99 protein-coding genes, 1 tRNA gene and 1 pseudogene (1 of these 101 running past the window's edge) are annotated in these 112,650 nt (G+C 74.0%); 52 read left to right on the forward strand and 49 right to left on the reverse strand.

The window, feature by feature from the left end:
- Positions 1 to 139 precede the first annotated feature (139 nt).
- Positions 140 to 862 carry a VC0807 family protein gene (locus tag ACFZCD_RS01350; protein ID WP_391826627.1) on the reverse strand — a complete coding sequence of 241 codons (723 nt, stop codon included), beginning with the start codon at positions 860 to 862 and terminating at the stop codon, positions 140 to 142.
- Positions 863 to 901: 39 nt separating this feature from the next.
- Here ACFZCD_RS01350 and ACFZCD_RS01355 point away from each other — a divergent pair, with 39 nt between their 5' ends.
- Positions 902 to 1,744: a hypothetical protein gene (locus ACFZCD_RS01355; protein WP_391826629.1), complete on the forward strand. Its 843-nt coding sequence runs from the start codon at positions 902 to 904 to the stop codon at positions 1,742 to 1,744.
- 19 nt (positions 1,745 to 1,763) lie between these two features.
- Here ACFZCD_RS01355 and ACFZCD_RS01360 read toward each other — a convergent pair whose 3' ends face one another.
- Both ACFZCD_RS01360 and ACFZCD_RS01365 read right to left on the reverse strand, forming a co-directional pair.
- Complete coding sequence (locus tag ACFZCD_RS01360; protein ID WP_391826631.1) at positions 1,764 to 2,159, reverse strand: PPOX class F420-dependent oxidoreductase; 396 nt, start codon at positions 2,157 to 2,159, stop codon at positions 1,764 to 1,766.
- 153 nt (positions 2,160 to 2,312) lie between these two features.
- On the reverse strand, positions 2,313 to 3,860 hold the full coding sequence (locus ACFZCD_RS01365) for an MFS transporter (RefSeq protein WP_391826633.1): 1,548 nt from the start codon (positions 3,858 to 3,860) through the stop codon (positions 2,313 to 2,315).
- 123 nt (positions 3,861 to 3,983) lie between these two features.
- Here ACFZCD_RS01365 and ACFZCD_RS01370 point away from each other — a divergent pair, with 123 nt between their 5' ends.
- Entirely contained in the window at positions 3,984 to 4,979 is a 996-nt protein-coding gene (locus tag ACFZCD_RS01370; RefSeq protein ID WP_391826635.1) for an Lrp/AsnC family transcriptional regulator, read from the forward strand.
- Between the two features lie 347 nt (positions 4,980 to 5,326).
- On the opposite strand, the gene ACFZCD_RS01375 is transcribed toward ACFZCD_RS01370, so the two are convergent.
- Together ACFZCD_RS01375 and ACFZCD_RS01380 are read right to left on the reverse strand one after the other, a co-directional pair.
- Entirely contained in the window at positions 5,327 to 6,292 is a 966-nt protein-coding gene (locus ACFZCD_RS01375) for a MurR/RpiR family transcriptional regulator (protein WP_391826637.1), read from the reverse strand.
- A gap of 66 nt (positions 6,293 to 6,358) precedes the next feature.
- Positions 6,359 to 6,691, reverse strand: a complete 333-nt coding sequence (locus tag ACFZCD_RS01380; RefSeq protein ID WP_391826639.1) for a hypothetical protein — start codon at positions 6,689 to 6,691, stop codon at positions 6,359 to 6,361.
- Between the two features lie 474 nt (positions 6,692 to 7,165).
- Here ACFZCD_RS01380 and ACFZCD_RS01385 point away from each other — a divergent pair, with 474 nt between their 5' ends.
- A complete protein-coding gene (locus ACFZCD_RS01385) occupies positions 7,166 to 7,978 on the forward strand; it encodes an SDR family NAD(P)-dependent oxidoreductase (RefSeq protein WP_391826641.1) in 813 nt (270 codons plus the stop codon).
- Between the two features lie 36 nt (positions 7,979 to 8,014).
- On the opposite strand, the gene ACFZCD_RS01390 is transcribed toward ACFZCD_RS01385, so the two are convergent.
- Positions 8,015 to 8,434 (reverse strand): hypothetical protein, encoded by a 420-nt coding sequence (locus ACFZCD_RS01390; RefSeq protein ID WP_391826643.1) that lies wholly within the window; start codon positions 8,432 to 8,434, stop codon positions 8,015 to 8,017.
- Between the two features lie 156 nt (positions 8,435 to 8,590).
- Between ACFZCD_RS01390 and ACFZCD_RS01395 the strand changes: the two genes are divergently transcribed.
- Together ACFZCD_RS01395 and ACFZCD_RS01400 are read left to right on the forward strand one after the other, a co-directional pair.
- A tRNA-Lys gene (locus ACFZCD_RS01395) sits at positions 8,591 to 8,664 on the forward strand.
- 179 nt (positions 8,665 to 8,843) lie between these two features.
- Positions 8,844 to 12,233 carry an ATP-binding protein gene (locus tag ACFZCD_RS01400; RefSeq protein ID WP_391826645.1) on the forward strand — a complete coding sequence of 1,130 codons (3,390 nt, stop codon included), beginning with the start codon at positions 8,844 to 8,846 and terminating at the stop codon, positions 12,231 to 12,233.
- Here the strand turns inward: ACFZCD_RS01400 and ACFZCD_RS01405 are convergent.
- From ACFZCD_RS01405 to ACFZCD_RS01440, 8 genes are all read right to left on the reverse strand, one after another.
- Complete coding sequence (locus ACFZCD_RS01405) at positions 12,213 to 13,565, reverse strand: PP2C family protein-serine/threonine phosphatase (protein WP_391826647.1); 1,353 nt, start codon at positions 13,563 to 13,565, stop codon at positions 12,213 to 12,215. The genes ACFZCD_RS01400 and ACFZCD_RS01405 overlap by 21 nt on opposite strands.
- 94 nt (positions 13,566 to 13,659) lie before the next feature.
- Positions 13,660 to 14,088: a hypothetical protein gene (locus tag ACFZCD_RS01410; protein ID WP_391826649.1), complete on the reverse strand. Its 429-nt coding sequence runs from the start codon at positions 14,086 to 14,088 to the stop codon at positions 13,660 to 13,662.
- Between the two features lie 396 nt (positions 14,089 to 14,484).
- Positions 14,485 to 17,124: a condensation domain-containing protein gene (locus tag ACFZCD_RS01415; RefSeq protein ID WP_391826651.1), complete on the reverse strand. Its 2,640-nt coding sequence runs from the start codon at positions 17,122 to 17,124 to the stop codon at positions 14,485 to 14,487.
- 20 nt (positions 17,125 to 17,144) lie between these two features.
- Entirely contained in the window at positions 17,145 to 21,071 is a 3,927-nt protein-coding gene (locus ACFZCD_RS01420) for an amino acid adenylation domain-containing protein (protein WP_391826653.1), read from the reverse strand.
- A 139-nt stretch (positions 21,072 to 21,210) separates the two neighbouring features.
- Positions 21,211 to 22,389 carry an acyl-CoA dehydrogenase family protein gene (locus ACFZCD_RS01425; protein WP_391826655.1) on the reverse strand — a complete coding sequence of 393 codons (1,179 nt, stop codon included), beginning with the start codon at positions 22,387 to 22,389 and terminating at the stop codon, positions 21,211 to 21,213.
- Positions 22,386 to 25,661, reverse strand: coding sequence for an amino acid adenylation domain-containing protein (locus ACFZCD_RS01430; RefSeq protein ID WP_391826657.1), 3,276 nt, complete (start codon positions 25,659 to 25,661; stop codon positions 22,386 to 22,388). Before ACFZCD_RS01430 ends, ACFZCD_RS01425 begins: the two co-directional genes overlap by 4 nt.
- 202 nt (positions 25,662 to 25,863) lie before the next feature.
- Complete coding sequence (locus tag ACFZCD_RS01435; RefSeq protein ID WP_391826659.1) at positions 25,864 to 27,240, reverse strand: non-ribosomal peptide synthetase; 1,377 nt, start codon at positions 27,238 to 27,240, stop codon at positions 25,864 to 25,866.
- Between the two features lie 460 nt (positions 27,241 to 27,700).
- Positions 27,701 to 28,951, reverse strand: coding sequence for an MFS transporter (locus ACFZCD_RS01440; RefSeq protein WP_391826661.1), 1,251 nt, complete (start codon positions 28,949 to 28,951; stop codon positions 27,701 to 27,703).
- Between the two features lie 304 nt (positions 28,952 to 29,255).
- Between ACFZCD_RS01440 and ACFZCD_RS01445 the strand changes: the two genes are divergently transcribed.
- The 8 genes from ACFZCD_RS01445 (at position 29,256) to ACFZCD_RS01480 (ending at position 34,909) form a co-directional block, all read left to right on the forward strand.
- Positions 29,256 to 29,933: a ribonuclease H gene (locus ACFZCD_RS01445; RefSeq protein WP_391826663.1), complete on the forward strand. Its 678-nt coding sequence runs from the start codon at positions 29,256 to 29,258 to the stop codon at positions 29,931 to 29,933.
- Positions 29,934 to 30,024: 91 nt separating this feature from the next.
- Complete coding sequence (locus tag ACFZCD_RS01450) at positions 30,025 to 30,801, forward strand: GNAT family N-acetyltransferase (protein WP_391826665.1); 777 nt, start codon at positions 30,025 to 30,027, stop codon at positions 30,799 to 30,801.
- A 231-nt stretch (positions 30,802 to 31,032) separates the two neighbouring features.
- A complete protein-coding gene (locus tag ACFZCD_RS01455) occupies positions 31,033 to 31,680 on the forward strand; it encodes a DUF4360 domain-containing protein (protein WP_391826667.1) in 648 nt (215 codons plus the stop codon).
- Positions 31,681 to 31,747: 67 nt separating this feature from the next.
- Complete coding sequence (locus ACFZCD_RS01460) at positions 31,748 to 32,398, forward strand: DUF4360 domain-containing protein (protein ID WP_391826669.1); 651 nt, start codon at positions 31,748 to 31,750, stop codon at positions 32,396 to 32,398.
- A 153-nt stretch (positions 32,399 to 32,551) separates the two neighbouring features.
- Complete coding sequence (locus ACFZCD_RS01465; protein WP_391826671.1) at positions 32,552 to 33,466, forward strand: glycoside hydrolase family 25 protein; 915 nt, start codon at positions 32,552 to 32,554, stop codon at positions 33,464 to 33,466.
- A gap of 31 nt (positions 33,467 to 33,497) precedes the next feature.
- The gene (locus tag ACFZCD_RS01470; protein WP_391826673.1) at positions 33,498 to 33,638 is read left to right on the forward strand and encodes a hypothetical protein; all 141 of its coding nucleotides are present in this window, start codon (positions 33,498 to 33,500) and stop codon (positions 33,636 to 33,638) included.
- Positions 33,639 to 33,649: 11 nt separating this feature from the next.
- Positions 33,650 to 33,850 carry a hypothetical protein gene (locus ACFZCD_RS01475; RefSeq protein ID WP_391826675.1) on the forward strand — a complete coding sequence of 67 codons (201 nt, stop codon included), beginning with the start codon at positions 33,650 to 33,652 and terminating at the stop codon, positions 33,848 to 33,850.
- A gap of 39 nt (positions 33,851 to 33,889) precedes the next feature.
- Positions 33,890 to 34,909 carry an MFS transporter gene (locus ACFZCD_RS01480; protein ID WP_391826677.1) on the forward strand — a complete coding sequence of 340 codons (1,020 nt, stop codon included), beginning with the start codon at positions 33,890 to 33,892 and terminating at the stop codon, positions 34,907 to 34,909.
- Between the two features lie 63 nt (positions 34,910 to 34,972).
- On the opposite strand, the gene ACFZCD_RS01485 is transcribed toward ACFZCD_RS01480, so the two are convergent.
- Positions 34,973 to 36,226 (reverse strand): SUKH-4 family immunity protein, encoded by a 1,254-nt coding sequence (locus tag ACFZCD_RS01485; protein ID WP_391826679.1) that lies wholly within the window; start codon positions 36,224 to 36,226, stop codon positions 34,973 to 34,975.
- Between the two features lie 151 nt (positions 36,227 to 36,377).
- On the opposite strand from ACFZCD_RS01485, the gene ACFZCD_RS01490 reads away from it, so the two are divergent.
- Positions 36,378 to 36,770, forward strand: coding sequence for a thiol-disulfide oxidoreductase DCC family protein (locus ACFZCD_RS01490; protein WP_391826680.1), 393 nt, complete (start codon positions 36,378 to 36,380; stop codon positions 36,768 to 36,770).
- A gap of 214 nt (positions 36,771 to 36,984) precedes the next feature.
- On the forward strand, positions 36,985 to 39,396 hold the full coding sequence (locus tag ACFZCD_RS01495; protein WP_391827910.1) for a SpoIIE family protein phosphatase: 2,412 nt from the start codon (positions 36,985 to 36,987) through the stop codon (positions 39,394 to 39,396).
- A gap of 37 nt (positions 39,397 to 39,433) precedes the next feature.
- On the opposite strand, the gene ACFZCD_RS01500 is transcribed toward ACFZCD_RS01495, so the two are convergent.
- Positions 39,434 to 40,651, reverse strand: a complete 1,218-nt coding sequence (locus tag ACFZCD_RS01500) for an erythromycin esterase family protein (protein ID WP_391826682.1) — start codon at positions 40,649 to 40,651, stop codon at positions 39,434 to 39,436.
- Positions 40,652 to 40,821: 170 nt separating this feature from the next.
- Between ACFZCD_RS01500 and ACFZCD_RS01505 the strand changes: the two genes are divergently transcribed.
- The 4 genes from ACFZCD_RS01505 (at position 40,822) to ACFZCD_RS01520 (ending at position 43,162) form a co-directional block, all read left to right on the forward strand.
- Complete coding sequence (locus ACFZCD_RS01505; protein WP_391826684.1) at positions 40,822 to 41,442, forward strand: carbonic anhydrase; 621 nt, start codon at positions 40,822 to 40,824, stop codon at positions 41,440 to 41,442.
- Between the two features lie 117 nt (positions 41,443 to 41,559).
- Positions 41,560 to 42,033: a cyanase gene (gene cynS, locus ACFZCD_RS01510; protein ID WP_391826686.1), complete on the forward strand. Its 474-nt coding sequence runs from the start codon at positions 41,560 to 41,562 to the stop codon at positions 42,031 to 42,033.
- A 90-nt stretch (positions 42,034 to 42,123) separates the two neighbouring features.
- The gene (locus ACFZCD_RS01515; protein WP_391826689.1) at positions 42,124 to 42,621 is read left to right on the forward strand and encodes a nucleoside deaminase; all 498 of its coding nucleotides are present in this window, start codon (positions 42,124 to 42,126) and stop codon (positions 42,619 to 42,621) included.
- Positions 42,622 to 42,928: 307 nt separating this feature from the next.
- Positions 42,929 to 43,162, forward strand: a complete 234-nt coding sequence (locus ACFZCD_RS01520; RefSeq protein ID WP_391826691.1) for a hypothetical protein — start codon at positions 42,929 to 42,931, stop codon at positions 43,160 to 43,162.
- Between the two features lie 51 nt (positions 43,163 to 43,213).
- Here the strand turns inward: ACFZCD_RS01520 and ACFZCD_RS01525 are convergent, their stop codons facing one another.
- The 5 genes from ACFZCD_RS01525 to ACFZCD_RS01545 form a co-directional block, all read right to left on the reverse strand.
- A complete protein-coding gene (locus ACFZCD_RS01525) occupies positions 43,214 to 43,876 on the reverse strand; it encodes a lysophospholipid acyltransferase family protein (RefSeq protein ID WP_391826693.1) in 663 nt (220 codons plus the stop codon).
- A gap of 5 nt (positions 43,877 to 43,881) precedes the next feature.
- A complete protein-coding gene (locus tag ACFZCD_RS01530) occupies positions 43,882 to 44,559 on the reverse strand; it encodes an AIM24 family protein (RefSeq protein ID WP_391826695.1) in 678 nt (225 codons plus the stop codon).
- A gap of 11 nt (positions 44,560 to 44,570) precedes the next feature.
- A complete protein-coding gene (locus ACFZCD_RS01535; RefSeq protein ID WP_391826697.1) occupies positions 44,571 to 44,807 on the reverse strand; it encodes a hypothetical protein in 237 nt (78 codons plus the stop codon).
- A 253-nt stretch (positions 44,808 to 45,060) separates the two neighbouring features.
- Positions 45,061 to 48,981 (reverse strand): helix-turn-helix domain-containing protein, encoded by a 3,921-nt coding sequence (locus ACFZCD_RS01540; protein WP_391826699.1) that lies wholly within the window; start codon positions 48,979 to 48,981, stop codon positions 45,061 to 45,063.
- A gap of 114 nt (positions 48,982 to 49,095) precedes the next feature.
- The gene (locus tag ACFZCD_RS01545) at positions 49,096 to 49,527 is read right to left on the reverse strand and encodes a MarR family winged helix-turn-helix transcriptional regulator (RefSeq protein WP_391826701.1); all 432 of its coding nucleotides are present in this window, start codon (positions 49,525 to 49,527) and stop codon (positions 49,096 to 49,098) included.
- An 88-nt stretch (positions 49,528 to 49,615) separates the two neighbouring features.
- On the opposite strand from ACFZCD_RS01545, the gene ACFZCD_RS01550 reads away from it, so the two are divergent.
- Positions 49,616 to 50,653 (forward strand): hypothetical protein, encoded by a 1,038-nt coding sequence (locus tag ACFZCD_RS01550; protein ID WP_391826703.1) that lies wholly within the window; start codon positions 49,616 to 49,618, stop codon positions 50,651 to 50,653.
- 78 nt (positions 50,654 to 50,731) lie between these two features.
- Here the strand turns inward: ACFZCD_RS01550 and ACFZCD_RS01555 are convergent, their stop codons facing one another.
- Positions 50,732 to 51,019 carry a DUF1876 domain-containing protein gene (locus ACFZCD_RS01555; RefSeq protein ID WP_391826704.1) on the reverse strand — a complete coding sequence of 96 codons (288 nt, stop codon included), beginning with the start codon at positions 51,017 to 51,019 and terminating at the stop codon, positions 50,732 to 50,734.
- 238 nt (positions 51,020 to 51,257) lie between these two features.
- Between ACFZCD_RS01555 and ACFZCD_RS01560 the strand changes: the two genes are divergently transcribed.
- The 4 genes from ACFZCD_RS01560 to ACFZCD_RS01575 all read left to right on the forward strand — a co-directional run bounded on the left by ACFZCD_RS01560 (position 51,258) and on the right by ACFZCD_RS01575 (position 54,355).
- Positions 51,258 to 52,220, forward strand: coding sequence for an ABC transporter ATP-binding protein (locus tag ACFZCD_RS01560; RefSeq protein ID WP_391826705.1), 963 nt, complete (start codon positions 51,258 to 51,260; stop codon positions 52,218 to 52,220).
- Positions 52,217 to 53,110, forward strand: a complete 894-nt coding sequence (locus ACFZCD_RS01565; protein WP_391826707.1) for an ABC transporter permease subunit — start codon at positions 52,217 to 52,219, stop codon at positions 53,108 to 53,110. The genes ACFZCD_RS01560 and ACFZCD_RS01565 overlap by 4 nt, the downstream gene beginning before the upstream one ends.
- A 187-nt stretch (positions 53,111 to 53,297) precedes the next feature.
- Positions 53,298 to 54,002, forward strand: coding sequence for an alpha/beta fold hydrolase (locus tag ACFZCD_RS01570; protein WP_391826709.1), 705 nt, complete (start codon positions 53,298 to 53,300; stop codon positions 54,000 to 54,002).
- 227 nt (positions 54,003 to 54,229) lie between these two features.
- Positions 54,230 to 54,355 carry a DUF6126 family protein gene (locus tag ACFZCD_RS01575; protein ID WP_391826711.1) on the forward strand — a complete coding sequence of 42 codons (126 nt, stop codon included), beginning with the start codon at positions 54,230 to 54,232 and terminating at the stop codon, positions 54,353 to 54,355.
- A gap of 55 nt (positions 54,356 to 54,410) precedes the next feature.
- On the opposite strand, the gene ACFZCD_RS01580 is transcribed toward ACFZCD_RS01575, so the two are convergent.
- Positions 54,411 to 55,271, reverse strand: coding sequence for a PhzF family phenazine biosynthesis isomerase (locus ACFZCD_RS01580; protein ID WP_391826713.1), 861 nt, complete (start codon positions 55,269 to 55,271; stop codon positions 54,411 to 54,413).
- A gap of 94 nt (positions 55,272 to 55,365) precedes the next feature.
- On the opposite strand from ACFZCD_RS01580, the gene ACFZCD_RS01585 reads away from it, so the two are divergent.
- Positions 55,366 to 56,262 (forward strand): LysR family transcriptional regulator, encoded by an 897-nt coding sequence (locus tag ACFZCD_RS01585; protein ID WP_391826715.1) that lies wholly within the window; start codon positions 55,366 to 55,368, stop codon positions 56,260 to 56,262.
- A gap of 49 nt (positions 56,263 to 56,311) precedes the next feature.
- Here ACFZCD_RS01585 and ACFZCD_RS01590 read toward each other — a convergent pair whose 3' ends face one another.
- The 6 genes from ACFZCD_RS01590 to ACFZCD_RS01615 form a co-directional block, all read right to left on the reverse strand.
- Positions 56,312 to 58,447 carry a xanthine dehydrogenase family protein molybdopterin-binding subunit gene (locus ACFZCD_RS01590; protein ID WP_391826717.1) on the reverse strand — a complete coding sequence of 712 codons (2,136 nt, stop codon included), beginning with the start codon at positions 58,445 to 58,447 and terminating at the stop codon, positions 56,312 to 56,314.
- A complete protein-coding gene (locus ACFZCD_RS01595) occupies positions 58,444 to 59,445 on the reverse strand; it encodes an FAD binding domain-containing protein (RefSeq protein WP_391826719.1) in 1,002 nt (333 codons plus the stop codon). The genes ACFZCD_RS01590 and ACFZCD_RS01595 overlap by 4 nt, the downstream gene beginning before the upstream one ends.
- The gene (locus tag ACFZCD_RS01600) at positions 59,442 to 59,930 is read right to left on the reverse strand and encodes a 2Fe-2S iron-sulfur cluster-binding protein (RefSeq protein ID WP_391827912.1); all 489 of its coding nucleotides are present in this window, start codon (positions 59,928 to 59,930) and stop codon (positions 59,442 to 59,444) included. The genes ACFZCD_RS01595 and ACFZCD_RS01600 overlap by 4 nt, the downstream gene beginning before the upstream one ends.
- Positions 59,931 to 60,235: 305 nt before the next feature.
- Entirely contained in the window at positions 60,236 to 61,432 is a 1,197-nt protein-coding gene (gene tgmC, locus ACFZCD_RS01605; protein WP_391826721.1) for an ATP-grasp peptide maturase system methyltransferase, read from the reverse strand.
- Positions 61,429 to 62,409 carry an ATP-grasp ribosomal peptide maturase gene (tgmB, locus tag ACFZCD_RS01610; RefSeq protein ID WP_391826723.1) on the reverse strand — a complete coding sequence of 327 codons (981 nt, stop codon included), beginning with the start codon at positions 62,407 to 62,409 and terminating at the stop codon, positions 61,429 to 61,431. The genes tgmC and tgmB overlap by 4 nt, the downstream gene beginning before the upstream one ends.
- A gap of 9 nt (positions 62,410 to 62,418) precedes the next feature.
- A complete protein-coding gene (locus ACFZCD_RS01615; protein WP_391826725.1) occupies positions 62,419 to 62,685 on the reverse strand; it encodes a putative ATP-grasp-modified RiPP in 267 nt (88 codons plus the stop codon).
- 336 nt (positions 62,686 to 63,021) lie between these two features.
- Between ACFZCD_RS01615 and ACFZCD_RS01620 the strand changes: the two genes are divergently transcribed.
- Together ACFZCD_RS01620 and ACFZCD_RS01625 are read left to right on the forward strand one after the other, a co-directional pair.
- The gene (locus ACFZCD_RS01620; RefSeq protein WP_391826727.1) at positions 63,022 to 64,212 is read left to right on the forward strand and encodes a Tat pathway signal protein; all 1,191 of its coding nucleotides are present in this window, start codon (positions 63,022 to 63,024) and stop codon (positions 64,210 to 64,212) included.
- Positions 64,213 to 64,225: 13 nt separating this feature from the next.
- Complete coding sequence (locus ACFZCD_RS01625) at positions 64,226 to 64,513, forward strand: DUF6087 family protein (RefSeq protein ID WP_391826729.1); 288 nt, start codon at positions 64,226 to 64,228, stop codon at positions 64,511 to 64,513.
- Positions 64,514 to 64,563: 50 nt separating this feature from the next.
- Here the strand turns inward: ACFZCD_RS01625 and ACFZCD_RS01630 are convergent, their stop codons facing one another.
- On the reverse strand, positions 64,564 to 65,082 hold the full coding sequence (locus tag ACFZCD_RS01630; RefSeq protein ID WP_391826731.1) for a hypothetical protein: 519 nt from the start codon (positions 65,080 to 65,082) through the stop codon (positions 64,564 to 64,566).
- 149 nt (positions 65,083 to 65,231) lie between these two features.
- On the opposite strand from ACFZCD_RS01630, the gene ACFZCD_RS01635 reads away from it, so the two are divergent.
- The 3 genes from ACFZCD_RS01635 to ACFZCD_RS01645 are packed head-to-tail and all read left to right on the forward strand — an operon-like array spanning position 65,232 to position 69,602.
- Positions 65,232 to 65,984 (forward strand): HAD family hydrolase, encoded by a 753-nt coding sequence (locus ACFZCD_RS01635; protein ID WP_391826733.1) that lies wholly within the window; start codon positions 65,232 to 65,234, stop codon positions 65,982 to 65,984.
- Positions 65,981 to 68,365 (forward strand): glycoside hydrolase family 65 protein, encoded by a 2,385-nt coding sequence (locus ACFZCD_RS01640; RefSeq protein ID WP_391826735.1) that lies wholly within the window; start codon positions 65,981 to 65,983, stop codon positions 68,363 to 68,365. The genes ACFZCD_RS01635 and ACFZCD_RS01640 overlap by 4 nt, the downstream gene beginning before the upstream one ends.
- 49 nt (positions 68,366 to 68,414) lie before the next feature.
- Positions 68,415 to 69,602, forward strand: a complete 1,188-nt coding sequence (locus tag ACFZCD_RS01645) for a MalY/PatB family protein (protein ID WP_391826737.1) — start codon at positions 68,415 to 68,417, stop codon at positions 69,600 to 69,602.
- A 26-nt stretch (positions 69,603 to 69,628) separates the two neighbouring features.
- Here ACFZCD_RS01645 and ACFZCD_RS01650 read toward each other — a convergent pair whose 3' ends face one another.
- Positions 69,629 to 69,832: a cold-shock protein gene (locus tag ACFZCD_RS01650; protein ID WP_058041661.1), complete on the reverse strand. Its 204-nt coding sequence runs from the start codon at positions 69,830 to 69,832 to the stop codon at positions 69,629 to 69,631.
- A 217-nt stretch (positions 69,833 to 70,049) separates the two neighbouring features.
- Here ACFZCD_RS01650 and ACFZCD_RS01655 point away from each other — a divergent pair, with 217 nt between their 5' ends.
- The gene (locus ACFZCD_RS01655) at positions 70,050 to 71,201 is read left to right on the forward strand and encodes a GNAT family N-acetyltransferase (RefSeq protein WP_391826739.1); all 1,152 of its coding nucleotides are present in this window, start codon (positions 70,050 to 70,052) and stop codon (positions 71,199 to 71,201) included.
- Positions 71,202 to 71,310: 109 nt separating this feature from the next.
- Here the strand turns inward: ACFZCD_RS01655 and ACFZCD_RS01660 are convergent, their stop codons facing one another.
- The gene (locus ACFZCD_RS01660; protein ID WP_391826741.1) at positions 71,311 to 71,862 is read right to left on the reverse strand and encodes a hypothetical protein; all 552 of its coding nucleotides are present in this window, start codon (positions 71,860 to 71,862) and stop codon (positions 71,311 to 71,313) included.
- 314 nt (positions 71,863 to 72,176) lie between these two features.
- Between ACFZCD_RS01660 and ACFZCD_RS01665 the strand changes: the two genes are divergently transcribed.
- From ACFZCD_RS01665 to ACFZCD_RS01680, 4 genes are all read left to right on the forward strand, one after another.
- Positions 72,177 to 73,058 (forward strand): LysR family transcriptional regulator, encoded by an 882-nt coding sequence (locus tag ACFZCD_RS01665; protein ID WP_391826743.1) that lies wholly within the window; start codon positions 72,177 to 72,179, stop codon positions 73,056 to 73,058.
- Between the two features lie 107 nt (positions 73,059 to 73,165).
- On the forward strand, positions 73,166 to 74,251 hold the full coding sequence (locus ACFZCD_RS01670; RefSeq protein ID WP_391826745.1) for an S-(hydroxymethyl)mycothiol dehydrogenase: 1,086 nt from the start codon (positions 73,166 to 73,168) through the stop codon (positions 74,249 to 74,251).
- Positions 74,248 to 74,877 carry an MBL fold metallo-hydrolase gene (locus ACFZCD_RS01675; protein ID WP_391826747.1) on the forward strand — a complete coding sequence of 210 codons (630 nt, stop codon included), beginning with the start codon at positions 74,248 to 74,250 and terminating at the stop codon, positions 74,875 to 74,877. Before ACFZCD_RS01670 ends, ACFZCD_RS01675 begins: the two co-directional genes overlap by 4 nt.
- A 152-nt stretch (positions 74,878 to 75,029) precedes the next feature.
- Positions 75,030 to 75,419, forward strand: coding sequence for a VOC family protein (locus tag ACFZCD_RS01680; protein ID WP_391826749.1), 390 nt, complete (start codon positions 75,030 to 75,032; stop codon positions 75,417 to 75,419).
- Between the two features lie 80 nt (positions 75,420 to 75,499).
- Here the strand turns inward: ACFZCD_RS01680 and ACFZCD_RS01685 are convergent, their stop codons facing one another.
- The gene (locus tag ACFZCD_RS01685) at positions 75,500 to 75,736 is read right to left on the reverse strand and encodes a hypothetical protein (protein ID WP_391826751.1); all 237 of its coding nucleotides are present in this window, start codon (positions 75,734 to 75,736) and stop codon (positions 75,500 to 75,502) included.
- Positions 75,733 to 75,921 carry a hypothetical protein gene (locus ACFZCD_RS01690; RefSeq protein WP_391826753.1) on the reverse strand — a complete coding sequence of 63 codons (189 nt, stop codon included), beginning with the start codon at positions 75,919 to 75,921 and terminating at the stop codon, positions 75,733 to 75,735. Before ACFZCD_RS01690 ends, ACFZCD_RS01685 begins: the two co-directional genes overlap by 4 nt.
- Positions 75,922 to 76,117: 196 nt before the next feature.
- Between ACFZCD_RS01690 and ACFZCD_RS01695 the strand changes: the two genes are divergently transcribed.
- Positions 76,118 to 77,032 (forward strand): helix-turn-helix domain-containing protein, encoded by a 915-nt coding sequence (locus ACFZCD_RS01695; RefSeq protein WP_391826755.1) that lies wholly within the window; start codon positions 76,118 to 76,120, stop codon positions 77,030 to 77,032.
- 88 nt (positions 77,033 to 77,120) lie between these two features.
- Here the strand turns inward: ACFZCD_RS01695 and ACFZCD_RS01700 are convergent, their stop codons facing one another.
- The 6 genes and pseudogenes from ACFZCD_RS01700 to ACFZCD_RS01725 all read right to left on the reverse strand — a co-directional run.
- A complete protein-coding gene (locus tag ACFZCD_RS01700) occupies positions 77,121 to 79,355 on the reverse strand; it encodes a HelD family protein (protein ID WP_391826756.1) in 2,235 nt (744 codons plus the stop codon).
- Positions 79,356 to 79,655: 300 nt separating this feature from the next.
- Positions 79,656 to 81,023, reverse strand: coding sequence for an OFA family MFS transporter (locus tag ACFZCD_RS01705; RefSeq protein ID WP_391826758.1), 1,368 nt, complete (start codon positions 81,021 to 81,023; stop codon positions 79,656 to 79,658).
- Between the two features lie 71 nt (positions 81,024 to 81,094).
- Entirely contained in the window at positions 81,095 to 82,270 is a 1,176-nt protein-coding gene (locus ACFZCD_RS01710) for a thioredoxin family protein (protein WP_391826760.1), read from the reverse strand.
- Between the two features lie 128 nt (positions 82,271 to 82,398).
- Positions 82,399 to 83,262: a hypothetical protein gene (locus tag ACFZCD_RS01715; RefSeq protein WP_391827914.1), complete on the reverse strand. Its 864-nt coding sequence runs from the start codon at positions 83,260 to 83,262 to the stop codon at positions 82,399 to 82,401.
- 5 nt (positions 83,263 to 83,267) lie between these two features.
- Complete coding sequence (locus ACFZCD_RS01720; protein WP_391826762.1) at positions 83,268 to 83,876, reverse strand: RNA polymerase sigma factor; 609 nt, start codon at positions 83,874 to 83,876, stop codon at positions 83,268 to 83,270.
- 220 nt (positions 83,877 to 84,096) lie between these two features.
- Positions 84,097 to 85,116, reverse strand: a pseudogene (locus ACFZCD_RS01725) (chitinase); the annotation flags it as partial.
- Between the two features lie 397 nt (positions 85,117 to 85,513).
- Here ACFZCD_RS01725 and ACFZCD_RS01730 point away from each other — a divergent pair.
- Together ACFZCD_RS01730 and ACFZCD_RS01735 are read left to right on the forward strand one after the other, a co-directional pair.
- Positions 85,514 to 85,930 carry a DUF6542 domain-containing protein gene (locus tag ACFZCD_RS01730; protein WP_391826764.1) on the forward strand — a complete coding sequence of 139 codons (417 nt, stop codon included), beginning with the start codon at positions 85,514 to 85,516 and terminating at the stop codon, positions 85,928 to 85,930.
- Positions 85,923 to 87,287, forward strand: coding sequence for an LCP family protein (locus ACFZCD_RS01735; RefSeq protein WP_391826766.1), 1,365 nt, complete (start codon positions 85,923 to 85,925; stop codon positions 87,285 to 87,287). The genes ACFZCD_RS01730 and ACFZCD_RS01735 overlap by 8 nt, the downstream gene beginning before the upstream one ends.
- A 15-nt stretch (positions 87,288 to 87,302) precedes the next feature.
- Here ACFZCD_RS01735 and ACFZCD_RS01740 read toward each other — a convergent pair whose 3' ends face one another.
- On the reverse strand, positions 87,303 to 87,617 hold the full coding sequence (locus ACFZCD_RS01740) for a putative quinol monooxygenase (protein ID WP_391826768.1): 315 nt from the start codon (positions 87,615 to 87,617) through the stop codon (positions 87,303 to 87,305).
- 27 nt (positions 87,618 to 87,644) lie between these two features.
- Complete coding sequence (locus ACFZCD_RS01745) at positions 87,645 to 88,661, reverse strand: hypothetical protein (RefSeq protein ID WP_391826770.1); 1,017 nt, start codon at positions 88,659 to 88,661, stop codon at positions 87,645 to 87,647.
- 377 nt (positions 88,662 to 89,038) lie between these two features.
- On the opposite strand from ACFZCD_RS01745, the gene ACFZCD_RS01750 reads away from it, so the two are divergent.
- From ACFZCD_RS01750 to ACFZCD_RS01805, 12 genes are all read left to right on the forward strand, one after another.
- Positions 89,039 to 90,010 (forward strand): glycosyltransferase family 2 protein, encoded by a 972-nt coding sequence (locus ACFZCD_RS01750; RefSeq protein ID WP_391826771.1) that lies wholly within the window; start codon positions 89,039 to 89,041, stop codon positions 90,008 to 90,010.
- Positions 90,010 to 91,392 (forward strand): NAD(P)/FAD-dependent oxidoreductase, encoded by a 1,383-nt coding sequence (locus ACFZCD_RS01755; RefSeq protein ID WP_391827916.1) that lies wholly within the window; start codon positions 90,010 to 90,012, stop codon positions 91,390 to 91,392. Before ACFZCD_RS01750 ends, ACFZCD_RS01755 begins: the two co-directional genes overlap by 1 nt.
- Positions 91,385 to 92,800, forward strand: a complete 1,416-nt coding sequence (locus ACFZCD_RS01760; RefSeq protein WP_391826773.1) for an aspartate aminotransferase family protein — start codon at positions 91,385 to 91,387, stop codon at positions 92,798 to 92,800. Before ACFZCD_RS01755 ends, ACFZCD_RS01760 begins: the two co-directional genes overlap by 8 nt.
- Complete coding sequence (locus ACFZCD_RS01765) at positions 92,800 to 93,174, forward strand: hypothetical protein (protein WP_391826774.1); 375 nt, start codon at positions 92,800 to 92,802, stop codon at positions 93,172 to 93,174. Before ACFZCD_RS01760 ends, ACFZCD_RS01765 begins: the two co-directional genes overlap by 1 nt.
- Positions 93,171 to 94,646 carry an FAD-dependent oxidoreductase gene (locus ACFZCD_RS01770; RefSeq protein WP_391826776.1) on the forward strand — a complete coding sequence of 492 codons (1,476 nt, stop codon included), beginning with the start codon at positions 93,171 to 93,173 and terminating at the stop codon, positions 94,644 to 94,646. The genes ACFZCD_RS01765 and ACFZCD_RS01770 overlap by 4 nt, the downstream gene beginning before the upstream one ends.
- The gene (locus tag ACFZCD_RS01775; protein ID WP_391826778.1) at positions 94,643 to 95,854 is read left to right on the forward strand and encodes an MFS transporter; all 1,212 of its coding nucleotides are present in this window, start codon (positions 94,643 to 94,645) and stop codon (positions 95,852 to 95,854) included. Before ACFZCD_RS01770 ends, ACFZCD_RS01775 begins: the two co-directional genes overlap by 4 nt.
- Before the next feature lie 126 nt (positions 95,855 to 95,980).
- Complete coding sequence (locus tag ACFZCD_RS01780; protein ID WP_391826780.1) at positions 95,981 to 96,397, forward strand: hypothetical protein; 417 nt, start codon at positions 95,981 to 95,983, stop codon at positions 96,395 to 96,397.
- Positions 96,398 to 96,565: 168 nt separating this feature from the next.
- Positions 96,566 to 98,173 (forward strand): M48 family metalloprotease, encoded by a 1,608-nt coding sequence (locus tag ACFZCD_RS01785; protein WP_391826782.1) that lies wholly within the window; start codon positions 96,566 to 96,568, stop codon positions 98,171 to 98,173.
- Between the two features lie 105 nt (positions 98,174 to 98,278).
- Positions 98,279 to 99,358 (forward strand): hypothetical protein, encoded by a 1,080-nt coding sequence (locus tag ACFZCD_RS01790; protein WP_391826784.1) that lies wholly within the window; start codon positions 98,279 to 98,281, stop codon positions 99,356 to 99,358.
- A 224-nt stretch (positions 99,359 to 99,582) separates the two neighbouring features.
- Entirely contained in the window at positions 99,583 to 100,101 is a 519-nt protein-coding gene (locus ACFZCD_RS01795) for a cupin domain-containing protein (protein WP_391826786.1), read from the forward strand.
- 40 nt (positions 100,102 to 100,141) lie between these two features.
- Complete coding sequence (locus tag ACFZCD_RS01800) at positions 100,142 to 101,824, forward strand: FAD-binding oxidoreductase (protein WP_391826788.1); 1,683 nt, start codon at positions 100,142 to 100,144, stop codon at positions 101,822 to 101,824.
- Between the two features lie 22 nt (positions 101,825 to 101,846).
- A complete protein-coding gene (locus tag ACFZCD_RS01805) occupies positions 101,847 to 102,608 on the forward strand; it encodes an SDR family NAD(P)-dependent oxidoreductase (protein ID WP_391826790.1) in 762 nt (253 codons plus the stop codon).
- 43 nt (positions 102,609 to 102,651) lie between these two features.
- Here the strand turns inward: ACFZCD_RS01805 and ACFZCD_RS01810 are convergent, their stop codons facing one another.
- The 5 genes from ACFZCD_RS01810 to ACFZCD_RS01830 all read right to left on the reverse strand — a co-directional run bounded on the left by ACFZCD_RS01810 (position 102,652) and on the right by ACFZCD_RS01830 (position 107,992).
- Entirely contained in the window at positions 102,652 to 103,800 is a 1,149-nt protein-coding gene (locus tag ACFZCD_RS01810) for a ferritin-like protein (RefSeq protein ID WP_391826792.1), read from the reverse strand.
- Positions 103,797 to 105,734, reverse strand: coding sequence for a GMC family oxidoreductase (locus tag ACFZCD_RS01815; RefSeq protein WP_391826794.1), 1,938 nt, complete (start codon positions 105,732 to 105,734; stop codon positions 103,797 to 103,799). Before ACFZCD_RS01815 ends, ACFZCD_RS01810 begins: the two co-directional genes overlap by 4 nt.
- Positions 105,731 to 106,252, reverse strand: a complete 522-nt coding sequence (locus ACFZCD_RS01820; protein ID WP_391826796.1) for a hypothetical protein — start codon at positions 106,250 to 106,252, stop codon at positions 105,731 to 105,733. The genes ACFZCD_RS01815 and ACFZCD_RS01820 overlap by 4 nt, the downstream gene beginning before the upstream one ends.
- Positions 106,253 to 106,432: 180 nt before the next feature.
- Positions 106,433 to 107,149 carry a L,D-transpeptidase family protein gene (locus tag ACFZCD_RS01825; RefSeq protein WP_391826798.1) on the reverse strand — a complete coding sequence of 239 codons (717 nt, stop codon included), beginning with the start codon at positions 107,147 to 107,149 and terminating at the stop codon, positions 106,433 to 106,435.
- A gap of 330 nt (positions 107,150 to 107,479) precedes the next feature.
- On the reverse strand, positions 107,480 to 107,992 hold the full coding sequence (locus ACFZCD_RS01830) for a hypothetical protein (protein ID WP_391826800.1): 513 nt from the start codon (positions 107,990 to 107,992) through the stop codon (positions 107,480 to 107,482).
- 261 nt (positions 107,993 to 108,253) lie between these two features.
- Here ACFZCD_RS01830 and ACFZCD_RS01835 point away from each other — a divergent pair, with 261 nt between their 5' ends.
- Entirely contained in the window at positions 108,254 to 109,147 is an 894-nt protein-coding gene (locus tag ACFZCD_RS01835; RefSeq protein WP_391826801.1) for a DMT family transporter, read from the forward strand.
- 86 nt (positions 109,148 to 109,233) lie between these two features.
- Here ACFZCD_RS01835 and ACFZCD_RS01840 read toward each other — a convergent pair whose 3' ends face one another.
- Complete coding sequence (locus ACFZCD_RS01840) at positions 109,234 to 109,563, reverse strand: putative quinol monooxygenase (protein WP_391826803.1); 330 nt, start codon at positions 109,561 to 109,563, stop codon at positions 109,234 to 109,236.
- Positions 109,564 to 109,816: 253 nt separating this feature from the next.
- Positions 109,817 to 110,644 carry an ATP nucleotide 3'-pyrophosphokinase gene (locus tag ACFZCD_RS01845; protein ID WP_391826805.1) on the reverse strand — a complete coding sequence of 276 codons (828 nt, stop codon included), beginning with the start codon at positions 110,642 to 110,644 and terminating at the stop codon, positions 109,817 to 109,819.
- 545 nt (positions 110,645 to 111,189) lie between these two features.
- Here ACFZCD_RS01845 and ACFZCD_RS01850 point away from each other — a divergent pair.
- Positions 111,190 to 112,650, forward strand: partial view of a glycosyltransferase family 2 protein gene (locus tag ACFZCD_RS01850; RefSeq protein ID WP_391827918.1) — the 5' portion only. The gene runs 279 nt beyond the window's last position; only the first 1,461 of its 1,740 coding nucleotides appear in the window; its start codon is at positions 111,190 to 111,192; its stop codon lies beyond the right edge, outside the window.

Below are 112,650 nucleotides of genomic sequence, written 5' to 3' on the forward strand. Positions count from 1 at the left end.
GGGGGTAAAACCGTGGGGGGGGGCGGGGTTGGGGCCCCGCCTTGCGGGGCGGGGGGGGGGGGCCGGGGGGGGGGCGGGGGGGGGGGGGGCCCCCGGCCCCCCCCCCCCCCCCCCCCCCCCCCGCACCGGGACGACGCCCCTACGCCGAAGCCGGCACCGCGGGCTCGGCGGCCACCGGCCGGGCCTCCGCCTCGGTCGCGGCGGCCGCCGCCCGGACCGCCGCCGAACGGGCCCGGCCGCGCTTGCCCATCGCCGCCGTCCAGGTGACCAGCGCCGCCACCACCACGAGCGGCAGCACATTGTTCACGAGCACCATGGCCCCGGTCGGCAGCGTGTACGTGAGCACCACGCGGACGACGGCCTCCAGCAGGAAGCCCGCGCCCCACACCGAGGTCAGCAGGTACTGCATCCGGCGGAAGCCCGGGTACTGCCACAGGCCGTTCCAGTGGGCCAGGCCCTCGGGGCTGCCGTCCGTGCCGAACTTGCGGCCCAGGTAGAACATCGCCGGCCGGCGCATCACCAGGCTGCCCAGGTACGCCAGCCCCAGCAGGCCGGTGATCGCCGAGTCCTTGAGGAACACCAGCTCGGTGGTGTTGTACGCCATCGCGCTGAGCGCACCGAGCAGCATCAGCACCAGCATCATGATGCCGAACTCGTCCGGCCGGCGCTTGATCGCGAAGTGCAGGAGGTTCTCGAGGGCCGGCAGCAGCGAAATCAGCAGCAGCGCCTTCACGTTGCTCACACCGTGGTCGGTGAGCATCCCGTAGGTGACGAACGGCAGGATCACGCCGAAGAGGATCGCCGGCCCCCAGTTCATCAGCGCCTTGATTCCGCCGCCGCGTCCGCTGGTCTTGCCCGTCATGACTGCCCCGTTTCTCATGTATCGCATATGCTCACGATCGTGAGCGAGAGAGTAACAGGTCGTCAGCTCGGTGCGAGCGTCTCACGCGGCGCCAACGTCGGTCTGGTGCCGTTCCTTTACGGAGTGGCCGGACGCGAGGAGCTTCCCGGCGTCGCACTGGTGAAGCTGCTCACCGACGTGGGACTCACGCCGGCCGGGGCCCGCTCCCTCATCGCCCGCATGCGCCGGGACGGCCTCATCGCCGCGTCCCCGCGCGGCCGCGGGGCCGACTACCGCCTCGTCGGCACCTTCCTGGAGTCGTTCCGGCGGATCCGCCGGGGGGCGCCCGAACCGCCGCCCTGGGACGGCGGCTTCCACGCCGTCTTCTACACCGTGCCGGAAGCGCGGCGGGCCTATCGCGACCGGCTGCGCCGGGCCGCCGCGCTCGCCCGCTACGGCCTCATGCAGCCCGGCGTCCTCATCTCCCCGGCCGACCGCCGCGACCACCTGCTGGCCGAACTCGGCGGGCCTCCCGAGGAGGGGACCGTGTACTTCGGGCGCATCGAACTCTCCCCCGCCGACGCCGCCCGAGCCGCCTACCGCGCCTGGGAACTGGCGGAGCTCGCCCGGCGCTACCGCGAGCACGACGCGCGCTTGCGCGCGGCAGTCGAGGAGCAGCCCGTACCGCCGGGTCCGAGCGCCGCGGCCCTCGCGGCCTACGTGCAGCTCTTCGGCGGCAGCCTCGTCGACACGCTCCGCACCCCGCCCGGCCTCCCGCCCGAACTCCTCCCCGGAGATTGGCCGTTGCCCGCCCTCCTGGCCACGGTAGGACGGGCCTTCGCCCACTTCGGCCCGCCTGTGACGGCGTACGTGGAGGGCGTGATAGCCGGCGATGCGCCGTAACGCCCGAAGGCCGCCGGCGTCAGACGGAGAAGCCGGAGACCCTCTGCGGAGTCACCCGGACGATCAGCCGGAGGACGTCGTCCGGCTCGGCGGGCGGCTCCTCGCCGAGGTACTTCTGCGAGAGCTCGCGCGGAAGCGACTTCTCCGGGTCCTCGATCAGTTCGGCGGTGCCGCGGATGTCCACGGAGTGGTACGGGTTCCCGGTGTCGTAGACGGTGAGGCTGACCCGTGGGTCCCGGGTGAGATTCCGGGCCTTCTGCCGTCCTGCCGTGGTGGAGAACAGCACCGCGTCTCCGTCCCTGGCTATCCAGACCACCGAGGTCTGCGGCCCGCCGTCCCGGTTCAGCGTCGCGACGGTGGCGAAGTTCCTCCCGTCCAGAAGCCGGCGGGTCTCCTCGTTGAACGCTACTGACACGGCCTCACCCTTCTGTCCGGCACTCCGTATGAGCACGCTTGCGTGGAACGGAAGCCGGGGCCGCGTTCTTCCCGGTGCGGGGCACATGCGGCTGACCGGTGGTGCCGGGCCGTGCGGCCCTGCCGGCGAAGACTCGCCGGCAGGGCACCTTCCCTACGAGCCCGTTGCCGCGCCCACACGCTCCCCGGCCCGCGGGGCGGGCTGCGGGGCGGCGGCCGGTTTTGCCGGGCGGCGGACCAGGGCCAGGGTGATCAGGCCGCCCAGGATCCCCAGCGCGCCGGAGACGAGGAACGTCTCCCGCAGGCCGGCCGCGAAGGCCTCGTGCACCAGCCCGCCGAGCACCTCCCGCTGCGCGGGCGCCGCGTGGGCGACCACGGCCCCCGCCTGGCCGCCCGCCAGCGCGTCGGCGGTCGCGCCGGGGTCGGCGACGGCCGCGCCCCCGTGGTCGCGGAGCGAGCCCGTCAGCCCGGCGTGGAAGACCACGCCCAGGACGGCGATGCCGAGGGCGTTCCCCAGCTGGCGGGCGGTGTTGACGGCGCCGCTGGCCATCCCGCCGCGCTCCGGCGCGACGGAGGCCATCGCCGCCGAGGCCAGCATGGGCGTGGCGATGCCGACGCCGATGCCGGTCACCGCGAGGCCCGGCACGAGGGCGGTCCACGTCGACCCCGCGTCCACGGTCGCCTGCAGGAACGCGCCCGTACCGATCAGCAGCAGCCCGGCGCCGATGGTCCAGCGCGGCGAGACGTCGTGCAGGAAGCGCCCGGCCAGCGAGGCGACCACGAACGCGGCCGCACTCATGGGCAGGCAGGTCAGCCCCGCCGCCACCGGTCCCATGCCGCGGACGGACTGCAGCCACAGCGAGGTGTAGGCGAGGTACGAGAACGCGGCGACGGACAGCAGCACCGCGGCCGCCATCAGACCGGAGAACGACGCCCGGCGGAACAGCGACAGGTCGAGCAGCGGCTGCTCGCGGCGCGTCTCGATCAGCAGGAACGCGATGAGCGCGACGGCGGCGAGCCCGAAGAGGCCGAGGGTGGCGGCCGACGTCCAGCCGTAGTCGTTGCCCTTGATCAGCGCGTACGTCGCACTGCCCGCCGCCACGGTGAACGCGGCCAGACCGGGCACGTCCACGCCCCTGCCGCGCCGCGGCGCCGCCGCGGCGACGAAGCGCAGCGTCATCACGACGGCCAGCACGCTGATGGGCAGGTTCACGAAGAAGATCCAGCGCCAGTCCAGGTGCTCGGTCAGCAGACCGCCCATGACGGGCCCGGCCGCCGAGGCGGCCCCGCTGACCGCGCCCCAGGCGCCGAAGGCCACGCCGCGGTCCCGGCCGTGGTAGATGCTGCTGATCAGGGCCGTCGTCGTCGCGAGCATCGCGGCTCCGCCGATGCCCTGGACGCCGCGGAAGACGATCAGGGCCTGCGGTCCGGTCGCCAGTCCGCAGGCCAGCGACGCGAGGGCGAAGAGCCCGAGCCCCGCCACGTAGACCTGCTTGTGACCGATCCGGTCGGCGAGGGAACCGACACCCAGCAGCAGCGCGGCGAGCGCGAGCGCGTAGATGTCCATCACCCACTGCAGGTCCGCGAACGAGGTGTGCAGGCTCGCGGCCATGTCGGGAAGGGCCACGACGACGATCGTCACGTCCACGAGCAGCATGAACGTCCCCAGGCACACCGCTACGAGCGGCAGCCACTTACGCATTCCGAACCTCCGGAGGGTCTTGTCGAACGGCCTCGAAGGTCGCACCCGGTGGCTGTTTCTCCGAAATCACGGCCCTACGGATGACGGAATCCCTCATGCGCGGGCCATGGAATGATGGAAAGCATGACCGACGACGAGCAGACGTTCGACCCCCTCGACCGGCAGCTGGTCCAGGCGCTGATGATCGACGGCCGGGCCGCCTTCAGCCGCATCGCCGCCGTCCTCGGCACCACGGACCAGACGGTGATCCGCCGCTACCGCCGGCTGCGCGGTGCGGGCCTGCTCCGCGTGCTCGGCCTCCCCGTGGGCGACCGCGTCGGCCTCTACGAATCCCGGCTGCGCATCCAGTGCGTCCCGGGCGCGGCCGTCGCCATCGCCGAGGCGCTGGCGCGCCGTCCCGACACGGGATGGGTCAAGATCTTCTCGGGCGGTACGGAGGTGGGCTGCCTCGTGAGCTCCCGCACGCGCGAGGACCACGAAGCGCTCCTGCTCCGCAAGCTGCCGCGCACCCAGCAGGTCACGGGCGTCGCGGCGCAGACCATGCTGCACCGGTACGCCACCGGCCCGGGCCGGTGGTTCGGTACGGACGGCCTCACCGATGAGCAGATCGCGGCGCTGGAGCCGGCGCCGGTGAGCGACGACGGCGCCGTCCGGCTCGACGACTCCGACTACGCGCTGCTGGCCGTGCTCGGCCGGGACGGCAGGGCGGGCTACCCCGAGCTCGCCAGGGCGGCCGGCCGGTCGGAGTCCACGGTCCGGCGCCGCGTCGAACACCTGCGGGGGAGCGGCGCGCTCGCCTTCGACGTCGAGATCCACCCCGTCCACCTCGGCTACGGGATGGAGGCCGGACTCTCCGCCACGGTCGTGCCGAGCGAGCTGGCGGCGGTCGGCCGGGCGCTCGCCGGCCACCCCCAGGTGCCGTTCGTCGCGGCGGTGACCGGCGCGGCCAACCTGGCCGCGACGGTGCTCTGCCGCGATCAGCGCGACCTCTACCGGTACATGACCGAGGGGATCGGCGCGCTGACCGCCGTGCACCGGCTGGAGGTCCTTCCGGTGCTCCGGCAGGTGAAGCGGGCCGGGCTGCTGAGCGACGGCAGCCGGCTCTTCGACGCGCCGTGACGCGCACGGATCCCGCGAAGTGACGGAAGTGACGAAGAGCCGGGAAGTTGATTGCCGGCGGCCCCGGTCCAGGGGTAGACCGGGACCGCCGGTGGGTGTCCGAGGGGAGCGGAGCACCCGAACGGAACGCGCAGGGGCGATGAGGAGGGTCTCGTCCCTGGTGTTCGCTCACTGGCGCCCCGGGTACTCGCCGTCGCGAGCGCTGCAGGCCCGGGTGCCACCCGAAGTAAATATATTTACTGCCCAGTAAGCAAGGGTATGAAAATTTTCATTCGGTGCGGGGCGGCGATCCGGAGGGAAAAGTCCAGGTCTGCCGGGGCAGGAGGCCCGGGACTGTGCTCCTGCTCTCAGTCGCCGAGGAAGAAGTCGTGCTGCTCGGCCGCCTGCTCGTACTTCTCCAGCCGGAGCTGCGTGCGCTCGGGATCGGCGTCGGCCATGGCCTGCAGGAGCGCAGCGGAGAGGATCCCGGGCGCCGCGTACGAGTCGAAGACGAGCCGCGACCCCGTGCCGGCCGTGAGTGCCACGTCGGCCTCCTCGGCCAGCGGGCCGAGGGCCGCGTCCGTGATCAGCGCGACGCGCAGCCCCGTGCTGCGCGCGGCCCGCATCGCCGCCAGCATCTCCTTGGAGTGCCGGGGCATCGCGAACGCGAGCACCCACGTGCCGCCCGCCTCCCGCGACTGGAGCAGGGCGTCGTAGGCGACGCTGCCCCCGCGGGACACCAGCCGCACGTCCGGGTGGATCCGCTTCGCCGCGTAGGCGAAGTACTCCGCCAGCGAGACGGAGATCCTCAGGCCGAGGACGGTCAGCGGGACGGACCGGGCCAGTTCGCGGCCGATCTCCAGCACCCGGTCGGTGTCCGTGAACGCGCGGCGCAGGCTCTCCAGGTTCGCGATCTCGGCGTCCACGGCCGCCTGCAGCTCGTTGCGGAGGTCCTTCTCGCGCGCACCGGGGGAGCCGGCGACGGCGCTCAGGGCGATGGGCTGCAGGGCCTCGCGCAGGGCGGGGTAGCCGCTGAAGCCGACGGAGGACGCGAAGCGGGTCACCGAGGGCTGGCTCACGCCCACCCGCTCGGCGAGGTCCGTGATCGACAGGAACGCGGCCTCGGTGAGGTGGTCGGTGATGTACTGCGCGATGCGCCGCTGCCCGGGCGACAGCCGGTGACCGCCGAACAGGGCCCGGACCTTGTCCGCGGGCGCCGGCTCCGCCGCCGGGGGCCGGCCGCCCGTCTTCCCGTGGCTGCCGGGCGTGATGGCAGACGCCTGCGCACGTGCCTGCTGCGACGCCTGCGCGCGTGGCTGCTGCCCTGCTGGCACCGGTGCGCCTCCTTCTCGTCCCGCTTCCGCTCAACATAGCGGATGGGCACCACCGGGCCCCGGGCGTCAGTGCGAACCGAACTTCACACTCGCGAAGGACGCGCTGCGGGGCGCCTCGTGGCCCGGCGGCAGGCGCAGCGGGGTCCCCTTGCACTCCTTCGCCGAGTACACGGTCGCCGGGACCGCCGTTCCGTTGTGCGCGCCGCGAGCCTCGTCGCTCATGGTGAGGCACCGGCCCTCCGGCGGGTTCTCGACGTAGAACGGCGTGCCCTTGGGCCCCACCCAGGCGAACCAGCCCCTGGCGGCACGGGCGGCGGCCGTCGCGCCCGCGGGTGCGGCCGGCGCGAGGGCGCACCCGGCGAGGACGACGGCGACGAGTGCGGGGCGGAAGAAACGCATCGCTGATCCTTCGACTCGATTGCGGCGGAATTCCAAGGAATGCCCGGAAAGTCTTCACACGGTGAACGACCGGAGGCGGGCATGGTCACCCGGGGAACGCGCGGCGGTGGCCGAGCGGGGGCGGCGGTGCCCGGCGGTCTGCCGACGGTCCGTCAGGGCGCCGTAAGGAAAGCGCACCGGCGCTTGTGCGCCCGCACGCCGCGCCCTTGGATGGATGACGTGAACAGCCACCTGCGCCACGACGACCGGCCGCCCCATACGGCGACGCCCGGCACCGTGCGCCGGGTGCGTCCGGTGCGCTAGCCGCACCGCCTCACCGGAGACGGCCGCGCCCCATGCGCGGCCGCACACCTCTCCCACCGCCGCTCACCGGGCGCCCATCGGCGCGCCCGGTGCCACGGCGCCATCGCTCGCACGGCAGGCCCGTCATCCCGCGGAGCACTGCCGCAACACCCGTTCCCGGAATGGATCACCATGTCTTCTGCTGTCCCGACCTCCCCCCGGACCGTGCTGGTCACCGGCGCCACCTCCGGCATCGGCTGGGAGACCGCGCGGCTGCTCGCCGGCCGGGGCGACACGGTCATCGTCCATGCCCCGGACCAGGCCTCCGGCGACGACGCCGTCGCCCGCCTGGTCGCGGCCGGCGCCGGCATCCTGCAGCTGCGCCTCGCCGTCGCCGACTTCTCCCGCCTCGACGAGGTCCGCGCCATGGCCGCGCGCATCGCCGACGAGCACCCCGTGCTGGACGTCCTCGTCAACAACGCCGCCGTGGCCGCGCCCGAGCGGCGCGTCCTGACCGGCGACGGCAACGAACTCGCCCTCCAGGTCAACTTCCTCGCCGCCTACCTGCTCACCCACGAGCTCACCGGCCCGCTCAGCGCCCGCCCCGGCAGCCGCGTCGTCAACGTGTCGTCCTCGATGCACCGCACCGCGTCCATCGCGTGGAACGACCCGCACCGCGGCAAGCGCTACTCCCGCCTCGCCGCCTACGCCCAGTCCCAGCTCGCCCTCACGATCTTCGCCCGCGAGGACGCGCCCTGGACCTCGGTCAGCGTGCACCCCGGCATCTGCGACACCGCCCTTCTGCCGCTGTACGCGCACGAGGGCGACTCCGCGATCGAGGGCGCCGAGCGCGTGGTGCGGCTGTGCGACCCGGCGACCGAGGTCGTTCCCGGCGCGTACTACGACCGCACCGCGCTCTCGCCCGCCGCCCCCGTGGCCCTGGAGGACCGCACCGTGCGCCGCCTGTGCAAGCTCGCCGACCAGCTGGTGGGCAAGCGCGCCTGAGCGCGCCCCCTCACCGCCTCCGGTCCGGAGCGGCGCTCAGGCTCTCGTCGAGTCGTCGGTCCGGACCACGCACAGCCCCCAGATCACGAAGGCGCACAGGGCGATGGCCACGATCGACCACAGCGGGTAGTAGGGGATCGACAGGAAGTTCACCAGCAGCAGCAGGGCCGCGACGACCACGCCGAGGATCCTGGCCCACAGGCTCACCTTGAACAGCCCGACGCCCACCATGAGCGCGGCGATGCCGAGGAGCAGATGGATCCAGCCCCAGCCCGCCAGACTGAACTTGAACACGTAGTCCGGCGTGTGCACGAAAACGGGGTCATGGACGATTCCCATGATGCCTCGGAAGACATCCACGAAGCCCACGACCATCATCATCACGGCCGCGAACAGCGTGAGACCACCGGCGGCGGCCTGAGTTCTCTCCGAGTGCGAATGGAGGGTGGATGACATGGGACGACCTCCCTTGTCTGATGACAGCAGCCTGTAGATCAGGCGACCCTCCCCTCCATCGTTTCCCCTGCAGGCACCGATGTCCATGCGAAGCCCCCGGGGCCCCCGGTTCTCGCCGGTCAGCGGCCCGTGGAAGTCGTGTAATATTCATGTCGCGCGCCGCTAGCTCAGTTGGTTAGAGCAGCTGACTCTTAATCAGCGGGTCCGGGGTTCGAGTCCCTGGCGGCGCACAGCGAAAGCCCCCTCCGGTGAGCCGGAGGGGGCTTTTCCCATTCCTTCCGCGGACTTCCGCCGCTACGGATTGCAATTCCCGTACTGCTTTCCGTGACGCCTCCGCAATTCGACACCCGCCGGTGGCCCGCTCACGATGGAAGGGTGCCGTCATCTGCCACGGAAGGCGCTGACCGCCATGGGCTATGCCATCAAGCACCCGAAAGGCAAGGTCGCCCCGGAGAGGGCCCCGCTCCTGGTGCGGCCGCGGCGGTTCCTCTCCCGCGCCGTGGATTCCGCCGGCCGCGCCGAGCGCGCCCTGCGGGTCCGGCTGGCCGCCCGCGGCAGGGTCGCGCCGGCCCAGCGGTGGCGGATGAGACGGTCGCCCCTCCAACTGCTCTCCTACGTGGCCGTGCCGGTCCTCCTGGCCTGGGTCGGCTTCGCCGTCTTCGCGCTCGTCGCAGGGGAGACGTCCCCCGTGACGAAGTGGTGCTCGGCGAGAGGCGACGCCTGCTCGGTGGTCTTCGGCTTCCTCAACCCGTTCCTGAGCCTCGGGCTCGCCACCCTCGCCTTCCTCGTCCTGACCTACGGCTCGGTCCGCCGGTCCATGAACCGGGCGGCCAGGAAGGATCCGCGCAGCGTCGTGCCGACGGCCGGGCCGGTCGTCGCGGGCGTGGTCGGGCGCATGGAGATGTGCCTGGTCATCGCCCGCGGCCTGCGCGACCGGCGGACCCGGCGGCCGTACCTGCTCGTGGGCGGTGTGGGCGCCGGGAAGACGTCGGTCCTCGTACAGCTCACCCAGATGCTCGCCCGCAGGGGCGCCGTCCCCGTCCCGGTCAGACTGCGGGACGTCGATCTGGACGGAGCGCGCCTCGACTTCCGCGACGCGGCGATGAAGCGCTTCAGCGAGATGGCGGACCGTGACGTGATCTCCGCCCGCCACAGCGAGAGGGTGTGGCGCCAGCTGTGCATGGACGACAAGGCCGTCGTCCTCGCCGACGGCCTGGAGGAGACGTACGCCGACGGCGGTGACCAGAAGGAGCGGGACGTCCTCATCCGCCGGGCGATCGAACGGGCGGAAGAGCAGAAGCTTCCCCTGGTGATCGCTTCCCGCCCCCACGCGCCGCTGGAGCACACCCGGGCCGCGGTCATCGACCTGGAGCCGCTGAGCGAGGAGGCGGCGCTGGAATACCTGGAGGACGGTCACCCGGACCTGGACGACCACCGCATGGACTGGATCGTCGAGACGGCGGCCGTCGCCGAGTCACCGCTGTACCTGCAGATCGCGCGCCAACTGCGGGACCACCACCTCCTGGAGCACCTGTCCGGCGCCAAGCGCTGGACCGAGCTGGACACCCGGAGCGCCGACAGGACGGGTCTGCAGCGGCGCTTGCTCGACGCATGGCGGGACGCCCTGATCGCCGGGCGCATCCACGACGAGATAGCGCTGGACCCGTGTCAGCGCGAGAAGGTCGTCGAGGTCATCTCCGCACTTGCCGGAATCGGATTGCTGCAGGACCAACTGGAGGTCCGGCTCAGCGATCTGCTGGGAGGGACCGGCATGGCGGAAGAAGTCCTGGAGCGTCTCTTCGAGCGGCTCGGCGAGGACTGCCGGGAGGAGACCGATGCGCTCAGGCGGCACGCGCTCCTGTCGCTGTGCGCCACGCAGGGAGAGCAACTCGGCCTGGTCGAGACCCGGGGGGAGAGGGTCCGCTTCCAGCACAGCATCCTCCAGGCGTACCTCGGCTCCGGCTACCTCGCCATCAACGAGCACGGTGCCCTGGCCCGTGCCCTGGAGGAGCCCGGTCCCGGCCGGGAACTCCTCATCGGGCTGACCCTGAACTCCCGGTCGGAGGACGCGGGACCGCAGCAGCCCGTCGCTCACCTCCTGACCGAAGCGGCGAAACAGCGCAAGGACGCCAAAGCCCTCGACATGTACGCCGCCGCCCTCGAAATCGACAGGGTCGCAGGAGCCGCCGAACACCTGCGCATCGCCGAAACGCTCTTCAGACGGTGGAGTGCCGTCACGGCCGGCGACCGCAGGACGATCGAGAGCGCGAAGCAAAGGCTCGTGCACCGGTTCGGAGAGGTGCTGCGGGCCATCGGCGCGGCGGAGAGCGAGCACGACCCCGCCCACGGCGGATGCCCGGCCTACGAATGGTTCTTCAAAATCGCCACCGTCGAGCCCTCGTACCCGATCCAGCTCGCCATCGCCCAGGAGATCGGCGCCGGCGGCGACAGGGCGTTCGACGTCCTGCGCACCATGTTCCCCCTGCCCAAGAAGGGCGAACCCGGGAGGGACGACCCCTGGGTGCAGTACGAATCGGCCATGCGCGAGCAGGCGCACGCCGAGCACCGGAAGCGCGAGATCTTCGTCAGGCTGCGGCCCGACGACGAGGAGACGCACGTGCAGTTCCGGAAGCAGCTCGACGAAGCGTGCGAGCAGCGGCTCAGGATCTGGCGGCGATTCGTCATGCGGGCCTGGCTCGTCCCCATGATGGTCGGTTCGGTGTCCGAAATGCACCGGGAACAGGCCAAGGAGAGGCTCGCCCTCTGGCTCGCCCACCTGGAGCCCCAGCACGCCCGTTCCCACGGGGCGGACCTGCCGCTCTCACTGGAGATCGCCCTGGCCCAGGGGTTCAAGAGCGCGGCCAACCGGAGGCAACGGCATCCGCACACCGACGAGAAGGCCCGCGAATTCCTCGTCACCCAGGCGGAGACCATGCTGGCCCACGCCCGCTACTGGTACACCCAGATGACGCTCATCCACGCCCTGTGCCTGTGGGAACTCCCGGACCGCATGGAGCGGGCTCCGCAGGACGGTTCCGGCACCGCCCACCCGGCGAAGAAGACCGACCCCACGCAGGCGGTGGAGCGCTGGCTGTCCCTGGCGGGCAGCAAACAGGACTCCCGCGCCCAGTACCCGGGCGACCGCACCGCGAAGGGGGACCGGCTGCACCCCTTCGTCGCCGAGGCCGCCAACCTCGCGGTGCTCGCCCTGGAGAGCGGGCGCCCGGAGCGGTTCATCTGGATCGACGAGATCGGCGCGGTGAACAAGATCGGCTCCAGCCCCGCGCATTCCGGCGCCTACCGCAAGCACAGCCTCTGGATTCCGCCGTCGGTGGGCTGGAGCACCCTGCACCCACGCGCCCAGCAACTCCTCGGCGACGTCTTCCTGCTGCGCAACCTCACCGAACGGGACGGCGAGCAGCCGGCCGAGCTGGAAGCGCGGCTCGAACGCGCGGACCGCACCGTACTGCCCCCCTGCTTCACCGGCGACCGGCGCCCCTTCCGCCCCCGGCGGACCGTCGGCACGGCCGGGAACGCGCCGCCGGGAAGCACCTGCCTGCGCGACTGCCCCTTCGAACTGTGCCCCTACCCCGCGATGGGCTCGCAGCCACGGGCCGAGCTGCGCGAGACGTTCTGCCGGCAGCAGCAGGCGCTGCTGCGCCGCTACCGCAGGAGCAGCTTCCTCAACCCCTTCTCCTGGAGGGGACGCAAGGGAGCGTCCTGGCACGGCATGACACCGGGTGAACTGCGGAAGTTCTGGGAGGAAATGGCCGACCGGTCACGGACCCCCTCCGACTGAACCCGGCGCCCGCAGCACCAGCAGCGCCAGATCGTCGTGGCCGTCACTCGGCCGGGCCTCGGCCACGGCCCGGCCGAGGACGTCGAGCGGGGCTCCCGCGTGGGCCGCGGCGACCTCGGCGATCGTGCGGAGACCGTCGTCCAGGCCGTAGCCGGGACGCTCCACCAGGCCGTCGGTGAACATCAGGACGGTGGCCCCCGCGGGCAGCACGTAGCGGTGGTCGTGGCGGGCGAACCCGGCGTCGACGCCGATCGGCACGTCGGGCTCCGCGTCGAGGAAGTGCGTGGTGCCGTCGGCGGTCACCACCAGGGGCGGCGGGTGCCCCGCGCTGCTCCAGACCAGGGACCACGCATCCCCCTGGGGCACCAGATGCACCAGGCACGCGGTCGCCATCGTGGGCTCGGCGACCGCCTCCAGGGTGCGGTCCAGGCGGCTGAGGAGCTCGCTGGGCACGGTGTCCGAGTCGTAGGCGAGGGCGCGCAGCATGTTGCGGATCTGGGCCATGGTGGCAGCGGCCCGGACGTCGTGGCCGAGCACGTCTCCGACGATCATCACGCGGCTGTCGTCGGGCAGCACCAGCGCGTCGTACCAGTCGCCGCCCAGCAGCGCCGGATCCGCGGCGGGCTGGTACATCGCCCAGGCGTCGAACGGGGAGAGGTCGGGCAGGCTCGGCAGCAGCAGCCGCTGGAACTGCTCCGCCCCGGACCGGACGCGGCCGTAGAGCCGGGCGTTCTCGATGGCGACGCCGGCCGCCCCGGCCAGCGCGACGACCACCGACTCGTCGTCGGCGTCGAAGGAGCCGCCGCCCTGCCGGTCGGTGAGGTAGAGGTTGCCGTAGACCTTGCCCCGTACGGTGATGGCGACGCCGAGCAGCGAGCGCATGGGCGGGTGCCCCGGCGGGAACTGCGCGGCCTGCGGGTGGCCGGCGATGGTGTCCACGCGCAGCGGGCGCGGGTCGGTGATCAGCAGTCCGAGGAGGCCCTCGCCGTGGGGGAGGGCCACCCCGGTCAACCGTTCCTCCTCCTCGCGGCCCAGGCCCACGGGGATGAACTCGGCGAGCTTGGTGCCCTCTTCGTTCAGCACGCCGAGGGCCCCGTACCGCGCCCCCACCAGCTCCATCGCCGTCGTCACGATGCGGCGGAGCACGACGGGGAGCTCCAGCTCGCCGCTGATGGTGAGTATGGCTTCCAGTAACCCCCGCATCCGCTCCTGGGCGCGGGCGAATTCGGCCAGCTGTTCCCCGAGCCTGTCGAGGTCCGCGGTGAGGCTCAGCCGCCGCCTGGGGAGGCGGTGCGGGGGACGGTCGTCGTGATCTGTCTCGCTTGCTGCCACCGGCCACAGGCTAGTGACTCGGCGTGCGCGACGTGGCGAATACCCGTATGTCGGCCGGTGGCGCCGGAGCGTCCGCGCTCCGGCACCCGGTGCCTCACAGAGCCGCGACGGTCTCCTGGTGGGCGTAGCTGAAGCCGTCGTTGTCGAAGTAGAAGACCGTGACCTTCACCCGGTCGCCCTTGGCGAAGTGCGCGCCGGTGGCGGGGCGCAGCGTCACCCGGGCGGCGTGGCTGTCGTAGTCGCAGGTGAGCTTGTCGGTCTTGATCGTGCCGGCGGCGATGGACTCGTCGTGGCCGGTCGAACCGAGCTTGACCGCGTTGGCGACGAGCTGGTGGTTCATGCCCGGGTCGCAGGAGTACGTGACGTCCGCCCGCAGGCCGGGCTCCTGGAGCGCCACCCTGCCGATCGACAGGAGGTTGGCCTTGGCGGCAGCGGACGGCGCGGTGGCGAGCGCGCCCGCGCCGATCACGAGCGCAGCGGCCGCGGTGCCGGCGAGGCGGCGTGCGAAACGGGACGACGTCATCGAGGTTTCCTCCCCCTGAACCGCCGCGGAGCCCGGGCGCACCGGAGGGCCGCCCGCCCGGCGGTTGCGACAGTTGTTCGTATTTCGTGTGAGATCACGGATGTTACGTGACATTCACCGTGTGCAGCGGCGATTTCAGGCCACGTCGGGGGACGGCGCGAAAAGACGGGGCGGGAGGGGAAGGCGGGGAGGCCAGGGCGGGGTCGGGGATGAGGATGCGGCGCAGCACGGCTTCGGTCTCGGTGCGCGCGGGCCCGTGACCTCCGCCGGGTCGCGTCGTTCTTCACGGCGGGTGCACGTAATACCGTCGGGCCACCAGGGCGATGTCCTGGTGGCCCGACGGTTTTCCCGTGCCGGGCGGCTTCCGCGGCGGGGCGGGCCGGGTCGGCCAGCCGGTCAGAGGGCCAGCATCGCCGCGATCGCCGAGCGCCAGTCCTCGCCCGGCCGTGGCACCAGCTCCTCGGCCAGGGCCTCGGCGCGGTAGCGGTGGCGGTGCAGGAGGCCGGGGGCCCGGTCGCCTGCGGCGGTGACGGTGCTGGGGCTGCCCAGCAGGCGGATCAGCTCGCCGGCGAACTCCTCCCAGCCGACGTGCCCCCCGATGGCGTTGACCGTTCCCTGCGGGGGGCGTTCGGCGCACGTCACCAGGGTCCGGGCCAGGGCCGCGGCGTGGATCCAGGGAACGCCGGACCACGGGTCGCCCGAGGCGGGGACGGCGCCCGCGGCCGGCAGGACGACCGGCTCCCCGGCGCGGGCGGCCTGGAAGAGGGCGCCGGTCGCCCCCCAGCGCAGCTGGTCCCGCAGCCGCGGGTGCGGGCCCCAGACGATCGGGGCGCGGACCGCGGCGGCTCCGCCCCGGCCCGAACGGCCCGCCGCCTCCCACAGCATCCGCTCGCAGTCGAGCTTGGCCCGCCCGTACGCGGTGAGCGGCTCCTCGGGCACGGCGTCCTCGGCGACATCGGTCACCGACGGCCGCCCGTACGCGTCCACGCTGCTGACGAAGACGAACGAGCCGCGCCGCCAGCCGTCCAGCAGGGCCCGCATCGCCGCGACGTCCACCTCGGGAGAGGTGAAGGTGCAGGCGGCGTGGATGACCGCGTCCACGCCCGAGACCGCCGCGCGCAGGCTCTCCGCGTCGGCGAGGTCGCCCTCGGCCACTTCGACCCCGTCGGCCGCCACCAGATGCGCCGACTCGGGCCGTACGAGCGCCCGGACCGGGCGGCCGCGGGCGGCCAGCTCCTGCAGCACGAACGCCCCCACACCGCCGCTGCCGCCGGTGACGAGGACCGTGCCCCGCGCGGAGGGCCGCGCAGCTGTGGAGGTCCCGCGGGAGGCCGGGCGCCTGCGCGCCTGCGCCCGCTCGTCCAGCAGCGCCCCCAGCGCCCGCGGAGTGCGCTGCTCCAGCACGTCGAGCCCCGTCAGCGGCACCCGCAGCCGCTCGCGGAGGCGCTCGGCGACCCGCACCGCGAGCAGCGAGTGCCCGCCGAGGAGGAAGAAGTCCCCGTCGGGGCCGGGACGTTCACCCAGCAGCTCGCCGAAGACCGCCATGACGGCCGGGGCCGAGGCGCCGGGGCCCGCGTCCGCCGGGCCCTCCGCCAGGGCGCCGGGCTCCGCGAGCCGCTGCCCGGCGGCGGACAGCGGCCGGTTCCCGCCCGCCGCGACGGACGCCAGGACGCCGGCGAAGCCGTCCAGCAGCCGCCGCGCCGTCTCCTCGCCGAGGCGCCCGCGGTCGTACCGCACCAGGCAGCGCGGCTCCGTGCCGTCCGCCGTCCCCTCGTCCAGGTAGAAGCCGAGGCCGAACTTGACCCCGTCCAGCTCGACGTCGGCAGGCGCGCACTCCGCCCCCGCCAGCCGCAGCACGGGAGGCGGAGCCAGGACGTCCGCGGTGACGCCCACCAGCGGGTTGCCGCCGCTGTCGCGGGCGGCCGCGCCGAGCCTCTCGACCATGAGGTCGAAGGGGACGTGGCGGTGGCGCTGCGCCTCCAGGAGCGCGTCCCTCACGCGCGACAGCACCGTTCCGGTGTCCCCGGCTCCGGACAGGCCGGCCCGGATCGGCAGCGTGTTGACGCACAGGCCCACCAGATCGCGCGCGCCCGCCGTGTCGCGGTGGCTGCTGGCGCAGCCGATGACGAGGTCCTCCTCGCCGGTCGCCTCCAGGAGCGCCGCGAACGCCGCGGACAGCACGACGGTGAACAGCGTCGCGCGGTGCGCGCGGCCCGCCGCCCGCAGCCCCTCGACCGTCCCGGGCTCCAGGGGGACGGACAGCACCCGCGCCTGCCCCCGGGCGCCGGCCTCGGCCCCGCCGCGAGGCAGGGGCACGGGGCGGGCACCCGCGAGCCGCCCCGTCCAGTACGCGAGGCCCTCGCCGAGCGCGTCCGCGGCGGCCCGTTCCCGCCGGGCGAAGTCCGCGTACTGCGGCGCGGCCCGCTCCGGCTCCGCCTCGCGCCCCTCGGTCTCCGCCCGGTAGCGGTCACCCAGCTCGCGGGCGATCACGTCCAGGGAGCCGCCGTCGACGGCGATATGAGGGAACGTCAGCAGCAGGGTGCGGTCGTCCTCGCTGTGCCGCACCTGCAGCGCTCGCAGCGCAGGACCGGCCGCGAGGTCGAAGCCGCGGGCCGCCTCCTCGCCCAGCAGCTTCCGGGCGGCCTCCCCGGAGGCGTCCACGGTGCGCACGGGCACCTGCCGCGCCGCCGTCACCTCCTGGTACGGCTCGCCGTCCCGGTGTCCGTAGCGCGTCCGCAGCACCTCGTGGCGGCGCACCAGCCCGGTGAGGGCCCGGCCGAACGCGGCCGCGTCGAAGGGGCCGCGGACCCGGGTCGCGAACGGCACGTTGTAGACCGCACCGCCCTGCCCCAGGCGCTCCATGAGCCACATCCTGTGCTGCGCGTGGGACAGCGGCGCCCGGCTGTCGCCCTCGCCGCCGCCGGCGGGACGCTCCTGCCGCCGGGCCCGGGCGTCCGCGCTGCGACGCCTGGCGAGCCGCAGCAGCGCCTCCTGCCGGGAGGCTTCCGCAGCCGTACCGCCGGCTGTGCTGCTCACCGCACTACTCGCCGCACTGCTCACTGTGCTGCTCCGTTCGTCCGGTTCGCCGTGTCCGCATCGTCGGCCGCATCCGTCCCGTCGGCCGCGTCCGTCCTCTCCGCCGCGCGCTCCGGCATGCCGCCCGCCTCCACGCCGTACGCCTCCACCAGCGCCGCCTCGACGGCCGTCGCCTGCCCGGCCACCGTGGGAGCCGCGAAGAACGCGGCCAGCGTCAGCTCCACGCCCAGGTCCTCGCGCAGGTCGTCCACGACGCCCAGGGCGAGCAGCGAATGCCCGCCCAGGGCCAGGAAGTCGGCGTCCGGGTCGTCGACCTCGCACTCCAGTGCCCGGGCCCAGGCATCGGCCACCGCCCGCTGAAGGGGCGTCAGCTCCGGCCGTACGGGCCCGGGTGCGTCGCCCGGCTGCTGCGCGGCGGGCACCGGCCGCCCGGCGAGCGCCCGGCGGTCCACCTTGCCGTTCCCGGTCAGCGGCAGCGCGTCCACCACGGACCAGGCATTGGGCAGCAGGTGCGCCGGCAGCCTGCCCGCGAGGTGGTCGCGCAGGGCCGCAACGGCGGGCTGCCCGTCGCCGTCGGGCACGACGAAGGCCACCAGGCGGGCGTCGTCCTCGCCGGCCCGCAGCACGGTCACGGCGGCGTCCGCCACCCGCGGGTGGTCGCGCAGTGCGTGCTCGATCTCGCCGGGCTCGATCCGGAAGCCCCGGACCTTGATCTGGTCGTCCGCGCGGCCGTGGAAGTCCAGCGTCCCGTCCGGCCGCGCCGACACGATGTCGCCCGTGCGGTAGAGCCGCCCCGCCGAGGGGTGCTCCACGAAGCGCTCCGCGGTCAGCTCCGGCCGGCCGAGATAGCCGGCCGCCAGACGGGGGCCGCCGATCCACAGCTCGCCCCGCGTGCCCGGCGGCACCTCGGCGCCGTTCCCGTCCAGGACGTGCGCCGTCGCCCCGGCCACCGGGCGGCCGATCGGCGGCGGGGCGTCGCAGTCCGCGTCCCGTACGCGGTGGGCGGTCGCGAACGACGTGGTCTCCGTCGGCCCGTAGCCGTTGACCAGCTCCAGCCACGGGTGCGCCCGCAGGACGGCACGCGCGTGGCGCGCCGACAGCGCCTCGCCGCCCACGATCACCGAGCGCAGGACGGAGAAGACCGGCGAGCGGCGGGCGGCCAGGTGGTGGAAGAGCGCGGTGGTCAGGAAGGCCACCGTGGCGCCCAGCCGCTCCACGTCGCGCGCCAGGCTCTCCAGCGACTGCCGGCCCGCGGTGGAGACGGCCACGGCCGCGCCGTTGGCCAGGGCCGCCCACAGCTCGAACGGCGAGCCGTCGAAGGTCAGCGCCGAGTGGAACAGCACCCGGTCCCGCCCGGTCACCGTCAGGAAGTCCGGGCCGGTGGTCAGCCCCGCCACGCCCCGGTGGGTGATCGCCACGCCCTTGGGGCGGCCCGTCGAGCCCGAGGTGTACATCACGTACGCGGTCGCGCCGGGGTCGTAGGCGGGGGGCTTCGGCAGGCCCTCCTCGGCGGCGTCGGGGCCGCAGCACCCGGCCAGCCCGCCCGCCGTCAGGGCGAGCGTCCGGACGGCCGGTATGCCCGCCGTTTCGAGCAGGTCCTTCTCTCCGACGACCAGGGAGACGCCGGCGTCAGCGAGCATCGCCTCGGTGCGGACGCGCGGGTAGGCCGCGTCCAGCGGTACGTAGTGGCCGCCCGCCCACCAGACGGCGAGCTTCGCCACGACGATGCCCACCGAATGCGGCAGCAGCAGCCCCACCGGGGTGCCGCGTCCGACCCCGCGGGCCTGCAGGGCCCCTGCCAGCCGGCGGGCGGCGGCGGTCAGTTCCCCGTAGGTCAGGGTGAGTTCGCCGTCCGTGACGGCAAGCGCGGCTGGCTCCGCCGCGGCGTGCGCGAGCACACGGCCCAGGACGCCGCCCGGCTCCGGCCGCCGGGTCGCGGTAGGTGCGCCGGCCGGGGTGGCGGGGGCTTCCGCCGGACCGTTCCCCGGGCCCGCCGCGGCGCCGTCCGTGCCCTCCCGGCGGGAGTCCACCAGGGCCGCCAGCCCGCGCAGGTCCGGCTGACGCAGCAGCTGTGGCGCCCGCAGCCGGACCCCGAACCGCTCCTCCAAGGCGGTCAGCAGCCGCGCCGCCGTCAGCGAGTCGCCGCCGGAGGCGAGGAAGTTGTCGTCCGGCCCGGTCTCCGGACGGCCGAGGAGCCCGCGGCACAGCTCGACGACGATGCGCTCCGTGGCCGTACCTGCCTCCGCGTCCTGCGTGGCTGGGGCAACCGGGGCAGCCGGAACGACCGGCGGATCCGGAACAACCGACGTACCGGGAGCGGTCGGAGCCACTCCGGCCAGCAGTGCCGCCCGGTCCACCTTCCCGTTGGCGTCCAGCGGGAGCGCGTCCACGTACCGGACCGCCGACGGGACCGCCTGCTCGGGCAGCCGGCCGCGCACCGCCTCCAGCAGTTCCGCCACCGGCGGCGCACCGGCGCCGGGCGCGGGCCGGACGAACGCGACGAGCCGTACGTCCCCGCCGGCGGGCCTGTCGGCCGCGACGACGGCCCGTAGGACACGCGGGTCGTCCTCGAACGCGGCCTCGGTCTCGGCGAGTTCGATGCGCGCACCGCGCACCTTCACCTGGTCGTCCAGGCGGCCGAGGAACTCCAGGACGCCGTCCGGGCGCATCCGCACCCGGTCTCCGGTGCGGTAGACGCGGTCGGTGCCGGTCACGCCCGGCGGCGGGGCGACGAAGCGGCGGGCGGTCAGGGCCTCGTCCAGGTAGCCGGCCGCGAGCCCCGCGCCGCCGATCCGCAGCTCGCCCGCCTCGCCCCGCGGCACGACGTGCCCGTCCGGGCCGGTGACGCACACGACGGTGCCGTCGACGGGCGTGCCGATCGGCGGGGGAGTGCCGGGGGCGACCGCGTCCGCGTTCGTGTCGGTGTCGGTGCCGAGGTCGTGGGCGGTGGCCACGACGCCGGCCTCGGCGGGCCCGTACGCGTTGTCCACGCGCGCCGTGACGTCCGGCCCGGGCCGGCGGCGCAGCCGGTCGCCGCCGATGCTGAGGTGACGCAGCGCCGGAAGGTCCGGCCAGGGGCGTTCGAGGACGATCTCGGCGAGGGGCGTGGGCAGGATGGCCACGGTCACGCCCGCCCGCCGCCACCAGTCGGTGAGGACGCCGGGGTCCCAGCGGACGTCGTCCGGGGGCACGGTGAGGGCCCCGCCGGAGGTCAGGGCGGCCCACAGCTCCAGGACGTGCGGGTCGAAGGAGACGCCGATCAGCAGGCTGTGCCGGTCGCCCGGCCGGGAGGCGGTGCGCGCGGCGTACCAGCGCAGCCGCGCGGCCAGCGCCGTCCCCGGCATCGCCACGGCCTTGGGCACGCCGGTCGAACCCGAGGTGAGCACCGCGTAGAAGGTGCCCTCCGGGGCGGCGGGCCGTCCGGCGCCCGGGGCGGTGGCGGGGAACGCCGCGACGGTCTCGCGGGGCGCGTTGGCTCCCTCGGCGGGCAGCGGCAGGGGCAGCTGCTCGGCGCCGTCGTACGCACCGGGCAGCACATCGGACAGCGCATCGGGCGCGCCGATCAGGCAGCTGACGCGCAGTCCGTCCGCCACCGCGGCCAGCCGCCGCTCGCCGGGGCGCGGGCCGAGCGGAAGGTAGACGGCGCCGAGCCGGGCGACGGCGACGGCCGCGGCGACCAGGGCGGCGGAGCGGTCCAGGCAGACGGCGACGAGCTCGCCGGGGCGCACCCGGCCGCGCAGCGCGTCGGCGGTCCGGGTGGCAAGGGCGTCGAGTTCGGCGTAGGTCCAGGCCAGTTCGCCGTCCTCGACGGCGGGGGCGTCCGGGGCCGCGGAGACCCAGTGCGCGTAGCGGGCCAGGACGTCGTCCCAGCCCCCGGCGGTGGCGGTGCCGCCGTGGGCGACGGACAACAGGGAGGCATCCGGTGTCGTGACAAGTGAAGAAGTCATGAGTTCTCCAAGGGTGACGTCGGAAAAGTCGCGGAATTCAGGAAGGGCGGAAGGGCGGAAGGGGCGGCAAGGCGGAAAGGGCGGCAGGAACGCGGGCGCGGCGCCGGCGGCGCCGGCCCTGGTCCCTGTCCCGGTCCTGTCAGCCGAGCCCCATCGCCCGGGCGACGATCACCTTCTGGATCTCCGAGGTCCCCTCGATGATCGTCATCATCCGGACGTACCGGTAGAGGAATTCCAGGGGATGGCCCCGCACCCAACCCGTCGCCCCGTGCACCTGCAGCGAACGGTCCACGACGCGCACCGCGGTCTCGGAGGACGTCAGCTTGGCCAGCGCCGCGTTCTCCGGCGCCTCCACGCCGCCGTCCACCAGCCGGGCGCACGCCAGTGTCAGCAACTTGGCCGCCTCCACCTCCGCGCGGCTGCTCACCAGGTGCTCCTGCACGTGCTGGTACGCGCCGATGCGCTCCCCGAACGCCCGCCGCTCACGCGCGTAGGCGGTCCCCAGCTCCAGCGCGTGCTCGGCGATGCCGTTGCACATCGCCGCCACCACGAGCCGGCCGCGGGAGAGGCTGTCGATGCCGTTGCCGAGCGCCGCGCCCACGCCCGCCTCGCCGCCGATGACGGCGTCGGCGGGCAATCGCACCTCGTCCAGCACGAGTTCGTACAGCTCCTCGCCCGACATGCCCTCGTAGCGCTGGCCGATGCGCAGCCGGGGCGTGTCCATGGCCGTGACGAACGCCGTCGGCCCGGCGTCCTTGCCGTCGCCGTCCACCGCCCGCGCCACGACGATCACGAAGTCGGCGTGCCCCGCGTTGCTCACGAACGTCTTGCGCCCCGACAGCACCCAGCCGCCGTCCGCGTCCCGCGCGGCGGTCGTGGTGAGGGAGAAGGCGTCGGACCCGGCGTTCGGCTCGGTCAGGGCCAGGCAGCGCGTCGCCTCGCCCCGGACGAGCGGCTTGAGGTACTGCTCGATCTGCTGCTCCGTGCCCTGGCGCAGCAGCGGGCTCGGGCCGTCCGACCCGGCCAGCGCGTAGGGGGCCAGCGGGCAGCCGCTGCGCCCGGCGGCGTGGTGCAGCATGACCACGGCGCTGAACGGCATGCCGGAGCCGCCGAGTTCCTCGGGGTGGTCCCCGGCGTAGAAGCCCAGCTTCGCCGAGCGGCGGCGGACGTACGCGCGGAGGTCGCCCGGCGGCAGGCCCCCGTCCTCGGGGAGCTCCGCCGCCAGCGGCACCAGCTCCCTGCGGACGAACGCCGTGAACGCGTCGGCGATCTCACGGTGCTCCGTCTCCAGGACGGACGACGGGGTGGTGGCGCTCATCGGGCGGCCTCCGTCAGGGCGCGGGCCTGGTCGGCGAGGACGGGGTTCTGGAAGAGGACCCGCAGCGGCGGGCGCGAGCCGAGCCGCGGCTCCAGCCACGCGGCGAGGTGGGCGGCCAGCAGGGAGTGCCCGCCCACCTGGAAGAAGTGGGACGACGGCGAGAACCGGTCGTGCCCCAGGACCTCCCGCCAGCCCTCGGCCAGCAGGGCGACGGCCGGGTCGGTGCTCTCCTGCTGCTCCGGGGCCGCGGGGCCGCCGGCCGGCACCGGCCCCGCCCCGGCGGCGAGGCGGGCCAGGGCGGCGCGGTCCGGCTTGCCGCCGGGCAGGACCGGCATCTCCGCCGGCCGGATCCAGCGGGCGGGCACGAGGGCGGCGGGCAGCCGCTCGGACAGCGCCTTGTGCAGGAGCGCCTGGTCCGGCTCCTCCCCGCCGTCGACGAAGCCGGTCAGGCAGGGGCCGCCGGCCGCGTCGTGGCCGAGGACGACCGCGCACGAGCGCCCGCCGAGCACCTGGGAGGCGACCGCTTCGATCTCTTCCGGCTCGATGCGGTAGCCGCGCAGCTTGACCTGGTTGTCCCGGCGGCCGAGGAACCACAGCAGGCCGTCGCGGTCCCGGTAGCCGAGGTCGCCGGTCAGGTAGACGCGCGCCCCGCCGAGTGCGGGCACGGGGACGAACCGGGCCGCGGTGGCCGCGGCCGCCTCGTCCCCGCCGAGGTAGCCCTCGGCGAGCCCCGCGCCCGAGACGGCGAGTTCGCCGACCGCCCCCACGGGCAGCGGCTGCAGGCCGGCGTCCAGGACGTGGACCGCGACGCCCGGCAGGGCGGTTCCCAGCGGCACCTCGCCGGCCTCTCCGCCCTCTCCGTTTTCTTCGCCCTCTCCCGAACCGTCGGCCCCGGCACGGGCCACCTCGTGGACGGTGGAGGTGATGGTCGCCTCGGTCACCCCGTAGGCGTTGAGGACCGTCGCGTCCGTCGCCGCGAGGACGTCCCGCAGCGCGGCGGCCGGCAGCCGCTCGCCGCCCACGACCAGCAGCCGCGGCTCCCACAGCCCCTCGCGGAGCGCCTCGCACAGCTCTTCCCGTACGGCCAGGAGGTAACTCGTCGGCAGGTTCGCGACCGTGACCCGGCGGGCCGCCAGGACGGCGATCAGTTCGGCCCCCGTCGGAACCTCCCGCTGCGGCACGACGAGGCACGCCCCGGCCAGCAGGGACGGCAGCACCTCCTCCAGCGCCACGTCGAACGAGGGCTGGGCGAAGAGCAGCACCTTGTCGCCGGCGCGCAGCCCGAAGCGCCCGGCCACGGCCGTGGCGTGGTGGGCGAGCGCCGCCCGGCCCACGGCGACGGCCTTCGGCAGGCCCGTGGAGCCGGACGTGTGGATGACGTACGCGGCACCACCGAGGGAGGCGGCAGGCGCGGCGGCGGGGAACGGCGCGTCCCCGTCGAGCAGGGCCACCGGCGCCGGCAGGTCCTCGGCGGGCAGGGCGAGAGCGCTCTCGCGGACGCTCAGGACCAGGGCCGGGGCCAGGCGCCGGAGCAGCGTCTCCAGGCGGCTCGCCGGGTCGTTGGGGGACAGCGGGCAGTAGACCGCTCCCGTGCGCAGACACGCCAGCAGCGTCACGACGGAGTCCGCCCCGCGCGGCAGGACGGCCGCCACCGGCTGCCCCGGAGCGACACCCGCCGCCCGCAGGCGCGCGGCCAGCTCCTCGACGAGCCGGTCGAGTTCCCCGTACGTGATCTTGCGCGCGCCGCTGAGGAGGGCGAGGCTGCCGGGATCGTGGCGGGTGACGGGGTCGAGGACGGCGTCGGAGTCGAGAGTGGTGCCGGGGTCGGGGGTGGCGCCGGAGTCGTGGTTGGTGCCGGGGGTGAGGGCTGCGTCGGGGGCATCCGCGGCCGCGTGCTCCCGGGCCTGCTCCGGTACGGGCTCCGGTACGGGCCCCGGCTGCGCCGCGAGTGCCGCGAGCGGTGCCCCGGGAGCCTCAAGGTAGGCGCTCACGAGATCGAGGAAACGGTTCGCCAGGAGCCGGGCCGCGTCCTCGTCGAACAGATCCCGGTCGTAGTCCCAGACCAGCGTCATGCCGGCCGGACCGCGCCGCGGCCCGACCGCGCGCCGGTCGTCCGGGAGGAGCACCAGGTCGAGGTCGAAGCGCGTGGTGCCGGTGTTGAAGCCCTCGAACAGCGACACCTCCAGGCCCGGCACCTCGATCTCCGGCAGCGCCGCGTCGTGGGCGCTGAACATGACGCTGAACAGCGGGTTGTCGGCGCCCGACGTGTGCAGGCCGAGCTCGCGGGTGAGCACTTGAACCGGCACGTCCTGGTGCGGCAGGGCACGGATGAGGCTGTCGGTGACCTCGTCCACCGCCTCGTCGGCGCCGGCCGCCGGGTCGAGGCGCAGCCGCAGCGGGATCGTGTTGACGAACATGCCGGTGGCCGACTCGAAGCCCTCCGGCCGGTTGCCGACCGCCGTGCCGACGACGAGGTCGGCGCGGCCGCTGTGGCGGCGCAGCAGTTCGGCGAAGAGCGCGAGGAGCGTGGAGAACGGGGTGTGGCCCTGGGCACGGCTGTGGGTGCGCAGGCGCTCGGCGAGCTCCGCACCGACCGGCTGGCGCAGCTGCGCGCCCGCGTGCCGGCGCCGGACCCCCGGCCGGGCGAGGCCGGGCAGCGGCAGGTCGAACGACGCGTCGCCCAGCTCGCGCTGCCAGTACGCCAGGCCCGCCGCGCGCCGGGCCGCCCGCTCGGGGCTGTCGGCCGCCTCGATGTGATCGGTGTACGAGCGGGCGGGCGGCAGGACCACCGGCTCGCCCAGCACGTGCGCCCGGTAGACGGTGAACACGTCGTTCAGCAGGATCGCGAACGAGTGCCCGTCGTGGACGAGGTGGTGCTCGACGTGGACGAGCCGGTGGTGGTCCGCGCCGAGCCGGACGAGGGTCCAGCGCAGCAACGGCGCCTCGTACACGTCGAGCGGCGTCTCCGCCTCCGTGCGCAGCAGCGTGGCGAACGCCGCCCCGGGGTCGGCCTCGACGCTGAGGTCGGCCGTCCGCAGCCGGGGCGCGCAGCGCTCCCGTACGCGCTGGCCGGGCAGGCCACCGGGGGTGTCGACGAGTTCGAGGCGCAGGCCGGGGTGGCGGTCGAGCGCGGCCGCCAGCCCCTCCCGGAGCGCGGACTCGTCGAGAGTGCCCCGCAGGTCCACGGTGGCGGTGAAGTTGTAGGCGCGACTGCCGGGCAGCATCTGCTCGTGCAGCCAGACGATCTCCTGGGATGTGGAGAGTCCGAACATGGTCAACCTTTCCGGATCGGGAGGTTTTCACGGGTCGGCGGGGCCGGGTGGGGCCGGTGAGCCGGTACGGCCGGGTGGGCCGGTGGGGCTGTGGCTGCCCGGTGGCTCACGGTGCCGCGGTGGCGGCTGCCGTGTTCCGCGGGGCTGCGCTGCGGTCCGGCGAAGGTGCTCCGGACGGGCTGTGGACGGGCTGCAGTTGGGGTCAGGGCGTGGGTGCAGGCGTGGATACGGGTGCGGGCGCGGGGCGTGCGGTTCGCGTGCCCAATGCCTCGGTAAGGGAGGCGAAGGCCGCCTCCGCGTGGTGGTCCGTCACGGCCGAGCGGTCCCAGGCCATGCGGACGAGCAGGTCGGAGCCGTAGGAGACGGAGACGGCGAACGGTGCCTGGACCGGGCGTCCGTCGATGTGGATCTCGCGCCCGGTGGCGTCGCCGAGCCGCAGCGCCGGCCGCCGGCCCAGGTCCTCGAAGGTGAGGAGGCCGTCGAGCCGCCCGGACCAGGGCACCCCGGCGCGGCGGGCCGCGTGAACGACCTCGTCGAAGGGGGTGTCCGCGTGGTCGAGGTCGTCCCACCATGCGGCGGCTCGGCCGGCCAGATCACCCTCGTCCGCCGGGTGGGCCACCGTGTTGAGGAAGCAGCCGAGGACGGGGGCCGCGGCGGGAGGCCGGCCGCCCCACGGGTATCCCAGGACGGGTACGGAGTCCGGGCCGTGGAGCGTGCGGGCGGCCCGGGCGCAGGCGTCGAGGAGGACGGGGAAGGCCGTGGCCCGCCCGCCGTCCGCGCCGAGGGGGAGCCGGCGCAGGGCGGTGCCCGTACCGGAACCTGACGGGGCGCCGGGGGCCGGGGTAGTGGTGGGAGTGCTGGTGCTGCGTATGCCGGACAGGCGCTGTGCCCAGTACGCGAGGGTGTCCGGCCGGGACGCCTTCTCCTCGGCGGTGAGCTGCAGGTGTACGGCGTCGCGATAGGCGGCCAGGCCGTCCGCCGCCGTGTCCGCCGGTATGTCGTGCGGTCCGAGTCCGTCGCGGTAGGCGTCGGTGAGGCCGGCGGTGATCAGGCCCAGCGACTGCTCGTCACAGGCCGCGTGATCCAGGACCAGGGCGAGGACTTCGCCGTCGCTGCTGCCGTCGTCGTCGGCGCCGTCATCCGGTCGGGAGGCCGCGTCGCCGGCCGCGAGGAAGAAGCGCAGCGGCGGCCCGTCGGCGGGCCAGTCGCCCAGGGTCCGCAGCAGCGCGTCACGGGCGCGCTCCCCGGGGCGGGGCCGCACCCGCTCCACGTGTCCGGCGGGCGTGCCGGGCACCTGCAGCGGTACCCCGCGCCGCACCAGCTGCCGCATCCGTAACGCCGGGTGCACGGCGGCCAGATGCCCGGCGGCCGCGCGCAGCCGCACCGGATCGATCGTCCCCGCGGGGAACCTGAAGAACAGCGGCACCAGGGTGGGCCGCCCCGCCGGATCCAGCTGCCGGGAGAGGAGGAACCGCCGCTGTGCGCCGGTGACGGGCAGGGCGCCGCCGGGGGCGTCGGCGCCGTCGGTGAGGCGCCGGTAGCGGGCGAGGTAGGACGCGGTGATGTTGCCGGGTTGCACGATGACCTCCGGTGCGCCGAGGGGCGCGACGGCTCGTGGGACGGGACGAGTGGCTGGACGGTTGGGATGGTCGAGTGGCCGGGGGACGGGATGGCGCGGGACCGTCGGAGCCGGGCAGGACGACCGGGTCGGCCGCGGACGGCCGGGTGGACTACGGGCGGCCGGGGCGGCGGCGAGGCGGAGGGACGGCCCGGGTGGTGCGTAGTGCTCGGGGGCCGCTCGATGACCGGGCCGGGCGGATACTCCCCGGTCAGTTCAGTTGATTCGGCCTGCTCGGCCTGCTCGGCCGATCCGGGCGGTCGCGGGGCGCCCGCTGCCGGGGGCGAGGGCTCACCACCTCGCCCCAGCGGCACCTCCCGCCGCCGCAGTGTGAGTAGCCCCCGGGGCGGAGTTCCGCAGCGCGCGGCCGGAGCCGGGCGCCGGGCCGGAGCGGGGGGCGTCGCTGGCGAGCGCCTCCCGGTCAGCCCGTGACCGCCTGCGGGGCCGGCAGGTCGCGCAGGCCCCGCAGCGGGGAGGCCAGCAGCGGCACCGGCACCAGCATGACCCCGGCGGCACACACCCACACGGCGGCGCGGGCCCCGGCCGCCTCGGCGACGGCCCCGCCGACCAGCGCGCCGAGGGGCATGGTGCCCCACACCACGAAGCGCAGCGTGGCGTTCATGCGGCCCAGCAACTCGTCGGGGCAGAGCATCTGCCGGAAGCTGACCTGCGCGACGTTGTAGACGACGGCGCCGAAGAAGACGGCCGCGGACGCGAGCGCGAACCACACGGCGGAGGCGCCCCGGCCGGCCAGCGGCCACAGCAGGGCGAACGGGCCCGTCACGACGGTCGACAGCCAGATGACTCTCGCCTGGCCGACCGCGCGGGCGAGCACTCCGGCGCACAGGGCGCCCGCCAGGCCGCCGACGGCCGAGGCGGACATCATCAGGCCCATGACGCCCGGCGGCAGGTCCAGCACGCGCACCAGGAAGACCGTCTGGACCGCCATGAGCATCGCGGTGAAGAAGTTCGCGAGCGCCGTGGCGCAGGCGATCATGCGCAGGACGGGGTGCCGGAAGACAAAAGCGAGACCTTCCCCGACCTGCGCGCGCAGCGGCACGCCCGGTGCGGGGGCGGGCTCCGGCTCGCGGGTCCGTATGCCGCGCAGGAAGAGCGCGGACAGCAGGTAGCCGATCGCGTCGGCGAGCAGCGCGAAAGGCGCCCCGAGGAGCTGGACCAGGGCGCCGCCCAGCCCGGGGCCCGCCACCTGGGCGGACGAACGGGCCGTCTCCAGGGCGCCGTTGCCCGCGACCAGTTGCTCACGGGGGAGCAGGGACGGCAGGTAGCTCTGGTGCGCGATGTCGAAGAAGACGGTGGCGACGCCGGTGATCAGGGCGACGGCGTAAAGCTGTGCCATGGTCAGCGCACCGGCCCAGGCGGCGAGCGGCAGGGTCGCCATCGCCGCCGCCCGGACGACGTCGGCGCGGATGAGGACCGGCAGCCGGCGCATCCGGTCCAGCCACGCCCCGGCCGGCAGGCCGACCAGCAGGAACGCCGCGGTCTCGGCGGCGGTCAGCAGTCCGGCCTCCATGGGGGAGGCGTCGAGGGCGACCACGGCGACCAGGGGCAGCGCCACCACGGTCACCTGAGCGCCGACCTGGCTCGCCGCGGCACCGGCCAGAAGAAGACGGAAGTCCCCATTCCATAAAATGCCGCCGCCGTGAGGCTTCATTGACAACATTTGGCAGACATTTGGGCATGACGCGGTGCTCAGTCAAAAATGACGGATATTTTCGGTCATTATCGTTCCTAATATGGACAACTCCCGTCGGCCGCAGGGTGAACGACCGGTGCCCTTCATCTGAACGGCCTTCTCTTTGACCTGCGGCGGGCCCCTGCGGGTCCCCGGCGGCCGGCCGGCCGGGGTGCGCTGAACGATTGTCCGGTATTCGGTGTCCGTGCACCGCAAGACGGCCACCGCAGGCGGTCGTCGTGGGGAGGCGCGGCGGGCCCCGGAACCCTGGCATGATCGAGGGATGTCTGAACAGATCATCGCCGCCTGTGACGGGGCATCGAAGGGCAACCCCGGGCCCGCGGCCTGGGCCTGGGTCGTCGCCGACGCGACGGGCGCCCCCGAGCGCTGGGAGGCCGGCCCGCTGGGCCGGGCCACCAACAACATCGCGGAGCTGACCGCCCTGGAACAGCTCCTGGAGGCCACGGACCCGGCCGTCCCGATGCAGGTGCGGATGGACTCGCAGTACGCGATGAACGCCGTGACCAAGTGGCTGCCCGGCTGGAAGCGCAACGGGTGGAAGACCTCGTCCGGCTCGCCCGTGGCCAACCGCGAGCTCGTCATCCGCATCGACGCGCTCCTGGCGGGCCGTACCGTCGAGTTCCGGTACGTGCCGGCCCACCAGGAGAACGGCGACCCGCTGAACGCGATCGCCGACCAGGCGGCCAGCGACGCCGCGGCCCTCCAGCAGGCGGCCGGCACCTCGCACGGAGCCGAGGGCCTGCCCGTGCCGGCCCAGCGCGAGCCCTCGGCGGCACGGCGCACGGGACCGCCGAAGAGCCGCAAGCCGCGCTCCTCCGGCACGGCGACGATCAAGGCGAAGTTCGCGGGCCGCTGCCCGTGCGGTCAGCCGTACGCGGTCGGCGAGAAGATCTCCAAGGGCGAGCGCGGGTGGGGCCACCCGGCGTGCGCCACCGCGTAACGCCCGCCACCGCGTAACGCGCGCCACCGTATAGCCTGCGCCCCGCGTAATTCGCTCGCGCCCCGTGCGGGCCGCTGCCTAGGGTCGGTGGATGCCGACGACCGAACTGCAGCGGATCAAGGCCTTCATGCTGGACTTCGCCCGCCGCCAGGCGGGGCGCGCCGTGGCCCTCCCGGGCGTCCCGGAGGGATTCGCCGTACGTGACGACGTCTTCGCGCTGTCCCGTGCGAACAATCAGCTCGTCGTCGGCGGCGGGCCGGTGGACCCCGGTGTGCTGCGGGCCCTGGCGGACGAGGCGCTCGGGGACCTGCCGCACCGCCTGATCTCGGTGTTCGACGACGAGGCCGGGGCGGCCTGCGCGGCGCCGCTGACCGAAGCCGGGTACCGGCACTCCGTCTGCCTGGTGATGCTGCACGCCGGCCCCGTGCGGCCCGCCGCTCGCGCGGCGGAGATCGTGGACCTGGACGCGATCCGCGGCCCGCTCACCCGGCGCTGGCACGGTTTCCAGCCGGATGCCGGCGAGGAGGTCGTACGGCAGTTGACCGAGTGCCGCGAGGCGCGGCGCCACGGTGCCGACGTCGTCCGCTTCATCGGCTCCCGCGCGGACGACGGCGAGGTCGCGTCCTGGGCCGACCTCTACCTGGACCCGGAGTCCGGCACGGCACAGATCGAGGACCTCGTCACGGCGGAGGACCGCCTCGGACGCGGCCACGCCGATGCGGTGCTGTCCACGGCCCTGCGCCTGGCCCTCGACGCCGGCTGCGGCACGCGCTTCCTGATCGCCGACGCGGCGGACTGGCCGCGCCACTGGTACGCGCGCCGCGGATTCGGGGAGATCGGCCGCGTCCACGTCTTCGAGCGACTGTAGGGCGCGCGCCGCCGCCCGGCCGGTCCGGCCGGTCACGGTGAATGCTCCGGTGGCGGTGGGGTTTTCCGCGGAATCGGGGTGCTTACGGGTCAGGTGGGATTCCTGAGGTGACCCGCCGGTCCGCCGGGTCGGCTCAACCTGACCTATACATGACCCTCACCCGGTGGTGCCATGGGCCGCGCACAGCGTCCCCGCACAGCGTCCCCACGCAGGGAAGGAAAGGGGAATCCCATGTTCAGACCGGTGATGACAGCCGGCGCGGCCGTGGCCCTGATGGCCGCCGCGTCGTTCGCACCGTCCTCGGCCGCATCGGAGGGGGTGCCTCCGCCGGACAGGGTCGTCATCGACGTCGTGGCGGTCAACGGCTCCGGGTGCCCCGCAGGGACGGCCGCCGTGGCCGTCGCGCCGGACAACACCGCCTTCACGGTGACCTACAGCAGGTACCTCGCCCAGGTGGGCGTGGGCGCCAAGCCGACCGACTTCCGGAAGAACTGCCAGCTGGGCCTGAACATCCACGTCCCGCAGGGCTTCACCTACGCCGTCGCCAAGGCGGACTACCGCGGCTTCGCGCACCTGGAGTACGGGGCGTCGGGCATGGAGCGGGCCAGCTACTACTTCCAGGGCATGTCCCACACGACCTCCGTGAGCCACCGCTTCACCGGCCCCGTCAGCGACGACTGGCAGGCCACGGACGTGACGGACGTCGCCGAACTCGTCTACGCCCCCTGCGGCGTGCAGCGGCTCCTCAACGTCAACACCGAACTCCGGGTGGCCGCCGGCTCCTCGGACCCGGCGACGACCACCAGCTTCATGGCGATGGACTCGACCGACGGCAGCGTCAGCACCGTGTACCACTTCTCGTGGAAGGAGTGTCCCTGACCCCTGAGCCGCCGCCTTCGGGCGCACGAGTCCGTCCATGGAATCTGGAGCAGGGGGAGGTATCTCCATGTTGGGACCGGTGGTGATCGGCTGTGCCGCCGTGGCGTTGCTCGCCGCTCCGGTGGCACCCTCACCGGCCGCTGCGGATGGGGAGCCTCCGCCTGACCGCATCGTGATCGACGTCGTCGGCGTCAACGGCTCCGGCTGCCCGGCCGGAACGGCCAACGTGACGGTCGCGCCGGACAACACCGTCTTCACGGTGACGTACAGCAATTACGTCGCCCAGGCGGGCGTCGGCGCGAAACCGACCGACTTCCGGAAGAACTGCCAGCTCAGCCTGAACGTCCACGTCCCGCAGGGCTTCACCTACGCCGTCGCCAAGGCGGACTACCGGGGCTTCGCCCATCTGGAGAAGGGCGCGGCCGGCCTGGAGCGGGCCAACTACTACTTCCAGGGCATGTCGCAGACCACGTACGTGAACCACCACTTCACCGGCCCGCTCCACGACAACTGGCAGACGTCCGACACCACGGACATCGACGCACTGGTCTACGCCCCCTGCGGCGCGGTCCGTTACTTCAACATCAACACGGAACTGCGCGTGGACGCCGGGACGTCGGACCCCACGCGGACCACCAGCTTCGTGGCGATGGACTCGACGGACGGCAGCATCAACACGCTCTACCACTTCGCCTGGAAGCAGTGCCCTCGCGGCTGACGCGGCGCGGGGCGACAGCTGAGCACCCGTACCCCCCACCCCACCCCCAACTCACCCCACCCTCACCCCCATCCCCGACATCGGCGGCCGACGTCGACCATGCCCTCGCCACCGCCATGCGCGCGTGGCTCACCGCAAAGGGGCTCTGAACCCATGGGCATCTACGGCCAGGACTGGGCCTCCTACCAGCCCTCCACCCCCGACACCACAGGCCTTTCCTTCGTCTTCGTCAAGATCACCGAAGGCATCTCGTACGTCAACCCGAAATGGCCCCGCCAACGCGATCACGCCAAGGCGGCCGGCCTCGTGTGGGGCGCCTACCACTACCCGCACATGGCCAACCACCCCCATGGAGAAGCCGACTACTTCCTCGACCAGGTGGCGTGGCGGCCCGGTGACCTCGTCGTCCTGGACTGGGAAGGCTACGACGACGCCAACCGGGGCGTCCCGCGCCCCCAGCAGGCGGCCTACAAGGAATCCTGGCTCCGGTACGTCAAGGGCCGCCTCCCCGGCCACCGCGTCGGCATGTACTGCAACGTGGACTACTGGCTCCACGTGGACCGGACCGGCTTCTACGGCGACTTCCTCTGGATCGCCACCGCCGGACGCCCCGCCGGCGCCCCGGGGATCCAGGCCGACTGGCTGTTCCACCAGTACTCCGACGCCGGCGTCGACCGCGACTACTGCCACCTCCGCAGCGTCGACGAACTACGCGCCTGGGCCCGCCTCTCGCAAGCCCCCGACCCCTCGGAGGACGCCATGCCGCAATGGATCACCGGTCGCGTCGAGCCCGGCCCGCAGCCCACCGTGGTGCTCGTCCCGGCCGGAACCGCCTGGAACGCCCACCCGAACCGCCGACTGCACCTCGGCATGGACCAGATCGCGCCCACGTCGCCGACCGGCAGCGTCCGCGTCGCCATCCACGACGGAACGACCTGGCGCGCCATCCGGACCGTGGACCTCGCCTCGGCCCAGGGCACCGTCGACGTGCCGCTCACCTCGGGCGACGTGAAGGTCAGCCTGCAGACCCCGGACGCCGGGATCGTCTACGCCGTCGAGACCTGGTGACTGCGGAGAAGGAATGGATGCCCCCACCCCCATGAGAATCTTCGGACGCGAACCGGCGTTGTGGCTGACTCTGGTGGCCGTCGTCGTCAAGACCGTCTCCGCGTTCTGGGTCGAGGTCACGCCGGGCCAGCAGGCCGTCATCAACGCCGCGCCGCCGCCCTCGTCGGCCTGATCCTCGCCGTCTTGGCCCACGACGCCATCGGCGCCGCCGCGCTCGGCCTGGCACAGGCCGTCCTCGCCCTCGCCGTCGGCTTCGGACTGGACTGGAACAGCGACCGCCAGGCCGTCGTGATGTCCCTCCTCACGGTCATCGTCGGCATGTTCGACCGCACCCAGGTCACCGCCCCCACCCCGGCCCCGGCCGTGCCCCGAGCTCACCGGTAGGCGCCTTTCGATCCCCGGACTCACACCAGAACGGCCGGCGTGACGCCGGCCGAGCACTCAGCCCCACGCGCCCGGCGCCGGCGGCTCGACCTGATCACTTTCGACTTCAGCAGCACGATCGCCCTGCTGGTCCTGCTGGGGGTGGGGCTCGCGCTCGTCACGCCCGCCCTGCAACTCGTCGTGCCCTCGATCGTCGGGGAGGAGCAAACTCCGCGCGGGTACGCCCGCCTGGAGACGTTCCGCTCGGCGGGTAACGTCGCCGGCCCGGCGCTCGCCGGACTGCTCGTGGCCGCGTGCGGAGACCGCATCGCCCTGCTGTGCGATGCGGCGACGTTCGCCGTGATGGCAGCAGTCCTCCTGGTGCTGAGGGTGCGGCGGGAGCCTGCCGGCGGTGGCGCCGGGTCAAGCTGGCTGGAGCAGGTGCGCGAAGGCGTCGGCGTGCTGGGCGCGGACAGGCTGCTGCGCACCGCGATCCTCGCCCTGGCCTCGGCCATCGTCTTCACCGCGATCCTGAGCGTGGCGCGCGTGTTCTTCATCCGGGAAGACCTGGCCGCCTCCGACACCGGTTACGGAGTGCTGGTCACCGCGCACACCGTCGGAATGCTCCTGGCCTCCGCATTTCTGGCCCCCCGGATTCCGCTGGAGTGGCAGCCACGCGTCCTGGCAGGTGCGGGACTCCTGATGGGAGCGGCCTTGTCCGTCAGCGCCGGTGTTCCGGTGTTCGCCGTCGCCTTCGCGGCGTTCGTGCTCACCGGCGTAGCCAACTCCCTGCAGGGGCTGGCGATCCGCAATCTCATCCACGCCAGGGTCCCGGCCACCGTGCGAGGGCGCGCGTTCGCTTCCTCCGGCGCCGCCCTCAACGGAGCCAACCTCGCCGGAACGGCCCTGGGCGGGCCGGCCGCGAGCCTGCTGGGCGGAGCGGGTGCCCTGCAACTGGCAGGCGCCGGGACCCTGCTGGCGAGCCTGGCCGCCGCCCCCGCCCTGCTGCGCCGACCGGCAGGGCCTCCGCGGAATGCTGCAGGAGAACGTCCGCTGCCGGTCGATCACGCTCGTGAGTGACGGTGAGGTGATGTGAGTGACGTGAGTGAGCTGACGGTTCCGCACAACCAATCCAGCCGGAGCTCAGGCGAGGAGGCCTCCCGTGTGGTCGTCCTCGGCCAGTTGTCTCCAGGAGTGTCCCGGGGTGCGGAAGGCCTCCGGGTCGATGGCCTCGATCATCGCGTCGACCCGGCTGACCAGGAGGGAGTGCGGGTGGAACACCGCCCAGGTGCGGTTGCCGACGCCGTACTCCCACCGGCGCCATTCGGCCCGCAGCCGTTCGTACGTCCAGACCGCGTAGAGGAGCGCCGAGAGGTCCGCGTTGAGGTAGGCCTCGGGCTCGCCGTCGTCGTACCAGTCGGGCAGCTCCAGGCGGCCGGTGGCGCCGTCGAGGGCGATGACGAGGTCGTGCGGCCACCAGGCGAGGGCGACGAAGTCGCGCTGGTAGGGGCGGTCCGCAATCGCGCCGCGCTCCTCCGGGGCCGCTTCCGCGCCCTCCGGCTCGCCCGTCTCGTCCGCATCGTCGAACGCGTCCGGGTGGGCTTCCGCCATCGTGCGGAGGGGCTCGCCCGAGACGCCGAAGAACATGCCGCCGAGGGGAAGCCCCACCTCGGTGAGCAGCCGGCGGGTCGGTTCGTGGGTGAGGACGGCGGGGAGCTCCTCCGGCCGGTAGCGGTGCACGCCTTCCTCGCCGTCGAGGGAGGCCAGCTCCTCGACGAGCTCCGGGCCGAACTCGTACATGAGGCCGTCCGGTCCGCCCCGGCGGGCCCCGTGGTGCAGCGAACGGATCAGCAGCGCGGTGTCCCAGTGCGCCGGAGGGGCCTCGCCGGCGAACAGGCGCGGGTCGGCGGCCCGCATCCGCCGCTCGGCTTCCTCCCGCACCTCGGCGACGGCCTCCGGTCCGCCGCGCCCGCCGGCCCGCGGGGCGACCGCCGTCACCGCCTCGCAGGCGTCGATCAGCTCCGCGAGGGCGGGCAGGCCCGATGCGAGCAGGTCCCCGCGGAACCGGCCGGCGGACCATTCGGCTATGCGGACCTCGCCGGTCGTACCGTTCAGGACGACGGGGCTGCCGCAGTAGCCGGTCTCTCCCAGGACGAACAGCCGCTCCCCGGCGGGGGATTCGCCGCCCCCGGGCGGGGCGAAGGCCTCCAGCACGCCCGCGCGGAGGCCGGTGAAGTCGAGGTCGGCCGCTGCCGCGGGCAGACCCGTCCCGGTCAGGAACCGCCGCGTGGGACCGTGCGTCAGCCCGTCCGGCAGCGCCGTCACCGTCAGCCGCTCCGGCCGCTCCTCCTCGCCTGCCCCGGTGCGTCGTCCGCCGTCTGCCGTTGCGGTGTCCATGCTGTGCTTCCCCCGTTGCCGGTGATCAAGTGGTGGCCCCGACGATAGAGGGAGCCACTGACAGCACTGACACCGGCGATGGAGCCGCCCCCACCCGGTCCGCCCCCACCCCGGACGGCCGCCCCCGCCCCGGCCGGAGCATCATGGCCCCATGGGAACCAGACCTGTCCTCGTCTACGACGGTGACTGCGGCTTCTGCACCACCGCGGTGCGGTTCGCCGAGAAGTACGTCCGGCCGCGCTGCTCCATCGTCGCCTGGCAGTTCGCCGACCTCGGCGAACTCGGCGTCACCCGGGAACGCGCCGAGCACGAGCTGCTGTGGATCGCCCCCGGCGGCACCGTCCACGGCGGCGCCCAGGCCGTCGCCAAGCTCCTGCTCAGCGCACCCGGCGCGTGGGCCGTCCCGGGCGCGGTGCTCACCCTGCCGCCGGCGCGCTGGGCGGGCCACGGCCTGTACCGGCTGATCGCGGACAACCGCCACAGGCTCCCGGGCGGAACGGCCGCCTGCGCCCTCCCCGCGGACCGCCGTCCCGGACCCGGCTAGGACAGCAGGCCGGCTGCCCCGTTCCCGGCCGGCTGCTCCGTTCGGGGGAGCGCGAACCACCCCCTGCGCGCCCCGGGCCGGGCAGCCGGCAAGCGCCGACGCCTTTCACGCATCACTGTGGAAGGAGAAGTAAGGAGAAGACGGCAGCCGCGGCGCGTCCGGCGGAAGTCCGGCGGAAATCCGGGGAAGGAGGTCCCGTGTGACGGACGAACCCATGACGCTCTTCCACGAGAGCCCCGAGGACCCCTTCTCGGTCGGCAACTCGGCCTCCGCCGTGCTGGACGACCGGGGGACCATCGTGGGCTGGGGCCCCCGCGCCGAGGCGCTCCTCGGCCACCGGGACGCGGACGTGATCGGGCGGCCCGCGCTCGACGTGCTGGTGGACCCCGCCGACCGGGACCGGATCGTGGCCGCGGCCGCCGAGTGCCGGGAGGCGTCCGGCTGGTTCGGCATCGTGCCCGTCCGGCACCGCGACGGCCGGAGCGTCCGCGTCGGCGTCCGGGCCCGCTGCGTCACCCGCGGCCCAGGCTGCGAGTGGTTCCTCGTCGGCGCCCCTGCGGAGGAGGTGGCCCAGTGGGAGACGGACCGGTCGATCCTCGACGGGCTGTTCCGGCGCGCGCCCATCGGCCTTGCCGTCCACGACACCGACCTGGGCATCCTGCGGATCAACCGCGCCGTCGCCCGGATCGGCGGCATCACCCCCGAGCAGGCCCGGGGCCGGCGGACGGGCGACTTCCTCGTGACGGCGGACACCGAGACGGTGGAGCGCGGCCTGCGGCACGTGCTGGCCACCGGACACCCGATGATCTTCACCGAGCAGCCGTGCCGGCTGCGCAGCGACCCCTCCCGCATCCGCTACGTCTCCGTCTCCGCGTTCCGGATGGAGGATTCGGCGGGGGAGATCCTCGGCGTCACCCAGTTGGTCGAAGACATCACCGAAAGCCACCGGGCCAGGCTCCGGCTGGCCCTGCTCAACGAAGCGGGCGCCCGCATCGGGACCACCCTGGACGTCACCACCACCGCCCACGAGCTGGCCGACGTCCTCGTCCCGGAGCTCGCCGACTGCGTCACCGTCGACCTCCTCGAACCCGTCAGCCGCGGAGAGGAACCCTCGCAGGACGGCTTCGGGCCCGTCCGCCGGACGGCCATCAGGTCCGACACCCCGGGCGCCGAGGAAGCCCTCAACCCGCTGGGCAGCCTCATCCGCTTCGGCCCGGAGACCCCGCAGGGCAGGTGCCTGGCCGAGCAGAGCCCGATCCTCGTGCCGGAGCTCCGCACCGCCGAGGACCACGCCGTCGTCGCCCAGGAACGCGCCGCGCACGCCCGGGAGCTGGGCGCCCACTCCGTGATGATGCTGCCGCTGGCCGCCCGCGGACTCGTCCTCGGGCTCGTCAGCCTGTGGCGCTCCGGCTGCCCCGAGCCGTTCGAGGAGGACGACCTCACCCTCGCGGGAGAGTTCGCCGCCCGCGCCGCCGTCTGCATCGACAACGCCCGCCGCTACACCCGCCAGCACCAGGCCGCCCTGACCCTGCAGGTCCGCCTGCTGCCCGGCGAACTGCCCGAGCTGCCCGCCGCCGAGATCGCCCACCAGTACATTCCCGCCGGCGCGGTGGAGGGCGTCGGCGGGGACTGGTTCGACGTCATCCCGCTGTCCGGGGCGCGCGTCGCGCTCGTCGTCGGCGACGTGATCGGGCACGGCATCGACGCCGCCGCCACCATGGGCCGCCTCCGCACCGCCGTCCACACCCTGGCCGAACTCGACCTCGACCCCGACGAGGTCCTCTCGCACCTCGACGACCTCGTGCACGGCCTCGCCGCCGAACAGGAGCACAACAGCCGCGACTTCCCCCTCGACCAGGTCACCGGCGCCAGCTGCCTCTACGCGGTCTACGACCCGGTCTCCCGCTGCTGCTCCCTGGCGCGCGCCGGTCACCCGCCGCCCGCGCTGGTGACCCCCGACGGGAAGGTGACCTTCCCCGACCTTCCCGCCGGGCCGCCGCTCGGCCTGGGCGGGCTGCCCTTCGAGGCGGCCGAGTTCGAGGTGGCCGAAGGCAGCCTCCTGGCCCTCTTCACCAACGGCCTCATCCAGACCCCGACCCTCGACGTCGACGCCGCGCTTGACCGCCTCTCGCAGGAGCTCGCCCGCCCCGGCTGCTCCGTGCACGAGACGGCCAAGGCCGTCGTGGACGCTCTCCTGCCCGCCGAGCCCGGCGACGACGTCGCCCTCCTCCTTGCCCGCACCCGCGTCCTGCCGGACTACTGCGTGGCCACCTGGACGCTGCCCGCGGACCCGCGCGCCGCCGGGCAGGCCCGCACGCTGATGACCGACCAGCTCAGCGACTGGGGGCTGGACGAACTGGTCTTCACCACCGAACTCATCGTCAGCGAACTCGTCACCAACGCCTACCGCTACGCCGGCGGCCCGGTCACCCTCCGGCTCATCCGCGGCCCCCGCCTCATCTGCGAGGTCTCCGACACCAGCAGCACCGCCCCCCACCTGCGCCGGGCCCGGACGACCGACGAAGGCGGCCGCGGCCTCTTCCTCGTCGCCCAGCTGACCGAGCGCTGGGGCACCCGCTACGGACGCGACGGCAAGACGGTCTGGACGGAGCAACTGCTGCCGTGACGCACCCGGGCGGGCGAGCCGGCCCCGGCCGAGGGGCTTACGGCAGCGGGCGGACGGGCGTCACCCGGCGGATGTGGACGAGCACATCGAACGCGTCGGCCAGGGAAGCGACCGCGATGTGCCCGGCGGCATCGCGGGCAGGGTCGTAAACCCCGCTGATGACGCGGAGCTTGGCCGGACCGTCCCACCGGCGGCGTACTGCGTCGCGGCGCAGGTCGAGCCAGTGGGCGGGCAGCTCCGCCTCACCCAGCATGGCGTCGATCGTGTCCCCGGCCGGCGCCGGGACGACGGCGACACCGAGATCCCCGTGGTGGAAGCCGATCGCCACCGAAACGTACTGCGTGCCGTAACGCTTGCGCAGCAGGCTGCCGACGCTGGGCTGCGGGCCGTCCTCGGGGGCCGGGCCCAGGACCGTCTCGGCTGCCGAGGTGTGGGCGATGCCGTCCCAGTAGACCACCCGAAGGCCCGTACGACGCTGGTGCTCGGCAATGACGTCCGCCCACACCGCGGCGTCGCCCGCGTACGTGCCGCGTCCGGCGACACTGCCCTCGTGGAACTCCACGATCAGGAGCATCCGGGCCAGGATGCCGTCACCGTCACGGCCGTTACCGGGCAAGGACCGGAGCAGCGCGAGGGCGTCGCGGGCGTGGCCGGCGAACGGGCGTCCCGGGTGCACTCCCCGGGCCCGCTGCACGTGCTCATCGGTCTCGTGCGCCGTGCGGATCGGGTCCAGGTGGGAGGCCAGCTCCGCCAGTCGGTCCGGGGCCCACTCACGGACGTGTGCCAGGACGGCGTCGTAGTCCTCCGGCCGGGCCTGTACGGGCTTCACGCCGAAGATCCGGACCGGGTCGCCGGGGTGGTCCCGGTTGAACGCCCGGATCCACTCCAGCGCCGCGGCCGTCTCGGCGGTCCGCCAGGGCCGCCAGGCGCCGTCGAGCGCGGACTCGGCCGAGCCCTCGCCGCCGCGCACGTATCTGTCGAGCGCGGCGGCGACGCCGGCACCCTCGTGCACGGCCAGCGCCCGGAACCCGTGGTGCCGGACCAGGCGGCGGAAGAGCTGGTCCCGCACGCCGAAGGTCTCCCGGGAGGAGCGCGTCGCCTCGCCGATGCCGACGATCGTCGCCGGGCCCGCGAGCGTCCCGGCGAGCTCGTCGAGGGCGGTGTCGGACAGGCTCGCAGTGCCAGCACCGGTGTCAGTGTCAGCGCCAGTTCCAGCGGCAGTCGTGCGGGCGATATCGGTGCTGTCGTTCGTCATGTCCTCAGCCTCGTACCTCAAGCTTGATCGAGGTCAAGAAGATCATCTCGAAGTGGCTATAGATGAGACCAATGGCTGACATGGATTGCAGCTCTTGGACGCTATAGGTGCAGGTCATGCACAGTGGAACACGTCGGCCCCCACCGGCATCCACCCCAAGGGAGTGACTCATGCACCACCTCGCCCAAGGAGTCCAGCGCTTCCGGCAGGACGTCTTCCCCCGGCGCGCGGAGCTCTTCGAGCGGCTCGCCACCACGCACGAGCCCGGCGCCCTCTTCATCGGCTGCTCCGACGCCCGCGTCGTCCCCGAGCTGATCACCCAGCGCGAGCCGGGCGAGCTGTTCGTCATCCGCACCGCGGGCAACCTCGTCCCCGCCTACACGCCCGGCCCCGACGCCGTGGCGGCGGGCGTCGAATACGCCGTCGGCGTCCTCGGCGTCGCCGACATCATCGTCTGCGGGCACTCCGCCTGCGGCGCCATGACCGCCCTCGCCGAGGGGCAGGACCTCGCCGCCCTCCCGGCCGTGGCCGACTGGCTGCGGCACGCGGACGCCGCCCGGGCCCGTACCGCCCGCAACGAGGAGGCGGCCGAGCCGTACGACAAGGTCGCCGCACTCGTACGGGGCAACGTCGCCGCCCAGCTGGCGAACCTCGCCACGCACCCGTCCGTCGCCCGGGCCCTCGCCCGGGACGCCGTACGCCTCCACGGCTGGGTCTTCGACATCGGCAGCGGCACCGTCGAGGAGCTCGACGCCGGCCGCGGCCGCTTCGCCGCCCTCCCGGCCGCCTGACCCGCCGGCTCGTCCGGGCGTCAGCACGACAGCGCACCCGCACATCAGCGCGCCAGTACCCCAAGACACCCGTACACAGGCACACCCGTGCCTCAACCCACCAGTGAAGGACACCCCATGACCATCCACGCCCAGTTCGACCCGCAGGCCCGTCAGCAGCTCGCCGTCGCCGCCGTCGAGGCCAAGACCCGCAAGGACCTCACCTGGCAGGAGCTGGCCGATGCGGCCGGCCTCTCGGTCGCCTTCGTCACCGCAGCCGTCCTCGGCCAGCACGCCCTCCCGGCGGACTCCGCGAAGGCCGTCGCCGGGCTGCTCGGCCTGGACGACGACGCGGCGATGCTGCTGCAGGCCATACCGACCCGCGGCTCCATCGACGGCGGCGTCCCGACCGACCCGACCATCTACCGCTTCTACGAGATGCTGCAGGTCTACGGCACGACCCTCAAGGCCCTCGTGCACGAGCAGTTCGGCGACGGCATCATCAGCGCGATCAACTTCAAGCTGGACGTGAAGAAGGTCGCCGACCCGGAGGGCGGCGAGCGCGCCGTGATCACGCTCGACGGCAAGTACCTGCCCACCAAGCCCTTCTGACGCCCTCGTCGCCCGCACCGGTAAACCCCGGTCCGCCCGCGCCCGGCCCCCCGCCGGGCGCGGGCGCCCGCCCACCCCAAGGAGCACCCCGTGGACTTCGCCCAGCGCACCATCGACATCGCCCGCAGGAACGTCCGGGAGGGCGGCCGCCCCTTCGCGACCGTCATCGTCATGGACGGCGAGATCGTCGCCGAGAGCCCCAACCTCGTCGCGCAGACCTCCGACCCGACCGCGCACGCCGAGATCCTCGCCATCCGCGCGGCCTGCACCCGGCTCGGCACCGAGCACCTCACCGGGGCCACCGTCTACGTCCTCGCGCACCCCTGCCCGATGTGCCTGGGCTCGCTCTACTACTGCAGCCCCGACGAGGTGGTCTTCCTCACCGGGCGCGACGACTACGCGCCCCATTACGTGGACGACCGCAAGTACTTCGAACTGGGCACCTTCTACGCGGAATTCGCCAAGGACTGGAGCGACCGCCGCCTGCCGCTGCGCCACGAGCCCCGCGATGCCGCCACCGCCGTCTACCGGGAGTGGCAGGAGCGCAACGGCGGAAGCCGCCGCGTGCCCGGAGCGCCCACCGCCTGACCCCGCCGGCCCGCCCCCTCCGTCGCCGGCCGGCATCGCGCTTATCACACTTCGAGCGCGGTGTCTGGTGCCTTCGGCCCGGTTGTCCGATGGTGAAGGCAACTAAGGCTCATCTACGGCTCGACTTGGGCTCAACTCCTGCCGGATCACCGGTATTTGATTGCTGCCCGGCGTGCGCCGCAGGCAGAGGAGACGGGAAGGAGAGAGGGGGAGGGGGTCATGAACTGTCCCGAATGTGGCGCGTCGACCATCAACGGTCCCGACGGGAAGTCCTCGTGCTCACAGTGTTCATGGCAGTCTGGGTGACATGGAAGAGCAGGCATGGCGCTCGCACGCCGCACCGGGCGAGCCCTACTACACCACCAACACCTGCAGTGGCTGCGGGTCCGTCGTCCTCGGGGTACACGGCAGGTGGACGTGTGCCTCGTGCGGGACCTGCAGCCCGTACCAGGAGCCCCCCGAGGGCTGGGCCTCGGAGATCGCTCCGGAAGGGAAGGACGGCACGGGCCAGGGGAGCGATGACCCCCAGGCCAGACGCTAGGGCGCGGCGCCGGGCGACCGGTGCGGCCCGTGCCGGACCGCCCGGCGGCCCTCAGGCCGCCAGGCCGACCGGCTCTCCTATGCGCTGCGCGGCGGTGCGCCATGCGCTGGTCACCGCCTCGTGGGCGTGCACGGTGGCCGACGCCCGGTCGCCGGTCAGCCGGACGGGTGCACCGATGTGCACGTGCAGGGCCGGCCGGCGTACGGGCGCGGTGACGAGTCCGGCGAGCTGCTTGGGGCGGCTGCCGGAGGTGACGCGCCGGGCCCCCGCCTGTCCCAGGGGGACGACGGGGGCCCCGGTGGTGAGGGCGAGGTGGGCCAGCCCGCGGCGGAAGGGGCGGGGCGCCGCCTCGCCCGCGTCCTTGCGGCGGGGGACGGCGCCCTCCCCGTAGATGAGCACGAGCCGGCCGTCCGCGAGCGCGGCCGTTGCTCCGTCGAGCGCCTGTACCGCGCGCGGGTCGTTGCGGTAGACGGGCACGTACCCCTCGTGGGTGAGCATCCGCCCGAGCAGCGGGATCCGCCACAGGCCTGCGGCGGCCAGCGCGACAGGGGCCACGCCCAGCCGGTGCAGGGCCGCGAGCACGATCGCCGGGTCGGCCAGCGAGGTGTGGTTGGCCGCGATGATGCTGCCGGGCAGCAGGGCCGCGCCGGGATCGGAGGTGACGGTGAGCCGTCCGACGGCGGGCACCAGGGCGGAGGCGAGCCGGCCGAGCACCCGGGTCAGCCGTTCTGCGGCTTCTGGGGCTTCGCCTCGCTCGGCCGTACGATCACGAAGCCCTCGCCCTCCAGCTTGAGCTGGACGGCCTCGCCGGAGCCGCCGCGCAGCATGGAGCCGAGGCTCTGCGAGCGGTGCAGCGAGGTGCGGAGGACGGCGGACCAGCCGACGACGGCGTCGGTGTCCACGTACACGGGGCTCTGCGGGGAGACGGGGATCACGATGGGGTTCCCCTCGCATATCACCCCGAGCTTCCCGTGGCCGCTGAACACGGAGTTGAACAGCCCGCCGCCCGTCATGCCCGCACCCTTCACGGTGTGGATCTCGTAGGAGAGGGTCGGGTCGAAGCACAGCACGTTGCGGCCGTTGACGGTGAGGCTCTCGCCGGGGGCCAGGTCCACGATGAAGCAGTTGGCGGCCTCGTGCGCGAACCAGACCTCCCCGCGGCCGCGCACGGTCATGAGGGCGAGGCCCTCGCCGGTCACGGCCCGCTTGAGGAAGTTGCCGACGCCCTGGCCGTGCTTCTCGAACTGCAGGTCGCCCCGGAAAGCGACCATCGAGCCCTGGCGTGCGTAGCACTCGCCGTCGACCGCGTAGACGATGGACTTGGCGTTGTGCACGGCCATGCCGGGGGCGGTGGCCGGCTTGGCCATGTTCTGTTGGGCGAAGAGGTCGCTGTGCATGAACCGCATGATCACCTATGGACGGGCCGGGCGGCAACGGCGTGAAGCGGGGCGGATGCGGGCGCGCACTGCGCCTGGTCCTCCGCGCCGCCCCCGGCGGTCGTCGTCGCCGTGACGGTCACGGTGGTCGTGCACGTGGCGGCGAGGGCGCTGCCGGCGACGGTGAGAGCGGTCAGGAACGCCGCGGCCGTGCGGCGGAGACCGGTGAGGGGAGAGGAGCGGGTGCCGGCTGCGGCGTGCTGGTTCATGGCGCTTCCCTGGCTGGTGGGCGGTTCTCCGGCTCGTGGGGGGGGGGGGACCGGCCGCAGCCGGTCGCCGTTGTCCCGGTGTTCCGAGTGTCGGAGCGGGCAGCGTTCCGGAACAGGGGTTTCCTGTTGCCTCGGGGGGACGAGGCGCCGGACAACCGCTGGTCACCAGCCGTGATGCGCATGTGAGGGAAGTGCCCTCGGAGGGAGGGCAGGTGAATCCCGGGCTCCCGTGCGGCCGGGGGCGGCCGCGCGGTCAGGGGCAGCCGGGCGCGTACGGCACGTCCGGCAGGAGGCGGTGCCAGAGCGGCCGGCCGGTGGCGCTGCCGAGGGCCTTGCAGGTCCGCGCGAGGACGCCGGGGACGTCCAGGTCCCACCAGCGCACCGTGCCGTCCTCCGCCACGGACACCACCGGTCCGCCCTCGCCGAGGAAGGCCGCGTACCGGACGCGGTCGGTGTGGCCGGTGAGGGTCAGCAGCAACCGGCCGGTGGCCGGGTCCCAGATCCGTACGGTGTTGTCGCGGCCCGTGGTCACCAGCCGGGTGCCGGAGGGGTCGAAGGCCGCCGAGGTGACGGGGCCGGTGTGCCCTGCCAGGGTGCGCAGGCTCCTGGTGCCCGTGCGGTCCCAGAGCCGGACGGTGTGGTCGCGGCTGGCCGTGGCCAGCAGCCCGTGGCGGGCGTCGGCGGCCAGGCCGAAGACGGTGTCCTCGTGCTCGGTGAGGCGGCGCAGTTCGCGGCCGTCGGACAGGCGCCAGATCCGGGCGGTGTTGTCGAGGCTGCCGGTGGCCAGCGTGGACCGGTCGAGGAACAGCACGCGGTAGACGCCGTCGCCGTGGCCGAGCAGCGACCGCTCGGGCAGCGCCCCGCTCCCGGCGAGCCGCCACACCTTCGCGCTGCGGTCCTCCCCGGCGGTCGCGAGCACCGCGGGGTCCCCGGGGCGGAAGGCGACCGAGGTGACCGCCCGGTCGTGCGCCCGCCAGCGGTGGACCGGCCGTCCGGGGTCGGCGGTGCGCCACACGGTGGCGGTGCCGTCCTCGCCGCCCGCCGCGACCAGGGAACCGTCCGGGCTGAACGCCACCGCCCGCACGGGGTCCTGTCCCGCCGTCACCGTGCGCAGACCGCGACCGGCCGTGCGGAGGAGGCGCACGGTGCCGTCCCGGCCCGCGAGGGCGAGGAGGGAGCGGTCCGGGCTGAGGGCGCCGTCCAGCCAGGCCGAGCCGGGGAGCGGGGTGGTGACGGTGGCCTGCGGGGTCCACAGGCGCACCGAGCCGTCCTCGCCGGACGTCGCCAGCGTGCGGCCGTCGGGGGAGTAGGCGATGGAGTGGACGGGGCCGATGTGGCTGACGAGTTGCGCGATGCGGCGGTGTTCGGCGATGTCCCAGATGCCGGCGGTGTCGTCCTGGCCGGCGGCGGCCAGCTGCCTGCCGTCCGGTGAGAACGCGACGCCGAACACGGAGTCCGAGAGCCCTTCGAGCGAGCCTTCCCGCTCGCCGGTCCGGGTGTCCCACAGACCGATGCGGTCGAGCCACTCGCCGGTGGCCAGGCGGTGCCCGTCCGGCGAGAAGGCCAGCGCCCGGACGCGGCCGAACTCCCGGCTGCCGATGACCCTCGTGCCTCCGCCGGCCGTGTCCAGCAGCCACACGCGTCCGTCCCGGCCCGCCGCCGCGACCTGCTGGCCGTCGCCGCTGACGGCCACGGCGTACAGCCAGCCCAGGCCGGCGTCCCTGACCTCCGTACGGGGCGGGCCCCCGCCCAGGTGCGTCAGCCGGACCGTGCCGTCCTCGCCCGCCGAGGCCAGCAGCTCCCCGCCGTCCGACAGGGCCACCCCGCGGACGGTCCCGCGGTGCCTGCTCTCCCGGGGCAGGGGGAGCGGCACGGGGCGGCCCCCGGCGCGGTCCTGCACGGTCACGGCGCCCGCTTCGTCGCCCCACGCGACGAGGCCGCGGCCCCGGGCCGCGGCCAGCGCGCGCACCGCGCTCCCGTTCCTCACCACCGCCACCTGCCGGTGCGTGCGGGCGTCCCACTCCCGTACGGTCGCGTCCGCGCCCGCCGACAGCAGCCGCTTCCCGCCGGGCAGCCAGGCCACGGCGAAGGCGCGCTCGCGGTGCCCGGTCAGCCGGCCGGCGTACGGCAGGGCCTGCGTGCTCAGGACGGCGCCGGCCGCGGCCGGGGTGTGGGCGTCGCGCCAGGCGCCGGTCGCGAGCAGTATCGCCACCTCGGGCCGGGGCGCGCTGCCCGCGACGGCCCGGAAGGCCAGCTCCTCGGAGTGGGCCACGTGCCGCTCGGCGTCCGCCCGCAGGCTCTGGTGCACCGCCGTCGCCCCGCCGGCCAGCGTGAGCGCGAGGAGGACGGCCAGGGACACCAGCAGCCGGTACAGCCGCCGCGCCCGGCGCCGCTCCGTCTCCTGCTCGGCCGCCGCCAGCGCGCTCGCCGCCTCCAGGAAGGCCCGCTCGGTCCGGCCGGCCGCGGCCAGGGGATGCCCGGCCACCTCGCGGGCCGCCGCCAGTCTGCTGCCCCGCGGCAGCAGCGCGGGATCGCGCCCCTCCGCCTCCCACTGCGCGGCCGCGGCGCTCAGCTGCTGCAGGCCGTGCAGCGCCGCGGCGTCGGCCTCGATCCACGCGTGCAGCCGCGGCCACGCCCGCAGCACGGCCTCGTGCGCCAGCGTGACCCGGTCGGCGTCGACGGTCAGCAACCGCGCCGCCGTGAAGGCCTCCACGACCTCCAGTGCCGCCCCGGCCTGTGCCCCGAGGTCCTGCGACAGCCGCTCCCGCGTCACCCTCCGGCGCGCCGACCGCCCGTCCTGGTCCACGCGGACCAGCTGCAGCAGGACGGCTCGCGCGGCCTCCCGGCAGGCGGGGGACAGCCGCCCGTACGCCCGCTCGGCCGTCGCCGCGACCGCCCCCGCGATCCCGCCGGCCTGCTGGTAGCCCTCGACGGTCAGCAGGGTGCCGCGGCGCCGCTGCCACGTCGCCAGCAGGGCGTGCGAGAGCAGCGGCAGCGCCCCCGGCTCGTAGCAGCCGCCGTCCTCCCCGCCGCTCTCCCCGAGGCCGTCCGCAATCGCGGGACCGCCCGCGCCGCCGAGGCCGTCCGCGACCCCCAGGTCCCGCAGGATCAGCTCGGCCAGGCCCGGCTCCAGCTCCAGGCCCACGGCCCGGGCCGGCCGCACCACGGCCTCCCGCAGCTCCTGCTCCCGCATGGGCTCCAGGGGCAGCTGGCCCGCCCCCAGCGCCGCCGCGAGCACGGGGAACGCCAGGCACCTGCCGTAGAAGTCGGCCCGCACGCCCAGCACCACCAGCGCCGCGGAGCCGCCCCTGTCATCGGCGGGTGCGGGGCCCGTCGCCAGCGCGTGCACCGCGCGGACGAACTCCGCCCGCTCCCGGGCGTCCTGGCACAGCGTGAAGACCTCCTCGAACTGGTCGACGACCAGGACGGCCCGCCGCGGCGCCCCGCCGCCCGCGCCCGCTCCGCCGGTCCGTGCACCGGCCTGCCGGGGGCGGCGGTTGAGCGCGGCGTGCACGGCGCGGGCCAGCGCCCCGGCCCCGCCGCCGGTCAGCGCCCTGCGGAGGTGGTCGCGATCCGCCGGGGCGGCCTCCGCCAGCCGGGACAGCAGTTCCTCCACGGGCCGTTCGCCCGGGCGCATCGTCACCACCGGCCAGCGGCTCGACCCGGCGACCGGCAGGACGCCGCGGCGCAGCTCGGGCACCAGCCCCGCGTGCAGCAGCGACGACTTGCCCGTGCCCGACGCGGCGACCACGGCCACCGGCCCGGAGCCGTCCAGACGTTCCGTCAGCTGCCGGACGAGCGCCGCCGTCGCCCGCTCCCGGCCGAAGAACCAGCCCGCGTCCTCGGCGTCGAACGCCGCCAGACCGCGGTACGGGCACACCTCCAGCAGCCCGCCGCGCCCGTTCCGGCGCCCGCCCTCCGGCTCGGGCACCAGCCGGGTCAGCACCCCGCCGGCGCCGAGGGCCTCCTCGCACCGCCGGGCGACCTCGGCGGTCATCGGCTTCTCGCCGGTCTCGACCCGGCTCAGATAGCCCTTGGTGTAGTGGACGGCCCGGGACAGCCCGGCGAGCGACATGCCCCGCTGCTGCCGCAGCCGGCGCAGCTCCTCGCCCGCGGCCGTGGCCACGGCGGGGGAGGGGCCGTCCTGGTCACGGTCGTCTCCGCGTGGGTGCACGGTCCGCCCGCCCTTCCGTCCGAATCCGCCGGCAGGTCTTCTGCTCCACGCCTGCTTAGCTCGTCCGGAGAGGGCGGCTCACCCACGATGGTGACAAAACAGCCCAACGAGTGACTAATTGCGCTTGGCCGAGGCGTTGTAGCGCAGCAAGTACGCGGCGAAGCGGTCGAGGTCCGCCCCGTCCCAGTCGCCCAGGCGTTCCCGGAAGGCCGCGCGGCGGTTGGCGGCGACCTGGGCGAGGGTCCCGGCCCCGCGGGCGGTCAGGTGCAGCACCTGGGCGCGCTGGTCCTCGGGTGCGGGCCGGCGCTCGACGAGACCGAGCCGCTCCAGGGCCGCGACCTGCCGGCTGACCGTGGACTTGTCCAGCAGGTAGTGGGCCGCCAGGTCCGTGGCCCGGCATCCGCCCTGCTCCTCCAGGTGGGCGAGGAGGGTGTACGAGACGAGCGAGAGCTCGGGGTGGAGGCGGGCCGCGGCGGCCCGCGCGCGGCGGGCGAAGGCGGTCAGCTCGCGCTGGATGGTCTCGAGAGATGCGTCACGGTCGGGCACGGATGTTTCCTTTCCGGTTCTGGTTGTATAGTACAACTTAAAGAGAAAGTTGTAGAAGCCAACTAGTTTTCGGAGTCCACGAAGCGCCATGAGACCCGCCACCCGAGGCGCACTGCGCCACGTACTGAGCCACCTGCTGACCCCCCTCCTGATGTGCGTCGGGATGGGCCTCGCCTACCTGGGCGCCTTCTCGCAGCCCGAACCGCACGAACTCCCCGTGGCCGTCGTGGGCTCAGGACCGAGCGCGAGCGCCCTGGCGCAGGGCATCGCGGGCAAGGCGGGCGACCGGCTCGCCGTCCGCACCGTCGCGGACCGCGACGCCGCCGTGCGCGCCCTCCGCCACCAGGACGTCTTCGGCGCCTACGTGCCGGACCGGCGCGCGCCCGAGCTGCTGGTCGCCTCGGCCGGTTCCGACACCACCGCCGTGGCCGTGCAGAAGGTCTTCACGCCCGTCGCCGCGCGCACCGGCGCCCCGCTCAAGGTGACCGACGTCGCGCCGCCCGCCGACGGCGACCCGACCGGCCAGGGCATCTTCTTCCTGCTGGTCGCGCTGAGCATCGGCTCGTACGCCTCCGTCGCCGTGCTCGGCGGCGCGGGCGCCGCCCTGCCGATGCGGCTGCGGGCCGCGCTCGCGGTGGCGACCTCGCTCGTGGTCAGCGTCTTCGGCACGGTGCTGGCCGGCCCCGTCTTCCACCTCGTCGACCACGGCCTCGCGGGCCTGTGGGGCATGGCCTGGGCCTACTCGGCCGGCATCCTCCTCATCGGCGTCGGGCTGCACACCTTCCTCAAGCGCTGGACGACGCTGGGCATGATGGTGCTCTTCGTGATGCTCAACTTCACCAGCGCGGGCGGCGTGTACCGGCCGGAGCTGCAGAACGGCTTCTTCGCCGGGCTGCACTCCTTCTGGAACGGCGCCGGCTTCGTCGAGGGCACGCGCAGCCTCGTCTACTTCGACCACAACGGCCTCGGCGGGCACGTGCTGACGCTGGCGCTGTGGCTGGTCGTGGGCCTGGCCGTGACGGCGGCCGCGTGGTGGGCGGAGACGCGCACGGCGCGACCGGCCGCGCACCGGAAGGGCGCCGGACCCGAGGCGGAAGAGGAGATGGAAGAGGCGGTCGGGGTCTGAGGGACCCCGGGCCCCGGAGCAGGACATCGCCGCCGGGCCGGGCACGGCGCCCCGGCCCGGCCGCCTGCGAACGGTGCCCTACAGCGGCCACCCGTACATCGGCGACCTCCTGGGCTCCGGCGCCGCCCCCACCGCGGCGACGTCGTGCTCCGCGGTGTGCAGCAGCTGTTCGCCGAGGTCGCGCAGGGCCCGGGCGGCCGCGAACTCGTCGCCGATCTCCGGGACGTCCCGGTCTCCGGGCGCGCACGTCGCCGTCCCGCGGCCCGTGACCTTCGCCGCCCCGGTGTCGAGCGTGGCGCGGGCCCGCGTCGTGCCCTCCTCCTCGACCAGGTCGAGGTGAACATTCCATTCCACTGTGTGCGGCATCGTCGGCTCCTCTGCCTTCAGCTGCCCGTCAGCTGCCTTCTGCTGCCTTCGCGCTCGCCCCTCCCCTCACTTCCGGTCCTTCCAGCTTCGCCCATTCACCGCCCTCCGGCACGGGGTGCACGGGATGCCCCGGGAGTGCCCTCCGCGAGCCCTGGCAGCCCGGCCCCGGCTGACCGAAGCTGGTAGGGACGGCACGTCACTGGCCGGGACGCACGTCCCGCACGGGACGGAGGCAGCCGTGGGAGAGCAGACGCGGAACGTCATCGACATCGTCTCGCTGACCAAGCGCTACGGCCGCACGGTCGGCGTCGAAGACCTCGGCATCAGCGTCGGCGAAGGAGAGGTCTTCGGCTTCCTCGGCCCCAACGGGGCGGGCAAGACCACCACGATGCGCTGCCTCGTCGGGCTGCTGCGGCCCACGGCCGGCCGCGTCCGCGTCCTCGGCCGCGATCCCGTCGCCGAGCACCTGAGCCTCGCCCCCTGCCTCGGCTACCTCCCCGGGGAGCTGCGGCTCTACCCCGAGCTGACCGGCCGCGAGACCCTGCGCCTGCTGGCCACGCTGCAGGGCGCCCCCGCCCCGCGCCAGGACGAGCTCTGCGCGCGCCTGGACCTCTCGGAGGCGGACCTCGACCGGACCGTGCGCGCGTACTCGCGCGGCATGAAGCAGAAGCTGGGCCTGGTCCAGGCCCTCCAGCACGAACCCGAGCTGGTGATCCTCGACGAGCCCACCGAAGGCCTCGACCCCCTCGTCCAGGAGACCTTCTACGCCCTCCTGGCCGAGGTCGTCCGGGCCGGCCGCACCGTCCTGCTCTCCAGCCACGTCCTGCCCGAGGTGCAGCGGACGTGCCAGCGCGTGGCGATCGTCCGGGCCGGCCGGCTGGTGACCACCGGCACGGTCGCCGCCCTGCGCGAGGCCCGGGCCCGCAAGGTGCGGCTGACCTTCGCCGACGGCCTCGGCCGGCGGCCGCTCGGCGCCGCCGACCACTGGTCGCCCGACTGGCACGGCGACCAGGTCGTCCTCATGATCCCCCCGGACCGGACGGTCGCCGCCCTCCGCGAGCTGCTCGCGCTGCCGGTGCAGGACGTCACGGTCGAGGAGGCCGGGCTCGACGAGGCGTTCCTCGACCTCTACCGCAACAGCGCCGCCCTCCCCGGCCCGGGCGGCGGGGACGGCACGACGGCGGAGGAGGCGCCTCCATGACCGCCGACCGCCCCAGGACGCGCCCCCGCCCCGGGGCACGCAGCCGCCCCAGGAGACGCAGCCGTCCCATGACCGGCCGCTTCCCCCTGATGCGGCTCGCCCTGCACCGCCGCCGCCGGATGATCGCCGCCCTGACCGCGGGGATCGCCGTCTTCGAGGCCCTCATCGTCGTGATCACGACCACCGTCTCGGCGGAAGAGATCTTCGGTGCGGGCGGGCATCAGCCGCCCAACGCGTTCAAGGCGTTCAGCGGCTCGAACGGGGACGTGTCGATCGCCACCTACCCCGGCCTGCTGGGCGCCGGGCTCACCCACCCGTTCTGGATCGCCCTGCAGCTGACCGCCATCGGCTCCCTGGCCGCCGGCGCGGTCGCCTCCGACGTCGAGGCCGGAACGGTCGAGCTGCTCATGGTCCGCCCCGTCTCCCGGGCGCGGCTGCTGGCCGAGCGCACCGGCGCCCTCGTCCTGGTCTCCCTGCTGCTCAACGCGGCCTCGACGCTCGCCGTGGCCGCCGGGGTGGCACTGGCCCCGGACCTGCACGACGCCGTCCCGCTCCGCGGGGTGTACGCGGCCGGGCTGCTGGGCTTCGGCTTCTCGCTGTGCCTGGCCGGGCCGGCCCTGGCCGTATCGGCCGCGGCCCGCAGCAGGGCGCGCGTCGTGGGCGCGGCCATCGCCTTCGGCGCCGTCGGCTTCGCGGTCAACTTCGTCGCCATGGCCTGGTCGAAGGCCGCGCCCCTGCGCTTCGTCAGCCCCTTCCACTACTACACGCCGGGTGACGCGCTGGCCCACGGTGCTGTTCCCTGGGGGCAGTTCGGGGTACTCGTCGGCACCGGTGCCGTGGGCATCGCCCTGGCCTTCGTCCTGCTCGCCCGCCGCGACCTCGCGCCGTGAAACTCCTGGTGGAACCGGCGGCGGAGCCAGCAGACTGGGCGCCATGGAGCACATGGTGCCGGTCAAAGACGGTGTGGTCTGGGCGGACGATTCGGAAGGCCCGGAAGGGAGTGACGGGAATGGCAGGAAGAGGGGGATCGGAGCGAGCGGAGGGAACGGGGAGAGCGGGGGAGGCGGCCTGCCGCTGGTGCTGCTGCACCCCGGCGTCGGGGACTCGAGGATCTGGGACCCGGTCCTTCCGCGCCTCGTGGAGCGGCACCGGGTCATCCGCTTCGACGTGCGCGGGTACGGGCGCTCCCCGGCACCCACGGCGAAGTACTCGCTGGTGGACGACGTGGTGGCGGTCCTCGACCACTTCGGGCTGAGCCGGGTGGCCGTGGCCGGCTCCAGCATGGGCGGGGCCGCGGCGCTGAACCTCGCGCTGGCCGACCCCGGGCGGGTGGCGGCGCTCGCCCTGCTGGTCCCGGGCGTGACGGGTTACGAGGGGATCTCCTCGCCCGCGTTCCGGGCCGAGATCGCGAGGCTGGCCGAAGCGGATGACATCGACGGCCTGGTGGCCTTCCTGCTGCGGTCCTGTGCGGCGGCCGGCACGGGGGACGACGCGGAGGCCGCGGCGCACCTGCGGGCGGTGATCCCGGCGTGGTTCGCCAACCACCCCTACCAGGTGCCCGACGCGCCGGCCTTCGACCGGCTGGGCGAGATCGGCGTGCCGTGCGTGCTGGCCCTCGGCGAGCACGACCAGCCCGAGGTGGTCCGGTGCAACGAGGAGATGGCGGCCCGGATCCCCGGCTGCCGGCTGGTGCGGCTGCAGGAGAGCGACCACATGCCGACCCTGCGTGAGCCGGACGCCGTCGCACGGCTGGTGCTGGAGGTGTGCGAGAGCGCGAGCTGACCGCGCGGGGCCTGCGGGGCCGGTTGAGGCGTCGGCTGCCGGGCCAACAGCCGGGCCGGCTGCCGGGCCGACCGCGCGGGGCGCCGCCGGTCCCCGCCGCGGTGGTGACGCACCGCGGCGGTGGTTGCGCACCCGCCATTGATCACCCTCCGTAATCCGATGGCCGCGCCCGGAGGTAGGATTTCGCCGGTACAGCGGCGATCGGCGACACCAGAGGGAGGCCCGCCATGAGCGGTGAGAAGCGGGCGGAACGGCAGGTCGCCCTCCGGGTGCTGGTCTACGTGTTCGTCACGCATCTCTTCGCCGGTTTCATCTGGCTGCTGTTCTACCTCGGCGGGCACGCCGACAAGTGACGCGAGGGCTGCGGCCCGCAGCGGAGCACCGCCCGGATTCCGGCCCCCGGCCGCCTCACGCCGCCAGCGGCACCGCCTGCCCCGTCACCCGGACCCGCGCGTCCGCCGGATCGATCCCCACCAGCAGCTCGCTGGGGCGGCCCATGTCCTCGCCCTGGCGGATCCGGATCGTCGTGGCCTCGCCGGCCTCGCCGGCCTCGCCGATCGCCCGCAGGTAGCCGCCGAACGCGGCCGCGGCCGCCCCCGTGGCCGGGTCCTCCACGACGCCGCCCACCGGGAACGGATCGCGCGCGTGGAACCGTCCCGCGTCCTCCCGCCACACCAGCTGCACGGTGGTCCAGCCGTGCGCGAGCATCAGGTCGCCGAGCCCGTCGAAGTCGTAGTCCAGGGCGGCCAGCCGGGCGCGGGAGGCGGCGGCCAGGACGAGATGGTCGTTCCCGCCGTGGGCGACGTGCGGCGGAAGCGCCGGGTCCAGATCCGCCCTCGCCCAGCCCAGGGCGGCCAGGGCCGCGTCCACCACGGCGTCCTCGGCCGGGCGGGAGCGCGTGGGGGCGCTGGTCAGCGTCGCCCGTCCCACGCCCTGCCCGTCGGTCTCCGTCGCCACCCGGATCTCACCCACGGGCGTGTCGAAGACCAGCTCGCCCGGCCCGGTGCGCTCGGCCAGCGCCACCGCGGTCGCGACCGTGGCGTGGCCGCAGAACGCCACCTCCGCGAGCGGGCTGAAGAAGCGCAGCCGGAAGCGCCGCGCCGCCGCGTCCCCCTCGGTCACGAACGCCGTCTCGGAGTAGCCGACCTCGGCGGCGATCGCGAGCATGTCGTCCTCGCCGAGGCGGGCGGCGTCGAGGACGACTCCCGCCGGGTTGCCGCCGGACGGGTCGGAGGTGAAGGCCGTGTAACGAAGGATCTCTGTTATCATGGCCCTTACTCTTCCGCGACTTTCGCATCACCACAAACGATGGTTTTCGATAATTACCATCGAGAAACCCGATGGGTTGGCCTATCCTCGCCCGGTGGACACCCGCCTCCTCCGTACCTTCCTCGCCCTCGCCCGGACCGGGAGCTTCACCGCCGCGGCCGCGGAACTGCACCTCGCCCAGTCCACGGTCACCGTCCAGATCCGCGCCCTGGAGAAGGAGCTGGGCACGCAACTCTTCGACCGGCTGCCGCGCGGCGCGACGGTCACCGAGGCGGGCCGGCGTCTCCTCGAAGAGGCCGAGGCCGTCCTGGACGCCGAGGCGCGCCTCCGCGCGGCCGCCGCCGGGGGCCCGCCGGCCGGGCGCGTCGCCGTGGGCGCGGGCGAGACCCTGTGCTCGGCCCGCCTGCCCGGCGTCATCGCCGCCCTGCGCCGCTCCCACCCCGGCGTGGAGGTCGACCTGGAACCCGCCGGCACCGCCGCGGCCGTGGAAGGGCTCCGGACCGGCCGGCTCGACATCGCCCTCCTGCTGGAGGAGGAGGTCTCCTTCCCCGGCATCGTCGCCGAGCCCCTCGCCCGCGAACCGCTCGTCCTGCTCTGCGCCCCCGGACACCCCTTCGCCCACCGGAACGAGCCGGTCACGTGGGAGGAACTGGCCCGCGAGACCTTCTTCCTCCACGAGCAGGGCTGCTCGTACAGCGACCGCCTCGCCCATCGCCTCCTCTCCGTCCCCGGCGCGCGGATACGGCTGACCCGCTTCGGCAGCATCGAGGCCGCCCGCTCCTGCGTGGCGGCGGGCCTCGGCCTCACGCTGCTGCCCCGCGCCACCGTCGAGGACGCCCTGCGCGAAGGCCGCCTGGCCGTCGTCGGCGGGCCCCCGTTCCCCGACGTGCCCGTCAGCGTGGCGCGGCACGGGCGGCGCTGGGTGTCCCCGGCCGCCCGGGCGGTCGTCGCCGAACTCACGCGCCACTTCCCGGCGGCCACCGGACCGTGAAGGGCGTGCCGGTGCCGCGGCCCGGCTCAGCCCCGCGCGGGCGCTCCCGTCAGATCCGCCCGAGCAGCTTGTCCGGAAGGATCGGCAGATCGCGCACCCGCACCCCTGTCGCGTGGTGGACCGCGTTCGCGACCGCGGCGGCCGTGCCGACGATGCCGATCTCCCCGATGCCCTTGCTCCCCATCGGGTTGAGCAGGGGATCGGTCTCGTCGATCCAGTGCGCCTCGATCCCGTGCACGTCCCCGTACGTCGGCACGTGGTACGACGCCAGGTCCCGCTCGGCGAAGTCGCCGAACCTCGGGTCCATCGTGCTGCCCTCCAGGAGCGCCATGCCCACCCCCATCGTCATGCCGCCGGCGAACTGACTGCGCGCGGTGCGGGCGTTGAGGATCCGGCCCGCGGCGAAGACGCCCAGCAGACGGCGCACGCGCACCTCACCGGTGTCCACGTCGACCGCCACCTCCGCGAACTGCGCCCCGAAGGCCGCCTTCGCGTGCGGCGGGTCGGACGGGACGTCGTCCGCGGTGTCGGCCGTGGCGGTCAGGCCGCCGGGCGGCACCGTACCGCCGTGCCCGTCGACCATGCCGTTCAGCGCGCGGCAGGCCTTGTGCACGGCCCACCCCCACGACCCGGTGCCCGAGGAGCCGCCGGCGAGCGGCGCCGCGGGCAGGGCGCTGCTGCCGATCTCGACGGCGACCCGGTCGAGCGCCACCCCGAGCGCGTCCGCCGCGATCTGCGCGACGACGGTGCGGGCGCCCGTGCCGATGTCGGTGGCGTTGATCCGGACGCGGTAGCGGCCGGTCTCGGTGACGTGCGCCTCCGCGGAGGACGGCATGAGGAAGACGGGATAGTAGGACGACGCCACCCCGGTGCCGATCAGCAGGCGTCCCTCCGCGCGCGAGCGGGGCCGGGGGTCGCGCCCCTGCCAGCCGAAACGGCGCGCCCCCTCGCGCAGGCACTCCACCAGGTGCCGGCTGCTGTACGGCTTCCCGCTGTCCGGTTCGGTCGCGGAGTCGTTGCGCACCCTCAGCTCGACCGGGTCCACACCGGCGGCGCACGCGAGTTCGTCCATCGCGCACTCCAGCGCGTACATCCCCGGGGCCTCGCCCGGCGCCCGCATCCACGACGGGCTCGGCACGTCGAGCGCGACGACCCGGTGCGTGGTGCGGCTGTTGGGGGAGACGTACATGGCGCGCGACGGGGCCGCCGCCTGCTCCACGAACTCGCGCACGGTGGAGGTGTGCGTGACGACCTCGTGCGCCAGCGCGGTGATCACACCGTCCTCGCCCGCCCCGATCCGCAGCCGCTGGACGAGCGGCGCCCGGTGGCCGACGACCGCCGCGAGCTGGGCCCGCGGCAGCACGAGCCGGACGGGCCTGCCCGTGTGCCGGGCGGCCATCGCGGCCAGGACGACCTGCGGCCGGGGCGTGCCCTTGCAGCCGAAGCCGCCGCCCACGTGCTCGGCGACGACCGTGACCTGCGCCTTGTCCACGCCGAACAGCCCGGCCAGCGTCTCCTGCACGGCGTTCGCACCCTGGCAGGAGTCGTACGCGACGAGCCGCCCGTCCTCCCAGCGCGCCGTCGTGGCGTGCGGCTCCATGGGGTGGTTGTGCAGGGCGCACATCGTGTACGTGGCGTCCACGCGCACGGGCGCGCCCGCGTACGCGCCGTCGAAGTCGCCCCGCTCGCGGCTGCCCGGGACACCGGCGTTGGCCTCCTCGGGGACGCGGAGGCGCGGGTGGCCGGGCGTGAGCACGACGTCGTGGTCCTCGGGGGCGTACGTCACCCGTACCGCGGTCGCCATGGCCCGCGCGGCCTCCGGTGTGTCGGCCACCGCCAGGGCCACGAACCAGCCGCGGTGCGGCACCCGGTCGTTCTGCAGCACCAGCAGGGTGGCGTCCTCCACCTCCTTCAGGCGCGGCGCGTTCTCGTGCGTCAGGACGGCCACGGCACCGGGCTCGGCCAGCGCCGCACCGGCGTCGACCGACACGACCCGGCCGCGCGGGACCGTGGCGGGGACGGCCCACGCGTACGCCGTGCCGGGCGGAGTGTGCTCGGCGGCGTAGCGCGCGGCGCCGGTGACCTTGGCGCGGCCTTCGAGGCGGACGGGGCCGGGGGCGCCGAGGGGGCCGGGAGCGCCGGGGCCGGTGGAGCCGGCGGTGCCGGGACGGTCGGGGATGTTCACGAGACGTCCGCCTCCTCGGCCTGCGCGGCCAGGCCGGCGAGGACCCGGACGGCCAGATTGCGGGCGAGCGGCACCTTGAAGGCGTTGTCGCGCAGCGGCTCGGCCGCCGCCAGCTCCGCCTCCGCGGCACGGGCGAACGACTCCTCGGTGGCCGGGGCGCCGCGCAGCGCCTCTTCCGCCGCCCGCGCCCGCCACGGCTTGTGAGCCAGCCCGCCGAAGGCCAGCCTGACCTCCTCCACGACCCCGTCGCGCACGTCGAGCGCGGCGGCGACGGAGGCGAGCGCGAAGGCGTACGAGGCGCGGTCGCGCGCCTTCCGGTACGCCGACCGTCCCGCCGGCGGCGCCGGCAGCCCGACCGCCACGATCAGCTCGGCGGGCTCGATGACCGTGTCGCGGTGCGGCTCGTCCCCGGGCAGCCGGTGGAAGTCGCAGAGCGGCACGGTGCGTTCGCCCCCGGGCCCGCGCAGGTGCACGACCGCGTCGAGCGCCGCCAGGGCCACGGCCATGTCGGAGGGGTGCGTGGCGACGCACGCCGCCGAGTGGCCGAGCACGGCGAGGTCCCGGTGCACGCCCTCACGGGCCGGGCAGCCGCTCCCCGGCTCGCGCTTGTTGCACGGCTTGGCCACGTCCTGGAAGTACAGGCAGCGCGTGCGCTGCAGGAGGTTCCCGCCCGTGGTGGCCGTGTTGCGGATCTGCCCGGAGGCGCCCGCCAGCACCGCCTGGGACAGCGCCGGGTAACGGCTGCGCACGGCCGGGTGCGCGGCGAGGTCGCTGTTGCGGACGTTGGCCCCGACGAGCAGGCCGCCGTCCGGCGTCTCCCGGACCTCCGTGAGCGGCAGCCGGCCGATGTCCACCAGCAGACCGGGCGAGGCGACCCCCAGCTTCATCAGGTCCACCAGGTTCGTGCCGCCGCCGAGCGCCATGGCGCCGGGAGAGGCCGCGAGGGCCGCGACCGCCTCGTCGACGTCGCCGGCACGCGTGTACGCGAACGCCTTCACCCCGTCACGTCCTCGATCGCGGCGACGATGTTCCCGTACGCGCCGCACCGGCACAGGTTGCCGCTCATCCGCTCGCGGATCTCGCCGGGGGAGAGGGCGACGGGCGCGGGTTCCGGTGGGGGGCCACCGGGAGTCGCCGCTGCGAGGGGCGTCACCAGGGACGGCGCGCCCTCGCCCGCCTCGGCGATCATTCCCACCGCGGAACAGAGCTGCCCCGGCGTGCAGTAGCCGCACTGGAAGCCGTCGCGTTCGAGGAACGCCTCCTGGAGCGGGTGCAGCGCGTCCCCTTCGGCCAGGCCCTCCACCGTGGTGACCTCGGCCCCGTCGTACGCGACCGCCAGCAGCAGACAGCTGTTCGTGCGCCGCCCGTCCACCAGCACCGTGCACGCTCCGCACTGCGCGTGGTCGCAGCCCTTCTTGGGCCCGGTCAGCCCCAGGTGCTCGCGCAGCGCGTCGAGCACGGTCGTGCGGTGGTCGAGCTCCATGCGGTGCCGGACGCCGTTGACGTGCAGGGTCACGGTGGAGGTGGTCTGCGGTGCGGCCACGGTGCCTCGCCTCCCTGTCTGCCGTCGGCCCCGTCACGAGGTCCCCGATCCGCCCGCCCGCAAACGCCCCGGCGGCGCACTGCACCCGTTCGGTTCAGCCGGAGGCCGCGGTGCGCCTGTGCACGACGGCCGTCACGTCTCGCTCCACGGGTCTGAGTTCAGGACCCCGACGCGGGCTGCGAGTCCGCGGAGTTCGGTGGTGATGCACCCGGAGACGAGCAGGAGACTACAGCCCTGACTGGCTGTCAGGGCCGGGGCAGCGGCAGGCAGGGCAGGTGCGGGTGCCGCAGGTGCTGCCCGCCGCCGTGGACGTGCAGGGCGAACGTCTCCGGTCCCGGCCGCCCCGCCTCGTCGTACGCGGTCAGGACGCGCTCGATCCGCTCCCACAGCCGGACGGGGCCGCCCTCGCGCACCGCCCACCGGCTGCCGGCCGGGGTGAGGGTGGCGGCGGAGCCGGTGACGGCGTCGACCAGGTGCACCACCTCACCGGCCGTGACCATCTGCGCGTCCGGCACGGCGCACTGGGCGAGGAACCGCAGGTGGAACGCCTCCTCGGTAGCGGCCGTGATCCGCTCCGGGCAGTGCCGGGCCGTCCGGCTCGTCTCCGGGAGCCGTGCAGCCCAGTGGGCGGGGTTGCCGAACGCCGGCGCGGCGTGAGTGCGGGCGGGCATGAAGGACACCGTGCCCGGCAGCAGCGGCCCCTCGGCGCTGCCGTCCTCTGCCACGGTGAGCAGGACGCGGGCGTAGCCGTAGAGCCAGCCGGAGAGGGTGAGCAGGATCTTCCCGCCGGGCCGGGTCTGGGCGATGAGGGCGGGCGGGACGGCGCGGAAGGAGCAGGCCGCCACGATCCGGTCGAAGGATGCCTTGGGCCAGTACCCGTACAGCCCGTCCGCGACCGCCAGGGTCGGGGTGTAGCCGCTGCCGTACAGCGCGCCCGCGGCCTGCTCCAGGCAGCGGCCGTCGACCTCGATGGAGGCGACGGCGGCGGAGCCGAGGCGTTCGCAGGCCAGCGCGGTCGAGTAGCCCGTCCCCGTGCCGACCTCCAGCACGGTGTGCCCCTGGTGGACGTCGGCGTCGGCCCACATCCGCACCACCAGCGACGGCAGGGTGGAGGAGGAGGTCGGTGCCCCGCCGTGCCGGGCGGCCGGCGCCTTCCAGTCGGGTTCGGCGCCGTCGAACTGCGTGATGAGCGTGGTGTCGGAGTACGCGGCGGCCAGCCACCTCCCCGGGTCGGTCTCGGCGGTGACTGGCTCCCACTCCGTCATGCCCTGCGCGTCGCGCTCGCCGGGGAGGTAGAAGCCCGGCACGAAGCGGTGCCGCGGGACCCTCTCGACCGCCCGCCGCCAGAGCGGATCGACCAGAACCCCGTCCTCGGCGAGGGCCTGGGCCATCGCGGCGCGCAGGCGCGCGGCGTCGGTGTCCACATTGGTGGGCCTCGTCATGGCCTGCCGTCTCCTTCCGTGCTCAGGACCCCGGCGAACGCCGCGGCGATGTCGCCGGCGTCGGGCAGCCAGGCCCACTGGCCGTTGGGGTTGCACTCGATGAACACCCAGTCCTCCGCCGCATCGCCCCTGCCAGTGAGGGCGAAGTCGAAGCAGCCGAAGAGCAGCCCGAACGCCTCCAGGTACGCGTGCAGCCCCACCTGTACAACGGTGGGCACGGCGATCGGGGTGTGCACGAGGGCCTTCCAGTCGCCGCGCCGCCAGTCCAGCGCCCCGTCAGGGGCGGTGATCCGCTGGGCGAACACCTGCCTGCCGACGACGGTGACCCGCACGTCGCCGGTCTTGGGGACCTCGGCCTGGAAGAGCTGGGCCGTCACCGCGAGGGAGTCGTCGAAGGCGGCCGGGTCGACGCGCTGTGTCCAGATCGCGCCGGCGTTGCCGTCCTCATCGCGGGGCAGGCCCCGGAAGGTCTTGTAGACCACCGGGCCGTGCTCGGCGGCGAACTTCGCCGCGGCCTCGGCGTCGTTGGTGACCAGCGTCTCGGGCACCGTCAGGCCGAGCCGGGCCGCCCGCTGGAGCTGGGCGGGCTTGAAGTCTGCGGCGGTGACAGCCAGGGGGTGGTTGACGTAGCGGGCCTGGCGCAGGTGGTTCAGGACGCCGCCGAGCCCGTGCCGTGCTTCGGCAGCGGCGAAGTCACGGGTCCGGGCCGGCAGGTGCGCGAAGCGGGCGGTGTACGGGGTGGGGCGGCGGTAGTACACCGCCGCCACCTCCCCCAGCTCCACCTCGCGACTGGCCGTCCGCAGCCGCCCGCTCCAGGCCGGCGCCCCGGCTCCGATGCGGGTGGCGAAGAGCAGCTCCGGCCCGATGTCGGCCGGGTCGATGCGGGCGACGGGCACCTCACGCTCGTTCAGCGCGTCGATGACCCAGTCCGCGGTGACGTCCTCCAGGGACGTGATGACCAGGACGAGGGGAGCCACCGGGCGCCCTCAGTCCGACTCGTAGTCGGTGGTGACGTCGTCCTGGGTCTGCGGCTGCGGGTCCTTGCCGTCGCCGCCGCCGGACATCGACGCGGTGCCCTTCGTCTCCGAGCTGCCGTGCTTGCCCATCTCCACCACCTGGCCGGCGGTGTCAGTGCAGCGAGCGGTCTGCGTGGCGCCGTCGAGCACCACCGCGGCGTACGGCAGCGGGCCCGTCGGCAGCCGGTCGGTCACCAGGCACATCGCCCACGGTGCCCCAGCGGTCGGAGTCGCCATGTGCTCACCCTTCCCCTCTCGATGAGGCGGATGCCCATGCGGCTTCCGCACGACGGAAGAATCCAGCCCGCACGGCCGCCTCGGCCAGTACCGTAGGTGCGGCGAACCGTGGCGAAATAGTCACGCTCCGTGACGGCCAGTCAGGGAGGGTGAGACGGCGATGACCGGTAGGACCAGTAACCCGCACCTGGCGCTGTGGGTCGCCGCCAGCGGCCTGTCCTACGGGGAGATCGCCCGCCGGATCGCTGCCGAAGCCGTCCGCCGAGGTCACCGGCATATCGCCCCGGACGCCACCCGCGTCCGCCGGTGGATCGACGGCGAACGCCCCGCCCACCGGTGCCCGTACTGCTCGCCGCCGTGCTGTCCGACGCCGTCGACCAGGTGCTCACCCCCGGTGACCTCGGCCTGACCACGGACAAGCCGACCCTGGATAGCATCCAGCTCCCGCTGCTGACCGAGGCAGCTGCCCAGACCCTGGCCGGATGGACGAAGATGGACTTGTTCCTTCATCGCCGCGACACCCTCAAGCTCGCTCTCGGCGCCTCGTTGGTCCTCGCCGCCGAACGGATGCTCGGCGGCACCGCCCATGCCGTGGGCCGCGGCGTCAAGGGTTTCGATGCCGACACCGCCGCCGCGCTGGAGGAGGTCACCACCTTCTTCACTCAGGCGGACGCCGCCAGAGGCGGCGGCCTGTACCGCTCGGCGATCGTCGCGCAGCTCGCCGAAGTCGCCCGCCGCATCGAGGACGGCGTTCCGCCCTTCCTGAAGACCCGGGTGTTCACTGCGACCGCCGATCTTGCGGCGCTGGCCGGTTGGGTCAGCCACGACAGCGGCCGGTACGCGACCGCCCAGCGGTACTGGTCCTACGGCATCTATGCCGCCGGCGAGGCCGGGCAGCGGGACCGTGGGGTGGAGATCGTCACCCGCATGTCCCATCAGATGATCTTTCTCGGGCACACCCGTGACGCCCTTGACCTGCTCGGCGTCGCTGCGAAGAAGGCGACCCTGCCTGCGACCAGGGCGCTGGTCGCTTCCCAGACCGGCCGCGTCCACGCGGCCCTCGGCTGCGAGCGCAATGCCGAGCGGTACCTCGGCGCCGCCGACGAACTCATCTCGGGCGGCCTGGGTAATCCGCCGGGGTGGGTGGCGTACTTCGGCGCCGCCGAGCACGCCGGCGCCCGCGCCGTTTCCGCCCGCGATCTCGCGGCGGCTGGACGACGCCCCAGTCCTGCGAGCCGCCACTTCACCGATGCCCTCAGTCTGCGCACGCCCGGGTTCGAGCGGGTGAAGGTCATGGACCGGATCGGACTGGCCGCCGCCCTGTTCGACGAGGGCGAGGCCGAGCAGGGCGCCGCCGAGGCCCAGCAGGCTCTCGACGAGGCGGCCCGTCTCGACTCCACCCTCGTCGCCTCCCGGCTGAACATCCTTCTGGCCGCCGCCCGCCCGTACCGCACCGCCGCGGTCGAGGGAGTCCGCAGCCGCGCGGCGGCTCTCGCGGCATCGCGCCCGACGGCGGTCGCCGCCTGAGAGCCTCAAGACCATGGGTAAGCACTCCCGACCCGGGCCACCGAACCAGCCCTCCCGCGCCGTCCCCCGTCTCGACGCCGACGACCGGCTCGCCGCGTACGACAAGCGGCGCCTCCCACCGCTGGACGTCTATCGTCGCCACCGGCCGCTGCACGGAGGCGCCGGCCACCTCCGCCCCGGCGAGCCGCGGGTCCTGGAGGAGTGGAACGGCTTTTCGTACGAGCCGGTGGGCACCGCCGCGAACCTCGCGGCGGCCCGGCAGTGGGTGGCCGGACAAACGTCCGGCGAGCCGGTCGCGTAACTCTTGCGCCGTGGCCGTGCGTGGCGGTCGACCCGCAGAGCCGTTCCCTGTCAGGCCTCCTGGGCAGGTTCCGCGTGCCAGGCGCCCGTGACCGCCGCGACGACCACCGAGCCGATGACGATCAGACGGTGGGTCAGCGCGTCCAGCTGCTGGCGCTGGGCGGGCGGCACGTGCCACTCCTCCCACCACGTGACCTGCTCCTGCGTCCGGGGCGTGGGCGACTCGGCCGCCCACGCCTCGTGCAGGTGGGCCGCGAGCGGGGTCACGGCGCGGGCGTGCTCGGCATAGGCGGAGATCAGGGCCGTCATGTGGCTGGTCGGCAAGTGGCTGTACCACTGGTTGCGGAGGTTCTCGGCGAGGGCCGCCACGTCCTCCAGCCACAGCACGTGCTGGGTGATCCACCCCTGCGGGTCGGTGCTGCGGGGCATCTCCGGCAGCAGGCGCGGTTCCACCGCGTCGCGGTGCTCGAGGAACGTCCGGCCGAGGGCCAGTTCGTCGTCGTGGGGGATCCAGACGCGCTCGCCCAGGGCGACCGCGGCGGCATCGACAGCATCAACAGGATGGGTCATTTGATCACTTTACGGTTCCGGACGGAGCCCTCCGCACGCCCGTGCCCGGGCGTACGCGGCCGTCGGGTGGACGGGGCGGCTGGTGGGCGACGGGCGCAAGTGAGTGTATGCGCCGGGCGCACGCCCATCCGACGGGGCATCATGGGCCCATGACGAGCCTCGGTCTCCCCGGGTCCATCCGGGCATGCCTGTTCGATCTCGACGGGGTGCTCACCCGTACGGCCACCGTGCACGCGGCCGCCTGGAAGGAGATGTTCGACGCGTTCCTCAGAGCGCGCGACGGCGCCGGCTTCCGCCCCTTCGACGCGGTCGAGGACTACGACCGGTACGTGGACGGCATGCCCCGGGCCGACGGCGTGCGTTCGTTCCTCGCCTCGCGGGGTATCCGCCTGCCCGAAGGAGATCCGGGCGACCCGCCGGAGCGGGACACCGTCCAGGGCCTCGGCACGCGGAAGAACACGATCGTCCTGGCGAAGATCAAGGAGATGGGCGTGGAGGCGTACGAGGGGTCGGTGCGCTACGTGCACGCGGCGCGCGCCGCCGGGCTGCGCCGGGCCGTCGTGTCCTCCAGCGCCAACTGCCACGACGTGCTCGTCGCGGCGGGCATCGACGACCTGTTCGAGGTGCGGATCGACGGCCTGGTCGCCGCCGAGCGCAAGCTGCCCGGCAAGCCGCACCCGGACACCTTCCTGGAGGCGGCCCGCGAGCTCGGGGTGGAACCGGCGCAGGCCGCGGTGTTCGAGGACGCGCTGGCGGGCATGGAGGCGGGCCGGGCGGGCCGCTTCGGCTACGTCGTCGGCGTCGACCGCACGGGCCAGGCCGACGCCCTGCGCAGCCACGGCGCGGACGTGGTCGTCCAGGATCTCGGGCAACTGCTGGGAGAGGCGGGCGAGCACAGTTGATCACCCATCCGGCCTATGCCGTGGAGCCCTGGTGCCTGCGCGAGACCGAGCTCAATCTGGCGGTGCTGCCGCAGAGCGAGTCCGTCTTCGCGCTGGCCAACGGCCACATCGGCTGGCGCGGCAACCTGGACGAGGGTGAGCCGCACGGCCTGCCCGGCTCGTATCTGAACGGGGTCTACGAACTGCGGCCGCTGCCCTACGCCGAGGCCGGCTACGGCTATCCGGAGTCCGGGCAGACTGTCATCGACGTCACCAACGGCAAGGTGATCCGGCTGCTCGTCGACGACGAGCCCTTCGACCTGCGCTACGGCCGGCTCGTCCGCCACGAGCGCGTGCTCGACTTCCGCACCGGCCTGCTGTCCCGCACCGTCGAGTGGACCTCGCCCTCCGGCCGTACGGTGCGGGTGCGCTCGACCCGGCTGGTGTCCTTCACCCAGCGGGCCGTCGCGGCCATCGCCTACGAGGTCGAGCCGGTCGACGGCGACGCGCGGATCGTGCTCCAGTCGGAGCTGGTGGCCAACGAGCAGCTGCCCACCGCCGGCGGGGACCCCCGGGTGGCGGCCGTGCTGGAGTCGCCGCTGGTGCCCGAGGAGCACTCGGCGGAGGAGGGCGTGCTGCGCCTGGTGCACCGGACGCAGCGCAGCGGGCTGCGGGTCGCGACCGCCGCCGTGCACTCCGTGGACGGCCCCGAGGGCACGCGCACGTACGCGAAGAGCACCGCGGACCTCAGCCGGTACACCGTCACCACGCTGCTGCAGCCGGGGCAGCGGCTGCGGCTGGAGAAGACGGTCGCCTACGGCTGGTCGGGCGTCCGCTCGCTGCCCGCGATGCACGACCAGGTGGACGCGGCGCTGGCGGGCGCGACCAGCACCGGCTGGCAGGGGCTGGTCGCCGAGCAGAAGGAGTACCTGCGGGAGTTCTGGGAGCGCGCGGACGTGGAGGTCGACGGCGACGCCGAGATCCAGCAGGCCGTGCGGTTCGCGCTGTTCCACGTGCTGCAGGCGGGGGCGCGCGCGGAGAGCCGGGCCATCGCCGCCAAGGGGCTGACCGGCCCGGGCTACGACGGGCACAGCTTCTGGGACACCGAGACGTTCGTGCTGCCGGTGCTCACGTGCACCGCTCCGCTGGCGGCCGCCCAGCCGCTGCGCTGGCGCCACGCCACCCTGCCCGCCGCGCTCAACCGGGCCCAGCAGCTGGGCCTGAAGGGCGCCGCGTTCCCCTGGCGGACCCTCAACGGCGACGAGTGCTCGGCGTACTGGCCGGCCGGCACGGCGGCCTTCCACGTCAACGCGGACATCGCGGACGCCGTGGTCCGCTACATGCTGGCCACGGGCGACACCACCTTCGAGCGGGAGGTCGGCCTGGAGCTGCTCGTCCACACGGCGCGGCTGTGGCGCTCCCTGGGCCACCACGACCACCAGGGGCAGTTCCACATCGACGGGGTGACGGGCCCGGACGAGTACAGCGCCGTCTCCGACGACAACGTCTACACGAACCTGATGGCACAGCAGAACCTGCGCGCCGCAGCCGACGCGGCCGAGCGCCATCCCGACCTGGCGGCGGGCTTCGGGGTGGACGACGAGGAGACGGCCGCGTGGCGGGACGCGGCGGCGCGGATGACGATGCCGTACAACGAGGCGCTCGGCGTCCACGAGCAGTCCAACGGCTTCACCGGCCACCAGGTGTGGGACTTCGCGGGGACCCGCCCCGACCAGTACCCGCTGATGCTGCACTTCCCGTACTTCGACATCTACCGCAAGCAGGTGATCAAGCAGGCGGACCTGGTGCTCGCCATGTACCTGCGCGGGGACGCCTTCACCGCCGAGGAGAAGGCCCGCAACTTCGCCTACTACGAGCCGCTGACCGTGCGCGACTCGTCGCTGTCGGCCTGCGTGCAGGCCGTCATGGCCGCGGAGGTGGGACAGCTCCGGCTGGCGTACGACTATCTGGGCGAGGCCGCGATGATGGACCTGTCCGACCTGGAGAGCAACACGCGCGACGGCGTGCACATCGCCTCCCTCGCGGGCACGTGGATCGCCCTGGTGGCGGGCTTCGGCGGACTGCGCCACTGCGACGGCTCGGTCGGTTTCGCCCCGAAGCTGCCGGAGCAGCTGGGCCGGCTCGCGTTCACGGTGCAGGTCCTGCAGAGCCGGCTGCGCGTCGAGATCACCGGGCAGACGGTGACGTACGAGCTGGTGGAGGGCGAGGTCCTGGACATCGCGCACTACGGGGAGCCGATGACGCTGAAGCAGGGCGCGGTGGTGAGCCGGAAGGTGCCCCACGTCCCCGAGCCCCCGGCGCCGACGCAGCCCGCGGGCCGGCAGCCGGCGCACCGCGGCTGGGCGCCGGGCCGGTCGGAGAGCGGCCCGGCGGAGAGGTGAGCGCCCGGCCCGTGCGCACCCCTACCGGCCGCGCACCGGTGTTCGCAGAATGACCTGCATGTCATACGACGACACGCCCGATGACGGGGCGAATCCGTTGCGCCGGCTCTCCCTCGGCGAGCTGCAGCGCCGTACGAGTGCGAAGTGGCGCGCCTACCCGCCGGACGTCCTGCCGCTGTGGGTGGCCGAGATGGACGTGATGCCCGCCGCGGCGGTGACGCGGGTGCTCACCGAGGCGGTGGCGCTCGGCGACACGGGCTACGCCTCCGGGACGGCGTACCCCGAGGCGCTGGACGCGTTCGCCCGGAAGCGGTGGGGCTGGGACGGCGTGGCGGCCGGGCGCACGGCGACGGTCGCGGACGTGATGCGCGGCGCGGTCGAGGTCCTGAAGCTGGTGACCGGGCCGGGCGACACGGTCGTCGTCAGCCCTCCCGTCTACCCCCCGTTCTTCGGCTTCCTGGAGCAGGAGGAGCGGCGCGTGGCCGAGGCCCCGCTGGGGCCGGACGGGCGGCTGGACACGGCCGCTCTGGAGGCCGCGTTCCGGCGGGCCGGAGCGGGCGGGCGGCGGGCCGCGTACCTGCTGTGCAACCCGCACAACCCCACCGGCGCCGTGCCCACGCGGGCGGAGCTGGAGGCGGTGGCGGAGCTGGCGGGCGCGTACGGCATACGGGTCGTGGCCGACGAGATCCACGCCCCGCTCGTGCTGCCGGGCGCGGAGTTCGTGCCGTACCTGTCGGTGCCCGGGGCGGAGGACGCGTTCGGCCTGCTCTCCGCGTCCAAGGCCTGGAACCTGGCCGGGCTCAAGGCGGCCGTCGCCGTCGCCGGCCCGGCCGCCGCGGACGACCTGGCGCGGCTGCCGGAGGTGAGCAGCCACGGCCCCAGCCACCTCGGGGTGCTCGCGCACACGGCGGCGCTGCGGGAGGGCGGCGCGTGGCTCGACGCCGTCCTGGCGGGGCTGGACGAGAACCGGCGGCTGCTCGGCGAGCTGCTGGAGCGTCACCTGCCGGAGGTGCGGTACCTGCGCCCCGAGGGCACCTACCTGGCGTGGCTGGACTGCCGGGCGCTGGGGCTGGGCGACGACCCGGCCGCCGTGTTCCTGGAGCGCGGCCGGGTCGCGCTGACCGGCGGGCTCCCCTTCGGCACGGGCGGCGCGGGGCACGTGCGGCTCAACTTCGCGACGTCACCGGAGCTGCTCGCGGAGGCGGTGCGCAGGATGGCGGCGGCAGCGGGGCGCTGACGCCCCGCTGCCGCCCGGCCGGCTCCCTACTCGCGGACGACGTTCTCCGCCTGGGGCCCCTTGGGGCCCTGGGTGACGTCATAGGAGACGCGGTCGTCCTCGTGCAGCTCCTTGAACCCCTGCGTCTGGATGGCCGAGAAGTGGACGAACACGTCCGGACCGCCGTCGTCCTGCTGAATGAAACCGAAGCCCTTGTCCGCGTTGAACCACTTCACCTTGCCTGTTGCCATGTGCTTCCAGTCCTTCGTCCTTCTCCTGCGGCGCGACGGGCTCGGCGCACCGGCCGGCGCCGGTCGACGGCCGGCCCGGTGCCTCACCTTTCCCCGCCCTGCGGGCGGAGATGCCCTCCGTCTCCCCCTCTTCACCCCTTCGGAGGGAAAGCCACCACTTCCCGGCCCCCGTCCTCGTATGACCCCATTTGGCGGCACGGCACCGCTATATTCGACGATGTCCGTGACCGCGAGCGGCGGAAAGGACCACGTGATCGGCTCGTACGCGTACGCATCACTGCCGGAAGCGGCTGCGCGCCATCCGCTGGCCCCGGCGCGCGGTCTGTACAGCAGCGACTCCTGGCTGGAGCTGCTGCGGGGACACGGCCACCGGTACCGCTGGCTGCTGATGTGCGCGCAGGAGCGCGCGGCGGCCCTCGCCCCGGTCACGGACGGCCCGGCCGTGCGGTCCGGGCGCTACCGCCCGGACTTCCTCCTCCACGAGCGCCTCCCGGCCGAGCGCTGCGTCGTCGCCGGGCCGCGCACGGGCTATCTCAACGAGCTCCGCTACGGGCCGGAGCGGCTGCCGGCCGCCGAGGTCGCCGAGGGCCTGCTCGCCGCGGCCCCCCAGGAGCCCCCGCCCGACGCCGCCCTCCTGCCGTATCTGCCGAGCGGGCCCGCCGCCGCCTTCGAGACCGCCGGCCACCCGGCGGGCCTGATCGCGTGGGACGCCTGGCTCGACGTGCCCGGCACCGGCTTCGACGGCTATCTCGCCGGCCTGGACAAGACCCACCGCAAGCAGGTCAAGGACGACCTGCGCCGCTTCACCATGGCGGGCGTCGCCTTCTCCACCCGGCCGCTCACCGGCCCCGACGACGAAACCGACGACCTGCTGGTGCTGCACGAGCGCATGTACGGCACCGTGTACGACCGGCCCGGCTCGCGTTTCTCCCGCTATCTGGCCCGCTGCGCCGAACTGCCCGGCGCCTACGTCGTACGGGCGCGGCTGGCGGGCCGCACGGTCGGCTGCCACCTGGTCTTCCACTACGGCGACGTGCTGTGGGTGCGGCTGATCGGGGTGGACGAGACCCGGCCCGGCACGCGCGGCTGCTACTTCGGCCTGATGTTCTACGAGCCGCTGCGGCTGGCCCACGAGCTGGGCGCCCGCGCCGTGCACCTGGGCATCGGCACGTCCCGGGCCAAGTCACGGCGCGGGGCGCGGCTGGAGCCGCTGTGGACGGTGGCCGTCACCGCGGGAGGCCGGGCGCGCGACCTGGCGCGCGAGGGCCTGGCGGCCCGGGCCCTGGACCTGCCGGACCCGGCGCCCGAGGGGGGCGGGCCCGCGCCGGAGTCGCCCTCGGAGTGGGAGCGGCCGTCGTGGGCGGGGTGAGGGAAGCGCCCGGCCGGGCGCTCGCGGGGCGGGCGCGCCCGGGCCCGGCCAGGGCGCGCTCCTGGCCGGGCCGGACCTACGGCGTGGTGCTGCGGTGGTCCAGCGTGGCTCAGTGCCCGGCGCGGGCCGCGTTGCCGGCGATCGCGGGCGTCTTGCAGGCGATGTCCGTGCCCACCGAGTTGACGCCGTCCTTCTTGGCCTGACCGCCCTGGTACTCGTAGTACAGGTAGGTGTAGAACTCGATGCGCCGGCTCGGGCCGCAGGCCGAGTCCGCGGCGACGTTGTAGGTCAGGGTCACCGTGCGGCTGGCGCCGGGGAGGATCGGCACGCTGTAGTTCATCGAGCCGCTCTGCTTGCCCGTGACGTCGCACCGGGTCACGTCGCCCGTGCAGGAGGCGAACGCGTACTTGAGCGCGGGGTCCTGCGACGTGTTCCACGTCGGCTGTATGGACTGGTACACGAACTGGGTGTTCGTGGTCTGGTCGTTGGTGAATTTCAGAGTAATGCTCACCGTGGAGCCCGGCGTCGCGGACGCCTTGTCGACGGTGACCGTCATCGGAGGGGTGTCGGCGGCGGAGGCCGACGGGGCCATGCCCATGAGGGCGACGACAGAGGCGAGGGCGGCGGACAGCCCGAGGCGTCCGAACGTGTGTCTGCGCATGGCGACGGAGATTAGACAGCCACCTCGCGTCCTGACTGCACCGCAGGTAGAGGATTGGCCACGGCCGAAAGGCCCGCCGCACCCTCCTGGCCAGGTGTGAGCCTGGAGGCAGCCGTTCCGTGGGTGACGTAGTTGGCCGGGAAGTGCCCTAGGGGCGGGTGTGACAGGGGTCGTGGATGGCCGGCTCACGGTGCCGGAGGGCCCTCGTACCGGCCAAGGGGCGGGGCTGTTCACCGGGAGGGACGCCACCGAGGGTCCGGGTGGTTCCCCGTGGGCGGCAAGGCCTTCTCATCCAGCACCTACGATGCTGAATCATGGAACTCAGACACCTCGAGCACTTCGTCGCGGTCGCCGAGGAGCAGCACTTCACGCACGCGGCGGAGCGGCTGCGGGTGGCCCAGTCCGGGGTGTCGGCCTCGGTACGGGCCCTGGAACGGGAGCTGGGCGCCGAGTTGTTCCTCCGTACGACGCGGCGGGTGGGGCTCACGGACGCGGGGCGGGCGCTGCTGGTGGAGGCGCGGCGGACGCTGGCGTGCGCGGCGGCGGCCCGCGAGGCCGTGGCGGCGGTGCAGGGGCTGATGGGCGGGACGCTGTCGGTGGGCACCGAGCAGTGCATGGGCACGGTCGACGCGGCCGCACTGCTGGCCTCCTTCCACGCGCTCCACCCGCAGGTGGAAGTGCACATGGAGCAGGCGGGTTCGGGCCGGCTGCTGGAGCAGGTGCGGCGCGGCGAGCTCGACGTGGCGTTCGTCGTGCACGACGGGCTGCACGAGGGGGTGCGGCTGCGGCGGATTGCGGAGGAGCCGCTGATGCTGCTGTGCCGGGCGGATCACCCGCTGGCGGGGACCGGCGGGCCGGTGCCGCCGGCGCGGCTGGCCGGCGAGGTGTTCGTGGACCTCCACCCCGACTGGGGTGCCCGCCGGGCCGCGGACCTGGCGTTCGCCGACGCGGGTGCGGCGCGGAAGGTCGCCCTGCAGGTCAACGACGTCTACACGCTGCTCGATCTCGTCTCGCGCGGCCTGGGAGCGGCGGTCGTGCCGCGCCCGGTGACCCTCAAGGAGCAGGCGCGCGGGCTGAGCGCCGTCCCGCTGGAGGGGCCCACGCGGTGGAAGGTGGCCGTGGCGGTGCCGGCGGCGGGTCAGCCGACGGCGGCCGCCAGGGCCTTGCTCGCCATGATTGATCATCAGGACTGCTGAATGTGATCGGTAAGGGATGTTGGACACCGCCCGCATTCCCGCGCAGAGTGGGGGACGGTCCGGCCACGGAGCTCCGACCACCGAGAGACCAGAGAGGCAGCACCCCCATGGCGCAAGAAGTACGCGGTGTCATCGCCCGCGGCAAGGGCGAACCGGTACGGGTCGAGACGATCCTCGTCCCGGACCCCGGCCCGGGCGAGGCCGTCGTGAAGATCCAGGCGTGCGGGGTGTGCCACACGGATCTGCACTACCGGGAAGGCGGAATCAACGACGAGTTCCCGTTCCTCCTCGGCCACGAGGCCGCGGGCGTGGTCGAGTCGGTCGGTGCCGGAGTGACCGAAGTGGCCCCCGGCGACTTCGTCATCCTCAACTGGCGCGCCGTCTGCGGGCAGTGCCGCGCGTGCCTGCGCGGCCGCCCCTGGTACTGCTTCAACACGCACAACGCGAAGCAGAAGATGACGCTGACGGACGGCACGGAGCTCTCCCCCGCGCTGGGCATCGGCGCCTTCGCGGAGAAGACCCTGGTCGCCGCCGGGCAGTGCACCAAGGTCGACCCCGCTGCCGCGCCCGCCGCCGCCGGCCTGCTGGGCTGCGGGGTGATGGCCGGACTGGGCGCCGCGATCAACACCGGCGGCGTGGGCCGGGGCGACTCCGTCGCCGTCATCGGCTGCGGCGGCGTGGGCAACGCGGCGGTCGCCGGCGCCCGGCTGGCCGGCGCCGCGAAGATCATCGCGGTGGACCTCTCCGACGCGAAGCTGGAGCAGGCGAAGGCCCTGGGGGCCACCCACACCGTCAACTCGTCCTCGGTGGACGCGGTCGCGGCGATCCAGTCGCTGACCGATGGTTTCGGCGCCGACGTCGTCATCGACGCGGTCGGCCGCCCGGAGACGTACCGCCAGGCCTTCTACGCGCGCGACCTGGCCGGGACCGTGGTCCTGGTGGGCGTGCCCACGCCGGAGATGAAGCTGGAGCTGCCGCTGCTGGACGTCTTCGGGCGCGGCGGTGCGCTCAAGTCCTCGTGGTACGGCGACTGCCTGCCGTCCCGGGACTTCCCCATGCTGATCGACCTCTATCTGCAGGGCCGTCTCGACCTCGACGCGTTCGTCAGCGAGACGATCGCTCTGGACGAGGTGGAGGAGGCCTTCCACCGGATGGAGAAGGGCGAGGTGCTGCGCTCGGTGGTGCTGCTGTGACGGCCCGCATCGAACACCTCGTCACGTCCGGCGTGTTCGCGCTCGACGGCGGCGTCTGGGACGTCGAGAACAACGTGTGGCTCGTGGGCGACGACGAGGAGGTCCTCGTCATCGACGCCGCCCACGACGCGGCCGCCATCGAGAAGGCCGTGGGCGGCCGCCGGCTGACCGCCGTCGTCTGCACCCACGCGCACAACGACCACATCGGCGCGGCGCCCGCGCTCGCGGCCCGGACCGGCGCGCCCGTGCTGCTCCACCCGGCCGACCGCGAGCTGTGGGAGCAGACGCACCCGGGCACCGCCCCGGACGGGGAGCTGGCGGACGGGCAGGAGCTGACCGTCGCGGGCACAGTGCTGACGGTGCTCCACACCCCCGGCCACAGCCCCGGCGGTGTGTGCCTCTACGCGCCGGAGCTGGGCACCGTGTTCACCGGCGACACGCTCTTCCACGGCGGCCCGGGGGCGACGGGCCGGTCCTTCTCCGACTTCCCGACGATCATCGGCTCGATCCGGGAGCGGCTGCTGTCGCTGCCGCCGGAGACCGTGGTGCGCACGGGGCACGGGGAGAGCACGACGGTCGGCGGCGAGGCGCCCGCCCTGCCGGAGTGGATCGCGCGCGGGCACTGAGGCGGACCTCCCGGCGGGTCTCCCGGCGTAGGTCCGAAGGCCGATGTGCCTGCGGGGGACGGCGGATTACCGTCGTGCCGGGCGCCGGTCGCTTTCACCATCCGGGTGGGAGCGGGGCCGGTGTCCGGTACGTGCCTGTGGAGGCATCGATCGTGTCAGTCGAGTTGAACCACACCATCATCCATTCCCGGGACAAGCGCGAGTCCGCCGAGTTCCTGGCGCACGTCCTGGGCCTGGAGGTCGCCCCGGACATGGGGCCCTTCGCCCCCGTCGTCACCGGTAACGGCGTCACGCTGGACTTCGCCACCAGCGACCGGCCCGAGGACATCGTCCCGCAGCACTACGCGTTCCTGGTGCCGGAGGATTCCTTCGACGGCATCTTCGCGCGGATCAAGGAAGCCGGGCTGCCCTACTGGGCCGACCCGCACCGTGGGCGTCCGGGCGAGATCAACCACGGCAACGGCGGGCGGGGCGTCTACTTCCCCGACCCGTCCGGCCACTACCTCGAGGTGCTCACCCGCCCGTACGGCAGCGCATCGTAGGACCGAGCAGGTGAGGGGCCCCGGACCGCGACGGTCCGGGGCCCCCTCGCTCCGGGCGGGGCAGCCGCCGCCCGGGGACGTCACTTCACTGCCGGCACCGCCACGGGCGGGCATCCTTCGGCGGGACCCGCCGGGCGGCCGGGGAGGCACGTCTCCGCGCTCGCGACCCCGAAGCGGAGCCGGTGGCCGCACTCCGGGCAGTCGGCCGACTCCGCGATCAGCAGCCGGCCCGAGCAGTGGACGACGGGGGCCGTGCTGACGCGGGGCGGGACCGGCCCGCAGTGCGGGCAGTCGGCCGTGCCGGCGCCGGCCGTCACCGCCCGCCCCTCTCCCTGCGGTCCTCGCTCACCACGAGACACGCCGCCGGCGGCAGCAGCCATCCCCCTCCCTGGAGGACCGTCACGCGGAAGGAGGGGTGCATCACGCAGATCAGGCCCAGTACGAGCGTGGCGACGAACGCCGCGCCGAAGGCCGGAAGCTCTGCCCTGAGGTCAGTGAACATGAGGTCTCCTCGTGCTTGACCGGTTTTCCTGAGCCGAGTCTGAATCCGCCCCCCGACCTGCGACAACGGTCTGAGGACGCGCGTAGAACTTGACGGACGCGGGCAGCGCACGGACGGACTCCGGCGAACTGACGTAGCACGTACGGACCATGACGGACACTTGGTGGCAGCGCGTGTCCGACAAGGGGGAAGAGTCATGGCCGAGCAGCGTCCAGCATCACCTCCGCCCGAGGCCCAGCTCGCCTTCGCGCGGCAGCTCCGCGAGCTCCGGCGCCGCACCCTGACCATGCCCACCGAGGCGGCCCTCGCCCGCAGGATGCGCTGTGCCCGCAGCACGGTCTCCGCGATCCTCAACGGCCGCCGGTTCCCCACCTGGCCGCGCACGGCGGCCTTCGTCGAGGCGTGCGGCGGCGTCGAGAAGGACTGGCTGGAGCTGTGGCTCCGGGCGAAGCGGCATATCGAGGAGGCGCGCCGCGGGGCCGGCGTCCCCGCAACCGTGCCCGCTCCCGCCGCCGCGCCCGTTCCGGCGCCCCTGCTCGCTCCCCTGCCCGTCCCGGAGGGGGCCGGTGCCGGTTCGGCGATGCTGGCGGCGCAGTGGTACCGGAACAACCGCGAGTTCTACGGGGCCGCCGCCGAGCGCGTCCGCGAGGCGCGGTCGGAGATCCGGGTCACCTACATGCGCCGCTACCCGCCGACCCAGTACACCACCCCGGCGTCCGCCGCCTACTTCGAGGCCGTGCTCGGCTGGGCGGGCGAGGACAGCGAGGACGAGCGGTGCGTGCGCCGCATCATCGGCATACCGGAACACGGCGGCACGCCCGACGGCGACATGCTCGACTGGGCCCGCAGGCACCACGAGGACAGCAAGGGCATCCTCAACTACGAGGCGAGCGTGCTGCGCTGGCCGGTGGCTGCGGACGGGCTGAACATGGCGCTCATCGACGACAGCGTCGTCTTCCTGGCCTTCTCCGGCGGCCCGCGCCAGAAGCTGAACGGCTTCATCGTCGAGGACCCCACCTTCATGAGCTACTTCGCCTCGTACTTCGAACAGCTCTGGGCGGCCTTGCAGCCCCTGGGCGCCTATCTGCAGGAGCTGGACGGCACGAGTTGAACTGAACCGGGTGCGGTGCGGGCCAGGGGTGACAGCGCCAGTCCGGCCCCCGGCGCAGTCTCGCAGGGGGCCGGCGGCTCGTGTCGCTCTACGGGGCCGCCGGGACGGCCGGGGGCAGGGACGAAAGGCCCTCCGGGAGCGGACCCGTGTGGATGACGGCGAGTCGCTGCGTCGCCCGGGTGAGGGCCACGTACAGGTCGCTCACGCCGAACTCCGCCGGCTCCGCCACGATCACCGCGTCGAATTCCAGGCCCTTGGCCTGCCGGGGATCCAGCAGGACCACCGGGCGGGTCAGGTCCGGCGCCGGGCCGTGGGAGGCGCCGGGGAGCGCCGCGGCCAGGGCCGCGTGGTGCGGCCGCGGCGCGATCACCGCGAGCCGGCCGTCCTCGGGCAGCTCCCGGGCCACGGCCGCGGCGACCGCACCCGGCAGGTCCCCGGTGCGCTGCGCCCAGGGGCGCGCGTCCGTGGAGCGGATCGAGCGCGGCGGCTCGAACGACGGGTCCGCGGACCGCAGCACGTCCGCGGCCACCGCCATGATCTCGGCCGGCGTCCGGTAGTTGACGTCCAGCCGGACGTGCTCCCAGCGGTCCCCGACGTACGGTTCGAGGACCGGCGCCCACGCGCCGCAGCCGCCGGGTTCGGAGGTCTGCGCGGGGTCGCCCACCAGCGTCATCGAGCGCGTCGGGCACCGGCGCATCAGCAGCCGCCACATCATCGGGGACAGCTCCTGAGCCTCGTCCACGATGATGTGGCCGAAGGCCCAGGTGCGGTCGGCGGCGGCGCGCTCGGCGGCGCTGCGGTGGTCCTGCTCCTCGTGCCGCTCCGCGAGGCGCTCGGCGTCGACGAGGTCGTGCGCGGCGAGCACTTCCGAGTCGTCGTCCGCGCGGTCCTCGAACTCCTGGGTGCGCGAGCCGTAGGACATGTCGAGCACGCCCTGGGCGTAGGCGATCCGCCGCTGCCGCTCGGCCTCGGCGGCGGCGCGGGCGGCCGAGTCGTCCTCGCCGAGCAGTTCGGCGGCCTCGTCCAGCAGCGGCACGTCCGCCGGCGTCCAGGGGCCGCCGGTGCGCCGGACGGCCGCGGCGTCCGCCTCCGGGAGGTGGGCGGGATCGGCGAGGAACTCCCCGACCAGCTGATGGGGCGTGAGGACCGGCCACAGCCGGTCGATGGCCGCGTGGACCTCGGGGGCGGCGGCGACGCCCTTGCCCAGCTGGGCGATGTCGTCCGGGCCGAGGAGGTTCGGCCCGCCGTAGGGGTCCGCGCCTATGCGGTCGGCGAGCTGCCGGGTGAGCGCGTCGATGACGTGGAAGGCGAAGTACGGGCGGGCGAGGTTGTGCGGCAGCCGCATGCCGCGGGCGTGGTGGCGCGCGTCGGACGCGATGTCCGCGTCCAGCAGCAGCTCGCCGTCCTCGTGGTCGATCACGATCGCGGGGTCGGGCAGGGTCTGCCGGTCGCGGACGTACGCGGCCAGGGCGTCCGCCATCGCCGCGGCGCCCTTGACCGCGGCGGCCTCCGGCGTGTCGGTCCCGGTCGCCGTCACGCCGGGGAAGAGCTCGCCGGGCGTGGCGAGCAGGACGCCCGTCTCGCCGAGCGAGGGCAGCACTTCCCCGATGTAGCCCAGGAACGCGGGGTTGGGCCCGACGATCAGCACGGCGCGCCGGGACAGCTGCTCGCGGTGGGCGTAGAGCAGATAGGCGGCGCGGTGCAGGGCGACGACGGTCTTGCCGGTGCCCGGCCCGCCTTCGACGACGAGGACGCCGCGGTGCGGGGCGCGGATGATGCCGTCCTGCTCGGCCTGGATGGTCTGCACGATGTCGTGCATCCGGCCGGTGCGCGCCGAGTCGAGCGCGGCGAGCAGCACGGCGTCCGCGTCGGAGCCCTCGTGTCCGGTGCGCTCGGTGTCGGTGAGATCCAGAATCTCGTCGTGCAGGGCGGTGACCCGGCGGCCCTCGGTGCTGATGTGACGCCTGCGGCGCAGCCCCATCGGGGTGTGCCCGGTGGCGAGGTAGAAGGGCCGCGCGACGTCGGCCCGCCAGTCGATGACGAGCGGGGTGCGCTCCGGGTCGTCGCGCCGGATGCCGATGCGGCCGATGTGGTGGTCGCGGCCGTCACGGAAGGCGAGCCGGCCGAAACACAGGCCGCGCTCTCCGGCGTTGAAGGCCGCCAGGAGCCCGGACTGCTCGGCCACCATGACATCGCGCTCCAGCCGCGCCTGGAAGGTGCTGCCTCCCTGCGACAGGGCCTGCGTCACCGCCGTCTCGGCTCCGGCGCGCAGCTCGGCGAGACGCTCGTAGAGCAGATCGATGAATTCTTGCTCGTTGCGCATGTCCGCGATTGACAATTCAGCTCCCGCCGGGATACGATCGTTCCATAAAGCTTCCCCCTGCTCTGATTCTGCGCGGGCAGGGAAACATCCAATATACGCAGGGAAATCCCCCGGCCGTCAATACGGCCGGGGGATTTCCCTTTTTACGGGGCTGCTCCGCCGGGGCTGCATCGCCGCTTTCCGGCGCGCCTCACCCGGTGAACAATTGCCGCAGCCTCAGGGAGAGTTCGTACACTCCGTAGGCGAAGGGCGCCCCCACCCACAGCCAGCTCACCACGAGCACCGCCTTGCGGACAGCAGTCACAGGCCCGTTCCCTTCTCCGGCACGGCTTCGGCCACGCGGCCCCCGCCGCCGGCCGGTTCGTGGTGGCGCGGGTGCACCGGCCGTACGAGCTCGTTGGCGGCGAAGCCCACGGCCAGCAGCCCGATCATGATGGAGAACGACGTGGTGTACAGGGCGGGGCCCGTCCGGCCCGCGGACTTCCCCGCATCGGCCACGGCGTTGACGATGAGCGGCCCGAGCACCCCGGCCGTGGACCACGCCGTCAGCAGCCGACCGTGGATCGCACCGACCTGGTACGTCCCGAACAGGTCCTTCAAATAGGCGGGAACGGTCGCGAACCCGCCCCCGTAGAACGACAGCACCACGGCGGCGCACGCGATGAACAGCGGCTTCGCCGAGCCGCCCGCGAGCGCGAGGAGGAGGTACATCAGCGCGCCCGCGCCGAGATACAGGCGGTAGATGTTCTTCCGGCCCACGGCGTCGGAAACCGAGGACCACACGATCCGGCCGAGCATGTTGGCGAGCGAGAGCAGGCCGACGAAACCCGCCGCGGCGGCCGGGCCGACGGGGGAGGAGGAGTCCGCGAAGAAGTCCGCGATCATCGGGGCGGCCTTTTCCAGAATGCCGATGCCCGCCGTGACATTCGTGCACAGGACGACCCACAGGCACCAGAACTGCGGCGTGCGCAGGGCGTTGCGCGCCGACACCTGCCCGGTCGTGACCGGCGCGCGCGAGGACGCTCCCGCCGCGCGCACGGACGGCGGCCCCGGGGACTCCGGCGGCACCCGGACCAGCAGCACGCCGAGCGTCATGAAGACGGCGTACGCACCGCCCATCACCAGGAACGTCCGCGCGATCCCGGGAGCGTCCGCACCGAAGGCCGACAGCAGCTCCGCCGACCACGGCGAGGCGATGAGCGCGCCCCCGCCGAAGCCCATGATGGCGAGGCCCGTGGCCATCCCCGGACGATCGGGGAACCACTTGATGAGCGTGGACACGGGCGAGATGTAGCCGATGCCCAGCCCCGTCCCGCCGATGAGGCCGTAACCCGCCACCACGAGCCAGTACTGGCGGGTGGCGGCGCCCAGCGCGGCCACCAGGAAGCCGGACGCGAAGCAGACGGCCGACACGGACATCGCCCAGCGCGGCCCGTTGCGCTCCACGAGCGTGCCGCCGAACGCCGCCGACAGGCCGAGCATCACGATCGCCACCTGGAACGGCAGCGCCGAGGCCGTGCCGGACAGGCCCAGCGAGGACTCCAGCGGCGGTTTGAACACGCTCCAGGCATAGGCCTGGCCGATGGCCAGGTGGATGGACAGGGCGGCGGGCGGGACCAGCCAGCGGCTCCACCCCGGCGGCGCGACGACACCGGATCGGGCAGGCATGGACGGACGTTACAGCGCCCCGGCGGCTCCGGGACAGACCTCCTGCAGCCCGTCAGCGGCGGGGCGGCCGGTCAGCGGGCGGAGACGCCCGCCGTGGCCAGCCACCCCTCGATCTGGCGGCGCGGGGCGACACCGCTGAAGCGGAAGACCTCGCGGCCGTCCCGCAGCAGGATCACCGTGGGGACGCTCAGGGCACCGAACCGCTCCGGTGCCCACGCGGCCCGGTCGATGTCGATCTTCACACCGGTCAGCGCCGCCCCGCAGGCCTCGACCACGTCTTCGAGGACGGGCGTGAGGAAGGAGCACGGGCCGCACCAGGGGGCGGTCAGGTCCACCAGCACGGGCGCGGGCCCGGCCAGCAGGCGCTCCAGCTCGCCCTCCTCGGTGACCTCGCGCAGCACACCGCGCTCCGGCGCCGCCTCGGCGTCCTCAGCGACTTCTTCCTCATCCTCTTCCTCCGCCAGGCCGGCGGAGTCCGCGGCCTCGGCGGCGGCGCCGGCGAACAGGGCGGCGTTCTCCGGTGGCGCGGAGATCCCGTTGACACCGAGCCCCGCGGCCAGCAGCCGCTCCAGCACGCCCCGGTCGAGGGCGTGCCCGGGGCGCTCGGCCACCGACACCTCGGCCAGCTGCGGGAGGTGCGCGAGCACGGCATCGGCCAGGGCGTGGTCGACGGGCATGCCGTCGAAAGTGAGGGAAGCGAGCTGCGGAACGTCCGCGAGGGCACGGAGGTGCTCCGGCCGGAAGGCCGTCGCGTTGCTGAGGACGAGGGAGTCGAGGGAGGCCGCGGTCTCGGACCCGGCGAGCGCGGCCAGCCCCGCGCCGGTGAACCGCGGGGACTCCAGGACCAGATCGGTCAGCTCGGGCATGCAGCCCAGCGCCCCGATGCCCTCGTCCGTGAAGTCGCCCGCCAGCACGAGCGTCCTCACCGCCCGCTGCCCCGCGACGGCCCGGACCATGGCGTCCGTCGCGCCGGCCAGGTCGGCGACCACGAACGCGTCGGACGGCAGCTGCGCGAGGGCGGCCGCGAGAGCCTCCTTGTCATGGACGTCGAAGGCGTCTTCCGGGCCTTGCGAGTCGTCCGAGTCGCCCGAGCCGGTCACGTCGACGACGTAGACGAGGCGGGAACCGGAGGACAGCGCCACCGGGCCGCACGGGTCCAGCTCCACGGGCTCGCCCCCGCCCTCCGTGTAGCGGACGAGGGTGCCGGGGATGCCTTGCTCGGGGAACTCGATCACACGTGCGCTCATCCCCTCATGCTAGGCGCGCCGCGGCCGGTGACAGGACGGCCGGGGACGGTACGGCCGGGGACACCGCGGCCGGTGACACGGCGGCCCGTGACGCCACGGCCGGGTGGCGTCACAGGCCGGGGGGCGGCTCAGGCCCGTGTGCCCGCGCAGTCCTCCAGCTCCGCGGCGAGATACGGCGCGGGCCGCGGGACCGTGCCGTAGTCGGCGTCGCTGTGCGCCTCCAGCCTCCTTACGGCGGCGGTGAGATGGAGGGTCACCGCCCTCCACCACCGCTCGTCGGGCGAGGGCGCGGCGGGCGCGCCCGGCCCGGCGGGCCGCTCCGGGCCCTGCTCCCAGAAGAAGCGGGCGGAGGACTCGGCGAGGCCGTAGCGGCTCGGGCGCCGGTCGCCGCGGATGGGGGTGGGCGGCGTGCCCAGGATCCGGTCGCCGTCCAGCGCGTACAGCGCGGCGGCCTGCTGCAGCCACCACTGCGCGGCCTGCCGCTCGCTGTGCTGCAGGTGGTGCAGGTACAGGCAGCGGGCGGCCGTGGCGGAGCCGGCGCCGGCGGCGAACCGCCACCAGAACGCGGCGCCTTCGTGGCGTCCGGCGAGGTGCAGCAGACAGGCGAAGGCCAGCGCGCCGCGCGGCTCGATCGCGGGGTCGTCGACCAGCAGGGCCATGGCGGCGACCGCGGACCGGTCGTGGACGACGCGGGCCGAGAGGGAGTCCAGCTCCGTGGCCGCCCGTTCGTGCAAGGCGGTGCGCCTGGCCGCGCCCAGCGGCGAGTCGGCCGGGGCGGCGCGGCCGGTGCGGTCGTGGCGGATGCTCTGGGCGCGGCGGTCCATGGCGTCGGCCCGGTTCCACACGACGCGGCCGGCGATCCGCGTGAGGGCGGCCTGTTCGTCGTAGCCGTCGAACGCGCCGGCCGGCATGGCGGCTTCCGCGAGCACCCGGTCGATGGCGGCCGGCGGCTCGCCTCCCCGTTCCCGCCCCTCTTCCTGTCCGTGGCGCATGTCGGTCACGCCTCCTCTTCTCCTTCCGGGGCTTCCGGAGCTTCCGGGGCCCACGCGATCTCCAGATCGCGGGCCAGGCGCCGTCTCGCACCCCGGACGTGCGAGCGGACCGTGGCGGGCGAGATGCCCATGATCCCGGCGACGCGGTGCACGGGATAGCCGAGCACGTAGCGCAGCACGACCACGTCGTACTGGCGGTCGGGGAGCCGGGTGATGGCCGCGTACAGGCCGAGGCGGGACTCCAGCACCTCCATGCGGGCGCGGCTCGCCTCCCGGACCGCGGCGAACGCGGCCGTCTCCACGAGCGCCGTGGCGTCGCGCCGCCTGGCCGCCAGCAGTTTGGTGATCTTCTCCTTCAGGGCGGCCAGGGCGTACGCGGCGGGGTTCGGCTGCCGCCGCACCTCGCCCCAGGCCAGCGCCAGCTGGCAGAAGACCTCCTCCACGACCCATTCGGCGTCGGGTTCGCTGTCCAGCTGGAGGTGGGCGTAGCGGAGGTAGGGCCGGTGGTGGAGCGAGAAGAAGGTGACGAAGTCGGCCGGCAGCCCCTCCGACAGGTCCTCGCGCAGCGCCGGCCAGGGCCGGGGCCCGGTCCGCCGGCCGGTCACGCCGGTCATGCGGCTCCCTCCCCGGGCCCGGGCGGCCGACGGTCACATCCCTGTAGCTGCACCTGCACGTCCTCTCACCGGTGGGCGGTGCCGTCCCCCCGGCACCCGAGGGCGCAGCGCCCTCATCCCTCAGCCAAGCGAACCGGAGGCCCGGGCGTGCAGGCCGATGTTCCGAAGGTCATGGGGATGGGCGCACTCGGTGCACCGCGCGCCCCCGGACGGCGTGTCAGCCGCCGGTGAAGGGTGCGAACGTCCGGCTGAAGTACCAGGCGTCCTGTTCGATGCCCGAGCAGAAGTCGGACCCCTTCGTCCCCGGGCAGCCGCCGTTGTCGCGCTGCAGCGCCCAGAAGGAGAGCGTGCCGATGCCCCGGGCGGTGGCCCAGTCGCGGACGCGGACCGCGTCCTGCGTGGTGAACGTCTCGGCCGGTCCGTAGTCGTCGATGCCCGGCATCTCGGTCACCCCGGTCATCGCCCACAGCTCCGCCGGCGACTTCGCCGGGTAGAGCCCCGCGAGCTGGGCGTGGAGGCCGGTCGCGGCGCTGACGGTGTCGGCGGCCATGTCGTGCGCGGCCCCGTCGTAGTAGTCGAACGTCATGATGTTCACGACGTCGACGCGCGCGCCGTTCTCGACGGCGTTGCGCAGCACCGCCAGGCCGCTGTCGGCGAGACCGTGGGTCGTCGTCGGCAGGGTGTACGAGAACTGGAGGGTGCGGCCGGTGCTCGCGGCCCAGTCCTGCACCTGCTTGACGGCCTTGTTGCGGCGGTCGATGCCGGCGGCGTTCGTCAGGGAGTTGTCCTCGATGTCGAGGTCGATGCGGGTGACGCCGTACGTGGTGACGACCTTTTCGAAGGCGGCGGCTATCCGGGCGGTGTCCGTACAGCTGTCCGCGAGCTCCGTGCCGCCGTTGTCGGCGGCGTACCCGCCGAAGGAGGGGATGACGTCGCCGCCGCGGGCACGGATGGTGCCGATGTCGGTGCCGAAGACGGACGGTGACACGGGCTTGGCGGTGGCGCCGTTCCAGTAGGGAGTGCAGGAGCCCGGGGCTTCGGTCTGCAGGAACGCCATGGTCAGGTGGTTCGCCCCGGACCGCGCGGAGAGGTCCGCCGGGCTCTCGGGGCCGTAGGTCTCGAAGTAGGGCGCGAAGACGTGCGGTGGCAGGGGCGCAGCGGCGGGCGCGGCGGCTTGGGCGCCGCCGCCTCCGCCCAGGACGAGCCCGGCGGACGCGGCCGCGGTGGCGAGGGCGGTGATGAGGGCACGGAGGGTGCCGTGCCGTCCGGTTCGGCTGAGTCGTCTCACGGAAGCTCCCGATGGTCCGGCCGGAGCCGGACGCGCGCGAGGGGCGGGGGGACCGGTTGCGCTGAACATCGTTGGTCTGGACCAGGATTGCGTCAAGGCTTCCGGCAGGACTCGCGGGAGAATTCATATTTTCCATGCCAACTCCCCCTTGAACCACTGTTATTGGTACGGTCCCGGCGAATGAGACGATACGCACCCGGGCGGCGCCGGCCGTGGGTGTCCCGCCCTCCGGCGGCCGTGCACCGGTGCCCACGCGGCGGCCCCGGAATAACACTTGCTATATTGCGCAACTGTGAAAGTTGCCAGGTTGTCGCGGGTGCGCGGCGGCCGGATCCGATGGGGAGCACGTATGGGCCGAAGGCGGACCGAGACGCCGCAGCAGCGGACGCGGCGCGCGCGGGCGGCGGTGTCCGCCCCGGGAGCGCTGCTCGTGGCGGGCGCCGGCGCGGACGAGGCGGCCGGAGCCGGCCTCGGCTGGGTCTTCGTGCTCACCGCCGCGGCCGCCGCCGCGCTCGCCGCGCTGCTGTGCCCCCGCGGCCGCACGTGGTGGGCGCTCGCCGCCCCGCCCCTCGTCATCGCCCTGGTGGCCGCCGGCGCGCAGCTCCTCGCCGGCGCCGGCGGGAGCGGCGGCAGCACCGTGACGGCGGTCGTGCACTGGGCCCTCGACACCTTCCCCGCCATGGCGGCGGCCGAGGCGACCGCGGCCGCCGTCCTGGCCGGGCGCGCGCTCCGCGCCGGCCGGGGGAGGAGGGCCTGCCATGCCTGAGCCGTACCGCCGCGACCCCCACCGCCCCGGCGGCCGCCCCCGTCCGCAGGGCGCCGGCCGCGGCCGCCCCGCCGCCGGGCCGCGCCCCCGCCGTCGCCGGTCCGGGCGCTCCCTCGCCCCCGGGCGCGCGGCCCGCCTCGCGGTCTGCCTCACTTCCGCGCTCGTCATGCTGACCAGCGGCGTCGGCTGGTGCGCCTACCACTGGCTGGACGGCGGAGTGAACACCTCCAGCGCCCTGGACGCCCTGCGCGGCGACGCGCCGCGAGGGCGCGACGGCGCGGTGAACCTGCTCCTGATCGGCCTCGACAGCCGCAAGGACATGAACGGCAACGACCTGCCGAAGGAGTTCGTCCAGGACGAGCTGCACGCCGGTTCCAGCGACATCGGCGGCTACAACACCAACACGCTCATCCTCATGCACATCCCCGCCGGCGGCGCCAAGGTGACGGCCTTCTCGATACCGCGCGACGACTACGTCGAGATCGCCGGCGGGCGCGGGGAGCACAAGATCAAGGAGGCGTACGGGATCGCCAAGGCCGAGGCCGAGGAGAAGCTGGCGGCCGAGGGCGTCAAGGGCGCCGAGCTGGAGCACCGCGGCCGCGAGGCCGGCCGCGAGGCCACGCTGGCCACGGTCCAGCACTTCCTCGGCGTGCCCATCGACCACTTCGCCGAGGTCAACCTCCTCGGCTTCTACGACATCGCCAAGGTGGTCCAGCCCGTCCCCGTGTGCCTGAAGCATCCCGTGCGCGACCGCTACTCCGGCGCGGACTTCCCCGCGGGGCCGCAGCAGCTCGACGCCCGCCAGGCGCTGGCCTTCGTCCGGCAGCGGCACGGCCTGCCCGCCGGGGACCTCGACCGCACCCACCGCCAGCAGGCGTTCCTGTCCTCGGTCACGCACAAGCTCCAGGAACAGGGCGTGTGGAGCGACCTCGGCAAGCTGCAGGGGCTGTTCGACGTCATCAAGAAGGACGTCGTCATCGACAACCGGTGGAACATCCTCGACTTCGCCCGGCAGGCGCCCAACCTGACCGGCGGCAACGCCGAGTTCCGCACCCTGCCCATCGAGGGCTTCGCCACCCGCAAGGGAGAGGCCGTCAACCTCGTCGACCCGGCGAAGGTCAAGTCCCTCGTCCAGGCGATGACGGGGCAGCCGGCGAAGAAGGACGGCACGCCGCTCGCGGGACCCCAGGCACCCGGTGGAGGGAAGGGCGACGCCAAGGGGCCGGGCGGGGCCGGGAACCCGGGCGGTACGAAGGCCCCGGGCGGTGACGACGCCAAGGGCGGGGATTCGCCCGCGTCCTCCGGCTCCTTCCAGGGCCCGGCGGTGAAGATGGGCGGCGTCCCCTGCGTCGACTGACCTCCGGGAGCGTCCTCAGGCCCTGCCCTTGGCCACGACGAGAAGCCGCTCGTAGTGCTTCATCTCCTCGATGTCGCCCGTGAACGGGCGGACCTCGGCGAGGAACGGCCCGAAGTGCGGCCCCCCGCGGAACCCGTGCTCGTGGTCGTGCACCGACGTCCACTCGATCCGCAGGACGAACCGCTCCGGCTCCTCCACCCCGCGCGCGAGCTCGTAGCCCAGGCACTGCGGCGCCGCGTACAGGTGCTCGGCGGCCGCCGCACAGGCCTTCTCGAAGGCGGCGCGCCGGTCCGGATCGGTGATGCGGTAGCGGACGTACTCGACGGTCACGGGCCCTCCTCTTGCCGCGGCCTGCGGTCAGCCGGCGAAGCCGGCGTGCACGTGGTCGTGATGGGTGTCGTCGGAGAAGAACTGCCGCCCCGCGCCCGCCCCCGCGGGCACGAGCGGACCGCCGACGTTGTACGAGCCGGCCGCAGCGGCGTCGCGCATGAACGCCTCGACCAGCGGGCGCGGCGTCGCCCGATCGACCACCGCCCGGCCGTCGATCCGCCACACGTCGAAGGCCCGGCCCGGCGGGTGGTCGCTGGGCCGGCCGGTGCCGAACACGTTCAGGGGATGGCCGGAGCGCACGACGCTGACGTCGATGCGGTAGCGCTCCGCCAGCCGGAGCATCGCCCGCAGCACGCTCGCGTGGACGCCACCGCTCCGGATGTCGGCCTCGGCGGCCGCGGGCAGCCGGATCCGGTCGTCGGCCAGCACCCGGCGCGCCTCCTCCGGCAGCGAGGCCGCCGCCGGGCCGGGCTCGGCCGGGTGCAGCTCGCCGACCGACCAGCGGGGCTCGCCGGAGGTGAGCCGCACGTCCACGGTCGTCCCGCCCTCCACCACCGGCCCGCCGCCGGTGCGCGTCCACTGCCGGCACACCACCAGGACGCTCGCCGAACCGGCCAGGATCCCGCCGTACTGGGCGTCCACCACCTGCACGACGGCGGCGTCCGCGCCGGACAGCAGCGGCCCGGCCCGCCCGGCGAGCGCGGGCGGCAGGCCGAGCGCCGCCACCCGCTCCCGCGCCTTCGCGACACCGCCGGCACCCTCCCGCCAGGTGCCCAGGGCCTCGACCAGCTGCACGGCGCGCAGCTTCACGTCCGGCCGGACGTCGGAGGGGTCGGGGCGCCACGCCGCCGGGCGGGGCAGCCCGGCGGCGGGCGACGGGGGCCCGCTGCCCATGGCGTTGCGCGGGGGCGCGGTCCCGCACCCCGGCACGCCGAGGGCGAGGCCCGCGGCCCCGGCCAGGACGGCCCGGCGCCCCATCCCCGCGGACCTCGTGGGAGCGGTCGCGGGGGCCTCCGGGCTGCGGGGCACGCCGGGTCCGGGCATGCGCCGTCCCCTTCCTCCGGGTCGTCCGGGCCAGGTGCGGTCCGCGGCCGGCTCCGCCCGGACAGGGGGCGGCCGGCCGGGGCCCGGCTCCAGTCTCGGCCCCGGCCGCGGCCCCCGCACGCGGCACTGCGCCACCCGGGAAATTGGGACGGGAAGCCGGTATTCGCAGGCCGCCGTTCCCCGGACGCAGGGATCTTGCCCGCCCGCTCGGGCGTCGGCTACCGTCGATCGGTGCAAGGGGAAAGTATTGAAATGCGCGGCAAAGGCTGCGGCAAAGCCCGCAGCCCGGAGAAGCGCGCGGAAGACACCACGGCGAAAAGCGCGGCACGGCGGCAATCACTCACGGCGATAACCGGCTCCCGGCACAGGAGAGGCCCATGCCTGCCAGCCAGACCAGCCCACCGTCCCCGACCACGCACCTGATCAGCGTCGTTCTCCCCTGTTACAACGAGGAAGCGGTGCTCGGCCGCACCCACGACCGCATCGCCCGGGCCCTGCGGCCCGGCGAAGGCGTCCGCTACGAAGTCGTCTACGTGGACGACGGCAGCGCCGACGCCACCTGGAATCTGATACGGACCTTCACCCGCGAGTCCCCGATGGTGCGGGCCGTCCGGTTCAGCCGCAACTTCGGCCACCAGGCGGCCTGTCTCGGCGGCCTCAAGGAGGCGCGGGGGGACGCGGTCGTCCTCATCGACGCCGATCTGCAGGACCCTCCCGAAATCATCCCGGATATGGTGGCCCGCTGGCGCCAGGGATGGCACGTGGTCTCCGCGCGGCGCACCGCCCGGCACGGCGAGACCCTCTTCAAGAACTTATCGGCTTTCGTCTTCTACCGGCTCCTCGGCCGGATTTCCGACCACCCCGTCGCATTGGACACCGGGGACTTCCGGCTCCTCGACCGGGAAGTCGTCGACGTGCTCACCGGGCTGACGGACCGGGAGCTCTTCCTGCGGGGCGCCGTCGGCTGGGCGGGATTCCCCGAGACGACCATCGAATACCAGCGGGACCCGCGGGCCGCGGGCGCATCCAAATACACCCTCCGCAAAATGCTCGCCCTCTCCCGCAGCGCCCTCCTCACCAGCGGCTCCGTCCTCCCGCTGCGGCTCCCCCTGTGGACCGGCTCCGCCTCCCTCGCCGCTTCCCTCCTGATGGCGCTGACCCGCCGGGGCAGGCCGAAGTCCCTGCCCCTCGCCCTGTTCGGCGCGCAGTCGCTGGCCGTCGGCGCCGTGGGGGAGTACGTCCACGCCGTCCTGCGCCAGGTGCAGGGCAGGCCCGCCTACGTGGTCAGCGAACGGATACGGAGCACGATCCCCGGGGCGGTCCTCGCCTCGGTCGAGGAGGTCGCGTGATGCAGCACCCGGACGTCATCGTCGTCGGCGCCGGCTTCACCGGCCTGTCCGCCGCGCTGGAACTCGCGGAGCTCGGCCACTCCGTACGGCTCCTCGAACGCGACTCCGGCATCGGCGGCCTCGCCGGCAGCTTCACCGTCGGGGACCGCCGCCTCGAACGCTTCTACCACCACTGGTTCGCCTCCGACGAGGAGATGCTGCGGCTCTGCGCCCGGCTCGGCGTCTCCGACCTGATGGAACCCCACCTGACGCGCACCGGCATGTACTACGCCAACTCCGTCTACCGCCTGTCGAAACCCCTGGACCTGCTCCGCTTCGCCCCGCTGCCCCTCACCGACCGGCTCCGGCTCGGCCTGCTGACCGTGCGCGCCCAGCGCGTCCGCGACTGGCGCCTCCTGGAACACCGCACCGCCGAGGAGTGGCTGGTCTCCCTCGGCGGCCGCCGGGTCTACGACGTGGTGTGGCGGCCCCTGCTGGAGGGGAAGTTCGGCGACCACGCGGCGGAGGTGGGCGCCACCTGGATGTGGACCAAGCTCCACCTGCGCGGCGGCAGCCGCACCCGCTCCGGCAGCGAGACCCTCTACTACCTGCGCGGCGGCAGCGACGCCCTCCTGACGGCCCTCCGCGAGCGCCTCACCGCCCTCGGCGCCGACATCCGCACCGGCACCCCCGTGCGGGGCGTCGTCACCGACGGCCGCCGCGTCACCGGAGTCCGCACCGAGGACGGGGAGCTCCACCCAGCCCGCCAGGTCCTCCTGACCGTCGCCCCCGCCCTGGCCGCCACGCTGCTGGAGGACCAGAGCGACACCCACCCCTCCGTGCCGCCCCTCCTGCGGCAGCTCCGCAGGATCCGCTACCTGGCGAACCTCTGCCTGGTGCTGGAGAACAACCGCCCGCTCTCCGACACGTACTGGCTCAACGTCAACGACCCGTCGTTCCCCTACGTCGGTGTGATCGAACACACCAACATGGACGACCCGGCCCGCTACGGCGGGCGGCACATCGCCTACCTCTCCAAGTACCTGCCCGCCGACGCGGAGCTGTACCGGATGACCGACGAGCAGGTGTTCGCCCACAGCCTGCCGCACCTGCAGCGGATGTTCCCCCGGTTCGACCGCTCCTGGGTCGACGCCTACCACGTGTGGCGCGCCGAGCACGCCCAGCCCGTCATCACCCCCGGATACACGCGCATCATGCCCCCCGTGCAGAGCCGCGTGACCGGCCTCTACCTCGCCGGGATGGCCCAGGTCTTCCCCGAGGACCGCGGCACCAACTACGCCGTGCGGGACGGCCGCCGCGCCGGACGCCTCATCGCCGACCGGCTGCGCACCGAACCCGGCGGCAGCCGGAACCTGCCCGACTCCGAGGACTCCCATGCCTGAACTCATCTCCCTGGATCAGGCCGAACACCTCGGCATCGACCAGGTCCACACCCTCTACGAGCGCCACGTCAGCCGCAGCCAGGTCTCCCTCATCGGCTCCTTCGGATTCGGCCGCGACCTCGTCGACAGCGCCGAAGGCGCGTGGATCACCCTCCGCGACGGCCGGCGCATCCTCGACTTCACCGGCGGCATCGGCGTCCTCAACCACGGCCACAACCACCCGCGCGTCCTCGCCGCCCGCGACCGCTTCCGGCAGCGCCGCCGCATGGAGGTCCACAAGAACTTCTTCTCGCCCTACGTCGCCGCCCTCAGCCACAACCTGGCCGCACTGCTCCCGGGCGACCTCGACATCTGCTACTTCCCCAATTCCGGGGCGGAGGCCGTCGAAGGCGCGGTCAAGCTCGCGTACAAATACCACGGCGGGCGGCGCGGCACCGTCCTCCACACGGACATCGCCTTCCACGGCAAACTGCTCGGCGCCGGCAGCCTCACCGCCTCCCCCGAGATCCCCTTCGAATTCCCCCGGATCCCCGGGACCGACTCCTTCGCCTACGGCGATCTCGCCTCCTTCGAACTGGCCCTGGAACGGCACCGCGACGCCACGGGCCGCAGCGACGTCTACGCCGTCGTCCTGGAACCCTTCAGCGCCTCCGCCCTGCGCGAATGCCCGCCCGCCTTCCTGCGCGCCGTGCGGCGGCTGTGCACCGAGCACGACATCGTCCTGGTCTTCGACGAGGTGTACACCGGCTGGGGCAAGACCGGCGAACTCTTCCACTTCATGCGCTGCCCCGGACTCGTCCCCGACGTCCTCACCATGTCGAAGTCCTTCGGCGGCGGGAAATCCTCCATCTCGGGCTACGTGGCCCGTGAACCCGTCTTCCGCAAGGCCTACGACAACCTCAGCGACGCCACCCTGCACAGCACCACCTATTACGGATTCGGCGAGGAGACGGCCACCGCCCTGGAAGCGGTCCTGGTGGCCGTGGAGGAGGACTTCCCCGGCCGGGCCCGCGCCCTCGGGCAACTGCTGTCCGACGGGCTCACCCGCATCGCCGCGCGCCACCCCCGCCTCGTGGCCTCCACCACCGGCCGCGGCGCCCTCCACGGCGTCTTCCTGCGGCCCGGCCCCGGCATCCCCGACCGCATCCGCACCCTCCTCCCCGCGGCCGCCCGCGATCCGCAGGCCGTGCCGAAGCTGCTCACCGCCGCCGTGATCGCCGCCCTCTACCGCGACCACGGGATCCTGACGTTCTTCGGCTCCAACCGGGACATCGCCCTCATCGTCTCCCCGCCCCTGGTCGCCGGCGAGGAGGAGACGGCCGTCTTCCTGAACGCCCTCGACGCCGTGCTCGCCAAGGGCGCCACCCGCCTGCTCGCCGAGTTCCTCAAGGAAAAGGTGACCGCCTGATGCACGGCGCCCTGCGCGCGAGCGGCCTGCGCTCGTACTGGCTGCGGCAGTACGCCTGCCTGCGCACCCCCCAGGCCCGTACCGCCGCCGAAGCCCACGTGACCGGGACCCTGAACACCCTCCCGCAGCCCTACCGGAGCGGCTACGCCCTCACCCTGCGCCTGCTGCCGGCGGCCTTCTTCCTCGTCTCCGGGCGCGGCATCCGGAAGGCCTCCGCAGCCGAGGGCCGCCGCGGCATGCAACGGCTGGCCGCCCTGCCGGTGCCGGGCTTCGCCGACGTCGTCCGGGCGAGCACGGCGCTCGCCCTGCTCGGCGCCCTCGACGGGCCTCCCGCGCACCGGTCGCCGGAACACCGGCCGGGAGCGCGGCCGTGACCGGCCACGACACGTACGACACCGACGTCCTCGTCGTCGGATCCGGCGCCGGCGGAAGCGTCGTCGCCAGGGAACTCGCCGCCGCCGGCCGGCAGGTGACCGTCCTCGAAGAGGGCCCGCGCACCGGCACCGACGCGATGGCCGCGGCCACCCCCGCCGAGAACATGCGCCGCCTCTACCGGCACGGCGGCCTGACCCCCGTGTTCGGGACCCCCGCCTTCGCCTACGGGGAAGGACGCTGTGTCGGCGGCACCACCGTCGTCAACGGCGGACTGCTCTGGGAGCCCCCGCCCGCCCTGCTCAACCGCTGGGCCGCCGAGGCCGGCCTGGCCGGATACCGCACCGCCGACCTGTCCGCGCACCTCGTGCTCATCGCCCGCCGCCTCGGCGTCGCCCCCCAGCCGCACGGCGACGGCAACCTCGACTCCCGGCTGCTCGCGGCCGGGGCCGAGCGGCTCGGCCTGCGCTGGCAGCCCGCCCACCGGGCCCTGCGGGGCTGCCGGCACAGCAACCGCTGCACCACCGGCTGCCCCACCGGCGCCAAACAGAGCATGGCCGTCAGCTACCTCCCCGAAGCCGAGTCACTGGGCGCCCGGATCCTCCCCGGCACCCGCGTCCTGCGGATCCTGCACGAGGACGGCGCGGCCGCCGGCGTCCTCGCGGCGGGGCCCGGCGGCCGGACCGCCGTCCACCGCGCCCGCGATGTCTTCCTCGCCGCCGGGCCGCTGCAGACGCCCGCCCTCCTGCAGCGCAGCCGCATCCACCGCCGGACGGCCGGCCGCGAGCTGTCCCTGCACGTCAACTTCCGCACCGTCGCCCGCTTCGACGAGCCCGTCCACGCCGACCGGGGCACCATCTTCACCGCACAGGTCCACGACTTCGCCGGCGACGGGGTGCTGATGATGGCGTCGAACGTCACCCGCGGCACGCTCGCCGCCGCGCTCGCGAGCCGCCCGCCGCAGCTCCTCGACCGGCTGCTCGCCTCCTTCGGGACGCTCGGCTCGTACACCACCCAGCTCCGCCTGCAGGGCAAGGCCCGGCTGCGGGCCACGCCCCGCGGCGGGATCCTCCTGCGGCACGGCATGACGTCCGCCGACCACAGCCGGCTGCGCGAGGCGTTCCTGCGCACGAGCGAGGTGCTGTTCGCCGCGGGTGCCCGGGAGCTGATCCCGCCCGTGGCCACGGCGCGCCCGCTGCGCACCGCCGCCGAGGCCGGGGAGTTCTGCCGCCGCGTGCGCCCCGCCGACTGGGAACTGGTGTCCGTGCACGGCATGGCGTCCGCCCGCATGGGCCTCCCGGAGCGCGGCGGCATCTGCGACGAGCACGGCCGCCCCCACGGCTTCCGGCGGCTCCGGGTGTGCGACGCGAGCGTCCTGCCCGGCGTCACCGGCATCAGCCCGCAGGGCACCGTGATGGCGTTCGCCCACGAGATCGCCGAACGCTTCCTCGACACCGCACCGGGGCGCCCATGACCGACCCGATCGCCGGAGTGCGCGTCCCCGCCCGGCCGGACACCGCCCTCTTCACCCGCACCGCCGTCGCCGCCTCCTGCGCGGGGTTCGTGCTCATCGGCGCCCTCCAGTCCCTCTTCGGACCGGCGCTCCCCGCCCTGCGCGAGGAGTTCGGGCTGTCCCCGTCCGCGGCGGGACTCGGGCTGAGCGCCCACTTCGCCGGCGGCGTGACGGGCGTCCTGGCCTTCAACCGCGTCCACGGCCGGGTGGGAAACCGCGTCCTCCTCGGCTCCTCCTACGCCCTCATGGCCCTCGGCAGCATCGCCTTCGCCCTCGCCCCCGTCTGGCCCGCCGCCCTGGCCGCCGCGCTCGTCGCGGGACTCGGCTTCGGCGGCCTCGACTACGGGCTCAACCAGCTGTTCGCCACCGGCTTCGGACGGCGCAGCACCGCCATGCTCAACGTCCTCAACGCCCACTTCGGCATCGGCGCCGTCGCCGGGCCCGCCCTGATCGGCCTCCTCGGGCCGGGCCGCTACCCGGTCGCCTTCCTCGCCTGCGGAGTCCTCGCGGCCGCCCTCGTCCCCTTCGTGAAGGGCGTCCGCGACCGCGACCCGGCCGCCCCGGCCGGCGGGGCGGCCGGACCGCCGGGAGCCCCGCCGGGGACCGGCCGGACGCTGCTGCTCCTGGGCGCCTTCGTCCTGCTGTACGTCGTGCACGTCGGCGTGGAGGCGGGCGTCGGCGGCTGGGAGCCCACCCATCTCGAAACCGTCGGCTACGGAGCCGCCACGGCCGCCTCCGCCACCTCCGTCTACTGGCTGATGCTGACGGCCGGCCGGTTCCTGGTGGTGCCGCTGGCCGTACGCATGCCCGAGCCCGTCATCGTCGCCGTCAGCTGCACCGGCATGCTGCTCTGCACGGGAGCCGCCGCCGTGCCGGGCCTCGCCCCCTACGCGTACGCGGGCGTGGGCCTGTTCATCGCGCCGGTCTTCCCCACCGGCCTGCCCTGGCTCCACCGCACCGTCCCCACCGCGCGTCGCGCCGCCGCCTACGTGATCGCCGCGTCCATGGTGGGCGGCGTCGCCGCGGGCCCCGCGCTGGGCAGGGCGATCGAGCTGGCGGGCGTACGGGCCGTGCCGGTGGTGCTGTGCGCCATGACGGCGGTCTGTCTGCTCGCGACGGCGTGGCTCGCCCGTGCGACCCGGCACCGCCCCGCTCGCCCGTGCGAGTGATATATCGCCGACCGGTGACGGTGGAGAGCGGCGGCCGGCCCTGTGGCGCGCGACGATGCCGGTTGCGGGGGTTTCGTACGCATCCACCCCGGCCTTGAACCGTTTCCCCCCTTGCGTGGAGGTGCCGTGTACACCACCGAGCCAGTCGCCAACACCCTTGCCCCGTCCCCCCAGGAGGACCAGCTGGCCGAGGACTACGCCAGCATCCTCGGCACCCTCTCCCGCATCGACGAAGCGGTGCGCGAAGGCGCCTGGCAGGGGGTGCGCGACGAACTCGACCAGCTCATCAGTGCGGCCGAGGACATGTGGTCGACCCTGACCGACCCCGACCCCGGCGCGGACGACCAGGACGCCGACCGCCGCCGCTTCCCGGTGACGGCCGACCCCGCCACCGTCCGCCGCCTCGTCACCACCTACGCCGAGACCTATCCGCTCGGCCGTCTGCTCTACCCGTCGAACGGCGCCACCCCGCCCGAACTCCGGCCCCGCCCCGCGGCCGAGGACCCGGCCCTCCACGACCCCCGGCCGGAGGCGTGGGCCTGACGGGTCCGGCACACAGCGGCGGCGGCCTCCGGGCCGCCGCCGCTGCTGCATGTGCTGCCGCTTTTCAAAACATTTTGCCGGTTCGAAACCCCGTGCGGCATACTGGCGATTCTTCCCCCCTCCTGCTGCACCGACCATTCCTTATTTCTGTGTGAGGGCCCCTGCCCCATGGGCGTTTTTCTGCGTGCCCTGCGTGCACTTGTTCTGCTCGCGGGCTTCTATCTGCTGTGCTGTGCCGTGCTCGGCGTCTTCGTCGGAATCGGAGTCGCCGCTTATTGGCGGGGTGTGAACCCCCTCGCCCTCAAAGTCACCGTCTTTCTCGCGCTGCTGGCCTTTCCCGTCGTCCGCGGAATGCTGCTCTTCCGCACGCCCAAGGACGACGGGGACGACGGACTGCCCGTCACCGAGGACCGGCAGCCGCGGCTGTGGGCCGCAGTGCGCGAGGTGGCCGGCGCCGCGGGCACCCGCATGCCCGACGAAATCCTCCTCACCGGCACCGTCAACGCCGCCGTCACCGAGAACGCCCGCCTGCTCGGGCTGCTGCCCGGCCGCCGCCGCCTCTACCTCGGCGTCCCCCTGATGACCGGCCTCGACGAGGCGCAGCTGCGCGCCGTCCTCGCCCACGAGTTCGGCCACTACGGCCACGCCGACACCCGTCTGTCCGCCCTCACCGCCCGCGGCCGGCACGCCGTCGCCCGCACGGTGAACGCCTTCGCGGAGCGGGCGCAGAAGCAGGTCGAAAAGGAGCGGCTGCGGCAGGAGAAGGCCGCCGAGAAGGCCCTCCGCAAGGGCCGGAAGGCCAAGGAGGTGGACACCCGCGGCGCCGGGCGGACCTACCGCTGGATGAGCAAGGTCTTCATCGCCTACGGCACGTTCGCGCTGCGGGCCACCCAGCGCGACGCCCGCCGCCAGGAGCTCGCCGCCGACCGGCTCGCCGTCCGCATCGCCGGCCGCGACGCCACCGCCTCCGCCCTCCGCGAGACCGTCGTCCTCGACGCCGCCCACGGCTTCTACCTCCGCGGCTACGCCGCCGTCGGCGCGGCCGCCGGACTGCTGCCCCCGTACGGGCAGTTCTACGGCGGACTGGCCCGGCTGCTCGCCGAACCGTCCCGCCAGGAGGAGCTCGGCGCGCTGCGCCGCGACCTCCCGCCGGGCGACCTCTCCCCGTACGACGCGCACCCCCCGGCCGGCGAGCGGATCCGCCTCATCGAGGCCATGCCCGACGACGGGCGCGGCGGCCGGCCCGCGGGCCCCGCCATGGCGCTGCTGAACGACCCCGAGCGCGTCCTCGCCGACCTCGAAGCGGCCACTCTCACCCAGGAGGCCCTGCAGATGCGCCGGGCGGACTGGCCCGAGCTCGTCCACCACGGCATCCGCGCCGGCCACGAGGCCGACGCCGAGCCCCTCCGCGACGCCATCGCCCGCGTCATCGGTGGCCCCACCACCCTGCACGCCCTGCTGGACGCCGCCGACGGCGGCCGCCTGTGGCAGATAGCCGCAGCCCTTCCGCAGCCCGCGGCCGCACAGCGGGTGAGCGGCCGGGCCGCGCGCGAATTCCTGCGCCCCGCACTCCTCGACGCCCTCTCCAGCCTGGTGCTGCTGGAGCTTGCCGACGCCCGGCTCGCCCGGTGGGAACTGTCCTGGTCGGAGAGCGCACGGCTGTGCCTCCCGGACGGGTACGACGCCTGGCTGCCGCCGGCGGTGGAAGCCGTCGTCGCCGACACCCCGGACACCGCGCCGCTGCGCCGGCTGCTGCCGCAGGCCTCCGGCGTCTGACGCTCACCGGCTTACCGGCTGCCCGGCCACCGGCCGCCCCCGCGGGCCGGTCCGCGGACGCCCCCTCACTCTTCCCTCGCATCTCACGAAACGAGCCGAACGCCCGTGCCACGACTGCTGCCCCTCCTCGTCATAGCCGTCTGGATCTTCTTCTGGTACCGCAACCGCAAGCGCGCCACCGCGCGGCCCGCGTGCACGACGACCGCCCCCGCCGCCACGTCCCGGCTGTCCGCGGAAGCGGCCGCCCTCGGCCTGCTCCCGCAGGACCAACAGGACACCGAGCGGGTGAGGCGCGACCCGCAGATCGACGGTGCTCGGGAAGCGGCCGAGCGCGGCGCGTGGGAGCCCGCCGCCGAGGCCATGACCGCCATCGGCAAGGACTGGGAGCGCCGGACGGCGCTCGTCATCGCCCTCGCGCAAGCGGCGGCCGAGGAGGACGCCTGGCTCACGGCCTGGGAGGCCGCACGGCCGGGCGACCCCGACGCCGCGGCCGTCCGCGCCCGCTCCACCGTCTTCCTCGCCTGGGAGCTCCGGGGCGGCCACACGGCGGACCGGACCTCGGCCGAGCAGTTCGAGGGCTTCCACCGCGTCCTGCTGCGGGCCCGCGAGGACATCGCCCGGGCGATCGAGCTCGCCCCCGAGGACCCGTCCCCGCACGTCTCCGACCTCTGGGCAGGGCTCGGCCTCGGCTATCCGCACGCGTACATGCACGAGCTCTGGGCGGAGATCACCACCCGGGCGCCGTACCACTACGAGGCGCACTACAGCGCCCTCCAGTACTGGTGCGCCAAGTGGCACGGCTCGGCGGAAATGGCTCGCGACTTCGCCGACAAGGCCGCCTCCGGCGCCCCGGCCGGCACCCTGCTGCCCGCCCTGCGGCTCGTCGCCCACTTCGAGCACCTCGACCGGCCGTTCCTCGGCAGGCACTACCGCACCCCCGAGGCGCGGGCCATGGCCGACGCCCTGCTCGCCGACCTGCCGGCCGTCCGGCCCGACCATCCGCGCCTCCCCGAGGCACGGCACATCCTGGCGTTCTTCCTGGTGCACCAGAAGCGTTACGCGGAGGCCCTCGAACAATTCCGGCTCGTCGACGGCTGCATCGGATCGGTGCCCTGGCGCTACTACGGCGACCCCGCCGCGAGGTACTGCGATTACCGGGAACGAGCCGTTCAGGGCGCCAAGTAGTCACTCCCCGTTCAGCGGTACGCATCCCGCGGCGCCTTCCCGCCCCAACCGAATAAAAAAGCAGAGCCCGATCCGTTTCCGGCCGTGTGCAGCGTGAACTTTCCGCTGCGGTCCGGCACTTGACGGATTGGGCTCTGCTGTCTTGGCGCTCCGCGGTTTACTGGGCAACGCTCTGAACCAGCCGGTCGGGCGCTGTTGCGCACCGGAAAGGATCTGGAGGAGAAATGACGGCAGCGCCGCACGGGCGGGAAGAACTCCCCTTCGACCGGGAGGACGTACCACCGGCCGTTCTCCGGCCGGGCGACGGGACGCAGCGGCTCTGGGGAAACGGCTCCCTGGTCACCGTGAAGCTCACGGCCGAACAGACCCGGGGCGCCATGGGAATGACCCATTTCGCGGCCCGGCTCGGGGAGCGCTCCCCGAGCCACATCCACACCCTCGAGGACGAGATCTTCATGATCGGGAGCGGCGGCGTGCGGGCCACCGTCGGCGACCGCACCGAGCTCCTCGAAGGCGGCGGCGTCCTCTTCCTGCCCCGCGGCATCCCCCACTCGTACCTGGTGGAGAGCGAGACGGCCGACCTCTACGTGCTCACCTGCCCCGGCGGCTTCGAGCGGTTCTTCCTGGACGGCGGCTACCCCGTGCACCTGGGGGCCGCCGCGCCGGTCGGCGACCGCTGGTCCGTCGAGCGCACTCAGGAGATCGCGGAGAAGCTCGGCCTCGGCATCATCTGGGACACCTGACCGGCGACAACACTGGTACCGCACAGAGAGATCCACGGGCATGCTGAACAGACGAACCATGCTGACCGGCACCGCCGCCGCCGTGGCGGGCGCCGCAGTGACACAGACGGGCCTCGCGCCCACCCGGGCCGCCGCGGCGGGCACCGGCGCCGGGGCGGAGGCCGGCGCCGGAGCACCCGCGGCGGTCACCGTCCTCCCCGGCGACCCGCGCTACGCGGACCTGATCGTCGGCAACAACACCCGCTGGGTGGGCCGCCCCGAATCCGTACGTCTCGTGCACACCACCGAACAGGTCGTCCGGACCGTCCAGGAGGCGGTCCGCGCCGGCAAGCGGATATCCGTACGCGGCGGGGGCCACTGCTACGCCGACTTCGTCTACAACCCCGACGTCCGGATCGTCATCGACATGACCGCCATGGACCAGGTCACCTACGACGAGCAGCGCAAGGCCTTCGCGGTCGAGGCCGGAGCCACGCTGCTGCACGTCTACGAATCCCTCTACAAGGGCTGGGGGGTGGCCCTCCCCGGCGGCATGTGCTATTCCGTGGGCGTCGGGGGTCACATCAGCGGCGGTGGCTACGGAATGCTCTCGCGCAGGCACGGCCTCACCGTCGACCACCTCTACGCCGTCGAGGTCGTCGTCGTGAACGCCGACGGCACCGCGCGGGCCGTGGTGGCCACCCGCGAGGCCGACGACCCGCACCGCGACCTGTGGTGGGCGCACACCGGCGGGGGCGGCGGCAACTTCGGCGTGATCACCCGCTACTGGTTCCGCTCCCCGGGCGCGACCGGCGACGAGCCGGCGAAGCAGCTGATGCACCCGCCGAAGGACGTCTACGTCAGCGCCGTCTCCCTGCCGTGGAGCAAGCTCGACAAGGCCCGCTTCGCCACCCTGGTGAAGAACTTCGGCACCTGGCACGAGAAGAACGCCGGGCCCGACACGCCCTACGCGTCCCTGTGCAGCTTCCTGATGATCAACCACCGGGCCAACAACAGCATCGGTCTGCTCACGCAGATGGACGCCACCGTGCCCGACGCCGAGAAGCTCATCACCGCCTTCGTCGCCTCGGTCACCTCCGCGCTCGGCATCAAGGCGGAGCCGCTGACCTCCGCGGTCGGCGAACAGGGCCCGATGCCCGACTTCTTCACCCCCCAGCGCCTGCCCTGGCTGGCCTCGGTCCGCTTCCTGGGCACCAACAACCCCACCCTCACCAACCCCACGCTGCGCGGCATCCACAAGTCCGCCTATCTGCGCAAGGGCTTCAACGACGCGCAGATCGCCTCGCTGTACCGGCACCTGACGCGCACCGACCTGCAGAACCCCAACTCGATGGTGGTCCTGCTCTCCTACGGCGGGAAGATCAACACCGTGCGCTCCGGCGACACGGCCTCGGCCCAGCGCGACTCCGTCTTCAAGGGCCTCTTCCAGAGCTTCTGGCCCGACAAGGAGCAGGACCCGCAGAACCTGGCCTGGACGCGCGAGATCTACACCGACGTCTTCGCCTCCACCGGCGGCTATCCCGTCCCCGGGCCGGCCACCGACGGCTGCTACATCAACTACCCCGACAGCGACATCGCCGACCCGCAGCAGAACAAGTCCGGCGTGCCCTGGCCCACGCTCTACTACAAGGACAACTACCCCCGGCTGCAGCGCGTGAAGGCCGCCTACGACCCGCGCAACGTCTTCCGCCACTCGCAGTCCGTCGCCCTGCCCGCGCAGTGATCCCCTCATGGAGGAGAAGCAGATGACCGCACAGTTCGAAGGCAAGGTCGCCCTCGTCACCGGGGCGGGCTCCGGCATAGGCCGGGCCAGTGCCCTGGCCTTCGCACGCCAGGGCGCCACGGTCGTGGCCGTCGACGTCGCACTGGAGCCCGCCGCGGAGACCGTACGGCTCATCGAGGAGGAGGGCGGCAAGGCAAGTGCGGTGGCGGCCGACGTGACCAGCGCCCAGGACGTCGAGGCGATGGTCGCCACCACGGTCGCCCGCCACGGCGGTCTGCACGTCGCGCACAACAACGCCGGCCTCTTCGCCCGGCCGGCGCCCCTGGCCGACACCGACCTCGCCACCTGGCACCGGCTCGTCGGCGTCAACCTCACCGGCGTGATGCTCTGCATGAAGTACGAGATCGCCCACATGCGCGAGCACGGCGGCGGAGTGATCGTCAACGCCTCGTCCAACATCGGCTTCCACGGCCGCCGCCCCGGCATGGCCGCCTACGTCGCCTCGAAGGCCGGCGTGAGCGCGCTGACGCGGGTGGCCGCGCTGGACCACATCAAGGACGGCATCCGCATCAACGCCGTCAGCCCCGGCGCCTCCAACACCGCCATGTCCTTCCGCCCCGGCGAGAGCGAGGCCGACCGGGCGGTGCGACTGGCCGGCACGGTGCCGATCGGCCGCGTGGCCGAGACGGAGGAGATCGTCGCCGCGGTCCAGTGGCTCGCGTCGGACGCCGCGAGCTTCGTCGTCGGCCACGACCTGGTGGCGGACGGCGGCATGACGGCCTGAGCACCACGGGGTGCGGGGCGTGCCCGCCCCGCACCCCGTCCGTTCACCGCAGGTCCCGGCGGGCCCGGCCGAGGAGCTCCTCGGTGATCTCGTACGTCGCGGAGGCGTGCAGGCCCCGGGCCCGCCGGGCCGGGTCGGGGTGCGGATTGCGGTACAGCGCAACGGACAGGTCCCGCAGCTGCAGCATGACCGGGACCGTGGACCGGAGCGCGGAAGGGGCCTGGGTGAACGCCGTCTCCAGCACGCACAGCAGCCGTGCGTACGCCTCGTTGAAGCGCTCGGCGGCCCGCCGCACCGGGCTCCCGGGCGGATAGTCCGCGACCCGCGCTCCGGGGTCGATGGCGTACACGTCGTCCCAGCCGACGTCGATCGCCGGGCCGGTCGGCCCCGAGGCCGGGGTGTCGTGCGGGCCGTAGCCGCGCTGCCGGCGGAGCTCGTCGAAGCGGAAGTAGTGGGCGGGCTCGCGGGCCTCGCCGAACAGCAGGTCGTCGGCGTCGAAGACGCTCCGGTTCGCGCCCTCGCCCTGCTCGGTGATGACCCGCAGGGCCTTGAGGGCCGAGTCGAGACCGGTCACCGGGAAGACCTCGCCGCCCGAGTTGTAGAAGTCCTCCGGTCCGGCCTGCCGGCGCCGGTCGCCGTTGAAGAGCACCGCCTCGCCCAGCTCCCCGGTCAGCCGGACCAGGCCCGTGCGGATGGTGTTGTAGTACTGGCCGATCGACGTCCAGCCGGAGTCCCCGGCCACGGACGGGTGGCCGGGCGGCTCCGCCACGTACTCCGGCCGCTCGATGGCCAGGAACGTCTCCAGGGCTTCGACGCCGAAGTGGCGCAGGGCGACGGGCGTCTTGTCCCGGCTGTAGGGCAGCAGGGCCGGATAGCCGGTGACGAACCGGGAGTGCGCCACCAGCGGCCTGCCGCCGACGGCGTTGAGGAGGTTGGCGACGAGCGTCATATGGAGCATCTCTTCGAGCACGACGGCCCGGACCGCGTAGAAGGCGGGCCGGTTGGTGCCGGCGCGCAGCGTGTGCATCGCCGTCAGGTAGGGCGGGATGGTGAGGTGTTCGAGCGTCAGCGCGGCCTGGAGGAAGACGTGCAGGTCGGCGCGGTCCCGGGGGACGCGGAACGGCGGCTCCTCGACCCGGGCGAGCCCGGCCGTGAGCCCGGCGGGCGCGTCCGGCGGCGGTGCGGTGCTCATGCCCCTCCCTCCTCGGTCCGGTCCGCGCCCGCGGCGGGCCGCCGGCCCGCGGAGAGGGGCCGGTGAGTCTCCGTCAGATCGCGGTGGATGCGCGCGCTGCTGCGCAGGGCGAGGGCGGCCATGGTCAGCGAGGGGTTGGAGGTGCCCATCGAGGGCATGCTGCCGCAGCCGACGGCGTAGAGGTTGGGATGGTCCCAGCAGCGCTGCCAGGAATCGACCACGGACGTGCCGCGCGAGTCGCCCATGACGTGGGTCCCGCCGCCGTGCCCGGCACCGTTGAAGACGAAGTCCCGGCCCTCGAAGCGGAACCAGCCGGGGGAGAGCGGCCCGGGCCCGTACGTGGTGCGGTCCTCGGCGCCCAGGAGACGGAAGAGCTGCTCCGAGACGGCCTTCGCGGCCGCCATGCCGCGCTTGACCCGGTCGGAGAGGTCGTAGGTGAGGACCGGGCGCGGCAGGCCCAGCCGGTCGGTGCGGCGCCGGTCCAGGGTGACCCTGTTGCGCTCCTCGGCCTCCTGCTCCAGGAGGAACTGCACGGAGACCTGCGGGCCGATCCGTGCCCCCAGCGCGGCCCGCAGGCGCGCCCCGAACAGGCCCTTGCCCCGCGGCTGGGCGGCGTCCGCGCCGATGCCCAGCAGCCGGGCGACGTCGCTGCCCGGCGAACCGGCGGGCCATCCCCAGCCCCAGTTGCTGATCTCGATGCGGAACGGGGAACGGGAGCGGCGGGCGGGCCCGGTGCGGAAGCACTCCAGGCCCGACGTGGACGCGGGCCCGCGGAATGGTCCGACCGGGTGGTCCAGCAGCCCCCAGCCGAGCAGGACCGGGTGGTCCATCAGATTCCGCCCGACCTGATCGCTGTGGTTGCCGAGCCGGGAGAGGAGGAGCAGCTTGGCGTTCTCGATCGCGTGCGCGGCGAGGACGACGACGTCGGCTTCGGCCGTCCGGGTGGTGTGCGCGTGCGCGGCCGCCGGGGCCGCGCCCTCCGCGTATTCCCGGTACTCGACGCCGAGCACGCGGCCGGTCCCGTCGGCCAGGACGCGGCTGACCACGGCGCGGGTGACGAGCCGGACCCGGTGGCGGTCCCACGCGGCCTGCGTCTTCAGGGGCGTGTACTTGGCCTGCGCCGGGCAGATGGGCACGCAGGAGGCGTTGCCCACGCAGCGCTCGCCGTAGTTGGGAAGGCCCGCCGCGCCCACCGGGCGGTAGCCGCGGCCCTCGTCGTACCGCGGGTCGGGGGTGCCGTTGCGGGCGTGGGGCGTGCCGGTGACGCGCAGCGTGGTGGCCGGGGCGCCGGGGGCCTCGCGGACCCTGGCCCCGTCGAGGCGGGCGGCGAAGACGGCGTCGACGTAGCTGCGGGGGATCGCCCGCATCGGATAGACGTAGCCCTCGGGGAACGGCAGGCCGATCGCGGCGGCTTGCTCGGCGGCGTCGCCCGCGACGCCCAGGGCCCGTTCGGCGGCGCGGTAGTGGGGCTCCAGGTCGTCGTAGCCGAGGGGCCAGTCGCGGCCGTAGCCGTAGGTGCGGCGGGTGCGGAAGTCCTCCGGGTGCATGCGCGGGGTGAGCCCCAGCCAGTGCAGGGCGGTCCCGCCGGGGGCGCGCAGATAGTCGCTGCCGTAGGGCAGGGGGCCGTTCTGGACGAAGTAGCCGTGGGCGCTGTAGCCGCCGGCGGGCAGGCCGCTGAGGTCGAGCGCGTCGGGGGAGGGGGCCTCGGCGTTGGGCCGGTAGGGGGAGTTGGGCACCTTGGCGAGGGCGGAGTAGAAGGTGTCCACGGCCTCCAGGTGGCCGGGCCAGGTGTCCAGGGCGCCGGTGCCGGCCTCCAGGACGAGGACGCGCCGGCCCTTGTCCCCCAGCTCCTTGGCGATCAGGGAGCCGGACAGCCCGGCGCCGACCACGATGACGTCGTACCGCTCGCGTCCGTGGCGGGGGGCCGGGCTCATGACCCGTCACCCCGCGGGCCGGGGACGGCCGGCGCACGACGACCGGGACGATCACTCGCGCGGGGGACGGCGGGAGCGCCGGGTGGCGGATCGGCCCAGGTGCCGAAGCCGGGCGGCCTGGCGCCCGCCGGATGGCCGTGGAACGTGCGCCACACCAGGCCTTCGGCGTAGGCCTCGGGGGAGACGGTGAACGGGGTGTTGGGCCGCTCGCGGCCCAGCGCGGCGTGGACGGACGCGGCGAGCTGCGGCCACACGCCCACGTACCACATGTGGGCGACGGCGCGGGCGATGTCACGGGCGGTCTCGTCGGTGATGCCGTCGGGGTCGCCCCCGGCGGCGGAGAGGGCGTCGAGGAAGCAGCCGGCGGCCGGGCGGCCCACCTGCGCCAGCAAGGTCTCGTGGTAGGCCGCGGCCATGCCGGTGGCGTGGAGGTCGAACACCTCGAAGCCCGTCAGGGCGGCCGAGGCGGTGAGGAAGGCGTCGAGGGAATCTGCGGACGTGCTCGTCTTCGGTGTCATCCGTGACCACCCATCCGTGGGAGCTGACGCATGTCTATCGGAGACTCCACGGTGAGTGAAGAGGAAACAAATACCCTTCACTCGTATGAGTGTTCGGCGGTACGGGGTGGGGACGGCCCCCGCGCTCGGGGTGCGGGGGCCGTCCGGGCCGCGGAGCGGAGGGGGTTCTCCGGGGCCCGCTCAGGTGCCGGGCTTGCGGCCGTAGACGAAGACGTTGTCGCCGTTGCCCAGCAGGGACCAGTAGCTCTTGGCGTCACCGATCCGCATGTTCACACAGCCGTGCGAACCGGGCGGCGACCAGACGCTGCCCTCGATGGCGTGGAAGGCCTGCCCGCCGTCGAAGAACTGCGCGTAGGGCATCCGCACCTTGTAGATCGTCGACCAGTGGTTGACCGACCGCCAGTAGATCTTCTTCGAGCCGGTCCGCGTCTCGTAGCCGGCCCGGCCCGTGCGGACCGGCACGGGGCCGAACTTGACGGCCTTGCCGTCCTGTATCCAGCTGAGCTGGTGGGTGAGGTCGACGCAGGCGACCCGGCCCTTGTTCACCGGGCACTTCCCGTCGGCGTTGGGATTCCGCCGGGCGATCTCGTCCCGCATGGCCGCCCAGGTGAGGGGCCCCGCGAAGCCGATGTTCGGCGTGATGCGGTGACTGGTCTGGAAGTCCTGGATCGCCTTGCAGTCGGCGGGCGACTGCTCGCCGTCCGCCACTCTGCCCAGGAACGTCTCGGCCTCCCTCTGGTAGGGCCCGGTCCTGGTCGTGCAGGCGGGTGCGGCCTCGGCCGCCCCGCCTATCGCCACCGTCAGCGGCGCCGTCAGCCCGAGCGTGCCCAGCAGCACCCCGAGCCGGCGTGCCGTGACCCGGCGCGCCGTCTTGTTGTCCCTGCTACGTGTTCCCATATGACGTAAGACTGATAGCACCGGCCGGTGGTTGCAGCCGGGACCGCAGGGACGGCCGGGGAGGGGGGGGGGGCCCCGCCCCCCCCCCCCCCCCCCCCCCCCCCCGCCCCCCGGGGCCCCCGCCCCCCCCCGGGGGTGGGGGCGCCCGCGGGGAATGGGTTCCCCGGGCCCCCGGTTTTGTTGCCCCGCATCGGTGTCCCCAATCCACGAAACACTCATCCCCCCGCCCGGGGGTGGCCCCGGGGCCCGCGGGGCCGGGGGGGGGGGGGGGCGCCGCCGCCCCCGGCGCCCACCCCCGGACGGAGCAGCCGGGCGTGCGCCCGGCGGCCGCTAGGAGATGGCGGCGCCCGTGGGAATCGAGTTCAGGGCGACCGGCGAGATGTTCACGATCTTGTTCCAGTCGAAGTAGTACTTGTCCATGGCGGCCGGACTGGTGATCCAGCGCTTGATGCCATTGCTCACCAGGTAAACCGCGGGCTCGCCGGGGGATTTCGCGAGAATCGCGCCGTCCGACAGCTGGCCGCCGTCGTCGATGGCGCCGATGTCGATCACGGACTGAATTCCGTTCCAGTTGCGGAACAGGTTGTTGTACGTCGCCGGGTTGGGGATCCAGTGCCGTTTGCCGTCGAGGATCAGATAGACGGCCGGGCTGTTCACGCCCTTGAGGCGGGCGCCGTTCAGTTCCGGATGTCTTCCGCGGAGTTCCGCGGCGCCGGAATGCTGTGCCGAGGCGGTTTCCCGTTCCTGCGCGGTCCCGGCGGCCTGGGCCGCGGGTGCGGCCGCAAGGCCGGAAACGGAGGCGGCCACAAGGGCCAGGGCAGCGAACAACGAGCGTCCGGACACATTTCCTCCAGCTGTGGACGGAAGTGGGACGACAGTTCAACTCACCTGGAATCCGTGCCTTTTCCTGCCGGCCAACCCTTACGGTGCGGCGCCCGCTTGTCAATGTCCGTCCGCGCCGGCCGTGCGGACGGTCGGCGATTCTCCGCCACCGGTGCGCCTGATCCGCTTCCGTACCCGCCCGGCGGAAGATAGCAGTGAGCATTCCGGATCCACCGCCAAGGAATACCCGATTCCGGCAGCGGGGCCGAAAGGAGCGGCACCGTGCGGAGTTTCCCCGCCATCCTCTTCGCCCTGCTCGCCGCGGTCAGCAACGCCCTGGCGGTCGTTCTGCAGCGCCGCGCGGCCCGTACCGTTCCGCTCGCTCCGGGGCTGCGGCTGTCCCTCTTCGCCCAACTCCTGCGCCGCAAGGCCTGGCTCGGCGGAATGGCCGCCGTCCTCGCCGCCGCCTGCCTCCAGGCGCTCGCGCTGTCGCAGGGCGCCATGGCCGTCGTCCAGCCCGTCTTCGTGCTGGAGCTGCCGTTCGCCCTGCTGCTCGGCGGCCTCATGCTGGGCCGCAGGGTCACCGGACCCGCCTGGCGCGGAGCCGTCTGCATCGCGGCCGGACTCGGAGTGGCCCTGGCCGCCGCCGCGCCCTCACCCGGCACCGGAGAGCCGCCCGCGGGCCGCTGGGTGCTCGCCCTCGCCTGCTGCCTCGCCCTCATCGGCGGCCTGACCGTCACCGCCCTGCGCCACCCCGAAGGGGGCCTGCGCGCCGCCTGCTTCGGCACGACGGCCGCCGTCGGCTACGCCCTCACGGCCGCCTTGATGAAGGACGCCACCCACGCCTGGCAGGACGGCGGCGCGGCCGCCTTCTTCGTCTCGTGGCAGACGTACGCGTTCGCCGTCACCGGCGTCATGGCCCTCTTCCTGCTGGAGAACGCCATGCAGTCCGGACCGCTCACCGCCTCGCAGCCCGCACTGACCCTCGGCGACGCGCTCGTGAGCCTCTCGCTGGGCATCACGCTGTACGAGGAACGCGTCCGCAGCGGCTGGTGGATCCTGCCCGAGGCCGCCGGGGCGGCCCTGGTGCTGTACGGGGCCGTGACGATCTCCCGCGTCGCCCTCGCGCGGGACCTGGTGACTCCGGCTCCCCCGGGGAAGGCCGCGCACCCCTGAGCCGCCGGGCCGCGTGCCGCGCGGGGCCCGGCGGCAGGACGGCCGTGCTGCCGCCCTGCCGTCCGGTGCCGCCGTCCGGCCCTCGCTCAGCGGTTGCGCGGCGTGAGCTCGGCCATCGCGGACCAGCCGTTGCCGGGGGCCTCGGTGCTGATGATCTGCGGCGTGGTGGCGATGGCCTCGGCCATGTCGTCCATGGCCTTCTTGAAGTGCGCCGAGTTGACGTGCGCGTCGCCGGCCTCACGGGAGGCGAAGCCCTCCACGAGGACGAACTGGTTCGGGTTGTCGACGCTCCGGGACCACTCGAAGAACAGGTTGCCCGGCTCGTCCCGGGTGGCCTGGGTGAAGTCCTGGACGAGGCCGAGCCACTTGTCGGTGTACTCGGGGCGGACGGTCATCTTGACGACGATCAAGATCATGAAGGCTCCTGTCGTGTTCGGGCGGCGTGCCGGGGCGGCGGACCGGTCCCGGCCCCTGCCGACGGCGGCGGGCGGGAGCGCCCGCGCCGGTGCCCACGCTGGCGGAGGCGGGGGCACCCGGTGAAGCAGGGACGACAGCGATTCCGGCCCTCCCGGAAAATTGCACCCCGGCAGCGCCGGGACGGCCAGTCGGACGGGCGGCGGTCCGTCCGACTGGCCGCCCCGCCGCCCCGCCGCCCCGTACGGCGGAGCGCTAGGCGGCGGCGGGGCGCTCCACCGGGGCCGGCAGCGTCCGCACGGTTGCCGGCCTGGCCTTCGCGGTCGCGGGCGCGGTGAGCCCCTCCGCCCCCTCGGGCACGGGCACGGACGTGAAGATGGCGTCCTGCTGCTCCCGGAGCTCGCGGGCGCGCTCGGGCGAGGTGGTGGGCAGCCGCAGCTCCTCGTACAGCTTGTGCGTGGCCTCCTGCGCCCACTTGCTCGACGGCGTGTGGAACTGCACCTCGAAGACGTGCCGGGAGCGCGGATCGCGCCAGGCGGCGTTGATGCCCTTGTAGCCGTGCTTCCGGCCCCAGGTGTTGGACCACTTGACGCTGTCGTTGCCCCAGAGGGCCAGGGCCGAGGAGGCGACGGCCACCCCGTCGGTGTAGCTGCCGTCCGGCCACTGGAGGGTGTAGCGGACGGAGTCGTTGATCTTGTCCAGGGTTGCGTCCACGGTCTGCCCGGGGACTTCCTTCATGGCCGTGGCGACCTTGCGCTTGAGCGAGTCCGGCGACTTCAGCCGGTGGTCGAAGCCGACCAGGGTGGCGTGGCTGATGCGGGCCACCGCCTGCATCTCGGGGCTGACCGTCCGCTCGGCGGACCGGGCACGGGCGAGGAACGCGTCGACCTTCTTGTTGTCCGCGGCGTTGAGCGACAGGCCGTCGCCCTGCCATCCGCCCTCGTCGTCGCGGGCCCGCTCCGCCCCGGCGGCCTTGGCGGCGTGCGAGCCGGCCCGGCCGTCGGCCAGGGCACCGGGCACCGGGCCGGCGCTCAGGGCGGCGGCGATGGCCGCGGCGGCCGCGAGTCGATGGGCAGTGCGCATGTTGAGCACCGTGTGATCCGTCCTTCGGCACGTGGGGTGGTGTCCGGCGACACGTACAACCGGCGAGCGCCCGCGGCGGTAACTGAACCGCGCACGGCGCGCACGTCCTTTGGCCGGAACGCGGCGGTCCCGAGGCGGAATGTGTGCTGCCGCCGGCCTGAGCGGGGTGTTCATCCGATCCGGTGGTGCTGACCGCTGCCCCGTACCGCGGAAGCCCCCCGGCGCTTTGATCTGCGCTGGGCACCGAGAACCGTCGGGTCATATGCCTGTCGTACGGCTGTCTGGACCGCCTGAGCCATGTGGGTGATCAGGGGGGTGTGTTGGGCGGAATCGTCGGATGATCGCTCAGATGCGTTGTTACGTTTTGCTGCCTAATGACCCCTTTGGGGGTGGTTCCGGCGGTGGGGGAATGGGCGGTGGTTGCGGTGGTGGGTGGAGTGCAGGTGTCGGGGCGTGGTGTGGCCGCCGATGAGGACGCCGGCGGCGGGAGCGCGCTGCCGGGGCCGGCGAGGGGGCGGAGCGTGGCGGCACGTCCGGCGGGCGGGATGCCGGGCGGCGCCTACGACTACGACGGGTTCAGCCGTCTCGCGGGGCCGCTGGAGACCCCGCCGTCCCACCGGGCGTACCGGGTGGGGTACCGGAGGCTGCAGGGCCGGGCGGGCGCGACGGCCGTGCAGCTGGGACTGCTGGTGGGACTGGCGCCCCTGACGGCGGCCGGCGTGCTGGTGTGGCTGCTGTGGCCGGGGCACTGGGTGGTGCGCGACGGGTGGCTGGGGGCGGCGGACGCGGTGATGCTCGCGTCGGTCGCCCTGGTCGAGGTGTTCCGCGTGGTGAACGTGGTCTCGGTGGCCCACGCCTCGTGCGTGGCGCGGGACCCGGTGCCGGTACGGGCGCAGCCGGGCGCACGGGTGGCCTTCTGCACCACGTTCGTCCCCGGGAAGGAACCCCTCGCCATGGTGGCGGCGACGCTGCAGGGGGCGGTCCGGGTCGGCTACGACGGATGGGTGGACGTCTGGCTGCTGGACGAAGGGGACGACCCGGGGGCGCGGGCGCTGTGCGCGCGGCTGGGAGTGCGCCACTTCTCCCGGAAGGGCGTGGCGCGGTACAACCGGCCGTCGGGGAAGTTCCGGGCCCGCACCAAGCACGGCAACTACAACGCCTGGCTGGACGCCCACGGCAACGGCTACGACTTCGTGGCGTGCGTGGACACCGATCACGTGCCGCTGCCGAACTTCCTGGAGCGGATGCTGGGCTACTTCCGCGACCCCGACGTGGCCTTCGTGGTGGGCCCCCAGGTGTACGGGAACTACTCGGCCCGGGTGACGAAGGCCGCGGAGAGCCAGCAGTTCCTCTTCCACGCGCTGGTGCAGCGGGCGGGGAACCGCTACGGGTCCCCGATGTTCGTGGGGACGTCGAACTGCGTGCGGGTGAGCGTGCTGCAGCAGATCGGCGGGTTCTACGACTCGATCACGGAGGACATGGCGACCGGCCTGGAGATCCACCGGCGGAAGAACCCGGCCACGGGCCGCCGCTGGCGCTCGGTCTACACCCCCGACGTCCTGGCCGTGGGGGAGGGCCCCTCGTCGTGGACCGACTTCTTCTCCCAGCAGCTGCGCTGGTCGCGCGGGACCTTCGAGACGCTCCTGCGGCAGTTCGGGCGCGCCGTGTGGTCCCTGTCCCCGGGCCGCCTGTGGAACTACTGCCTGCTCGTCGCCTACTACCCGATGGCCGCCATGACCTGGGTCCTCGGCGGCGTCTCCTGCGTCCTCTTCCTCGGCCTCGGGGCCTCCGGCATCAACGTGCCCTCGCAGGTGTGGCTGATGCTCTACGGAGACGCGGCCGTGCTGCAGATCTGCCTGTACGTCGCCAACCGCCGCCACAACGTCAGCCCGCACGAGCCGGAAGGCTCCTCGGGCGTGGCGGGGATGGTGATGTCGGCGGTGTCGGCCCCCTTGTACGCGCGGGCGATGGGCCAGGCGCTGCTGCGCCGGCGCTCGGGGTTCGTG

Origin of the sequence: Streptomyces sp. NPDC008001 (genome assembly GCF_042958085.1) — a bacterium.
In the GTDB taxonomy this organism is placed as follows: Bacteria; Actinomycetota; Actinomycetes; order Streptomycetales; family Streptomycetaceae; genus Streptomyces.

Excerpts from the sequence above, each read along its gene's own strand:
- ACFZCD_RS01350 (WP_391826627.1), bottom strand. The coding sequence starts at position 862 with ATGACGGGCAAGACCAGCGGACGCGGCGGCGGAATCAAGGCGCTGATG.
- ACFZCD_RS01365 (WP_391826633.1), bottom strand. The coding sequence starts at position 3,860 with ATGCGTAAGTGGCTGCCGCTCGTAGCGGTGTGCCTGGGGACGTTCATG.
- ACFZCD_RS01370 (WP_391826635.1), top strand. The coding sequence starts at position 3,984 with ATGACCGACGACGAGCAGACGTTCGACCCCCTCGACCGGCAGCTGGTC.
- ACFZCD_RS01380 (WP_391826639.1), bottom strand. The coding sequence starts at position 6,691 with ATGCGTTTCTTCCGCCCCGCACTCGTCGCCGTCGTCCTCGCCGGGTGC.
- ACFZCD_RS01385 (WP_391826641.1), top strand. The coding sequence starts at position 7,166 with ATGTCTTCTGCTGTCCCGACCTCCCCCCGGACCGTGCTGGTCACCGGC.
- ACFZCD_RS01390 (WP_391826643.1), bottom strand. The coding sequence starts at position 8,434 with ATGTCATCCACCCTCCATTCGCACTCGGAGAGAACTCAGGCCGCCGCC.
- ACFZCD_RS01400 (WP_391826645.1), top strand. The coding sequence starts at position 8,844 with ATGGGCTATGCCATCAAGCACCCGAAAGGCAAGGTCGCCCCGGAGAGG.
- ACFZCD_RS01410 (WP_391826649.1), bottom strand. The coding sequence starts at position 14,088 with ATGACGTCGTCCCGTTTCGCACGCCGCCTCGCCGGCACCGCGGCCGCT.
- ACFZCD_RS01420 (WP_391826653.1), bottom strand. The coding sequence starts at position 21,071 with ATGACTTCTTCACTTGTCACGACACCGGATGCCTCCCTGTTGTCCGTC.
- ACFZCD_RS01425 (WP_391826655.1), bottom strand. The coding sequence starts at position 22,389 with ATGAGCGCCACCACCCCGTCGTCCGTCCTGGAGACGGAGCACCGTGAG.
- ACFZCD_RS01430 (WP_391826657.1), bottom strand. The coding sequence starts at position 25,661 with ATGTTCGGACTCTCCACATCCCAGGAGATCGTCTGGCTGCACGAGCAG.
- ACFZCD_RS01440 (WP_391826661.1), bottom strand. The coding sequence starts at position 28,951 with ATGAAGCCTCACGGCGGCGGCATTTTATGGAATGGGGACTTCCGTCTT.
- ACFZCD_RS01445 (WP_391826663.1), top strand. The coding sequence starts at position 29,256 with ATGTCTGAACAGATCATCGCCGCCTGTGACGGGGCATCGAAGGGCAAC.
- ACFZCD_RS01450 (WP_391826665.1), top strand. The coding sequence starts at position 30,025 with ATGCCGACGACCGAACTGCAGCGGATCAAGGCCTTCATGCTGGACTTC.
- ACFZCD_RS01455 (WP_391826667.1), top strand. The coding sequence starts at position 31,033 with ATGTTCAGACCGGTGATGACAGCCGGCGCGGCCGTGGCCCTGATGGCC.
- ACFZCD_RS01460 (WP_391826669.1), top strand. The coding sequence starts at position 31,748 with ATGTTGGGACCGGTGGTGATCGGCTGTGCCGCCGTGGCGTTGCTCGCC.
- ACFZCD_RS01465 (WP_391826671.1), top strand. The coding sequence starts at position 32,552 with ATGGGCATCTACGGCCAGGACTGGGCCTCCTACCAGCCCTCCACCCCC.
- ACFZCD_RS01470 (WP_391826673.1), top strand. The coding sequence starts at position 33,498 with ATGAGAATCTTCGGACGCGAACCGGCGTTGTGGCTGACTCTGGTGGCC.
- ACFZCD_RS01485 (WP_391826679.1), bottom strand. The coding sequence starts at position 36,226 with ATGGACACCGCAACGGCAGACGGCGGACGACGCACCGGGGCAGGCGAG.
- ACFZCD_RS01490 (WP_391826680.1), top strand. The coding sequence starts at position 36,378 with ATGGGAACCAGACCTGTCCTCGTCTACGACGGTGACTGCGGCTTCTGC.
- ACFZCD_RS01495 (WP_391827910.1), top strand. The coding sequence starts at position 36,985 with ATGACGCTCTTCCACGAGAGCCCCGAGGACCCCTTCTCGGTCGGCAAC.
- ACFZCD_RS01500 (WP_391826682.1), bottom strand. The coding sequence starts at position 40,651 with ATGACGAACGACAGCACCGATATCGCCCGCACGACTGCCGCTGGAACT.
- ACFZCD_RS01505 (WP_391826684.1), top strand. The coding sequence starts at position 40,822 with ATGCACCACCTCGCCCAAGGAGTCCAGCGCTTCCGGCAGGACGTCTTC.
- cynS (WP_391826686.1), top strand. The coding sequence starts at position 41,560 with ATGACCATCCACGCCCAGTTCGACCCGCAGGCCCGTCAGCAGCTCGCC.
- ACFZCD_RS01520 (WP_391826691.1), top strand. The coding sequence starts at position 42,929 with ATGGAAGAGCAGGCATGGCGCTCGCACGCCGCACCGGGCGAGCCCTAC.
- ACFZCD_RS01530 (WP_391826695.1), bottom strand. The coding sequence starts at position 44,559 with ATGCACAGCGACCTCTTCGCCCAACAGAACATGGCCAAGCCGGCCACC.
- ACFZCD_RS01535 (WP_391826697.1), bottom strand. The coding sequence starts at position 44,807 with ATGAACCAGCACGCCGCAGCCGGCACCCGCTCCTCTCCCCTCACCGGT.
- ACFZCD_RS01550 (WP_391826703.1), top strand. The coding sequence starts at position 49,616 with ATGAGACCCGCCACCCGAGGCGCACTGCGCCACGTACTGAGCCACCTG.
- ACFZCD_RS01555 (WP_391826704.1), bottom strand. The coding sequence starts at position 51,019 with ATGCCGCACACAGTGGAATGGAATGTTCACCTCGACCTGGTCGAGGAG.
- ACFZCD_RS01565 (WP_391826707.1), top strand. The coding sequence starts at position 52,217 with ATGACCGCCGACCGCCCCAGGACGCGCCCCCGCCCCGGGGCACGCAGC.
- ACFZCD_RS01575 (WP_391826711.1), top strand. The coding sequence starts at position 54,230 with ATGAGCGGTGAGAAGCGGGCGGAACGGCAGGTCGCCCTCCGGGTGCTG.
- ACFZCD_RS01580 (WP_391826713.1), bottom strand. The coding sequence starts at position 55,271 with ATGATAACAGAGATCCTTCGTTACACGGCCTTCACCTCCGACCCGTCC.
- ACFZCD_RS01600 (WP_391827912.1), bottom strand. The coding sequence starts at position 59,930 with ATGGAGCTCGACCACCGCACGACCGTGCTCGACGCGCTGCGCGAGCAC.
- tgmC (WP_391826721.1), bottom strand. The coding sequence starts at position 61,432 with ATGACGAGGCCCACCAATGTGGACACCGACGCCGCGCGCCTGCGCGCC.
- ACFZCD_RS01615 (WP_391826725.1), bottom strand. The coding sequence starts at position 62,685 with ATGGCGACTCCGACCGCTGGGGCACCGTGGGCGATGTGCCTGGTGACC.
- ACFZCD_RS01625 (WP_391826729.1), top strand. The coding sequence starts at position 64,226 with ATGGGTAAGCACTCCCGACCCGGGCCACCGAACCAGCCCTCCCGCGCC.
- ACFZCD_RS01630 (WP_391826731.1), bottom strand. The coding sequence starts at position 65,082 with ATGACCCATCCTGTTGATGCTGTCGATGCCGCCGCGGTCGCCCTGGGC.
- ACFZCD_RS01635 (WP_391826733.1), top strand. The coding sequence starts at position 65,232 with ATGACGAGCCTCGGTCTCCCCGGGTCCATCCGGGCATGCCTGTTCGAT.
- ACFZCD_RS01645 (WP_391826737.1), top strand. The coding sequence starts at position 68,415 with ATGACCTGCATGTCATACGACGACACGCCCGATGACGGGGCGAATCCG.
- ACFZCD_RS01650 (WP_058041661.1), bottom strand. The coding sequence starts at position 69,832 with ATGGCAACAGGCAAGGTGAAGTGGTTCAACGCGGACAAGGGCTTCGGT.
- ACFZCD_RS01655 (WP_391826739.1), top strand. The coding sequence starts at position 70,050 with ATGTCCGTGACCGCGAGCGGCGGAAAGGACCACGTGATCGGCTCGTAC.
- ACFZCD_RS01660 (WP_391826741.1), bottom strand. The coding sequence starts at position 71,862 with ATGCGCAGACACACGTTCGGACGCCTCGGGCTGTCCGCCGCCCTCGCC.
- ACFZCD_RS01665 (WP_391826743.1), top strand. The coding sequence starts at position 72,177 with ATGGAACTCAGACACCTCGAGCACTTCGTCGCGGTCGCCGAGGAGCAG.
- ACFZCD_RS01670 (WP_391826745.1), top strand. The coding sequence starts at position 73,166 with ATGGCGCAAGAAGTACGCGGTGTCATCGCCCGCGGCAAGGGCGAACCG.
- ACFZCD_RS01690 (WP_391826753.1), bottom strand. The coding sequence starts at position 75,921 with ATGTTCACTGACCTCAGGGCAGAGCTTCCGGCCTTCGGCGCGGCGTTC.
- ACFZCD_RS01695 (WP_391826755.1), top strand. The coding sequence starts at position 76,118 with ATGGCCGAGCAGCGTCCAGCATCACCTCCGCCCGAGGCCCAGCTCGCC.
- ACFZCD_RS01700 (WP_391826756.1), bottom strand. The coding sequence starts at position 79,355 with ATGCGCAACGAGCAAGAATTCATCGATCTGCTCTACGAGCGTCTCGCC.
- ACFZCD_RS01705 (WP_391826758.1), bottom strand. The coding sequence starts at position 81,023 with ATGCCTGCCCGATCCGGTGTCGTCGCGCCGCCGGGGTGGAGCCGCTGG.
- ACFZCD_RS01710 (WP_391826760.1), bottom strand. The coding sequence starts at position 82,270 with ATGAGCGCACGTGTGATCGAGTTCCCCGAGCAAGGCATCCCCGGCACC.
- ACFZCD_RS01715 (WP_391827914.1), bottom strand. The coding sequence starts at position 83,262 with ATGCGCCACGGACAGGAAGAGGGGCGGGAACGGGGAGGCGAGCCGCCG.
- ACFZCD_RS01720 (WP_391826762.1), bottom strand. The coding sequence starts at position 83,876 with ATGACCGGCGTGACCGGCCGGCGGACCGGGCCCCGGCCCTGGCCGGCG.
- ACFZCD_RS01730 (WP_391826764.1), top strand. The coding sequence starts at position 85,514 with ATGGGCCGAAGGCGGACCGAGACGCCGCAGCAGCGGACGCGGCGCGCG.
- ACFZCD_RS01735 (WP_391826766.1), top strand. The coding sequence starts at position 85,923 with ATGCCTGAGCCGTACCGCCGCGACCCCCACCGCCCCGGCGGCCGCCCC.
- ACFZCD_RS01745 (WP_391826770.1), bottom strand. The coding sequence starts at position 88,661 with ATGCCCGGACCCGGCGTGCCCCGCAGCCCGGAGGCCCCCGCGACCGCT.
- ACFZCD_RS01750 (WP_391826771.1), top strand. The coding sequence starts at position 89,039 with ATGCCTGCCAGCCAGACCAGCCCACCGTCCCCGACCACGCACCTGATC.
- ACFZCD_RS01755 (WP_391827916.1), top strand. The coding sequence starts at position 90,010 with ATGCAGCACCCGGACGTCATCGTCGTCGGCGCCGGCTTCACCGGCCTG.
- ACFZCD_RS01760 (WP_391826773.1), top strand. The coding sequence starts at position 91,385 with ATGCCTGAACTCATCTCCCTGGATCAGGCCGAACACCTCGGCATCGAC.
- ACFZCD_RS01765 (WP_391826774.1), top strand. The coding sequence starts at position 92,800 with ATGCACGGCGCCCTGCGCGCGAGCGGCCTGCGCTCGTACTGGCTGCGG.
- ACFZCD_RS01775 (WP_391826778.1), top strand. The coding sequence starts at position 94,643 with ATGACCGACCCGATCGCCGGAGTGCGCGTCCCCGCCCGGCCGGACACC.
- ACFZCD_RS01785 (WP_391826782.1), top strand. The coding sequence starts at position 96,566 with ATGGGCGTTTTTCTGCGTGCCCTGCGTGCACTTGTTCTGCTCGCGGGC.
- ACFZCD_RS01795 (WP_391826786.1), top strand. The coding sequence starts at position 99,583 with ATGACGGCAGCGCCGCACGGGCGGGAAGAACTCCCCTTCGACCGGGAG.
- ACFZCD_RS01800 (WP_391826788.1), top strand. The coding sequence starts at position 100,142 with ATGCTGAACAGACGAACCATGCTGACCGGCACCGCCGCCGCCGTGGCG.
- ACFZCD_RS01805 (WP_391826790.1), top strand. The coding sequence starts at position 101,847 with ATGACCGCACAGTTCGAAGGCAAGGTCGCCCTCGTCACCGGGGCGGGC.
- ACFZCD_RS01810 (WP_391826792.1), bottom strand. The coding sequence starts at position 103,800 with ATGAGCACCGCACCGCCGCCGGACGCGCCCGCCGGGCTCACGGCCGGG.
- ACFZCD_RS01815 (WP_391826794.1), bottom strand. The coding sequence starts at position 105,734 with ATGAGCCCGGCCCCCCGCCACGGACGCGAGCGGTACGACGTCATCGTG.
- ACFZCD_RS01820 (WP_391826796.1), bottom strand. The coding sequence starts at position 106,252 with ATGACACCGAAGACGAGCACGTCCGCAGATTCCCTCGACGCCTTCCTC.
- ACFZCD_RS01825 (WP_391826798.1), bottom strand. The coding sequence starts at position 107,149 with ATGGGAACACGTAGCAGGGACAACAAGACGGCGCGCCGGGTCACGGCA.
- ACFZCD_RS01840 (WP_391826803.1), bottom strand. The coding sequence starts at position 109,563 with ATGATCTTGATCGTCGTCAAGATGACCGTCCGCCCCGAGTACACCGAC.
- ACFZCD_RS01845 (WP_391826805.1), bottom strand. The coding sequence starts at position 110,644 with ATGCGCACTGCCCATCGACTCGCGGCCGCCGCGGCCATCGCCGCCGCC.